Raw genomic sequence first — 89678 nt, 5'->3', positions numbered from 1 at the left:
AGGGCGTTGACGGCCAGGTCCAGCAGCCAGGAGCGGATGACGGTGCCCTCCTGCCAGGAGCGGAACACCTCGCGCACGTCGGTGACCGAGTGGACCTTCTCCAGCAGCTCCCAGCCCTCGGCGTAGGCCTGCATCATGGCGTACTCGATGCCGTTGTGGACCATCTTGGCGAAGTGGCCGGCGCCGACCTTGCCCGCGTGCACGGAACCGAAGTTCCCCACCGGCTTGAGGGCGTTGAAGACCGGCTGCACCTTCTCGACGTGCTCGGCCTCGCCGCCGTACATCAGCGCGTAGCCGTTCTCCAGGCCCCAGACGCCGCCGGAGACACCGCAGTCGACGAAGCCGATGCCCTTGGCGGCCAGTTCCCCGGCGTGCTTCTCGTCGTCCGTCCAGCGGGAGTTGCCGCCGTCGACAACGATGTCGCCCGGCTCGAGGAGGCCGCCGAGCTCGTCGACCACGGACTGCGTGGCGGCGCCGGCCGGCACCATCACCCACACCACACGCGGGGCCGCGAGCTTGTCCACAAGTTCCTGCAGGCTGTGGACATCGGCGAGATCCGGGTTGCGGTCGTAGCCGATGACGGTGTGACCGGCTTGGCGGATGCGCGTGCGCATGTTCCCGCCCATCTTGCCGAGACCGATGAGACCGAGCTCCATCGTTGATCCTTCGTTCGAAGCCTGCCTGACCTACGTCGAGCCTACGTCGGCTCCCGCAGGGCGACGCGACCGGACAGGCCTCGCGTCAGCCGGACAGCCGGACCGGCATGATCAGGTACTTGTACGCGTCGTCGGCCTCGGCGTCGACGGCCGGACGGCCGCTGAGCAGGGCGGGCTTCGTCGAGGTGGTGAACGACAGCTGCGCCACCGGGGAGTCGATCGCGCTCAGGCCGTCCAGCAGGAACGTCGGATTGAAGGCGATCGAGATGTCGTCGCCCTCCAGCTTGGCGTCCACCCGCTCCACAGCCTGTGCGTCGTCGCTGGAACCCGCCTCCAGGGTCAGCACGCCCTGCTCGAAGCTCAGCCGGACCGGCGTGTTGCGCTCGGCCACCAGGGCCACGCGCTTGACGGCCTCGACGAAGGGGGCGGTCTCGATCACCGCGACGGAGTTGAACTCCGTCGGGAAGAGCGTCCGGTACTTCGGCAGATCGCCCTCGAGCAGGCGGGTGGTGGTGCGGCGGCCCGCGCCCTCGAAGCCGATCAGGCCCTCGCCCGCGCCGGAGCCGGCCAGGGCGATGGCGACCGAGTCGCCGTTGGTGAGCGACTTCGCGGTGTCCAGCAGCGTCTTGGCGGGCACCAGGGCGACCGCGGAGATGTCCGGGGTCTCCGGCTTCCACAGGAACTCGCGGACCGCGAAGCGGTAGCGGTCGGTGGCGGCCAGGGTGACGGTGTCGCCCTCGATCTCGATCCGCACACCGGTGAGCACCGGCAGGGTGTCGTCACGGCCGGCGGCGATGGCGACCTGCGCGGCGGCCGCGGCGAAGACCTCGCCGGGGACGGTGCCGGAGGCGGTGGGCATCGCGGGCAGCGCCGGGTACTCCTCCACAGGCAGGGTGTGGAGTGTGAATCGCGAGCTGCCGCAGACGACGGTGACCCGCACGCCGTCGGTGGAGATCTCCACAGGCCTGTTGGGAAGTGCGCGCGAGATGTCGGCGAGCAGCCGGCCGGAGACGAGGACGGTGCCGTCCTCCTCCACGTCCGCCTCGACGGACACCCGGGCCGAGACCTCGTAGTCGAAGCCGGACAGGCTCAGCTGGCCCGCCTCGGCCTTCAGCAGCAGGCCCGCCAGGACCGGCACCGGGGGACGGGCCGGGAGACTGCGGGCCGCCCAGGCCACTGCCTCCGCGAGTACATCGCGCTCCACCCGGATCTTCACCGGAACCGCCTCCTGCTGTTGCTGGCTGTCTGTGGCCGACTCTCTTGGCCCTGCTGGCCCTCTTGCCGGGAACAGTCTGACAGCCGCCACGGACATGCGGTGCGGGTTGGGGTCAAGCCGGGGAGCGGGGAGGCCGACGGCCCGCGGCTCGGTTGTGCACAGGACCCACTTCGAAGCAGATTCCCCGGTAACTATCCCTGGTCGTAGTAATAGGGGGTGTGGATACCGTGGATAAGTGGTTCCGGTGCAGGTCAGACCCTGTTTTTTGTCCACCGCGCCTGTGGGCGGAGCCCGTGGACAACCAGGCCGATCTGTGGACGGCCGAAAGTTGTGCACACGCGATTCACAGGAGACCCCCGGTTCTCCCCAGCGCTGTCCCCAGGAATACCCGGGTTCTCCCCAGCCCAACCCACCACGTTGGTGTGATGCGGTTCACTCCGACCGGTGAGCGGGTGTGTTCCGTTGCCGAACAGTGGACAGGACTGTGGAGAAGCGGCCCCCGACTGGGGACAACGTGCCCCAACCTGTGGGCGAGCGGTGGACAACCGCGAGGGCGGCCCTGTGGGCGGCCGGAGCGTCCACAGTCTGTGGATCCCGGTTGCCCACAAATCCACATGGCTCCCAGCAGCCCGAATGAGTATCCCCCGGCCCTGCCTGTGGACACGTTCTGGACAACTCGGGCATCCCCAGGCTGTGGACGGGGGAAAACCGCCCCGTCCTGTGGAGAGACGTTCCTGTCCCCAGGCCGCGGCCGGCGCAATCGAACAACGAGAAGCGCCCCGGGAGTTGGCCCGGGGCGCTGTGGACGGACGAGAGGGTGTGCGGGAGGGCCCCGCGTCAGCTCTTGATGCGGTTGGTGAGCTCGGTGACCTGGTTGTAGATGGACCGCCGCTCGGCCATCAGGGAGCGGATCTTGCGGTCCGCGTGCATGACGGTCGTGTGGTCGCGGCCGCCGAACAGGGCGCCGATCTTGGGCAGCGACAGGTCCGTGAGCTCACGGCACAGGTACATGGCGATCTGCCGGGCCGTGACGAGCACCCGGCTGCGGGAGGAGCCGGAGAGGTCCTCCACGTCCAGCCCGAAGTACGAGGCCGTCTCCGCCATGATCGCCTGTCCGCTGATCTCGGGGACGGAGTCCTCCCCGCCCGGGATCAGGTCCTTCAGCACGATCTCGGTGAGCTGCAGGTCCACCGGCTGACGGTTGAGGCTGGCGAAGGCCGTCACCCGGATCAGCGCGCCCTCCAGCTCGCGGATGTTCCGCGAGATCCGGGAAGCGATGAACTCCAGCACCTCCGGCGGGGCGTTGAGCTGCTCCTGCACCGCCTTCTTGCGCAGGATCGCGATCCGGGTCTCCAGCTCGGGCGGCTGGACGTCGGTGATCAGACCCCACTCGAAGCGGTTGCGCAGCCGGTCCTCCAGCGTCACCAGCTGCTTGGGCGGCCGGTCCGAGGAGAGCACGATCTGCTTGTTGGCGTTGTGCAGGGTGTTGAAGGTGTGGAAGAACTCCTCCTGCGTCGACTCCTTGCTCGCCAGGAACTGGATGTCGTCGACGAGCAGGATGTCCATGTCGCGGTAGCGCTTGCGGAACGCGTCCGCCTTGCCGTCGCGGATGGAGTTGATGAACTCGTTGGTGAACTCCTCCGAGCTCACGTAGCGCACCCGCGTGCCCGGGTAGAGGCTGCGCGCGTAGTGCCCGATCGCGTGCAGCAGGTGCGTCTTGCCGAGGCCGGACTCCCCGTAGATGAACAGCGGGTTGTACGCCTTGGCCGGGGCCTCCGCGACGGCGACCGCCGCGGCGTGCGCGAAGCGGTTGGAGGCGCCGATGACGAAGGTGTCGAAGAGGTACTTGGGGTTCAGCCGCGCGGTGGGCTCGGCCGGCCCGCCGGAGCCGCCCGTCCCCGTCCCGGCGCCCGAGGGGGAACCGGCACCACTGCCGCCGCCGGTGCGCGGCGTCGGCATGGTCGGCATTTGCGGCGGCGCCGGCTCCGGGCGCGCCGGGGGCTGGTGGACCGGGGGCATCTCGTAGCGGGAGGCGGGCGGCTGGTACGGCTCGCGCTCCTGGTAGTCGCCGAACCGCTGCTGCTGCCAGCGGTCCTCGGGGTCGTGGGGCGGCCAGCCGCCGGCACCGCCGCCGGGTCCGACCGCGTGCTCGGGGTAGGCCGGGCGCATCCGCGGGACCTCGCCGTAGCCGTGCGGCCGCTCTCCGTACCGGGGGGGCTCCGCGCCATACCCGAGCGGGTGCGGCTGAGGCTGGACCTGGGGCTGCGGTTCGTGGGTGACCGGGGCCGGCGGCGCGGGGGCCGCCTCCGGCTCGCCACCCGAGGCGACGGCGATGGCGATGCCCACGGGGTGACCGAACTCACGGCTGAGGACGTCGGTGATCAGCGGGAGGAGCCGTCCCTCCAGCACGCTCTTGGCGAACTCATTGGGGGCGGAGAGCACCGCGGTGCCCGCGACGAGCGCCAGCGGCTGGGTCCGCTGCAGCCACTCCGCGTCCTTCGGCTTGATGTCGTCGCTCTCGGCGAGCAGTTTCTGCAGGACCCTGGGCCACACTGAGGCAAGATCGGCAGTTACGTCAGCCACAGTGCACGCTCTCTCGGTCGCTGGTTGGTGCCGATGGGTCCCACGAAGGTGTGGTTCAAGGGACGGACGGGAAGGTTTCGGAGTTCAGCCACGGTAGTCAGCGCGGCCTGCCTGGTTCAAGTCGTTGTCCACAGGGTGTGCAAAACCACGTCCGGATGGCGGCTCCGCACGTCCGTTGCCGGGCTGGTTTGACCTGACGGCGCGGCCCCGCGTACCGTAACCAGGTCGAGTTGTCGATGGCTGCTGCCGCCTGCCTACCGATGGGCGAGGATCACTCAGGTGATCGTCAAGCGGTGCACACCTGAATGTTCCGCGAGTTCTCTCGTGGGCGCACGGTGACAGCCAGGCGACGCCCACACACGATTCATCCTGGAGCCCCCGAGTGAGCAAGCGCACCTTCCAGCCGAACAACCGTCGTCGCGCCAAGACCCACGGCTTCCGGCTGCGTATGCGTACGCGTGCCGGCCGCGCCATCCTCGCGACCCGCCGCAGCAAGGGCCGCGCCCGCCTGTCCGCCTGATCGCACCGAAGCGCGAGGTGTGAGTCGTGCTGCCCACCGAGAATCGGCTGAGGCGGCGGCAGGACTTCGCGACGGCAGTGCGTCGAGGACGCCGGGCCGGACGTCCACTCCTGGTCGTCCACCTGCGCACCGACAGTGACACAAGGGACCCGCACGCAGCGGGGGGGAGTGCCTCCCCGGCGCGTGCGGGTTTCGTCGTGAGCAAGGCCGTCGGTGGCGCGGTGACCCGGAACCTGGTCAAGCGTCGGCTTCGTCACCTGGTCCGCGAACGTCTGTCCGTGCTGCCCCCCGGTAGCCTGGTAGTCGTACGAGCGCTGCCCGGTGCGGGTGACGCAGACCATTCACAGCTGGCCCGAGACCTGGATGCCGCCCTCGGGAGGCTCCTGGGGGTGGCGCTATGAAGTACCCGTTGCTGGCCTTGATCAAGATTTACCAGTGGACCATCAGCCCGTTGCTCGGTCCGGTCTGCAAGTACTACCCCTCGTGTTCGCACTACGGGTATACGGCGATCGATCGGCACGGCGCGATCAAGGGCACTGCCCTGACCGCGTGGCGGATCCTGCGTTGCAACCCGTGGTCGCTGGGCGGTGTGGACCATGTCCCGCCGCGCAAGCGCCCGCCGTGGCACGCTCGCCTGCGCGAAGCCCTCCGGGGTGACGCACCGGGCGGGTCCGTTACTCCCGAGCCCGTCGAGACGCCTCATGCCCAAGGAGCCTGACCGTGGGGATCTTGAACCCCCTCTACGCCGCCGTTTCGTGGATCATTGTCCAGTTCCACTCGCTGTACGGCCTCGTCTTTGACAAGGACGGCGGCTTGGCCTGGGGCCTGTCGATCGTCTCCCTGGTGGTCCTGATCCGGATCTGCCTGATCCCGCTCTTCGTGAAGCAGATCAAGTCGACCCGGAACATGCAGGCGCTCCAGCCCAAGATGAAGGCGATCCAGGAGCGCTACAAGAACGACAAGCAGCGTCAGTCCGAAGAGATGATGAAGCTGTACAAGGAGACGGGTACCAACCCGCTCTCCTCGTGCCTTCCGATCCTGGCGCAGTCCCCCTTCTTCTTCTCGCTGTACCACGTGCTGAGCTACATCGCTCAGGGCAAGCAGGTCGGCGTGATGAGCCAGGACCTGGTCAACAGCGCCCAGAAGGCGCACATCTTCGGTGCCCCGCTCGCCGCGAAGTTCACCGACAGCGCCGACAAGCTCGCCTCGCTGGGCGCCTCGGTCACCGACGTCCGCGTGGTCACCGTCATCATGATCGTCCTGATGTCGGCCTCGCAGTTCTACACGCAGCGCCAGCTGATGACGAAGAACGTCGACATGACGGTGAAGACGCCGTTCATGCAGCAGCAGAAGATGCTGATGTACGTCTTCCCGATCATGTTCGCCGTCTTCGGTATCAACTTCCCCGTCGGTGTCCTCATCTACTGGCTGACCACCAACGTGTGGACCATGGGGCAGCAGATGTTCGTCATCCGCCGGAACCCGACCCCCGGCAGCCTCGCCTTCAAGCAGCGCGAAGAGCGCCTGAAGGCCAAGGGCAAGCTGAAGGTCGAGCCCGCCGTCGCCCAGGAGCCGCAGGACGCGGCGCCGGTGAAGCGCAGCCAGCCCAAGCGCCAGACCAAGTCCCAGCGCCAGACGGGCGGCCCCGCGCAGCCGGCCGCTGCCGGCGGCACCAAGCCCAAGCCCAAGCCGGGAGGCGGGGCGGCCGCGGGAACCAAGCCCAAGCCGAGCAGCGGCGCGGACAAGCCGAACCTGTCGAAGAAGAAGTAGCAGAGGAGTCCCGCCGTGACGGACGGCAACACCACCGACGCGCTCACCCGCCTCGAGCAGGAGGGCGAGATCGCGGCCGACTACCTCGAGGGGCTGCTGGACATCGCCGACCTCGACGGTGACATCGACATGGACGTCGAGGGGGACCGTGCCTCGGTCTCCATCGTCGGCGACTCGTCGAGCCGTGACCTCAACAAGCTCGTCGGCCGGGACGGCGAGGTGCTGGAGGCGCTCCAGGAGCTGACCCGGCTCGCGGTCCACCGGGAGACCGGCGACCGCAGCCGGCTGATGCTGGACATCGCCGGCTTCCGGGCGCAGAAGCGGGCCGAGCTGACGGAGCTGGGCGAGAAGGCGGCCGAGGAGGTCAAGGGCTCCGGCGAGCCGGTCAAGCTCAAGCCGATGACGCCCTTCGAGCGCAAGGTCGTGCACGACGCCGTGGCCGCCGCGGGGCTGCGCAGCGAGTCCGAGGGCGAGGAGCCCGAGCGCCGGGTGGTCGTTCTCCCGGCTTCCTGACCTCCCCCGGTCTCAGCGGTACTCACTCGGCCCCGTCTGTTCGCAGGCGGGGCCGAACCTTGTCAGCCTGGTGAAGGCCCGTAACAACGGAAGGACGGTTCTCGTGACGGAGGCAGCGGCGGAGCTTCCCCCGGCGCCGGAAGCGGCACGTGAGGTGTTCGGTGAGCGCTTCGCGGACGCGGTGCGGTACGCGGAACTGCTCGCCGACGCGGGCGTGCGCCGCGGGCTGATCGGTCCGCGGGAGGTGCCCCGGCTGTGGGAGCGCCACCTGCTGAACTGCGCGGTGCTCGCCGAGGTGATTCCCCAGGGCGTCTCGGTCTGCGATGTGGGCTCGGGAGCGGGGCTCCCGGGCATTCCGCTGGCACTGACCCGGCCGGACCTCAGTATCACCCTGCTGGAACCGCTGCTGCGCAGGACGACCTTCCTCGAGGAGGCCGTGCGGCTGCTGGGGCTGTCCAATGTCGTGGTGGTGCGTGGCCGGGCCGAGGAGATGGTCGGCAAGGTGCCGCCGGTGGACGTGGTGACCGCGCGTGCCGTGGCCCCGCTGGACCGCCTCGCCGGCTGGGGGCTTCCGCTGCTCCGTCCACACGGGGAGATGACGGTCCTCAAGGGGGACACGGCCGAGGAGGAGCTGAAGGCCGCGCGTGCCGCACTGAGCCGCCTCGGTGCGGTGGAGACCTCCGTGGTGCAGGTCGGCGAGGGGATCGTGGATCCGCTGTCGACCGTGGTGCGAGTGCTCGCGGGGGAGAGCCCCGGAGGTGTGCGTGCGGCGACCCGGCGGGCCAAGGCTGCCCGGGCGAGCCGTCGGCGCCAGCACTGACCGCGACCCCCGTCGTGTGCTCCATACAAACGGCCATACGTACATAATCCGGAGTGTCGTGTAGGAAACGGTCGCGGCGCTGCGCATCGTGTTTCACGTGAAACGGCGCTTTCTGCTTCCAGGAATCCTTGGCCGGGCCCGTGCCGCGGCCGAATCGCTCTCTCATCGGACCGCCGAGATGACCCATTCGGTGACTCAACCGGTGGATTCATCCACAGGAGAACGGTCCTCACTGGTTCGCGACCCCGAAAGCATGGCAGGCTCTGTTCATTGCGAGCTTGTAGTCGAGGAGAGTGAATCCTTGCGGTCCGACGCCAACATCGCGGGACCGATGACCGATCCGGTCCCCGGTCCCCGCACCGAGCCGTTCGGGGACGATGTTTCACGTGAAACACCGCCCCCGATGGACGACACCCCCATCGGCCGCGCCGCCCAACTGGCCGTGGAGGCACTGGGGCGGGCCGGTGAAGGACTCCCCCGTCCACCCCAGACCCGAGTGGTCGTGGTCGCCAACCAGAAGGGTGGGGTCGGCAAGACCACCACCACGGTCAACATGGCAGCCTCCCTGGCCCTGCACGGGGCCCGGGTGCTGGTCGTGGACCTCGACCCCCAGGGCAACGCCTCCACCGCCCTCGGGATCGACCACCACTCCGAAGTCCCCTCCATCTACGACGTGCTGGTGGAGAGCAAGCCGCTCTCCGATGTGGTCCAGCCGGTGCCGGACGTGGAGGGCCTCTTCTGCGCTCCCGCCACCATCGACCTGGCGGGCGCAGAGATCGAACTGGTCTCCCTGGTGGCCCGGGAGAGCCGGCTGCAGCGGGCCATCGAGGCCTATGAGCAGCCGCTGGACTACATCCTCATCGACTGCCCGCCCTCGCTCGGTCTGCTGACCGTCAACGCCATGGTGGCCGGCGCCGAGGTTCTCATCCCGATCCAGTGCGAGTACTACGCACTGGAGGGCCTGGGGCAGCTGCTCCGCAATGTGGAGCTGGTCCGGGGCCATCTCAACCCCAAGCTCCATGTCTCCACCATCCTGCTGACCATGTACGACGGCCGGACCCGGCTCGCCTCGCAGGTCGCCGAGGAAGTCCGTACCCACTTCGGCAAGGAGGTGCTGAGCACGAGCATCCCGCGCTCGGTTCGTATCTCGGAGGCCCCCAGCTACGGTCAGACGGTGCTGACCTACGATCCGGGTTCGAGTGGGGCGCTGTCGTATCTTGAGGCGGCACGCGAGATGGCCATGCGTGGCCTGGGACGCACCCAAGAGCTCAAAGAGCTGAACACGTCGGAGGGGAACCAGTGAGTGAGCGACGCAGAGGACTCGGCCGTGGGCTCGGCGCGCTGATTCCCGCCGCACCGAACGGTGCGGACGCGGCAGCCGCGACCGCGGTGGCGACGGCGGCGACCGCCGCGCCGGTCCTGGCGCCGGAACGAGGTGTCGCCGCCGCCAAGGTGGCGGCCCTGGTGGAACAGCAGGGACGTGAGGGGACCGCGACGATCCCGGTTTCACGTGAAACGCCGGAGGCCATCGCACCCCAGGAGCCGCCCATGGTGGCGGGGGCGTACTTTGCGGAACTGCCGCTGGACGCGATCATCCCCAACCCGCGGCAGCCGCGTGAGGTCTTCGACGAGGACGCGCTGGCCGAGCTGGTCACCTCCATCAAGGAGGTCGGCCTTCTGCAGCCGGTCGTCGTCCGTCAGGTCGGCTCGGAGCGCTACGAGCTCATCATGGGTGAGCGGCGCTGGCGGGCCAGCCGCGAGGCGGGCCTGGAGGCCATCCCCGCGATCGTACGGGCCACCGACGACGAGAAGCTTCTCCTGGATGCGCTCCTGGAGAACCTGCACCGTGCCCAGCTGAACCCGCTGGAGGAGGCGGCCGCCTACGACCAGCTCCTCAAGGACTTCGCCTGCACCCACGAGCAGCTCGCCGACCGCATCGGCCGCTCCCGTTCCCAGGTCTCCAACACCCTGCGCCTGCTGAAGCTCTCCGCGCCCGTACAGCGGCGTGTGGCGGCCGGTGTGCTCTCCGCTGGGCACGCCCGCTCCCTGCTCGCCCTGGAGGACGTGGAGGACCAGGACCGGCTCGCCAGCCGGATCGTGGCCGAGGGGCTCTCGGTGCGCGCGGTCGAGGAGATCGTGCATGTGATGAACTCCGAGTCCCAGCCCGCGCGGAAGGCGCCGACGCCCCGGGCCGGCAAGCGGATGTCCCCCGCCCTGACCGATCTCGCGCTGCGGCTCTCCGACCGCTTCGAGACCCGGGTGAAGGTGGACCTGGGACAGAAGCGCGGGAAGATCGTCGTGGAGTTCGCCTCGATAGAAGATCTGGAGCGCATCCTCGGCTCGATGGCACCGGGCGAGGACACGGTCCTCGAGCGGTCGCTCACCGAGGAGACGGACGAAGAGGAGTGACCGCCGAACTCCTCACCGTCCTGTGACGGAGCACGACTTCTGAGCGGGTCGCATCCCGAGAGGGATGTGACCCGCTTTTTGCTGGGCCGTTCGCGTTGCTCCGGTGTCGGACTTGTCCGCCCGCGGATACGATGCGTACGGGATGGAGCACTACCTCCGAGGAGGGGCTCATGCGATCGGTGCGGCGCGTTGGAGTGGAGCACGATTGGCAGAAGGCCGCCCTCCTCGCAGCGGGGCTCGGGCTGGGCGCCGTGGGTGGCTTCGTCGGCAGTTGGGTCCACGACAGAAACGAGGGTCAGACCTCATGGGGCGTCGGCTCGTTCCGCTCACGCTGGACAACCTCCCGGATCTCCCCAACCGCTGCCGCGCGTGCGTCTTCTGGGAGCTCGACCCGGTAAGCGGAGAAGCCGCCGTCCAGGCCGGCAAGCCGGAGTTGGAGAAGGAGGCCTGGATCTCCGCGGTGTTGCTGGAGTGGGGATCCTGCGGCCGCGTCGTCTACGTGGACGAGGTGCCCGCAGGTTTTGTGCTCTACGCCCCGCCGGCCTATGTGCCGCGCTCGACGGCCTTCCCCACGAGCCCCGTCTCCCCTGACGCGGTCCAGCTGATGACCGCCAGGATCCTCCCGGGCTTCCAGGGACAGGGGCTGGGCCGGGTGCTGGTGCAGACGATGGCCAAGGACCTGGTGCGGAGGGGCTTCCGTGCGATCGAGGCTTTCGGTGACGCGCGCTGGGAGGAGCCCGCGTGCGTCCTCCCCGCCGAACACCTGCTGGCCGTCGGCTTCAAGACCGTGCGGCCGCACCCGCGGTTCCCCCGGCTGCGGCTGGAACTGCGGACGACGATCTCCTGGAAGGAGGACGTCGAGATGGCGATCGACCGGCTGCTCGGCGCCGTGCAGAAGGAACCGGCGCTGCGGCCCCTGTGAACGACGAAGGGCCCGCCCCTCACGGGGTCGGGCCCTTTCGCGACCGTCTGCGGTGCTCAGCCGATGAAGTCGGCCAGGTCGCGCTCGATGGCGGCCTTCGGCTTGGCGCCGACGATGGTCTTCACGACCTCACCGCCCTTGTAGACGTTGAGGGTCGGGATCGACATGACGCCGTACTTGGCGGCGGTGACCGGGTTCTCGTCGATGTTCAGCTTGACGATGGTGATCTGGTCGCCGTGCTCCGCGGCGATCGCCTCGAGGGACGGGGCGATCTGGCGGCACGGACCGCACCACTCGGCCCAGAAGTCGACGAGCACGGGCTTGTCGCTCGACAGGACCTCCTCGTCGAAGGTCGCATCGGTCACGGTTTTGGTGTTGCCGGCCACGGCAGTCTCCTCGGTGTGTAGGACGGGTACTTGGTTGTTCGGTGCGGTCAGACGACCGCGGCGGCGGTCTGCTCGGGCTCGCGGGTGTGCTCGTTGCCCGCGTCGCTCAGAGCGGCGAGGTAGCGCTCGGCGTCCAGGGCGGCGGAGCAACCGGTGCCCGCGGCGGTGATCGCCTGGCGGTAGGTGTGGTCCACGACGTCACCCGCGGCGAAGACACCGGGGATCTTCGTACGGGTGCTGGGCGACTCGACCTTGAGGTAGCCCTCCTCGTCCAGGTCGAGGACACCCTTGAACAGCTCGGTCCGGGGGTCGTGGCCGATCGCGATGAACAGTCCGGTGACCGGCAGCTCGGAGGTCTCGCCGGACTTGGTGTTCCGCAGGACCAGGCCGGAGAGCTTGCCGTCCCCGTTGATCTCGGCGACCTCGTTGTCCCAGAGGAAGGAGATCTTCGGGTCGGCGAAGGCGCGCTCCTGCATGGCCTTGGAGGCGCGGAGGGTGTCCCGGCGGTGGACGACCTTCACGCTCTTGGCGAAGCGCGAGAGGAAGGTCGCCTCCTCCAGGGCGGTGTCGCCACCGCCGATGACGGCGATGTCGTGGTCCTTGAAGAAGAAGCCGTCACAGGTGGCGCACCAGGAGACACCGCGACCGGAGAGCTGGTCCTCGTTGGGGAGCCCGAGCTTGCGGTGCTGGGAACCGGTGGCGACGATGACGGCCCTCGCCCGGTGGACGGTGCCCGCGGAGTCGGTGACGGTCTTGATGTCACCCTCGAGGTCGACCTCGACGATGTCGTCCGGGATCAGCTCGGCACCGAACCGCTCGGCCTGGGCCCGCATGTTCTCCATGAGGTCGGGGCCCATGATGCCGTCGCGGAAGCCCGGGAAGTTCTCCACCTCGGTCGTGGTCATCAGGGCACCGCCGGCCGTGACCGCACCTTCGAAGACCAGGGGCTTGAGGGAGGCGCGGGCGGTGTAGAGCGCGGCTGTGTATCCCGCCGGCCCGGAACCGATGATGATCACGTTTCGGACGTCGCTCACGGGTTCTTCCTCGTCTCTGCTGTGCCGACTCGCCGGGTGCCTTGGCGGCGGGACCATTGTCATCCCGCCTAACGGATCCTACGGTCCGGGCATTCCCATCGGCGTGGCGCTAGCGAGGGTATGTCTCCTCGCGGAGGAGGGTGCCCGTGGCGGGCGGCTGCGCGGTGGTGCACGAGGCGTCCACGACGTAGGCGTCGACCAGTGCGGGGTCGCCCTTGTGCGGTAGCACGAGCAGATAGGAGTCCATGCGTTCGTACCTGCCCCGTTGGACGGCGATCGGGGTCTCACGGCGGTCCACGGCCGCCAGGACACAGGACGGCGTGACGCTTTCCATTCCGACCATCGGGGACTGTCCCGAGGGCTTGCTCTCCGCGTGATCGCTCGCGCCGCGTGTCAGCAGATCGTGTACCTGCACGCCGAGCGTGTCGGCGTCAGCCTTGGCACCCACGCCGGAGGCCGTCGACGACTGAGTGTCGGCGCTCCCCCCTGCGTCCCAGGTGGACTGGGCGAGGAATGACCCGAGGCCGACCACGGCGGCCGCGGAGGCGGCCACGAGGATTCCCTTGCCCCAGCGTCGACGGGACCGGGTGCCAGGACGCCCGGGCCCACTGGGGCCGGCGCCACGGCCGGAGGGCCGTCCGGCAGCCGGTGCCGATGTTTCACGTGAAACACGAGCAGGCTCCGAGGTTTCTGTTTCACGTGAAACATCGGCATCGCCGGATGCGGCGAGCAGCGCCTCCGCGGCGAGCGCGGCATCGATCCGGCCGGCGACGTCCGCGGGCATCCGCGGCGGGCCGGGCAGCGTGCCCAGCAGCCCGCGAATCTCGTCCAACGAGGCGCGTACATCCGCGCAGAGCGCGCAGCCGTCGATGTGCCCGCGGACATCGGCCGAGCGCTCGGGCGGGAGGATGCCCTCGGTGAGTGCCGAGATCTCGGCGACCTCGGGGTGCTCGTCCGTACCCGTCGTCGACGTCATGGGTGTCCACCTCCGCCCTGTGTGAAGCCGTGGCCCGGCCGGGCCTCCGTCTCTGGGACGGATGCGTTCTCCGTCCGGTTCCTTGCCCCTGCCTGATCGCCCCTACTCCCCGGCCCGTCCCGCAGGTGGGACAGGAGCGGCAGCAGCCGCGCTCTGCCCCGGGCGCATCTGCTCTTGACCGTCCCCGCCGGAACGTCGAGGACGGCGGCGGCCTCGGCCACGGGATAGCCCTGCATGTCGACCAGGACCAGGGCGGCCCGCTGTTCCACGGGGAGCGTCGCGAGCGCCTGCAGCAGTTCCCGGTGCAGCTCCCCCCGCTCGGCGGGGGCGGCGGCGGACTCGTGCGGTTCGAGCAGTTCCTCGAACTGCTTCTCGTCCGTGACCGCGGAGGTACGGCGTGAGGCGGCCTTGCGCGCCCGGTCCAGGCACGCGTTCACGGTGATGCGGTGCAGCCAGGTCGTGACGGCCGACTGCCCGCGGAAGGTGTGGGCGGAACGGAAGGCCGAGACGAGCGCGTCCTGCACGGCGTCGGCGGCCTCCTCGCGGTCCCCCAGGGTCCGCAGCGCCACCGCCCAGAGCCGGTCGCGGTGCCGGCGGACGAGTTCCCCGAAAGCGTTCGGGTCCCCCGCGACATGGCGGGCGAGGAGATCGCTGTCGCTGACCTCCCCGCCCGTGCCCTGCGTGGCCACCATCCCCCTCCCCGCGGGGCTACTGCCCCTCGAACCTCACATTGGTGATGGCTTGCTTGTGGCCGGCGCCGGAGTACCCGTCGGCATCCGAATAGGGGAGCGCGGTCAGCCAGACCACGACGTAACGCGTCTCCACGGGTGCCTTCAGCGTGAGCTTCGCCGCCTTGCCGTCGGTGGTGACGGTGGCCAGTTTCTTCAGCTGGCTCGGCTCGGCCGTGGAGGCCAGCGAGTCGGCCGCGTAGAGCGTGACCGCGGTGTGGTCGCCGCCGTAGTAGAACTCTATCGATGCCTGGCCGAGCTTCTTCGTCGCTCCCAGGTCGTAGGCGATACCGACGCCCTTCTTGACGGAGGGGGCGAATTCGGGGCCGTCGGCGAAGCTGTTCGTGCGCCAGTACGTGGACGTCTTGCTGTCGTACGTGGCGCCGACGTCGTTCGGGTGCTGGGCCCCGCCGTAGGGTGCGTACTCGGCCGCCCCCTGGACGGGAAGCGGCTTCAGCGTCACCTGGTTCGCGCCGCCGTTGTCGCTGCCGCCGTCGCCGCCCGTGTTGTGGGACGTGGAGGTACCGCCGGACTTCGCCTGGTTCTCGCGGTCCATGAGCGTCTCCGCGAGCTGCCAGCTGCCGAGGCCGAGGGCGACGATGAGGAGAGCCGAGACGGACCACTTGAGCGCCTTGCCGGTGCGCCCGGGCAGAGCCGGCGGCGGCGTGGCGGAGAGGACCGACGTGACGCCGGGGGACGTGGGTCCCCCGGGAGTCTGGCGGTAGGAGCCCTGCTGGTACGTGGTGCGTGAGTAGGGCGTCATGGTCGGCTCGGGCGGCCGGATCTTGGGGATCGCGGCGACGGCCTTGGCCAGTTCCTCGGGGGTGGTGCAGGGCTCCGGCTCGCGGGAGGCCGTCGCCCCGTCGTTGACGAGGGCGCGCATGGCGACTTCCGACAGCCCGCGGTGGACGCCCGCCCGCACCTGGTCGGGTGCGACGAGGCCGACGTCCTTGGGGAGGCCGGTGAGCCCGTGCTCGTCCTCCGGGTACGGCCAGCGCTGGGTGAGCGAGGCGTACAGGAGGGCTCCGATGGCCTCGGTGTCCTCGCGCTGCGGGCGCTCGGAGGAGATGCCGCGCAACGCGGCGGCGACCGCCAGACCGCGGATGCGGTACTGGCCGGCCTCGGTGCGCAGGACGGCGTCGGGGCCGAGACGGAGATGCGCCAGGCCCTCGCGGTGGGCGGCGGCCATGGCCTGGGAGATCTGGTTGACCATCTGGTGCGCCTCGTGCGGCTCCAGTGGGTCGGCGGCGATCAGGGTGGTGAGCTCCCGTGCGTCCGGGAGCCACTCGTGGATCACGTAGACGAGGTCGTTCTCCTCGACCGCGTCGAGGACCTGCACGAAGCGCGGGTCGCCGAGGAGGGCCGCGGAGCGGGCCGCCGCCAGCACCGAGCGGGCCCGGCTGTGGTCGGCGGGAAGGGTGTGGATGCCCACGGCGCGGCGCAGCTTCTCGTCGACGGCCCTCCAACTGCTGAAGCCGTCGGCACGGGTGAGGCACTCCTCCAGGCGGTAGCGCCCGGCGAGCTTGTGGCCGCTGTGGAGCTCGGGCGGCTCGGAATTGGTCGGTGCTGTCTCCTCAGGGGGGGTCTGCTGTGGCGCGTCCTGCTCTTCGCTTTGGTCCGTCGCCTCGTCGGCCGTGGCACTTTCCGCGTGGGCGGCGAGCTGCTTGTCGCCGCCCTCATTGGCCACTCCGACGGCAGCCGTGCTCCGTTCCGCCACCGTCGTTCCTGCCTCCCCATCCGTTGCAAGATCTGACAACACAGCCGAGGACAATTGTGCCAACAGTCCACCGCTATGCACGACACACGACGGCCCCCGAAGGTTGCGCGGTACGGGACGTCAGCGGCCCAGCCGGCCCCTGACCATGCCGACCATGGCCGTCATCTCCTCGACGCGCATGCGCTTGGCGGCGACGAAGAAGATTCCGCCCAGCACAGCGGCGCCGAGCACCAGCGACAGCAACGATGCGGCAGCGCCGTGACCCAGCGAGTGCCAGACACCGTAGACGACGGCGCCGGCGCCCGCTGCGGCGGGGATGCACGCGCCGAAGAGCCTGGCGTAGGTACGGACCACGCGCTTGCCGTCGATGTCGCCACCGAGGCGCCTGCGCAGCCGCTTGACCGCCACTCCGACGCCGATCGCGTAGGCCAGTCCGTACCCGGCGGCCATGCCGACCACGGCCCACCGGGCGGGCAGCAGGAAGTAGCAGGCGGCGGCCGCGGTGGCGTTGCAGATCGCGACGATGACGGTGTTGTAGAAGGGGGTGCGGGTGTCCTCGTACGCGTAGAAGCCGCGCAGGACGATGTACTGCACCGAGAAGGGGATCAGGCCCAGTCCGAAGGCCATCAGCACGAAGCCGATGTTCACCGCGCCCTCGCCGGAGCTGCTGTAGAGCAAGGTGGCGATGGGGAGGCCGAGGGCGAGGAAGGCGAAGGCGGCGGGCACGATGGCCACGCCCGAGGTCCGCAGGCCGTAGGAGAGGTCGTCGCGGACCGCGGCGGCGTCGCCGTCGGCCGCGGCGCGGGAGATCCGCGGGAGCACGGCCGTCATGACGGAGACGGTGATGATGGCCTGCGGCATCTGCCACAGCAGCAGCGCGTAGTTGAAAGCGGTGATGCCGGTGCCCTCGTGGCCCGTCTTCTCGGCCGCCGCGCCCGCCGCGGTGGCGAACTGGGTGAGGACGATCAGGCCGATCTGGTTGGCGAGGACGAAGAAGAAGGTCCACTTGGCCAGCTTCGCCGCGTGGCCGAGACCGTGGCCTCGCCAGTCGAACCGAGGCCTGATCCGGAATCCGGCCTCGCGCAGGTAGGGGACCATCGCCAGGGCCTGCACGGTCAAGCCCAGCAGGGTGCCGAGGCCGAGCAGGCGGACGCCCTCGGGGGTGATGGTCTGCGAGGAGACACCGGTGCTGGTGAAGGAGCCGAAGGCCCAGATGAACGCACCGAAGGTGGCGATGATGACGACGTTGTTGAGGACCGGGGTCCACATCATCGCGCCGAAGCGGCCGCGGGCGTTGAGGATCTGCCCGAGTACGACGTGCACGCCCATGAAGAACATGGTGGGGATGCAGTAGCGGGCGAAGGTGACCGCGACCTCGAACCTGACCGGGTCGGAGGCGATGTCGTGGGACATCGCCTGGATGAAGACCGGTGCGGCGATCACACAGACGGCGGTGACGGCCGCCAGACCGACGACGACCAGGGTGAGCAGACGGTTGGCGTACGCCTCGCCGCCGTCCTCGTCGTTCTTCATGGCGCGTACGAGCTGCGGGATGAAGACCGCGTTGATCGCGCCGCCGCCGACCAGGATGTAGATCATCGTGGGCAGGGTGTTGGCGACCTGGTAGCCGTCGTTCAGGGTGCCGACGCCGATCGCGGCGGCCATGACCAGGGTGCGCAGGAATCCGGTGACCCGGGAGACGAGGGTGCCGGCCGCCATGAGGGCGCTGGACTTGAGGACGCTGCCGGCCCGTCCGCCGGACTTCCCGGCCGCGGGCGCCGCCGCGGGCTCGGGCTCCGCGGGGGCGGTCTGCACCGGCTCGTCGCGGAAGAGGTGGGCGTACTCGTCCGGCCGGGCCGGCCTCCCGTCCTCGTCCGGCGCGTTGGAGACCAGCTCGTCGACGCCGACGTACCGGGTGTTGGCGTCGTCGGCGTACGGCATGCGGTACGGCTCCTGGTGCGCGTACGGCGGCCCGTAGGCATGCGGCTGGGCCGGCGGGTGCGCGGCGCGGTCGTAGAGAGCCTCGCCCACCGGGTCCTCCACGGTCGGATCCTGCCGCCGGTACGGATCGCGGGCGTAGGTGTCCTGCAGGTACGGGTCGGGCGCGGCAGGGTGCTGCCCGGGCTGCTCGGGGAACCGCTCCCCGGCTTCCCGTTCGCGCTCACCGTCGTACGGTGCGTTCATCTCTGCCCCACCTCATCGGACATGGCTCGCTGGCTATCGGTCCACCTTCTCACCCGTCCCGGACGGGTCCGTACTTTCCGGGGAGGTGTCCGGCGCCAGGTCACCCGGCTGCTCGTCACCGACGCCGTCCCGGTCACCCATGGTGCCCTTCCCGGCGTCGTCTCCGTCCTCGCCCGTCTCCCCGTCGTCGGACGGGTCGGCGTCGTCCCCGGACGGGTCGGCGTCGCCGTCCCCACCCTCGGTCGCCGCGCGACGCTTGCGCTGGTGGTACATCCGGGCGCCCGCCAGCACGAGCAGCAGGAGCCCGGCGGCGATCACCAGCATGACGGAGGATGTGATGGAGGTGACATCCACCTGGAAGGTGATGGGCGTGCTGAACTTGGCGCCGTCGGGCGTGTAGAGCTGGGCCGTGATCGTGTTCAGGCCGTTGCGGGCGGCGGTGCCCTCGAACTTCAGGGAGCGGGTGTGGCCGCCCTCGACGGTCACCGGCTGCGCGTCGCCGGGGTCGAGGCTGTTGCCCTGGCTGGAGGTGAGGCGCAGCTCCAAGCCCTGCACGGTCTGGCCGAGCTCGTTCTTCACGGTGACCGGGATGGTGCCGCTGCGGCCCGAGAGCGTGAGCGTCCCGGTCTTGGGGAGCAGGTAGACCAGGCTCATCAGGTCGGACAGGTAGTCGGAGATGGCCGTGCGGTAGGCGGCCGACCTGTGGGCGGAGCCGCGCCACTCGGTGGACATCGAGCGCATCAGCGCGTTGCCGAAGGGGGTCCGCACCCGGTCGGGCTTGCTCAGGAGGGCCATGAAGTCGTCGAGCTCGCCCTGGGTCGCCTGGATCTGGCGGAAGGCCGCGGTGCTCATCTCCTGCTTGCGCAGGCGCTTGGGGTAGGCGCCGGTGCCGGGCACCTTGCGGTTGGCCCTCGGGTCGGGGGTCGCCTCCGCCGCGGCGGAGAAGTCCGCGGTCTCCGCCCAGCCGCTGCCGGCGACCTCGGTGATCGCCTGGGCCATGGCCTGGGCCTGTGAGGCCTTGGCCATCCGCTGCGGGGCGACGACGACGCTGCGCTGCCGGTCGGGCGCCTGCATCGTGATCATCAGGGTCTGCGCCAGGTACTTCTGGACCGCGAGGGTCGAGGAGCCGGCCGACGTCATGTCGCCCTGGAAGGCCTTGGAGAGCCCGGAATCGGCGACGACCGCCGTCGTGCCGCCGCCGATGGGCCGCGCCGAGGTGGGGGTGTAGTTGAGGTCGCCGGGCTCGCCGAGGCTGTCGCTGCGGGCGATCACCTTGTCGGCGCCGGCCGAGGTGGCCACGTCGACGATGGAGGGGTCGACGGCGCCCTCGACGGGCCAGGAGACGTCCGTGTCGGGGGTGACCTGGCCGTTGAGGACGACCTCGACGGTGGTCGTCGCGAGTTCCGTGGCGGTCTTGAGGTGGTTCAGGGTGCCGGGGACGCTCTTGCCGCGGTGGGCGATGGAGGCGATGTCGGGATCGGCGAAGGGCAGCGCGACGACCTCCTTCCCGACCACGGCCTCCTTGAGGCTGTTCAGCCAGCGCTTCGCGTTCTCGGTGCCGGTGCCCGACGTGGTGTGATCGAGATCACCGCCGGGGCCGGCTACCTGGTACCGGCGCGTCATCGCGTCGACCGTGGAGAGCAGGTCCGGGTCGATGACCCAGGTGACGGGCAGATCCCGTCCGAGCGCCACCATCTGCTGCAGACGGCCGCCCGGCGCCAGGTCCCCGGCGAGGTCGTCGTCGAGGAAGATCGGGCTCTGCTGGTCGTCGCTCTCGCTGCGCACGGCGAGGTGCGGGCGGTCGATCAGCGGCCACAGGAAGGTGTAGCGGGTCGGCTTGGCGTCCCCGTCCGGGTACCAGGGGAGGAAGGTCCGCTCGATGCCGAGGTACTCGTCGTAGCCGCGGTCGCGGGTCTGCCCGGTCAGGGAGACCCCGAGCTGGTAGACGCCGTCCGGGCCCAGGTCGAGATCCTTGACCGGCACCTTCAGGGTGAAACTGCGGCTGATGCCGGCGGACAGGTCGTCGACCGGCATGGTGTGCCCGGTGATCTCCGCGCCGTCGGCCAGGGTGTGGGGCGCGCTGGTGGACACGTCGTTGATGGCGCTGCGGCTGTCCAGCGGGCCCTGGGGGGCGATCTCCACGCCGACGTGGGCGCCGCTGACGGTGTGCTTGCTCTTGTTGGTGACGGTGCCCGTCACCGTGAGGGTGTCGCCCTTGGCCGGGGCGGTGGGGGACAGCGAGTTCACCGACACGTCCACGGTCCGGCCGCTGGGGGTCTCCGCGTACGCCGCGGGGGCCGTACGGGCCTGGACCAGGCCGGTGAACAGGGTGGCGCCCACGAGCAGCGCCGTGGCCCGGCGCAGCCTCGAACGGGCCGGAGTTCCTCCGGGGTGCTGTGCCGCCTCGCCCACGCGCTGGCCGTCCCTCGTCGTCATCGGATGTGCGTCCTGGAATGGTAACGATGCTCGATGACCCAAAGTGCTGTGAGTGGGCCACAAGATCGATACAGTCCGGGGGCGGGAAGGCGTCGGGCATGATCGCGGGTGCCGGTAAACCGGTCCGCCGCGGGGCGCATGGGCACGTACCCTTTTCTGTTGTGCCGAATGCCAACAACGCCCCCCAGACCCTGAAGCCCGCGCCCGTGATCGCGCCGGTGGCCGAGGACCTCGGTCGCCGCTTCAAGGACGCCGGATTCCGGCTTGCCCTCGTCGGCGGCTCGGTCCGCGACACCCTGCTCGGCAGGCTCGGCAACGACCTCGACTTCACCACCGACGCCCGGCCCGACCAGGTGCTGAAGATCATCCGCGGGTGGGCGGAGGCCGTCTGGGAGGTGGGCATCGCCTTCGGCACGGTCGGGTGCCGCAAGGGCGGCTACCAGATCGAGGTGACCACCTACCGATCCGAGGCCTACGACCGGACCTCGCGCAAGCCGGAGGTCTCCTACGGGGAGACGATCGAGGAGGACCTGGTCCGCCGGGACTTCACCGTCAACGCGATGGCGGTCTCGCTGCCGGAGGCGGAGTTCGTCGACCCCTACAGCGGGCTCGGCGACCTCGCACAGCGGCTCCTGCGCACTCCGGGCACCCCGGAGGAGTCCTTCTCCGACGATCCGCTGCGGATGATGCGTGCCGCGCGCTTCGCCGCCCAGCTGGACTTCGAGGTGGCACCCGAGGTCGTCACGGCGATGACGGAGATGGCCGACCGCATCGAGATCGTCTCCGCCGAGCGCGTCCGGGACGAGCTCAACAAGCTGATCCTCTCCGACCACCCCCGCAAGGGCCTGCAGCTGCTGGTGCAGACCGGCCTGGCCGCACGGGTCCTCCCGGAGCTGCCGGCCCTGCGCCTGGAGCGGGACGAGCACCATCGCCACAAGGACGTCTACGAGCACACGCTGACCGTCCTGGACCAGGCGATGGCGCTGGAGACCGAGGGGCCGGACCTGGTCCTGCGCCTCGCCGCGCTGCTGCACGACATCGGCAAGCCGCGCACCCGGCGCTTCGAGTCCGACGGCCGGGTCTCCTTCCACCACCACGAGGTGGTCGGCGCCAAGATGGCCAAGGGGCGGCTGACCAAGCTCAAGTACCCGAACGACATCATCAAGGACGTCGCCCGGCTGGTGGAGCTGCATCTGCGCTTCCACGGCTACGGGACCGGGGAGTGGACCGACTCCGCCGTCCGGCGCTACGTCCGGGACGCCGGACCGATGCTCGACCAGCTGCACAAGCTGACCCGCTCCGACTGCACGACCCGCAACAAGCGCAAGGCCGCGGCGCTGGCGCGAACCTACGACGGGCTCGAGGAGCGGATCGCCCAGCTGAAGGAGCAGGAGGAGCTGGACGCGATCCGGCCGGACCTGGACGGCAACCGGATCATGGAGATCCTGGGCATTCCCCCGGGGCGCGAGGTCGGCAAGGCGTACGACCACCTGCTGGAGCTGCGCCTGGAGAACGGCCCGCTGGGCGAGGAGGCCGCCGTGGCCGCGCTGAAGGAGTGGTGGGCCGCGCAGGTCTGAGCGCCCGCCGTCCACGCGTCGGACGCACCGAGGGGGTCATGTTTCACGTGAAACATGACCCCCTCGGCTGTAACGGCGACCCCATCACTTGGTGATGCTCTGCAGGCAGAGCACGACGTTGTTGAAGTCGGTCCCGGACTGGGTGTAGTAGACGTCCGACTCGGTGACGGATTCACACTGCTTCTGGTCGGTCGAGTCGTCGAACTTCTTGACGATCTTGAACTGGGCGTCGCCTGAGGAGCAGTCGACGTCCACCAGGTCCGGACTCCCTTCGGTGCCCTTGTTGTGGAGGCAGCCGCCGACCTTCGACGTCTCGGCGTCGGTCTGGTCGAACTGGGAGAAGGCGAACCGCACGCCGATGACGACCACGATGGTGATGATCACGCCGATGATGCGCTTGCCGATGTTCCTGCCGCGCCGCGGCGGGGCGGCGGGCGGCGGGAAGGCGCCAGGCTGGCCTTGCGGGGGCGGGAACGTGCCGGGCTGACCCTGTGGCGGCGGGAAGGCGCCGGGCTGGCCCTGCGGGGTCGGATGGTTTGTGTCGTGCGGTGGCGGAGTCGCCATGGTTGTTCCCCTCCCTGGGATGAACCTGTCAGTTCCTGTGAACGCGCGAACGTTACTGGAGGGGTCGGACAGGCCATCTGTCGGGGCGGCTGTTTCACGTGAAACGGGCGGAGGTGGAGTGATCTTCGTGTTTCACGTGAAACGACGCGGGGTCCTGGCGGTGCCGACCGCCACCGCTGCGTAGACCGCCGAGAGCGCCAGCAGGAGCCCCGCGGAGCGGCCGTCCGGCGGGAGGACCAGGGCGCAGATGGCCGCGGCGCCGACGAAGGCGACATTGAACAGCACGTCGTAGATGGAGAAGATCCGCCCCCGGTAGGCGTCGTCGATCGAGGACTGGACCACGGTGTCCGTGGCGATCTTCGCCCCCTGGGTGGCCAGGCCCAGCACGAAGGCCGCCGCCAGCACCGGGGCCGGCTCGAAGGGGAGGCCCAGTCCGGGGAGCATGACGGCGGCCGAACCCGCGCAGACGGTGATCCATCCGAAGGTGCCGAAGCGGCCCGTGGCCCAGGGGGTGACGACGGCCGCCGTGAAGAAGCCGGCGCCCGAGACGGCGACCGCCAGGCCGAGGAGCGCGAGGCCGTCCGCCGTGCCGCGGTCCGCACCGTCGGACCCCGACCACGCGTAGCGGCACAGCATCAGCACCGTCACCGTGAGCCCGCCGTAGCAGAAGCGCATCGCCGTCATCGCGGCCAGGGCACGCGCCGCGTGGGGTCGCCGGCGCAGATGCTTCAGGCCGTGCACCAGGCCGCGGAAGGTGCTGAGCAGCGCCTCGCCCACCCGCGGCTGGACGCGGGACGGATCCGGCCCCAGTAGGTCCCGTCCCAGGGTGAGCGCGGTGAGCCCGGCACAGAGATAGAGGACGGCGCCCAGCACCACGACCAGGACGTCGGAGCGGACGCCCTCGGGCACCACCAGGTGCATCAGGAAGGCCGCCCCGCCGCCCGCCGTGGCGGCGAGCGTGCCCGCGGTCGGGGAGAGCGCGTTCGCCATGACCAGCCGCTCCCCGTCGACGACGCGGGGCAGCGCGGCCGACAGGCCGGCGAGCACGAAGCGGTTGATGCCGGTGACCGAGAGGGCGGACAGGTAGAAGAGCCAGTCCGGAACACGCAGCAGCATCAGCACGGCCGTGCCGAGGGAGAGCGCCGCCCGCAGCAGGTTGCAGTGGAGGAGGACCTGCCGGCGCCGCCAGCGGTCCAGCAGGACGCCCGTGAACGGCCCCAGAAGCGAGTACGGCAGCAGCAGGACCGCCATCGCGGAGGCGATGGCGGCCGGCGAGGCCTGCTTCTCCGGGGAGAAGACCACATAGGCCGCCAGCGCCACCTGGAAGACCCCGTCGGAGAGCTGGGACAGCAACCGCACCGACAGCAGCCGGCGGAAGTCCCGGAAGCGCAGCAGCACACGGAGATCACGGACAACGGGCATGCGCACAGCCTCACATGACGCACAGGCCCCCGGGTGCCATACCCGGGGGCCTGTGCGGTCGCGTCGTACGACGAGTGGTGACGGGGGTTAAGCCGCTGTTCAGCGCTCGACCTCGCCGCGGATGAACTTCTCCACGTTCTCGCGGGCCTCGTCGTCGAAGTACTGCACCGGCGGGGACTTCATGAAGTAGGAGGACGCCGACAGGATCGGGCCGCCGATGCCGCGGTCCTTGGCGATCTTCGCCGCGCGCACCGCGTCGATGATGACACCCGCGGAGTTCGGGGAGTCCCAGACCTCGAGCTTGTACTCCAGGTTCAGCGGGACGTCGCCGAAGGCACGGCCCTCGAGGCGGACGTACGCCCACTTGCGGTCGTCCAGCCAGGCCACGTAGTCCGAGGGGCCGATGTGGACGTTCTTCTCACCCAGGTCGCGGTCGGGGATCTGGGAGGTGACGGCCTGCGTCTTCGAGATCTTCTTGGACTCCAGGCGCTCGCGCTCGAGCATGTTCTTGAAGTCCATGTTGCCGCCGACGTTCAGCTGCATGGTGCGCTCGACGATGACACCGCGGTCCTCGAAGAGCTTGGTGAGCACGCGGTGCGTGATGGTGGCGCCGACCTGCGACTTGATGTCGTCACCGACGATCGGCACACCGGCCTCGGTGAACTTGTCCGCCCACTCCTTGGTACCGGCGATGAAGACCGGGAGGGCGTTGACGAAGGCGACCTTGGCGTCGATGGCGCACTGCGCGTAGAACTTCGCCGCGGCCTCGGAACCCACGGGCAGGTAGCAGACGAGCACGTCGACCTGCCGGTCCTTGAGCACCTGCACGACGTCGACCGGCTCCTCGGCGGACTCCTCGATGGTCTCGCGGTAGTACTTGCCGAGACCGTCCAGGGTGTGGCCGCGCTGGACGGTCACGTCCTTCTGCGGCACGTCGCAGATCTTGATGGTGTTGTTCTCGCTGGCACCGATGGCGTCCGCGAGGTCGAGACCGACCTTCTTCGCGTCGACGTCGAAGGCAGCGACGAACTCGACGTCACGCACGTGGTAGTCGCCGAACTGCACGTGCATGAGGCCAGGCACGCGGCTGGCCGGGTCGGCGTCCTTGTAGTACTCGACACCCTGCACCAGCGAAGCGGCGCAGTTGCCCACGCCAACGATGGCTACGCGAACCGAACCCATTCCGGTTGCTCCCTGTTTGATCGTCACGCGGGTCCCCGGCGCATGCCGGGTCCGCCGTTTTCCTGTTGGTTGTCCTGCTCGGCATCGGCGGACGGAGCGGTCGGGGGCTGCTTGCCGCGCCCCGCCCGCTCGGTCTCGATCAGCTCGTTCAGCCAGCGGACCTCGCGCTCCACCGACTCCATGCCGTGCCGCTGCAGCTCGAGCGTGTAGTCGTCGAGCCGCTCACGGGTACGCGCGAGGGACGCGCGCATCTTCTCCAGGCGCTCCTCGAGGCGGCTGCGCCGCCCCTCGAGGACACGCATCCGTACGTCCCTGGACGTCTGGCCGAAGAAGGCGAAACGAGCCGCGAAGTGCTCGTCCTCCCACGCGTCAGGCCCGGAGTGGGCGAGGAGCTCTTCGAAGTGCTCCTTGCCGGCCGCCGTCAACCGGTACACGATCTTGGCCCGTCGGCCGGCCAGCGGCGCGGCGAGCGGATCGGGTTCAGGGCCGGTCTCCTCGACCAGATAGCCCTGAGTGACCAGTGTCTTGAGGCAGGGGTAGAGGCTGCCGTAGCTGAACGCGCGGAACACACCGAGCGAGGTGTTGAGCCGCTTGCGCAGCTCGTAACCGTGCATCGGGGATTCGCGCAGCAGGCCCAGGACGGCGAACTCGAGGATGCCGGAGCGTTTGCTCATGCCCTCGTTTCCCTCCCGTCCGTGCCGTCGTCGCCTCTTATCTCGCCGTGATGTATCGGCTCGATACATCGAGACGATAGAACGACTTCCGGGGTACGGCAAGACGGCTCACGGTGACCGGCGTCACATCACGAAATCTGTCCACCGTCAACCGCCCGGAATGTGATGAACATCTGGCTAGAACCTCTTTTGACCGTGCGTACTCTGTTCGCCATGCAGAGCACCGGGAACCGTGTGACCTCAGTGAGCGTCCTTGTCCCTGGTGCAGTGCGGGCATCGCACGCCGGGGGGACCGGAAATCAACTGCCGCTTTCAGGCGATTCCGCCTGTCCTAGGAGTAGCTGTTCATGAGCGAGCACCGTCGCAAGCCGCCGCAGTCGCCCGGCGACGGCCGGGCAGCCGCCCGGCGCGGCGCGCAGCAGCAGCCCCCGCCGCCAGGCGGTCGGCGGGCCGCTGGGCCGCCGAGGCCGCAGCCGCACGGAACCGGTTCGGGGCAGGGCCACGGCCCGCGCCAGGGAATGGGACAACCCCCCCGCCAGGGTGCGGGGGCGGGTACGGGGGGCCGCGCGAGCACCGGCGGCCGGGCCCGGGGGGCCGAGCCGCCCTATGAGGGGCGTGCCGCCGCGCGCCGTGCCGCCCAGTCGTCGCAGAAGGGCGGCCGCCGTCGGCCCGCCACGGGCGCGCAGGGCGGGCGCGGCGGGGGTCAGCCCCCGAAGAAGCGCATCGTCGACTACCCCCGCTGGGGGAGGGACGGATGGCGTCGCTGGATGCCGTCGTGGAAGCTCGTCTCCGGACTGTGCCTGTTCTTCTTCGGAAGCCTGGTCGCCGTCGCCGGCGTCGGGTACGCGATGGTGGGCATCCCCAACGAGAACGACGCCGCCAAGTCGCAGAACAACGTCTACTACTGGGCGAACGGCGACCGCATGGTGGCGACCGGCACCGGTGCCAACCGGCAGAACGTGGGGCTCGCCGACATCCCCAAGGCGATGCAGAACGCGGTCATCTCCGCGGAGAACAAGAGCTTCGAGACCGACTCGGGCGTCGACCCCATGGGTGTCGCCCGCGCCCTGTTCAACATGGCGAAGGGCGGCCAGGCGCAGGGTGGTTCGACGATCACCCAGCAGTACGTCAAGAACACCTTCCTGAGCCAGGACCAGACGGTCACCCGTAAGTTCAAGGAGCTCTTCATCTCCATAAAGGTGGGGACGAAGCTCGACAAGGACGAGATCCTCCAGGGCTACCTGAACACCTCGTACTACGGCCGGAGCGCCTACGGCATCCAGGCGGCGGCGCAGACCTACTACGGCGTCGACGCCTCCAAGCTCACGCCGAGCCAGTGCGCCTTCCTGGCGGCGCTGCTCAAGGGCCCGACGTACTACGACCCGGCCGGGGCCACGAGCATCGACACCGCCGCGACTCCGGAGTCGAACCGCAAGAACTCCGAGTACCGCTGGAAGTGGATCCTCGGCGAGATGTACAAGGACGGCAAGCTCAACAAGGACGAGTACACCGAGGCCGTCAAGAAGTACCCGATGCCGCAGGGCCTCAAGGCGACCAAGGGCATGACCGGCCAGATCAGCTACCTGGTCGACACCGCCCAGAACTACGTGCTGGCGCACTCCGACATCAGCCGCGCGGAGCTGGACCGGGGCGGTTACGAGATCCGCACGACCTTCGACAAGAAGAAGGTCGACGCCCTGCAGAACGCCGTGAAGAAGGTCGAGAAGGACAACATCAAGCCGAAGCAGCGGAAGCTGGACAAGTACGTCCAGTTCGGCGCCGCGTCGGTGAAGCCCAACGACGGAGCGATCGTCGCCCTCTACGGCGGCGCGGGCTTCGAGAACAACCACTTCACCAACAACGCCGACACCAAGGGTGTCCCCGTCGGCTCGACCTGGAAGCCGTTCGTCCTGGCCGCCGCCATGGAGTACGGCACGTACCGCTCCGACGGCGAGGGCATCTCACCGCTGAGCAAGTACAACGGCAACGACCACATCAAGATCAAGAACAATGACGGCACGTACGTCCTGAAGAAGGACAACACGGCCTTCTTCCAGGAGAACGAGAGCCCGACGCCCTGGGGATACATCACACTGCGCAAGGCGATGGAGCAGTCCATCAACACGCCGTTCGTGCAGCTCGGCATGGACGTCGGCATGGAGAAGGTGGCCGACGTCGCCGAGAAGACCGGGATCCTCAAGGCCTCCATGGCGGGCCGGAACGCGTCGTTCGCCCTCGGTACGTCCACCCCCAGCGCCATCCGCATGGCGGACGCCTACGCGACCTTCGCCGCTTCCGGCAAGCACGTGGATCCCTATTCGGTCGTGTCGGTGAAGAAGAACGGAGCCGACGTCCCTGGCTTCGACAAGCCCAAGGTGACCCGGGTGATGCCGGCCGAGGTGGCCGACAACGTCAGTGACGTCCTGGAGAACGTGATCCAGAACGGTACGGGTTTCCGCGCCAAGGAACTCGGCCGCAAGGCGGCCGGCAAGACCGGTACGACCGACAGCAACAAGTCGGCGTGGTTCGTCGGGTACACCCAGCAACTGTCCACGTCCGTGGCGATGTTCCGGGAGAACCCCAAGACCCACGGTCTGATGTCCATGAACGGCACGGCGGGCGTCGAGTCCATCCACGGTGGTGACATCCCGACCGAGATCTGGACCGCCTACATGAAGGGCGCGGTGACGGGCCCCGACACCGGCTTCCCCGACGCCCCGAAGATCGGCGACATCCACGACGGGGAGGGCGCCCCATCGCCGAGCCCCTCGGTCACGGCCACTCCGAGCGAGACGGCGACCACGAAGCCGACCCCGACCATCTCGCAGCCGCAGGCCCCGCCGACCCCGACCGAGTCCGGGGAGTGCAAGCCGTGGTGGGAGTGCCAGGACGCCGGTGGCGGTGCCAACGACGGCGGAACCTCCGACGGGGGTACCGGCGGGACACCGTCGACGAGTCCGTCCTCCAGCGCCACGGGCAGAGGCAGCGGAGGCAACGGCAACGGCGGACTCCTGGGTTCGGGAGGCAATGGCGGTTAACCGCCCCGTCTTGAGTCGAGCAGTACATCCGCGGCCGCGGAGGGCACCGTGCCCTCCGCGGCCGCGGGCGTTCGCGGGCGGCGGGGATGCGGCGTGGGGATCCGACGCTCCGCGCGCGGAGATGTAGGGCAGGATGTGGCCCATGACGATCGTGCGCGAAGACCCCCACCACGAGGCCTCGGAGGCCGAGGCGGTCGTGCCCCCGACCCGCGAGGACCCGGTCGCGGTGGCCGGGAGCGAGGTCATCGGCGGCCCGCTCGGCCGCTTCGCGGCCGTGGGGCGGCGGGGCTGGTGGAACCCCCTGCGCGTCGTCGTGCTGGTCGCGATCGGGATGTTCGCGCTGGGCATGGTGCAGAAGGTGCCGTGCTACGACAGCGGCTGGTTCTTCGGGGCGAACGCCCAGTACAGCCACGCCTGCTACTCCGACATCCCGCACCTGTACCACGGCCGGGGCTTCGCCGACGACCTGGCCCCGTACTTCGACCGCATCCCGGACACGGTCTCCGGGGGCATGGGTTACCTGGAGTACCCGGTCCTGACCGGGCTCTTCATGGAGGTCGCCTCCTGGCTGACCCCGCACGGCGGCACGATCCAGCACCGGGAGCAGGTCTACTGGCTGGTCAACGCCGGGATGCTGCTGGTCTGCACGGCCGTCATCGCGGTCTGCACGGCCCGGACCAACCGGCGCCGCCCGTGGGACGCACTGCTGGTCGCGCTGGCACCCGCGTTCGCGCTGACCGCCACCATCAACTGGGACCTTTTCGCGGTCGCCCTCGCGGCGGCCGGGATGATGCTCTGGTCGCGCAACCGGCCGCTGGCCGCGGGCGTCCTGATCGGGCTGGCGACGGCCGCCAAGCTCTACCCGGGGTTCCTGCTCGTCGCACTGTTCTTCCTGTGCCTGCGGGCCGGGAAGCTGAAAGCCTGGGGCGCGGCCGTGGGCGGTGCGGCGGGGGCCTGGGTCGTGGTCAACCTGCCGGTGGCGCTGCTCGCCTGGGACGGCTGGTCGAAGTTCTACACGTTCAGCCAGGAGCGGGGCGTCGACTACGGTTCCATCTGGCTGATCATCTCCCAGCAGACGAAGTGGAACATCGAGCCCCAGGCGGTGAACCACTACGCCGAGGCGCTGGTCCTTCTGCTGTGGGGGGCGATCGCAGCGCTGACCCTGTACGCCCCGCGGCGCCCGCGCTTCGCGCAGCTCGCCTTCCTCGTCGTGGCGGTCTTCATCCTGACCAACAAGGTCTACTCGCCGCAGTACGTGCTCTGGCTGGTGCCCCTCGCGGCGCTCGCCCGGCCGCGCTGGCGGGACTTCCTGATCTGGCAGGCCGCCGAGGTCATGTACTTCCTCGGGATCTGGTCGTACCTGGCGTACACGACCGGCGGCAACAGCAAGGGCCTGCCGCAGGACGGCTACCACCTGGCCATCGCGGCGCACCTGATCGGGACGCTGTACCTGTGCGCGGTCGTCGTCCGCGACATCCTCTTCCCCGAGCGCGACCCGGTCCGCCAGGACGGCTCGGACGACCCCTCCGGGGGCGTGCTGGACGGGGCCGAGGACGCGTTCGTGCTCGGGCGGCCCTCGCACCAGCCGCGGCACGCGGCGCCGCTGCAGGGCGGACCTGAGGACGGCTACGGATACGGCGAGGCGCGCCCGGTGCAGTGGGGCGTGGACCCGGCGCCGCCGGCCTCGCCCCACTGACCCCGGGAGGGGCTCAGCGGTCGACGACGCGGTCGTACTGCGTCGTCGTGTGCCGCAGGTGCGCCACCAGCTCGTCGCCGACCGCCGGGGGCGCCACGTCGCCCGGCAGGAAGAGGATCGAGACCTGCATGTGCGGGGGCTCGGCGAACCAGCGCTGCTTGCCCGCCCACACGAAGGGCGACAGGTTGCGGTTGATGGTGGCCAGGCCGGCCCTCGCGACGCCCTTGGCGCGCGGCATGACGCCGTGCATGGCCTTGGGGGCCTCCAGGCCCACCCCGTGCGACGTGCCGCCCGCCACGACGACCAGGTGGCCGTCCTCGGACGCCTTGTTCTGGCGGTAGCCGAAGCGCTCGCCCTTGGCGATGCGGGTGACGTCCAGGACGGCGCCCCGGTACTCGGTGGCCTCGTGGTCGCCGAGCCACAGCCGGGTGCCGATCCGGGCGCGGAAGCGGGTCTGCGGGAACTGGTTGCGCAGCTGGGTGAGCTCGCCCGCCTTCAGGTGGCTGACGAACATGGTGTGCAGCGGGAGCCGTGCCGCGCGCAGCCGCTCCATCCAGCGGTGGACCTCCTCCACCGCGTCGGAGCCGTCGGTCCGGTCCAGCGGCAGGTGGATGGCGAAGCCCTCCAGGCGGACGTCGTCTATGGCCGAGTGCAGCTTGACCAGGTCGTCCTCGCCGACGCCGTGGCGCTTCATGCTGCTCATGACCTCGATGACGACCCGGGCGCCGACCAGGCCGCGCACGCCCTCCACGGAGGACACGGAACGGATGGCGCGGTCCGGCAGCGGCACTGGCTCCTCGCCCAGCCGGTACGGGGTCAGCACCAGCAGGTCCCCGCCGAACCAGTCCTTGATCCGGGCGGCCTCGTACGTGGTGCCCACGGCGAGGATGTCCGAGCCGAGCCGGATCGCCTCCTCGGCCAGGCGCTCGTGGCCGAAGCCGTACCCGTTGCCCTTGCAGACGGGTACCAGCCCGGGGAACTGCTCCGCCACGGACTGCTGGTGCGCACGCCAGCGCGCGGTGTCGACGTACAGGGTGAGCGCCATGGCCGGAACGGGGACCTTTCTGCGGTGTCTGCGGTCAGTCGGGCACGTGCACGTGGGTCAGCGACGGGACATGTAGATGTCGAGTGCCTTGTGCAGCAGCTTGTTGAGGGGGAAGTCCCACTCGCCCAAGTATTCGGCAGCCTGCCCACCGGTGCCCACCTTGAACTGGATGAGACCGAAGAGGTGGTCGCTCTCGTCCAGCGAGTCGCTGATGCCGCGCAGGTCGTACACGCTCGCACCGAGGGCGTAGGCGTCGCGCAGCATCCGCCACTGCATGGCGTTGCTCGGCCGGACCTCGCGCTTGTGGTTGGCCGAGGCCCCGTACGAGTACCAGACGTGCCGGCCGACGACGAGCATCGTCGCGGCGGCGACCGTCTCGCCCTCGTGCTGGGCGAAGTACAGCCGCATGCGGTTGGGGTCCTCGGTGTTGAGGACCTGCCACATGCGCTGGAAGTAGGAAAGGGGCCGCGGGCGGAAGCGGTCGCGCTCGGCGGTGACCTCGTAGAGCTGCTGCCACACGGGGAGGTCGTCGTAGCCGCCCTGGACGACTTCGACGCCGGCCTTCTCGGCCTTCTTGATGTTGCGCCGCCACAGCTGGTTGAAGCCCTTCTGGACGTCGTCCAGGCTGCGGTTCTCCAGCGGGACCTGGAAGACGTAGCGGGGCTGCACGTCGCCGAAGCCGGCGCCGCCGTCCTCGCCCTGCTGCCAGCCCATGCGCCGCAGGCGGTCGGCCACCTCGAAGGCGCGGGGCTCGATGACCGTCGCCTCGACGTCGCGCAGGCGCTTGACGTCCGGATCGGCGATGCCGGACTTGATGGCGGCCGCGTCCCAGCGGCGGATGACGACCGGCGGGCCCATCTTCACGGAGAAGGCGCCCTGCTGCTTCAGGTGCGCCAGCATCGGGCGCAGCCACTCCTCCAGGTTGGGGGCGTACCAGTTGATCACCGGGCCCTCGGGGAGGTAGGCGAGGTAGCGCTTCACCTTGGGCAGCTGCCGGTAGAGCACCAGGCCGGCGCCGACCAGCTCACCGGTCCTGTCGTCGAACCAGCCGAGGTTCTCCGAGCGCCACTCGGTCTTGACGTCCGCCCAGGCGGGAACCTGGCAGTGGCTTGCCGAGGGCAGGCTCTGGATGTACGCCAGGTGCTGTTCCCGACTGATGGTCCTCAGGGTCAAGCTCATGCGGGGCGCTCCCCATCGCTGCGGCTACGGCATTGCTGACTGCATTACTGCGCCGAAGCCTACTGCGAACGGTGAACGCCCCCACGAGGGCTGTGGACAACTCGGTCCGCGGCTTCGCCCGGCGGGTGCCGGGTGGACGGCTGGGAGACGGCGGGGCCTAGGCCGTGTCGTCAAACGCCCGCCTGCCCCGCGGCGCCTGGCACGGCACTCCCCCAGCTCCGCTGGGAGGTGCCCCCACGCTGCGTTGTCGAATCGTCCGAGTAGCCCACTACGAGGACGACTCTCCGCCTTGCGATGCACCGCACCAGACACCGCGGTGCCCGCCCTCCGGGCGGCCGGCGCTCGTTTGACGTCACGGCCTAGGACAGCACGCCGCCGAACAGGCCGCCGTGGGCCATGCCGAGGTAGAAGCCGATCGCGGCCAGCCCCATGCCGATGATGAACAGGAAGCGCTCTGCCGTGGTGGCGGAGCGGTACTGGCCGAAGGCCCCCACGAGGATGCCCGCCAGCCCCGCCCAGGAGCTCAGCAGGTGGAGGTGGTCCCAGATCGCCGCGATGGCGGCGAGCAGGCCGAGCACGACGGTCACGACGGCCAGGGTGTTCTCGACCGGGTGGGGCCTGCCGTCGGAGTTGAGGGTGCTGAGGGCTCGCTGGTAGAGACGGCTGCCGGTCGTGGGTCGCACTGCCTGTGCCATGAGGCACCTCCGTGATGGAGAGGTGGCGCATCGTAGCGCCGGACACACCCGATGTGTACAGATTGCGGGCTTCCGGGGGCGGATTTCAACCGGAAGCCACGAGGCGGGTAGTGTGTACCGTCTGCACCGGTGTCTGTGCAGGCCCACACGACGGTCCCGCAGGGGCTCCGGGGAGTGATCCCCGGAACGCCGCGGGCGTTGTCGGTGGGCCGCGATACCGTTGCGACGCGATGCAAACCCTCCTGCCACGGAAACGCCGTGGCCGTTGAGTCCAAAGGAGGTGGGTTCCACATGCGTCACTACGAGGTGATGGTCATCCTCGACCCCGATCTCGAGGAGCGTGCTGTCTCCCCGCTGATCGAGAACTTCCTCGGCGTCGTCCGCAACGCGGGCGGCAAGGTCGAGAAGGTCGACACCTGGGGCCGTCGTCGTCTTTCGTACGAGATCAAGAAGAAGCCCGAGGGCATCTACTCGGTCATCGACCTCAACGCCACTCCTGAGGTCGTCAAGGAGCTCGACCGTCAGATGAACCTGAACGAGTCGGTTCTCCGGACCAAGGTCCTCCGTCCCGAGACCCACTGAGCCTGCGGGCTCAGGCAGTCGGGAAACCGAGAAGCCAAGCAACGCCGAGAGGTCACTCACCATGGCAGGCGAGACCGTCATCACGGTCGTCGGCAATCTCGTCGACGACCCCGAGCTGCGCTTCACCGCATCTGGTGCGGCGGTCGCGAAGTTCCGTGTCGCGTCCACTCCCCGCACCTTCGACCGGCAGACCAACGAGTGGAAGGACGGCGAGAGCCTCTTCCTCACGTGCTCGGTCTGGCGGCAGGCTGCGGAGAACGTGGCCGAGTCGCTCCAGAAGGGCATGCGCGTCATCGTGCAGGGCCGTCTGAAGCAGCGCTCGTACGACGACCGCGAGGGCGTCAAGCGGACGGTCTACGAGCTGGACGTCGACGAGGTCGGCGCCAGCCTCCGCAGCGCGACCGCCAAGGTCACCCGGGCCAGCGGCGGCGGCGCCTCGCGCGGCGGCCAGGGCGGCTACGGCGGCGGTGGCGGCCAGGGCGGCAACTGGGGCGGTGGCTCCGGTGGCGGCCAGGGTGGCGCGCCCGACGGCGACCCGTGGGCGACCGGCGCTCCTGCCGGTGGCGGCCAGGGTGGCGGCGGCGGCAACTGGGGCGGTGGCTCCGGTGGCGGCGGCGGTTTCTCGGACGAGCCGCCCTTCTAAGGGCGGCAGCGCACCAAACTTCTTGATCACACTGGAGAGAGACAATGGCGAAGCCGCCTGCTCGCAAGCCTAAGAAGAAGGTTTGCGTGTTCTGCAAGGACAAGATCACGTACGTCGACTACAAGGACACGAACCTGCTGCGGAAGTTCATCTCCGACCGCGGCAAGATCCGTGCCCGCCGGGTCACCGGCAACTGCACCCAGCACCAGCGCGACGTCGCCACGGCCGTGAAGAACAGCCGTGAGATGGCGCTGCTGCCCTACACCTCGACCGCTCGCTAAGGAAGGGTGACCGAGCAATGGCGAAGATCATCCTCACCAACGAGGTCAGCGGCCTCGGTGCCGCCGGCGACGTCGTCGAGGTCAAGAGCGGTTACGCCCGCAACTACCTGATCCCGCGCGGTTTCGCGATCGCGTGGACCAAGGGTGGCGAGAAGGACGTCGAGCAGATCCGCCGCGCGCGCCGGATCCGTGAGATCGCGACCGTCGAGCAGGCCAACTCGTTCAAGGCGCAGCTCGAGGGCGTCAAGGTCAAGCTGTCGACCCGCGCGGGCGACGCCGGCCGGTTGTTCGGTTCGGTGACCCCGGCCGACATCGCCGCCGCCGTCAAGGCCGCGGGCGGTCCGGACGTGGACAAGCGCCGGATCGAGATCGGTTCCCCGATCAAGACGCTGGGCTCCCACAAGGTGTCGGTGCGCCTGCACCCCGAGGTCGAGGCCGCTCTCGACGTCGAGGTCGTCGCTTCCTGACCCGCACGCACCGCGTGAACGCCGGGCCCGGAACCGCGAGGTTCCGGGCCCGGCGTCTTTCCGCTCTCGGGAGGGGCCGCGGTCGGGCCGCGGCTCAGGCGCGCACGGCGCCGGTGACGGCCCACTTCCCCGAGCGGGCGCGCCAGTGGAGGCCGGCCAGCCGGGTGAGCATCATCAGCCCCATCGCCCACCACAGGGCGGTGAGCCCGCCGCCCAGGGCCGGTACGGCCAGGGCGACCGGGGCGAAGACGGCGAGGGTGACGACCATCGACCAGGCCAGATACGTGCCGTCGCCCGCGCCGATGAGGATCCCGTCCAGGACGAAGACCACACCGCAGACCGGCTGGGCGAGCGCCGCCACCAGCAGGACGGTCATCAGCTCGGAGCGCACGGCCGGGTCCGAGGTGAACAGCGGGGCGATCAGCGGCCGGGAGAGGGCCAGGACGAGGCCGATGACCACGCCCGAGGCGATGCCCCACTGCACCATGCGGCGGCAGGCGGCCCGGGCCCCGGCCGTGTCGTCGGCGCCGAGGTAGCGGCCGATGATGGCCTGGCCGGCGATGGCGATGGCGTCGAGGGCGAAGGCGGCCAGCGACCAGAGGGTGGTGGTGATCTGGTGGGCGGCGATCGAGGCGTCCCCGAGCCCGGCCGCGACCGCGGTGGCGAGCATCAGGACGGCCCGCAGGCTCAGCGTGCGGATCAGCAGGGGTGTCCCGGCCTGGGCGCAGGCGCGGATGCCGGCGAGGTCGGGCCGCAGGGAGGCGCCGTGCCGCCGCGCCCCGCGGACCACGACGGCGAGGTAGACGGCCGCCATCGCGTTCTGGGCGATGACCGTGCCCCAGGCGGAGCCGGCGATGCCGAGGCCGGCGCCGTACACCAGCACCACGTTGAGCACGGCGTTCACGGCGAAGCCGCCGACGGCGACGTAGAGCGGGGTGCGGGTGTCCTGCAGCCCGCGCAGCACACCGGTGGCCGCCAGGACGACGAGCATCGCGGGGATGCCGAGGGCGCTGATCCGCAGGTAGGTGACGGCGTACGGCGCGGCGGTGCCCGAGGCGCCGAACAGGTCGGTGAGGGCGGGTGCCGCAGGGAGCGCGATCGCGACCGCGGCGGCGCTGATGAGGAGGGCGAGCCAGATGCCGTCCATGCCCTGGCGGATCGCCGCGGGCAGGTCGCCCGCGCCGACCCGGCGGGCGACGGCGGCCGTGGTGGCGTACGCGAGGAAGACGAAGACGCCGACGAGGGTGGTCAGCAGGGCGCCCGCGACGCCGAGCCCGGCGAGCTGCGATGTGCCGAGGTGGCCCACGATCGCGCTGTCGGCCAGGAGGAAGAGCGGTTCGGCGACGAGCGCGCCGAAGGCGGGCAGCGCGAGACCGACGATCTCGCGGTCGTGGCGGCGTACGGCCTGCTGGGGGGAGAGTTCGGCGACCTGGGGCACCCGGTCAGGGTAATCATCCACATGTAAGGGATGCAAGAAGATACTGCCTCTTACTTTCGGCTGCGCAGGGTGATCTCCTCCGTGCCGTTTGTCGTGATCTTGCGCCGAGCGGGCAACTTTTTCTTGTCCACAGTGGGTGGATGAAGAAAGCGCAGGTCAGCGGCGTGATCATTGGGTGATTGTGTGCTTGTCCACCGCGCTGTCCCCCGCCCTGTACACAGCTGGAGCGGGCTTCTCCACAGGTAGGGGCGGTTCTTCAACAGGTCATCCCCAGCCCCTGTGGATAACCGTCTTGGCTGTGAGCCCCGCGGACCCCTACCGTGGGGCGTCGCCCGACGTGCCACAGGTGTGTCCGGCGGCCGAATGTCAGAGCCGTGGCGTAGGAAAAGGGACACGACGCAGCGGTCCGCGCCGGAGGGGAGGAGGTGGCAGGGGTGAGCCAGCCCGAACCCGCGGACGACCACTGGGGGAGCGAGCCGCCGTTCCCGCCGGACGGTCCCGGCGACCGTCTGCCCGTCTCCCGGTTCCGCCGGAAGGACGAGCGGGACCGCGACCGCGACCGTGACGACGACCGCGGGGCGGCCGGTTTCGAGCGCGTACCGCCGCAGGACCTGGACGCCGAGATGTCGGTGCTCGGCGGCATGCTGCTGTCCAAGGACGCCATCGCCGACGTTGTCGAGGTGCTCAAGGGTGCCGACTTCTACCGGCCCGCCCACGAGACCGTCTACGCCGCGATCCTCGACCTCTACGCCCGAGGTGAGCCCGCCGACCCCATCACCGTGGCGGCCGAGCTCACCAAGCGCGGTGAGCTCGCCCGGGTCGGCGGCGCCCCCTATCTGCACAGCCTCGTCAACGCGGTGCCCACCGCCGCCAACGCCGAGTACTACGCGGAGATCGTGCACGAGCGCGCGGTCCTGCGCCGGCTCGTCGAGGCGGGTACGCGCATCACGCAGATGGGGTACGCGGCCGACGGCGACGTCGACGAGATCGTCAACTCCGCACAGGCCGAGATCTACGCCGTCACCGAGCAGCGCACCAGCGAGGACTACCTCCCGCTCTCCGAGATCATGGAGGGTGCCCTCGACGAGATCGAGGCCATCGGCTCGCGCAGCGGCCAGATGTCCGGGGTGCCCACCGGCTTCGCCGACCTGGACTCCCTGACCAACGGCCTGCACCCGGGCCAGATGATCGTCATCGCCGCCCGTCCCGCGATGGGCAAGTCCACGCTCGCGCTGGACTTCGCCCGCGCCTGCTCGGTCACCAACGGCATGCCCAGCGTCTTCTTCTCCCTCGAAATGGGCCGCAACGAGATCGCGATGCGTCTGCTGTCCGCCGAGGCCCGGGTCGCCCTGCACCACATGCGCTCCGGCAACATGACCGACGACGACTGGACGCGGCTGGCCCGCCGCATGCCCGACGTCTCGGCGGCCCCCCTCTACATCGACGACTCGCCGAACCTGTCGATGATGGAGATCCGCGCCAAGTGCCGCCGGCTCAAGCAGCGCAACGACCTCCGCCTGGTCGTCATCGACTACCTCCAGCTGATGCAGGCGGGCGGCTCGCGCCGTCCCGAGAGCCGTCAGCAGGAGGTCTCCGACATGTCCCGTAACCTCAAGCTCCTGGCGAAGGAGCTCGAGGTCCCGGTCATCGCGCTGTCCCAGCTGAACCGTGGTCCCGAGCAGCGTACGGACAAGAAGCCGATGGTCAGCGACCTGCGTGAGTCGGGCTCCATCGAGCAGGACGCGGACATGGTGATCCTGCTGCACCGCGAGGACGCCTACGAGAAGGAGTCCCCGCGCGCGGGCGAGGCCGACCTGATCGTCGCCAAGCACCGAAACGGCCCGACGGCCACCATCACCGTCGCCTTCCAGGGCCACTACTCGCGCTTCGTGGACATGGCCCAGACCTGAGCCGGGACCCCCGCGGGGTCTTCCGACGGCGGCTGCCGCGCCCGCTCCTGTCGGCTGGTGTTCAGCCGGGTCGGAAGAACGCGAGCATCTTCTGGGCGGCGTCCGGCGACGTCAGCAGTTCGTGTATCTCCGCGGACATCCGGGCGGCGGCGCCGGTGCGTTCGAACATCTCGCGTTCGTACTCCTCGACGGCGGTGGGGAAGTCGTCCGGGTGCGCGGCCAGCGCGAGACCGAGCAGGGCGCCGTCGAGCAGGGCCATGTTGGCGCCCTCCCCCACCGGGGGCATCAGGTGCGCGGCATCGCCGAGCAGCGTGACGCCCGGCGTCGACGGCCAGGTCAGGCCGACCGGGAGAGTGGCGATCGACCGCGGTACGACCGTGTCGTCGCAGGCCGCGATCAGCGCGGTGAACCGCGGGTCCCAGCCGCGGAGCAGGTCGATCAGCCGCGCCCGCGCGGCGGCCGGGTCGGCGAAGGGTATCCCGCTGGTGGCGAACCAGTCCTCGGGGGTGTTGTAGAAGCTCAGGCCGATGCGCACGCGGCCGTCGCCGTTGCGCTGCGCCGCGAGCGACAGTCCGTCGCCGAGCACCCAGTAGTTGCCGCGCCCGACCATCGCCGCGAGTTCGGGGTGCGTGCGGTCGATGTCGGGAATGCCGACCTCGACGATGTTCTGGCCGATGTGCGCCGGGCGGGCGTCGGTGAGCAGCGTGCGGACCCGGGACCACGCGCCGTCCGCGCCGACCAGCAGGCCGCACGTCGCCGTGCTCCCGTCGGCGAAGCGCAGCACGCCGTCGTCGGCGGATTCGAAGGCGCGCCCCCAGCGCACCGTTTCCTCGGGGAGGGAGTCCAGCAGCAGGTCGCGCAGATCGGCGCGGTCGACCTCGGGTCGCTCCAGCGGGGCGTCCTCGGGGGTGTCCTCCTGGAGCAGCAGGGTGCCGTCCGGTTCGAGAAGACGCATGTCCTGGCCTTCACCGCGGGCGATCGCGTGGAACCGGTCGATCAGACCGGCCTCGCGCAGCGCCCGCTGGCCGGAGTGGATGTCGAGCATGCCGCCCTGACCGCGCGCACCGCGGGACGATTCACGTTCGTACACGACGCAATCCATGCCGTTCACGTGCAGCACACGGGCGAGAGCCAGGCCGCCGAGGCCGGCTCCGACGATGGCGATGGTCATGACCGCTTCCCTTCGATACACCGTACTGATCGATACACTGTATCGATCACAGGCGGTGTACGGTTGGCCGCATGTTGGTGTGGGAGAGGCCGGAGCCGCCGAATCGACCCGTTCCGGCCCCGTTGAGCCGGGAGCTGATCGTGCGGGCGGCGATCCGGCTCGCCGACGCGGACGGATTGGAGGCGGTGTCGCTGCGCAAGGTCGCCACCGTGCTGGACGTCCGTCCGATGCGGCTGTACGGCTACATCGCCGGCAAGGAGGAGTTGCTCGACCTCATGGTCGACGCCGTCCACGCCGAGATCCGGCCGGTCGGGGAGGGCCGGCGGGAGGTGCTCCGGTCTCTCGCCGAAGCCACCCGGCACGCCGTTCACGAGCACGAATGGCTCGCCGACCTCCTGGGCGGGCGGCCCCAGCTCGGGCCGCACGCGCTGGCCGGTGGGGAGGCCGTGGTGGCCGCACTGGACGGCGTCGATGTGGACGCCGTCATGCCGGTGGTCGCCGCGGTCAACGCGTACGCGATCGGCGCGGTGCGCCGGGAGGTCGCCGAGCGGCGTGCCGAACGGGCCACCGGGATGGACGAGAAGCGCTGGCAGGCCTCGCTCGGGTCCTATCTGGAGCGGACCTTCGCCACCGGCCGGTTCCCCGCCCTGGCCACGGTGGTGCGCGACGCCGCCCATCTGGACGCCGACCACACCTTCCGGATCGGCCTCGACTTCCTGCTCGACGGCATCGAGGCCCGCATCGGGAGGTGAGGCACGACCGAAGTGCCGGGCCGGGGCACCCGGACCGCCGTACGCCGTTCGCCCGGCTGTCACCTTTCGGCCGTGCAGACGTCACGGGGGCGCGATGGGATGCGCGGGCTTCGTCCCGTGGCGTGAAACATGCCAAGTCGCGGACGACGCGCCCGCCTTCGCGGTCCGAGGTACGCCGCCGTGCCATGCCGTCCCGGGACGGAACCCCGGCACGAACTTCCGATGGCACCACGGCGGCATCGGACGCCCCGTTCCCCCTCTCCTGCAGGAGGCCCCGCCGCCCATGCGTCTGCGTACCGCCACGGTCGTCGCCAGCCTGCTCACGGCCGGCCTGACCCCGCTCACCCTCGCCGCCCCGGCGAGCGCCGCCCCCGCCAAGTACTACGACGACTTCAACGGAGACGGCTACCGCGACCTCGCCGTCGGCTCCCCGTTCGCGACGGTCGGCAGCGCCCAGGGCGCGGGCGCGGTCGTCGTCTTCTACGGCAGGTCCACCGGCATATCCACCTCCGGCAAACGGACCGTCATCACCCAGGCCTCCGCCAACGTGGCAGGGACGGCCGAGGCGTTCGACTTCTTCGGCTCCAGCCTCACCTCCGCGGACCTCGACGAGGACGGCTACGCCGACCTGGTCGTCGGTGCCCCCCGCGAGGCCATGGGGACCAAGGAGGGCGCCGGCCAGGCCACGGTCCTGTGGGGCGGCAAGTCCGGCCTCTCCGGGGGTTCGTCCCTGCCCCAGCCCTCCTTCGACGAATGGGAGACGTACGCGAGCGGGGTCGCCGCCGCCGACTTCGACGGTGACGGGCATGCCGACCTGACCCTCACCGGCCGTACCCAGAGCCGCCTTCTGCGTGGCCCCTTCAAGCGTTCGGGGACCTCCGTCGCCCCCCTCGCCGCAAGCAAGCTCGCCTTCGGCAGCAGGGTGGACGTGGTCGCCGGCGACCTCAGCGGCGACCGCGCCGCCGAGCGCGTCTACCCGTACCTCGTCGACGACGACCCGGGCGGCGACATCAGCTACCACCGCTGGAACGGCGCCAAGTACCTCATGACCGAGCTGACCTCCGCCGACGGGGATGTCGCCGCCATCGGCGACATCGACCACGACGGCTACGGGGACCTCGTCGTCGGCAACTACGAGGACCCCCGCTCCGGGGCCCCCGACGGCCACAAGGGCGGCGAGATCGCCGTCTGGTACGGCTCCGCCACCGGCCCGGACCCCGCGCAGACCCCGACGGTCATCAACCAGGACACCCCCGGCGTCCCGGACACCGGCGAGACCGAGGACCACTTCGGCATGTCCCTGAGCGTCGGCGACGTCAACGGCGACGGCTACGCCGACGTCGCGGTCGGCGCCCCCGACGAGAAGGTCGGCACCAAGCAGTACGCGGGCTCCGTCACCGTGCTGTTCGGCTCCGCCGCCGGGCTCAGGGCGAGCGGCGCCAAGACGTACACCCAGGACACGGCGGGCGTCCCCGACAGCGCCGAGAAGTACGACCGGTTCGGCTCCGCCGTGCGCGTGATCGACGACAACCGCAACGGCAGGGCCGAGCTGGTCATCGGCGCGGGCGACGAGAACGGCTACGGCTCCGTCACCGTGCTGCGCGGCACCGACAACGGTCCCACGGTCACCAACGCCAAGGTGATCACCGCTCGCAACGTCTCCCTCAAGGGCGAATCCGCCTTCGGCCAGGTGTTCTCGCGGTAGGTCCCGGTGGGTCCCGCGCCGTGGGGCCCACCGGGCTCAGCCCAGGGCCACCATCAGCGGTGTGTGGCGGCGGTGTTCGTCGCCGGGCAGGTCGCGGTCCCCCAGCACCATCAGGGTGTTGGGGAAGACGGGGGCCACGCCGTGCTCCGCGGCCCAGCCGTCGAGGCCGCCGGGGACGCCGGTGCGCAGGTCGAGGCGGACCGGGGTACCGGCGTCCGCGGCGATCGCGGTGATCAGCCGCCGGGCCCCGGCGGCGTCCCCGGCGACGACGGGGCCCACGACCAGGGTGTCGGCGTTCAGCCAGGCGGAGGCGTAGCCGGTCAGTACACCGTCCTCCTCGGCGACCACGACGCGCTCGGCGAACCGGGGCAGGTCGCGCAGGAGGGGCGAGCGGTCCGCGCCGAACACCTCGGCGTCCAGGGCGAGCAGGGCCGGCAGGTCGGCCTCGGTGAAGTCCCGCGGTTCCCCGGCGCCGGGAGCGGCGTTCCCTGCGGCCACGGCGTTCCCGGCGGGCGCCGGCGGGGTGAAGCGGCCGCGGTGTGTGACGACGGTGCCCGTGGCCCGGAAGCCGAGCTTCTCGTAGAGCGGGCGGCCGCGTTCGGTGGCGTGCAGGGTGACCGTGTCGTCGCCCGCCTCGGCCAGGACGTGGCCCATGATGCGCCGTCCGAGGCCCCGCCCCTCGTAGCGGGCGGCGACCAGGACCATGCTGACGGCCGCCAGGCCGCCCGCGTAGCGGGTGAGGACCGTGGTGGCGGCCAGGCCGTCTCCGTCGGGGGCGTCGACGCCGTAACCGGTGCCATGAGTGAGCAGGAAGCGCCACTTGTGCTCCTCGGCGCCCCAGTCGCGGCTGACGGCCAGCGCGCTGCAGGCGGGGAGGTCGGCGGGGGTGAGGCGGCGCACGGAGGCCGTCGGGGAAGTCATACGGGCAGCGTGCCCTGGCGGTGGCGGCCGGGGCCCATAGTTTTCCCCTATGGCCATCGGCCGGTGCCTGGTTATCCTCCCGGGGTGACGCTGACCTTGCCCGGCCTGCGGGCGTTCGTGGCGGTGGCGCGTACGGGCTCGTTCTCGGCGGCCGCGCGGCAGCTCGACGTACGCCAGCCGACGGTGAGCGAGTCGGTGCGCCGGCTGGAGGCCGCCGCGGGGCGGCCGTTGCTGGTGCGCAACCGCGAACGGGCCGAACTGACCGATCTGGGGCGGCGGATCCTGGCTCACGCGGTGGCCGCGGTGGACGCCGCGGACGAGCTCGAGGGGCTGCTGGACGGGGCGTCCCGGCCGTTCACCGTGGGCTTCCTGGGCGAGGCGGCGGCCGGCCGGACCCGGGAGCTGCTGGACCTGGTGCAGGCCCATGTCACCGGTGATGTGCGGCTGCGCCGCTACGACTTCGACGACCCCTCCTGCGGGCTGCTGGACGGGCACTGCGACCTGGCCATCGTGTGGCCCCCGCTGGACGCCCCGGGGCTGGGGATGGTGACCGTCTCCAGCGACCGGCGCTGCGTGGCGCTGCCCGCGACGGACCCGCTGGCCCGCCGGAGCGAGGTCGCGCCCGCCGAACTGGGCGGCAGGACCTGGGTGGTGCCGCGGACCGGGGACGTGGCGTACGCCGGCTTCCGCCACCCGTCGGCCGTGGGCGTCGCCCACGTCGCCGGGACGGTGCCGTCGGGGTCGCTGGAGGAGACGCTCGAACTCGTGGCGGCGGGCCGGGGGTGCGCGCTGGCGAGCACCTCGACCGACGAGCACTACGCGCGGTCGAACGTGGTGATCGTGCCGCTGGCCGGGGACGTGCGCTGCACGGTCGCGCTGGCCTGGCGGGCGGCGGACCGCAGACCGGCGGTCCGCGGGGTGGCGGAGGACGCCGCCCGGCTGTTCGGAGGGACGCCGCCGGGGACCGGCCGGGCGGCGGGTGACGAGGGAGGGGCCGCATGGGACGGCTGCACATCTTCGACATGGACGGGACGCTGATGCACGGCTCCTCGGCGAGCATGGAACTCGCCCGGGAGCTGGGGCTGGTGGCGGAGTTCCGCGAGCTGGAGCACGCGCTCGGGAGCGGTCTGCTGGATTCGCCGGGCTACGCGGAGCGGGCGTACGAGCTGTGGCGGGCGCTCACCCCGGCGCAGGTGGCGACGGCGTTCGAGGGCGCCCCGTGGCTGGCCGGGATACGGGAGGTGTGGGCGGACATCGCCGCCCGCGGGGAGCACTGCGCGGTGGTGTCGCTCTCCCCGGACTTCTTCGTGCGCCGGCTGCTGGAGTGGGGGGCGCACGAGGTGCGGGCGTCGGTCTTCCCGGAGATCCCGTTCGGCCCGGCGGCGGGACTGGACGTGGCGGGCATCCTGGTGCCGGAGACGAAGGTGACGGCCGCGGACGAGCTGTGCGCCCGCTACGGGGTCAGCCGCCGGGAGTGCGTGGCGTACGGGGACTCGCTGTCGGACACCGCGCTCTTCGCCGCGGTGCCGGTGTCGGTCGCGGTCAACGGGGACCACCATGTGAGCGGCCTGGCGAGCCACGCGTACACGGGGCGCGATTTGCGTGAAGCGTATGCGCTGGTCATGGGCTGAATACGTGACGATCGAACGGTGATGATCGTCACGAAATTGAGTGACGGTTGTGAAAGCAGTGACTCGGGGTAGGGTCGACAGGGTTCCGCGACAGCGGGGCTTCACATTCGGCTGAGCTTAACGGGATCGGTATCGCCGTTTCCGGTACTTCCGGCTATTTGTCCGGGCGACGTGAAGCCCTGGCAGGCTTTCCGCGCAGGATGTGTGGCCGACGTACGGAAACCGACCGGGAGAAGCTCGAGGCGAAGCTGACCATGGACGCTCTGATCACGAACGCGGCCGAACCGGGCAAGGGAGCCGGGGCTGGCTCCCCCGGATGGTTCGATCCGCACACACCCCCTGACGGGCCGAGACCCCATCACGAGGGCGACGGCGCGGCCGCGCCGAGCCGCCCGGTACGGCCGATAAGGCCGGTGGGCACGGGAGCCGGGCGGAACGGCGACCCGGGGCCCGCGCTGCCGCGGCCCGGCCCCGCGCAGGACGCGGCGGGGGCGCGGCACCATCCGGAGCCGCCGGCCCGGCAGCAGCCCCCGCCGCGGGCGGAGGTCCGGCCGCGGTCCCGGCCGCCGAGCGCGGACGCGCAGCTCATCCGGCGGACGATGGAAGAGGTCGCGCCGGTCGCCGACAAGACGACGTCGTATTTCTATGCACTTTTGTTCATACGACATCCGGAGTTGCGCGAACTTTTTCCCGCCGCGATGGACTCGCAGCGCGATCGATTGCTGAAAGCGCTCCTCACCGCCGCGGAACACATAGACGACGCCGAGATACTCACCGAATACCTGTCCCACCTGGGCCGCGGCCACCGCAAATACGGCACGCGCCCCGAGCACTATCCGGCCGTGGGGGAATGCCTGATCGGGGCCCTGACCCGGTACGCCTCGGCGGTCTGGAACGACGAGGTCGAGGGCGCCTGGGTGCGTGCCTACACGGTGATCTCGCAGATCATGATCGACGCGGCGGCGGCCGACGAGAAGCACGCGCCGCCCTGGTGGCAGGCCGAGGTCGTCAGCCATGAACCGCGCACCTCCGACATCGCGGTGGTCAGCGTCCGCCCCGACCAGCCCTACCCCTTCCTCGCGGGCCAGTACACGACCCTGGAGACGCCCTGGTGGCCCCGGGTCTGGCGGCACTACTCCTTCGCCAGCGCCCCCCGCTCGGACGGCCTGCTGGTCTTCCACGTGAAGGCCGTCCCGGCCGGCTGGGTCAGCGGGGCGCTGGTCCATCGCGCCCGGCCCGGCGACGTCCTGCGGCTCGGCCCCCCGGGCGGGTCCATGGTCGTGGACCACAGCACCGACAACGGGCTGCTCTGCCTGGGCGGCGGCACCGGCATCGCCCCCATCAAGGCCCTGGTCGAGGACGTCGCCCAGCACGGCCGCCGCCGGGCCATGGACGTCTTCTACGGCGCCCGCAGCGACCACGACCTGTACGACCTGGACACCCTGCTGGGGCTCGCGCAGAGCCACGCCTGGCTCTCGGTACGCCCGGTGGTCTCCCACGGCCGCGGCGAAGGGGGGCTGCACGGACCGCTCCCCGAGATCGTGCAGCAGTACGGCCCCTGGCCCGAGTACGACGCGTACCTCAGCGGGCCGCCCGGGATGATCCGCAGCGGGGTCGACACCCTCGTACGCGGCGGCATGCCCTCGCAGCGCATCCGGCACGACCTGATCGAGGAACTGGTCGCGGCGGGTCCCTGAGCCCGGCCCCTCCCCACGCCCCCACCACCCCCACGAGGAGAAACGTTGCCGCAGGAACGTCCCGGCAGTGCGGGAGAGCACCGCGTCCAGGAGGAGATGGGCACGGCCGACCGCGCGGACCGCTTCTACGCCGAGCAGGTGCTGGACCACCTCAACCCGCGGATGCGCGAGTTCACCGAGCGGCAGGAGATGTTCTTCCTGTCCACGGCGGACGCCAGGGGGGAGTGCGACAGTACCTTCAGGGCGGGCCCGCCCGGCTTCCTGACCGTCCTGGACGAGCGGACCCTGGTCTACCCGGAGTACCGGGGGAACGGTGTGACGGCCTCGCTCGGCAACATGCGCGAGAACCCGCACGTGGGCATCCTGATGATCGACTTCACGCGGGACCGGATCGGTCTGCACGTCAACGGCCGCGCGCGGACGGTCCCCGACGGCGCGATGCGCGCCCTGTACCCCTCGCTACCGGTGGACGCGGTGCCCGGCCGCAGGCCGCAGTTGTGGGTGCGGGTGAGCGTCGAGGAGGCGTACGTCCACTGCTCGAAGCACATCCCGCGGATGGCGAGGGTGCCCCTGCAGGGCGGCCGGGCCTGGGGCACCGACGACGTGCGGCGCAAGGGCGGGGACTACTTCGGGGCGGCCGCCGACGCGGCGCACGCGCGCGGGGGGCGGGCCGGCGGCGCCCGTCCCGGCTGGTTCGGCGCCTGAAGGCGCCCGGGCCCGCCCCGGCCCGCCCCGGCCCGCCCCGGCCCGCCCCGGCCCGCCCCGGCCCGCCCCGGGCCGCCCCGGCCGGCCCCGGATCAGCCCAGGTCGGCCGAGAGCAGTCCCAGCACCCCTTCGATGTTGCCGTCGAGGTAGTGCCGCAGGGTGAGCGGCACGATCTCCACGGAGGCGAGCCCGACCCGGCTGAAGGGCACGCGGACCACGTCGTAGGTGCCCGAGGGCTCGTCCACCTCCGGGCCGTGCCGCCGCGAGGGGTCCATGGAGGCCAGCCGGCACACGAAGAAGTGCTGCACCTTCACCCCGTGCGAGCCGTCCTCGCCGATGTGCTCGACGGTGTCGACGAAGGCCGGGACGACGTCGGTGACCTTGGCGCCGAGTTCCTCGTCCAGCTCTCTGTGGAGCGCCTCGACGATGGTGGCGTCCTCGGCCTCGACGCCGCCGCCGGGGGTGACCCAGTACGGGTTGAGCCCGGGCTTGGTGCGCTTGATGAGCACGAGGGAGTCGCCGTCGAGCAGGATGGCACGGGCGGTGCGCTTGACCACCGGCCGGGTGGCCGGGGCGGTCGGTGCACCGGGTGTGGCAGGTGCTTCGATGTCCGGGGGCATGCCTGAGATCTGCCGCGGCGCGGGAGGCGGCAAACGCCTCCGGGACGGCGAATCGGAAGGTCCCGTTCTCGCGGAGGCCACCCGCCGTACGCCGGGCGCGCGGTCACCAGGCGGCGGAGGAGCGCATCAGCTGCTCGTGCACCCGCGCGATGTGCGGCAGCGCGAGTGTTCCGGCGCGCACCGAGACGAAGTACGTGCGCAGGGGCGGCACCGGCGGCTCCAGCAGTGCTTTGGCGGCACCCGCCGTGATCGCCTCACAGCACAGATAGCGGGGCAGTACGGCCATGCCGACCCCGGCGACCACGCACTCCAGGACGGCCCTCAGGTCGGGCACGACCACGGCAGGGACGATGGCGGGGGTGGCGTCGAAGACCGCCGACCAGTAGTGGTCGATCAGCGGCATGCCCTCGTCGTAGGAGATCACGGGGATGTCGTCGAGGACCCGTGCCCCGTGGGTGCGCACCGCGAGCGGGCCGCCGATCCGCTCCTGCCAGGCGGGGGCGGCCACGAGTATCTGCTCCTCGTCCCACAGGGCGGTGGCGGTCAGCAGCCGGTCGCGCGGCCGGACGGTGCCGATGGACAGGTCGTGGTGGCCCGCGGCGAGGCCGGCCAGGGCCTCGTCCTCCCCGGCCAGCGAGATCCGCAGCTGGAGGCCCTCGGCGACCAGAGGGGCGAGGGCGGGGAGGGCGCGCAGGGAGGTGAAGGTGGGCGGGCCGGCGAGGTGCAGGGTGCGGTTGCCGGACTCCTCGTCGAGGTCCGCCTCGGTGATCTCCAGGAGGGCGTCGAGGTGCGGGGCCACCCGGTGGGCCAGGTCGTCGCCGACGGGCGTCGGGGCGACGCCGCGCGGCAGGCGGAGGAACAGGGGGCGGCCGACCTGCCGCTCCAGGCTGCGGATCTGGCTGGTGACGGCCGGCTGGGACAGTCCCAGCAACTGGGCGGCCCTGGTGAAGGAACCGGCCCGGTGGACGGTGACGAACGTGCGCAGCAGCGCCAGATCCATGGAACCGCCCCCTCCCACCACCGGTACTACCGGAACATATAAATATATCGATAGGTCTGTATCGAAACTGTGATTGGACACTGACGCAGAGTCAACTAGCCTTGTTCGGGCGGATCTCCGCGCGTAAAGCCAGGGTGGTCCGAGCCACGAGGGGGGAGGCTCGGGCCACCCATTCTGCGTAGTGTCGTCTACGTAGATATATCTGTTCCAGATGAACGAGTGGAATCAGCGCGCGGCGGCGTCCAGGGCCTGCGTCACGTCCCGCACGATGTCGGCAGCGTCCTCCACCCCGACCGAGAAGCGGATGAAGCCCTCGGGGACCGCGTCGCCGCCCCAGCGCGCCCTGCGCTCCGCGGTGCTGGTCACGCTGCCGAAGCTGGTCGCCTCGGTGGTCAGCAGCAGCTCGGACAGGAAGCGCTCGGCGTGCTCCTTGTCGGGGAGCGTGAAGGACACCACGCTGCCGAACCGGGTCATCTGCGCGGTCGCGACGGAGTGCGCCGGGTCGTCCGCCAGGCCGGGGTGACGTACGTCGGTCACCTCGGGGCGCCGGAGCAGCGCGGCGGCCAGCTCCAGGGCGTTGGCGGCCTGCCGGTCCACCCGCAGCGCGAGTGTGGACAGCGAACGGTGCGCCAGCCAGGCCTCCATGGGGCCGGGGATCGCCCCGACGGTCTTGCGCCACATCCGCACCCCGGCGGCGAGTTCGGGCCGACGGGTGGTCACATAGCCCAGCAGCAGGTCTCCGTGGCCGGACAGCGCCTTGGTGCCGCTCGCGACCGAGAAGTCCGCGCCCAGGTCCAGCGGACGCTGGCCGAGGGGGGTGGCGAGGGTGTTGTCGACCGCCACGAGCGCGCCGGCGGCGTGCGCGGCGTCGGCGAGCCGGCGGATGTCGCAGACGTCCAGGCCGGGGTTGGACGGCGTCTCGATCCACAGCAGCCGGGCGCCCTCCAGCGCCTTGAGCTGGGCGTCGCCCGCGGTGGGCGCCAGGCGCACCGAGACCCCGTAGTCCTCCAGGCGGCCCTGGAGGGAGCGGGTGGCCTGGTAGCAGTCGGAGGGCAGCACCACGGTGTCGCCGGAACGCACCTGGGAGAACAGCACGGAGGAGATGGCGCCCATGCCGGAGGAGAAGGCCAGTGTCTCGGCGGGGGTGCCGGGCGACTCCAGCGAGGAGATCGCCTCCTCCAGCCGGGTCCAGGTGGGGTTCTCGTCGCGGCCGTAGGTGTACGGGCCGGTGACGTCGCCCGGCAAGTGGAAGTGCGCGGCGAACACCGGCCCGGGCAGCGCCGGCTCGTGGGCCCGGGCCGGCGGGCGGCCCGCGTGCACGCTGCGGGTGCTGTCCCCGGGCCTGCTCTCGTACTCCGTCATCGCCCTCTCCTCGCCTCTCCCCGTCTTCGCGAACGTACAGGCGGAAGATACCGGTGTACGGGCCAACGAACACGGCCGTCCGCTAGGCGGACGCCAGGGCCTCGCGGGCGGCGCGACCCGCGGCGGCCCCGTAACCCGCCCCGAACAGGACGGCATGCACCAGCAGGGGGTGCAACTGGTGCAGGGGAACCCGTTCCCGGCGGCCGGGCAGCGGCCGGACCTCCTCGTACGCGGCGAGCAACCGCTCCAGATGCGGACAGCCGAACAGCTCCAGCATCGCCAGGTCGGCCTCGGGGTGCCCGCCCTGCGCCGCCGGGTCGACGACCCGGGCGCGGCCGCCGGCGGCGAACAGGACGTTGCCGGACCACAGGTCGCCGTGGATCACCGCGGGCGGCTGGGCGGGGCCCGCCAGCCGCGGCAGCGCCTCGCAGACGCGCTCGACCGCGCGGACGTCCGCCGCTGCCATGGCCCCGCGGTCACCGGCTCGCCCAGCAGGGCGGCGACCCGGTCGGCGAGCCCGGCCGCAGCGGTCACGGCGCGGGCGCGGGCTCGCGGCCGAGGGCGTCGCGTACGGCGTCCAGCAGGCCGTCGGCGGCGGCCTCGCACATCTCCAGGCACGTCTCGAAGCCGCTCAGGTCCCCGTAGTAGGGGTCGGGCACGTCCAGGCCGCGGCCGTCCGCCCCGGCGTCCGCGGCGGGGTCGTAGGAGCGCAGCAGCCGCACCTTGGCGGCGTCCTCGGGGGTGGGCGCCAGCCGGCGCAGGTCCCGCAGGTGGCCGGAGTCGAGGGCGATCACCAGGTCGAGCCCGGCGAACCACTCGGGCTGGAACTGGCGCGCGACGTGCTCGTACCCGTAGCCGCCCGCGCGGAGCACGGCCACGGTGCGGTGGTCGGCGCCGTCGCCCTCGTGCCAGGAGCCCGTTCCCGCGCTGTCGGCGACGACCAGGGCGCCGAGCCCGGCCTCCTCGACACGGGCGCGGAAGACGGACTCGGCCATCGGCGAACGGCAGATGTTGCCGGTGCAGACGAAGCACACCCGCAGCGGTGTGCGGGAGGACGGAGCGCTCATGGGCTCCATGATGCAGCCCCGGGGTCAGTCCTCGTCCGGGAGGACCATGTTCAGGGCCCAGGAGACGATGCTGATGATCAGGCCGCCGAGGAACGCCGCCCAGAAGCCCTCGACGTGGAAGTCGAGGTCGAGCTTGCCGGAGATCCAGGAGGTCAGCAGCAGCATCAGGGCGTTCACGATCAGCGTGAACAACCCGAGGGTGAGCACGAGCAGCGGCAGCGACAGCAGCTTCACCAGCGGCTTCACCAGCCAGTTCACCACGCCGAAGACCAGGGCGACGAGGATGAGGGTCAGGGCCCTGTGCCCGGTGTCGTCACCGGTGAGCGTGATGTTGCCCACGAGCCAGATGGCCACCAGCAGGGCCCCGGCGTTCGCGAGCGTCTTGACGACGAAGTTCATCATGGCTGAGATCGTCGCAGAAGTGATCGCACAGGCACAGAGGTGAGGGAGCGGCCAAGTGAAGGTGTTCCGGCTGGACGACCTGGAGGCCGAGCGGGCCGCCAACGAGGGCGCGTACCTCAGTTTCCTGCGCGAGCGGAACATGTCCGCCGGGCTCTACGCCCTGCGGGCCGGGGAACTCGACCCGCAGAAACCGCACGCACAGGACGAGATCTACCTGGTCGTGAGCGGCCGGGCGCTGATCACCGTGGGGGAGGAGACGACGCACGTCGCGCGCGGCAGCGTGGTCTACGTCCCGGCCGGGGCGCCGCACCGCTTCCACCACGTCACCGAGGACCTGAAGGTCCTGGTGGTCTTCTCGCCCCCCGAGGCCTGAGGGCCTTCGCCCCCGGGTTCCCGTAGGGGGCGGGTCAGGGACGGATGGGGACCGCGAGGCCTCCGCAGGGGACCGCCGCGGCCCTAGCCTGGGAGCGGAAGGACGACAAGGAGGAGGAAACGGTGAAGCTCTTCGAGGGCCTGCCCTGGTGGGTCAAGTGGGTCGCGGTGCCGGTGATCGCGATCGTGGTCTTCGGCGGCATGATCGCCAGCGCGATCGGGTTCCTGTTCTGGCTGCTGTTCAAGGTGCTGGTCTTCGTGGCGCTGGTCGGCGGACTGGTGTACGTGGTCAAGAAGTTCACCTCGTCCTCGTCCGACTCCCGCGACTCCCGCGACAAGTGGTGACCCCGTGGGGCCCGGTCGCCGGGCCCCACGGGACGTGCGCCGCTCAGTCCTGGAGCCGGACGCGCTCCGGGCTCCGCGGCGCCGCACCGTTCGATGGCGCGTCGCCGCCCGCGCCGGTCGCGCCGTTCATCTGGGCGAGCAGCTGACGGGCCAGGCCCAGACCGGTGCCGCCCATGGTGAGCGCCTTGGCGAACATCTCCGACATCCCGTCGGCGCCGTTCAGCAGCACCATGTGGTCCACGTTGCCGAAGGCCTCGGCGCCCGCCCGGACGATCTCCGGCCAGTTCTCGGCCAGCTGCTGGGCGACGACCGCCTCCTGGTTCTCCGCCAGGGCGGCCGCCCGCGCCTTGATCGACTCGGCCTCGGCCAGACCCCTGGCCTTCGCGGCCTCGGCCTCGGCCAGACCCCGCGCCTGCGTCGCGGCGGCCTCGGCCTCACCCGTGGCCCGGGTGGCCGCGGCGCTCGCCTCACCGCTGACCCTGGTCTGCTCCGCCTGCGCCGCCGCGGCCGTCTTGACGCGGTTCGCCTCGGCGGCGGCGGCCAGTTCGGTCTCGCGGGCCTTCGCCTCGGCCGCCGAGATGCGCGCGTCGCGCTCGGCCTCGGCCAGGGTCCGCTTCTCGTACGCGGAGGCGTCCGCCGGCTTGCGGACGTCCGCCTGCAGCTGCTGCTCGCGCCGCTGGGCCTCCAGCTCGGCGACCCGGGTCTCCTGGACGACGACCTCCTGCCGGGCCGCCGCCTCCGCGAGCGGGCCCGCCTGCCGTGAGGACGCGGTGGCCTTGTCCCGCTCGGCCATGTAACCGGCCTGCAGGATCTGGCTGTCCCGGGTCGCCTCGGCCATGCGGGCCGCGGCCTGCTGCTCGGCCTCGGTGGCCAGCCGGTCGGCCTCCGCCTGCGCGATGCGGGCGTCACGCTGGACGGCCGCGGCGTGCGGCGCGGCCAGGTTGTTGATGTATCCGGTCGGGTCGACGATCTCGTGGATCTGCAGCGAGTCGATGATCAGGCCGAGCTTCTCCATCTCCGAGCCCGAGGCCGCACGGGTCTCGGCGGTCAGCCGCTCCCGGTCCCGGATCATCTGCTCCACCGTCAGCCCGCCCACGATGGACCGCAGATGACCGGCGAAGACGTTGTGCACCCGCTCGGGCATGAACTTCTGCTGGTCCAGGAAACGCCGTGCGGCGTTGGCGATCGACACCATGTCGTCGCCGACCTTGAAGATGACCACGCCGTGCACCTTCAGCGGGATGCCCTGCTGGGTGACGCAGTCCACGTTCAGCTCGGCCTCGTTGAGGTCGAGCGAGAGCCTGCGCACCGCCTGGACGCCGGGCATGACCAGGGTCCCCCGCCCCGTGACGATGCGGAATCCCATCCCCTCCCCCACACCGTCCGTACGGTGCTTGGACCCGGAGATGACCAGTGCCTCGTTGGGCTCGGCGACCCGCCACATGAGCCTGAACAGGCCGACCAGAATGATGATCGCGACGAGCGCCCCGCCCGCCGCAACGCCGATCAGCATCGGCATACGCCCCCTTACGAATGGCCCCGATCGGGGCCGCGTACGGGAGTGTGCGCCTGCGGGTGACGGTCCGGTAGGTCCTGGCGGATCCTTGTCGCTTTCTTGACGTGGAGCGGATCGCTCCGCTCAGCCGTACGCGGGGGCCACGTACACGGTGCGCGGCGGCAGGTGCTCCACGACCACCACGACCGTGCCCTTCTCGATGCGCTCGCCGGCCGTCGCCGGGTACGCCAGGAACGCCTCGGCACCGCCCCGGACGTGCACGATCACCTCACCGACCAGCCCCGGCCCGACCGTCCCGGTCACCCGGCCCTGCAGTCCGACCACGTCCCCTCCCGGCTCACTTGGCGCGGCGCCGGTGTCCGCGACCGGTGCCCGCGGGAACAGTGTCGCCGCTGCCGCGGTCCGCCGACACCACCAGGACGGCCAGCGCGGTCGTCAGCGGCACCGCCACCACCAGGCCGATGCTGCCCACCAGGGTCCGCACGATCTCCTCGGCGACCAGTTCGCTGCCCGCCACCGCCAGCACCCCGCGCTCCGCGATGGAGAAGAGCAGCAGCAGCGGCAGCGCCGCGCCCGCGTAAGCCAGCACCAGGGTGTTGACGACCGAGGCGATGTGGTCCCGCCCGATCCGCATGGCCGCCGAGTACAGCCGGCGCCGGCTCGCCCCCGGGTCCGCCTCGCGCAGCTCCCACACCGCCGAGGTCTGGGTGACCGTCACGTCGTCCAGGACGCCCAGCGAACCGATGATGATGCCCGCCAGCAGCAGGCCGCGGATCTCGATGTCCGGGTAGAGGGAGTGGATCAGCCCGGTCTCGTCCGAGGTGTTGCCGCTCAGCAGCGCCCAGTCGATGAAGACCGAGCCGAGGACGCCGATCAGCAGCAGCGAGCACAGGGTGCCCAGGACCGCCACCGAGGTACGGGCGTTGAGGCCGTGGCACATGTAGAGCGCGATCAGCATGATGGCGCTGCCCCCGATCACCGCCACCAGCAGCGGATTGCTGCCGTGCAGGATCGCCGGGAGGATGAACAGCGTCAGCACCGCGAAGCTGATGACCAGCGCGATCAGCGCCAGGACCCCGCGCAGCCGCCCGACCACGATCACCACCGCGGCGAAGATCCCGGCCAGCAGCCACAGGGGGAAGGCCCGGTCGACGTCGGTCACCGAGTACTGCAGTTCGCGCGGCGCCTGCGGCGCGTACGCCAGCAGCACCTTCTGGCCCTTCGTGTAGTGCCGCGTCTGGGTCGGCTGCACGATCTCGGTGAAGGTGCGGCCCGCGTCCTTGCCCGAGACCACCTCGATGGTCGCGCGCTCGCAGACCGCAGGACCCGAAGGCGCCGACGCCGGGCCGGGGGAGGGCGCTGCTCCGGTGTCCGGTTCGGCGTTGACGTCGGAGCACTTGACGTCCTCGACCTTCACCACCCGCCCGGACTGCGTCTGCTGGTCGAAGCCGACGCCGCTGCGCTCGTGCTTCGGCACGCCGCCCGGCCACAGCACCACCAGCCCGGCCACCACGGCCGCGACGAAGGGGATCAGGACGGCGGCGATGACCTTGCGCAGGTGCCGGGAGACCGGCGGCACCGGGCCGTGACCGTGTCCGTGACCATGGGCTTGCGTGTGCGGCTGAGAGGAGTCCACGGCCCGATCATCGCAACACCCTCTGGTGTGCGTCAGCGAGGACCCGCTAGCGTTGAGGCACCTTTGCAAACGCGGGAGCTCGGAGCACCGGGCTGAGAGGGCGCTGACCGGCCGAAGGGCCACCAGCTGCGCCGACCGCTGAACCTGTTACCGGGTAATGCCGGCGTAGGGAGTGGGTCTCATGACCATGCAGGATGCACACGCGCGCGAAATCGGCTGGCACAAGGGCTACATGACCGGGTCCCGCCCGGACATCGAGGTCCCCGTCCGCCGGGTGCACCTGACCAACGGCCGGGACGTGACGCTGTACGACACGTCCGGCCCGTACACCGACCCGAACGTCACCACCGACGTCCGCCGCGGCCTTCCGCCGCTGCGGGAGAACTGGATCGTCGCCCGCGGCGACACCGAGGAGTACCCCGGCCGCCCCGTCCGCCCCGAGGACGACGGCCTCAAACACACCTCACCGCGCGGCGGCCTGCGCAACCTGGACGCCGTCTTCCCCGGACGCCCCCGCCTTCCCCGGCGCGGCCGGCCCGGAGAGCCGGTGACCCAACTGGCGTACGCGCGGCGGGGCGAGATCACCCCGGAGATGGAGTACGTCGCGATCCGCGAGAACGTCTCCCCCGAGGTCGTCCGCGAGGAGATCGCGGCGGGACGTGCCGTCCTGCCGGCGAACGTCAACCACCCGGAGATCGAGCCGATGATCATCGGCAAGCGGTTCCTGGTGAAGGTCAACGCCAACATCGGCAACTCGGCGGTCACCTCCTCCATCGAGGAGGAGGTCGACAAGATGACCTGGGCCACCCGCTGGGGCGCCGACACGGTCATGGACCTGTCCACCGGGCGCAACATCCACACCACGCGCGAGTGGGTGCTGCGCAACTCCCCCGTCCCCATCGGGACCGTCCCCCTCTACCAGGCCCTGGAGAAGGTCGACGGCAAGGCCGAGGAACTGACCTGGGAGATCTACAAGGACACCGTCGTCGAACAGGCCGAGCAGGGCGTCGACTACATGACGGTGCACGCCGGCGTGCTGCTGCGGTACGTCCCGCTGACCGCCCGCCGCAAGACCGGCATCGTCTCCCGCGGCGGGTCGATCATGGCGGCCTGGTGCCTGGCGCACCACAAGGAGAGCTTCCTCTACGAGAACTTCGAGGAGCTCTGCGAGATCCTCGCCGCCTACGACGTGACGTACTCCCTGGGCGACGGACTGCGTCCCGGCTCCATCGCGGACGCCAACGACGAGGCCCAGTTCGCGGAGCTGCGCACGCTCGGCGAACTCAACACCGTGGCCAAGCGGCACGGCGTGCAGACCATGATCGAGGGGCCGGGGCACGTCCCCATGCACAAGATCAAGGAGAACATCGACCTCCAGCAGGAGATCTGCGAGGAGGCGCCGTTCTACACCCTGGGCCCCCTCACCACCGACATCGCGCCCGCCTACGACCACATCACCTCCGGCATCGGCGCCGCGATGATCGCCTGGTGGGGCACGGCGATGCTCTGCTACGTCACCCCCAAGGAGCACCTGGGCCTGCCCGACCGCGACGACGTCAAGACCGGCGTCATCACCTACAAGATCGCCGCCCACGCCGCCGACCTCGCCAAGGGCCACCCCGGCGCGCAGGAATGGGACGACGCGCTCTCCGACGCCCGCTTCGAGTTCCGCTGGGAGGACCAGTTCAACCTGGCCCTCGACCCGGACACGGCACGGGCGTTCCACGACGAGACGCTCCCGGCGGAGCCGGCCAAGACCGCGCACTTCTGCTCCATGTGCGGGCCGAAATTCTGTTCGATGAAGATCTCCCAGGACATCCGCCGCAGGCACGGCGGAACCCCCGAGGAGATCGAGGCCGGCATGGCGGAGAAGTCCCGCGAGTTCGCCGCCTCGGGCAACCGCGTCTACCTCCCGATCGCCGACTGACCCGCGATCCTGCGGCGGCCCGCCCGGCGGGCCGCCGCAGGATCAGGTACCCCCGGCCGCCTCTAGGCAATCTCGGGGCCGATGTGCAGAGCGGCCAGGCGGGGCAGGCGGCGGTGCATCTCGGCGTCGTCGTCGAAGTCGAAGTCCTCGCCCATGTCCGGCTCGGCCCGGGCCTCGGTCCCGGCGGGCCGGTGGGCGGCCCAGGCGGTCCAGAAGGAGTCCCGGTCGCCGGTGAGGCGCTCGAAGGCCTCGGCGGCGGCGTAGTTGACCTCCTCGTGGAACAGGGCGTCGTCGTTCCCGTCCCGTGCGGCCGCGACCACGGTGGGGTGACCGGCCAGGCTGTCCGGCGCGGCCGCCACACGGTCGTACCAGTCGCGGCCCTGGGCGATCACCCCGGCGCGGAAGTCGATGAAGGAGTCGTCGGAGCAACCGCCGCCTATGAGGTAGGCGGCGGCCCAGACGTCCCAGCGGTACAGGGCGTCGTGCAGTGCGTCGAAGCGTTCCGCGTACTCCAGGATCTCCTGGCGCGGCCGTTCGGTCAGCAGGCGCACCAGCGCCTCGTCGAAGGGCTCGCCGTCGGCCGCCGCCGTGGCGCGGGCGGAGTCGATCAGCTGCCAGAACCGGTCGGTGTCCATGCCCGCACTGTGGCACCGGGGTACGACAACGCCCCGGGTCCGCCGGGTCAGTCGGGTCTGTGGTCGGGGCCGCCGAAGTCGGGGCTGGAGAAGTCCGGGCTGGTGAAGTCGGGGCTGGTGAAGCGGTCCCCGGGTTCGGGGGAGGACTCGTGGCCGGGGCTGGAGAAGTCGGGGCGGGAGTAACCGAGCCGCGGCATGCGGGGGTTGCCGCCGGTGGCCGCGGAGGGGGCGGTCGGCGCTGTGGGGGCCGCACCGGCGGCCTTGGCGAGGGCGTCGTCGAGGAAGGGCTGCAGTCCCCGTTCGACCAGGGCCCGGCGCCACAGCTCGCGGGCGAGGGCGACGTCGCGGGGCTCGTCGCCGGGAGGGTCGTGGAGAGCGGTGGAGCCGTTGCGCAGCGCGGTGAGCAGCAGCCCGACCATGCCGATGACGATGCCGCAGACGGCGACGGCCGCGAAGAGCCAGCCGGCCTGCCGCAGCGGCTGGGCGATCGCCGGTTCGGGGTGCCCGAAGCGCAGGGCGTACCCGAGCACCAGGAAGATGACGGCGGCCGTGCCCGCCAGGATCGGTGTGAGCACGGCGACGACGGCGAACAGCCCGGCCCCCGAGCCGTCCGCGGCGACCGGGGCCGCCGCGGCCGCGTAGCCGAGGCCCGGCACGGTCGCGGCGCGTGCCTCCCGGCGCTGTTCCGCGAAGGCCTCGCGGACCTTGACGAACTGCTCGTACTCGGGCGCGGCGCAGGCCGAGATGGGCTCGGCCGCGTTGAGCGCCATGGTGCGCAACTGCTCGGCGTTGAGGCGGTTCCGCGCCTCGGCGAGGGCGGCCCGCGTGCCCTCCGAGTGCAGAGCCGTGTCGAGGGCTCGCTCGAATTCCGGGCGGTCCTCGGTCAGCAGGTGTGGAGCGCTGTTCATGTGCATCCCCCGATGCTCCGTCTCCGGTTCCTCCCGGGGTTCACGAAGGACGAAGGTCCGGTCCGGCTGGGCGGAAGCGGAGGAGAAGCTGCCTACGGATATCCCGATGGTAGAGCGCGGAGGTGACGCGGTGACAGAGTGTTTCCGGAAAATGGGGGTTTCGGGGTCTACAACGGCAGCTGTGCGACCAGGAGTTTGCCGTCCATGGTCACCCCGCCGTCCATGGCCACCGCCAGGTCCTCCGCGTACACGTGCGGTCCCTCGACGACCGCGGAGCGGTCCGGCTGCTCGGTGCCGGGTTCCGCGCCGGGCTCGCCGAGCAGGTACGGGATGGGGCTGTGACCGTGCACGACGCGGTGGCCGCCGTAGGTGTCCAGCAGTTCGCGGGCGGCCTGCGGCCCGGACTCGCCGCGGAAGGCGAAGCGCCGGGTGAACTTGCGGAACAGCTCCCAGCACTCGTCGGCGTCGCCGCGCTGCAGGATGCCCGTGACGGCGTCGTTCATCGCGTCGATGGTGGTGCCGTACTCCAGGTACGCGGTGGTGTCGGAGTGCAGCAGCAGATGGCCGTCGGTGAGGGCGGCCGCGTCCAGCCGGGACATCCAGGCGACGTGGTGGTCCTGCAGCCGCTCCATGTCGCTGGTCTGGCCGCCGTTGAGGCGCCAGGCGGCGAGGAAGGAGGCGGTGCCGGCCGCGGAGTTCACCGGGGTGTCGCCGAAGCGGTGGGCGCCGAGCAGGAGTAGTTCGTGGTTGCCCATGAGGGCCCTGGCGTAGCCGCCGGCAGCGGCGGCCTCCGCGGACAGCTGCATGACGAGCTCGATCACGCCGATGCCGTCGGGGCCGCGGTCGGTGAAGTCGCCGAGGAACCACAGGCGGGCGTTGCCGGCCGCCCAGTGGGCCTCGGAGTCGATCAGCCCGGTCGCGTACAGGGCCTCACGCAGCCGGTCCACGTAGCCGTGGATGTCGCCGACGACGTAGAGCGGGCCGAGTGCCTGGGTGTCGGCCGCGGTGACCACCGGGAGGTCGCGCTGTGTGGGCGTGTACTCCGGCGGCATCATCTGCTCGTCGATCATGGTCTGTTCGTGCTCGGCCGGATGTCCGGGCGGAGCCGGAGCCCCGACGGCGTCGGCGGGGTGCACCGACGACGTCATGGGCGCGCCGTGCGCCACCGCCTCCGCGGGGTCCTGAGACCAGCCGTACGAGGTACCGGGCATGGGTCCCTGACCTGCCCCCTGAGTCATCGACCCCTCCACCGTCGCGCCACCATCCGCCCATCATAGGAATGACGATGTCGTGGCGTGACACACCTGCTGATAGCGATTTCATCCGGCGCGGACAAATCCACCCGGGGCGGGCTCTTCTCGCCCCGGAAGCGCCCGTTCCTATTCTCCCGCGGGTCCCCGGGGCGGGCTGACGGTGGTGCGCGGCGAGCGCCGCTGGGAGGACGTGCGCACGATCAGGTCGGTCGGCATGACCTGCTGCACCGGCCGGCCCGCGTCCACCCCTTCGATGGCGTCGATGAGCAGCTGGACGACCGCGGTGCCGATCCTGCCCGGTTTGAGGGAGAGCGTGGTGATCGGCGGCTCGGTCGTCGCGTAGACCATGCTCTCGCTGCAGCAGACCAGCAGGAGGTCCTCGGGTACGCGCAGCCCGTAGCGGCGGGCGGCGGCGAGCAGGTCGGTGCCGTTGGGGTCGAAGAGGCCGTAGACCGCGTCGGGGCGGTCGGGCCGGGCGAGCAGGCGGTCCGCGGCGACGGCGCCGGCGCACGGGTCGTGGGCGGGGTAGGCCTCGACGACGGGTTCCTGGCCGATCCGCTCGCACCACTGCAGGTAGGCGGTGGTGGACAGCCGGGTGTAGGTGTCGGTGCTGGTGCCGGTGAGCAGTCCGATCCTGCGGGCCCCGGCCTCGGCGAGGTGCTCCAGGATGCCGAGCACGGCGGCCTCGTGGTCGTTGTCGACCCAGGCCTGCACGGGCAGGCTGCCGGTCGGGCGGCCGTCGCTGACCACGGGGATGCCCTGCCGCACCAGCTCGGTGACCATCGGGTCGTGGTCGGAGGGGTCGATCACGACCGTGCCGTCCAGCGCGACGTTGCTCCACACGTCGTGGCGGGAGGAGGCCGGCAGGATGACCAGGGCGTATCCGCGGGCGAGCGCGGCGGAGGTGGCGGCCCGGGCCATCTCGGCGAAGTAGGCGAACTCGGTGAAGGTGAAGGGCTCTTCCCCGTACGTCGTCACGGTCAGGCCGATCAGCCCGGACCTCCCGGTGCGCAGCGTGCGGGCGGCGGCGGAGGGGCGGTACCCCAGCCGGTCGGCGACCTCGCGGACGTGGCGGCGGGTGGCGTCGGGCAGTCGGCCCTTGCCGTTGAGCGCGTCGGAGACGGTGGTGATCGAGACCCCGGCCGCGGCGGCCACGTCCCTGATGCCGGCCCGCTCCAGCCGGCGTCCGACGGGCCGGCTCGCCTGGTGCTTCCCTGCTGCTGTCATGGCGTGGTGATAGTAGGGGTCGGGTGGTCCTTTCGCGGGGTGCCGGAGAAGCCGTTGACAGATACGTTTCCCCGCCCGCGGCGCCCGGCGTGGCCGGGAAAGCGCAGGTGGTGGCCGGTTCCTACCGCAGGTTACCGGGCCGTTACGGGGTGCCGCCCGCCCCGCGCCGCGCGGGGTGCGCAGCCATCAACTCACCCCTACGAGGGATGCGCGCCACCGCGCGCGCCACCGGCGCGCAGTGCGTCGCACCACCTGCACCGTTCCCCGTGAGCCCCCGCCGCGAGCCCGTGTGCCGCAAGGCCTCCCCCGGCCGGGCGGGCGCTCGTATGGTGTGGGGCATGAGCCCCAAACTGCGCCGCGAACTGGACGGCATCCCCACGTACAAGCCGGGCAGACCCCCGGCCGTGGAAGAGGGAGTGACCGCTTACAAGCTGTCCTCCAACGAGAACCCCTACGCGCCGCTGCCCGGTGTCCTGGAGGCGGCCACCGCCGCCGCGGAGAACTTCAACCGCTACCCGGACATGGCGTGCACGGCCCTCCACGCAGAGCTGGCGCACCGCTTCGGCGTGCCGGAGGAGCACATCGCGACGGGCACCGGTTCGGTGGGTGTCGCGCAGCAGTTGCTGCAGTCGACCGCGGGCCCGGGTGACGAGGTGATCTACGCCTGGCGGTCCTTCGAGGCCTATCCGATCATCACGCAGATCACCGGCGCGGCCTCGGTACGCGTGCCGCTCGACGCGGGCGAGACGCACGACCTTGACGCGATGGCCGCGGCGATCACCGACCGGACAAGGCTGATCTTCGTCTGCAACCCCAACAACCCCACCGGCACGGTGGTCCGCCGGGAGGCGCTGGAGCGCTTCCTGGACCGCGTCCCGCCGGACGTGCTGGTCGTGCTGGACGAGGCGTACAAGGAGTTCATCCGCGACCCCGAGGTCCCGGACGGCGTCGAGGTCTACCGCGACCGTCCCAACGTGGCGGTGCTGCGCACCTTCTCCAAGGCGTACGGGCTCGCCGGACTGCGCGTGGGGTTCGCGATCGCGCACGAGCCGGTCGCCGCGGCGCTGCGCAAGACGGCCGTCCCCTTCGGTGTGAGCCAGCTCGCCCAGGACGCGGCGGTGGCCTCGCTGCGTGCGGAGGCGGCGCTGCTGGAGCGGGTCGACGCGCTGGTCGGCGAGCGCACCCGGGTGTTCGACCGGCTGACCGCGCAGGGCTGGACGGTGCCGGAGACGCACGCCAACTTCGTGTGGCTGCGGCTGGGGGAGCGCACGACCGACTTCGCCGCGGCCTGCGAGCGGGCCGGCGTCACCGTCCGTCCGTTCGCGGGGGAGGGCGTGCGGATCACGGTCGGCGAGGAGGCCGCCAACGACGTCCTGATCCGCACGGCGGAGGCTTTCCGCAAGGAGCTGTGACCGTCCCCACGCTGCGTCCCGGGTGTCGCGGGACGTCGTAGCATGCCCCCTTTCGCCCCCTCCCACCCCCCGGTGTGAGGGGGCGAAAGCGTGTGCGGCATACTGAGCTTGTGAATGCGTTCACTTTCACAAGCTCGCCAAGTTAGGAGGCGTGACGTGGACCTGGCACTGGACTCCGTCGCCGTCGCGCGATGGCAATTCGGCATCACGACCGTCTACCACTACCTCTTCGTCCCCCTCACGATCTCCCTCGCCGCCCTGACCGCCGGTCTGCAGACGGCCTGGGTGCGCACGGGCAAGGAGAAGTACCTCCGGGCGACCAAGTTCTGGGGCAAGCTCTTCCTGATCAACATCGCCATGGGCGTGGCCACCGGCCTGGTCCAGGAGTTCCAGTTCGGCATGAACTGGTCGGACTACTCGCGCTTCGTCGGCGACGTGTTCGGCGCCCCGCTCGCCTTCGAGTCGCTCATCGCCTTCTTCTTCGAGTCCACCTTCATCGGGCTGTGGATCTTCGGCTGGGACAAGCTCCCGCAGAAGCTCCACCTGGCCTGCATCTGGCTGGTCTCGCTGGGCACGATCCTCTCCGCGTACTTCATCCTCGCCGCCAACTCCTGGATGCAGCACCCGGTCGGCTACCGCTACAACAAGGTCACCGGCCGCGCGGAGCTCACCGACTTCTGGGCCGTGCTCAGCCAGAACACCACCCTTGTCGTGGTCTTCCACACGCTGACGGCGGCCTTCCTGACCGGCGCCGCCTTCATGATCGGCATATCGGCCTACCACCTGGCCCGGCGCAAGCACGTCGCCGTCATGCGGACCTCGCTGCGCCTCGCGCTGGTCACCGCCGTCGTCGCCGGCCTGCTCACCGCGATCAGCGGGGACCGGCTGGGCAAGGTCATGTACGAGCAGCAGCCGATGAAGATGGCCGCCGCCGAGGCCCTGTGGGACGGCGAGTCCCCGGCCCCCTTCTCGATCTTCGCCTACGGCGACGTCGAGAAGGGCCACAACACCGTGGCCGTCGAGGTCCCCGGGCTGCTGTCCTTCCTCGCCCACGACGACTTCGACTCGTACGTCCCCGGCATCAACGACGTCAACAAGGCCGAGCAGGAGAAGTACGGCCCCGGCGACTACCGGCCCAACATCCCGGTCGCCTACTGGGGCTTCCGCTGGATGATCGGCTTCGGCATGACCTCCTTCGCGGTCGGCCTGGCGGGACTGTGGCTCACCCGCCGCAGGTTCTGGCTCGCCGAGGACCGGCGCACCGCCGACGACGAGCCGCCGCACCTGATGCTCACCAGGAACACCGCCCTCTCCCCGGCCCTGTCCCGCTGGTACTGGCGGATCGGCCTGCTCACCATGGGCTTCCCGCTGATCGCCAACTCCTGGGGCTGGATCTTCACCGAGAACGGCCGCCAGCCGTGGGTCGTGTACGGGCTGCTGCGCACCGAGGACGCGGTCTCCCCCGGCGTCTCCACCGCCGAGATGCTGATCTCGCTGATCGTCCTCACCACGCTCTACGCCGTCCTCGCGGTCGTCGAGGTCAAGCTCCTGGTCAAGTACGCCAAGGCCGGGCCACCCGAGCTCACCGAGGCCGACCTCAATCCCCCCACGAAGATCGGCGGCGACGCCGACCGCCCGATGGCCTTCTCGTACTAGGGAGAGACGGCATGCACCTCCACGACGTCTGGTTCGTCCTCATCGCGGTCCTGTGGACCGGCTACTTCTTCCTCGAGGGCTTCGACTTCGGCATCGGCGTCCTCACCCGGCTGCTCGCCCGCGACCGCCCCGAGCGGCGGGTGCTGATCAACACCATCGGCCCGGTCTGGGACGGCAACGAGGTCTGGCTGATCACCGCGGGCGGCGCCACCTTCGCCGCCTTCCCCGAGTGGTACGCCACCCTCTTCTCCGGCTTCTACCTGCCGCTGCTGGTGATCCTGCTCTGCCTGATCATCCGGGTCGTCGCCTTCGAGTACCGGGCCAAGCGCACCGGCGAACGCTGGCAGACGGGCTGGGAGCAGGCCATCTTCTGGACCTCCCTGCTCCCCGCGTTCCTGTGGGGTGTGGTGTTCGCCGACATCGTGCACGGGGTGGAGATCGACGCCTCCGGCGAGTACACCGGCGGGCTCCCGGAGCTGTTCGGCCCCTACGCCCTGCTCGGCGGGCTCGTCACGCTCAGCCTCTTCACCTTCCACGGCGCGGTCTTCGCGGCGCTGAAGACCCTCGGCGACATCCGTGCCCGTGCCCGCCGCTTCGCCACCCGCGCCGGAGCGGTCACCGCGGTGTTCGCACTCGCCTTCCTGGCCTGGACGCAGGGCGACGGCGGCAACGCCCGGAGCCTGGCGGCCGCGGTGGTCGCCGTGCTGGCGCTGCTCGCCGCGCTGGGCGCCAATCTGCGCGGCCGCGAGGGCTGGGCGTTCGCCTTCTCCGGGATCACCGTCGTCGCCGCGGTGGCGATGCTCTTCCTGGTGCTCTTCCCGGACGTCATGCCCTCCACGCTGGACCCGGCGTGGAGCCTGACGGTGGAGAACGCCTCCTCGACCCCGTACACGCTGAAGATCATGACCTGGTGCGCCGCGATCGCGGCCCCGCTGGTGGTGCTCTACCAGGCCTGGACGTACTGGGTGTTCCGCAGGCGGATCGGCACCCAGCACATCGCCGAAGCGCACTGAGGAGCTGTTTCACGTGAAACCCGTCGACCCCCGGCTCCTGAGGTACGCCCGCGCGACCCGTGTGTTCCTCGCCGTCTCCGTCCTGCTCGGCCTCGTCGGCGCGGGCCTGGTCATCGCGCAGGCGATGATCGTCGCGGAGATCGTCGTCGGGGGTTTCGAGGACGGTCTCGACGCCGGGGCGCTGCGCACCCCGCTGCTGCTGCTCGCCGGCGTCGCGGCCGGCCGGGCGGCCGTCTCCTGGCTCACCGAGCTGTGCGCCCACCGCGCCTCCGCCGCCGTCAAGTCCCAGCTGCGCACACAGCTGCTGGAGCGGGTCACCGCCCTGGGCCCGGCGGGGCTCACCGAGCGCCGGACCGGCGAGCTCACCACGCTCGCCACCCGGGGCATCGACGCCCTGGACGGCTACTTCGCCCGCTACCTGCCCCAACTGGGCCTGGCCGTCGTGGTGCCCGCCGCCGTCCTCGCCCGCATCGTCACCGAGGACTGGATCTCGGCGCTCACCATCGCCCTGACCCTCCCCCTCATCCCGGTCTTCATGGTCCTGATCGGCTGGGCCACCCAGACCCGCATGGACCGTCAGTGGCAGCTGCTCTCCCGGCTGTCCGGCCACTTCCTCGACGTCGTCGCGGGCCTGCCCACGCTCAAGGTCTTCGGCCGGGCCAAGGCCCAGGCCGAGTCCATCCGCGCCATCACCGCCGACCACCGGCGCGCCACGATGCGGACGCTGCGCATCACCTTCCTCTCCTCCTTCGCCCTGGAACTGCTCTCCACCATCTCCGTCGCCCTGGTCGCCGTCGGCGTCGGCATGCGGCTGGTCCACGGTGAACTCGACCTCTACACCGGGCTGGTCATCCTCGTCCTGGCGCCCGAGGCGTACCTGCCGCTGCGCCAGGTGGGAGCCCAGTACCACGCGGCGGCCGAGGGGCTCTCCGCCGCCGACGAGGTCTTCGCCGTCCTGGAGACCACGCCGCCCCGGCGCGGCACGGTACCGGCCCCCGATCTGCGGACCGCGGTCGTCGCACTGGACGAGGCGGCCGTCGAGGGCCGCCTCGGCCCGGTCTCCCTGCGTGTCTCCCCCGGCGAGACGATCGCCCTCACCGGCCCCAGCGGTATCGGCAAGAGCACGCTGCTCTCCGTGCTGCTCGGCTTCACCGAGCCGACCTCGGGACGGGTCCTGATCGACGGCGCCGACCTCGCCGCGCACGACCCGGCCGGCCTGCACCGGCAGATCGCCTGGGTGCCCCAGCGGCCGCACCTGTTCGCCGGGACCATCGCCGACAACGTACGGCTGACCCGGCCGGACGCGAGCCCGGCCGAGGTCCGCGCCGCGCTCCGGGACGCCGGCGCCCCGGACCTCGACCCCGCCACGGCCCTCGGGGAGGGCGGCGCCGGGCTCTCCGCCGGACAGCGCCAACGCGTCGCCCTGGCCCGGGCGTTCCTCGCCGACCGGCCGCTGCTGCTGCTCGACGAGCCGACGGCGGCACTGGACGGCGAGACCGAGGCGGCCGTGGTCGACGCCGTCCGGCGGCTCGCGGCCGGCCGCACGGTGCTGCTCGTCGTGCACCGCCCCGCGCTGCTCGCCGTGGCGGATCGCACGGTGCGGTTCGACGGCCGCCCGGCGCGTGCCGTGCCGGCGGCGGTGCCCCCGTCCCGGGCCGCGGCCGGTACGCCCACGCCCGAACCCCTCGGTGCGGCCCCCGTCGTGCCCGCACCGTCCGCCGCGTCGTCCACGGGGTCCGCGCCGCTGACCCGCGTGCGCCGGATCGCCTCGCCGCTGCGGCCGCGGTTCGCCCTCGCGCTGCTGCTCGGCGCCCTCGCCCTGCTCAGCGCCGTCGGCCTGATGGCGACCTCGGCCTGGCTGATATCCAGGGCCTCCGAGCAGCCGCCCGTCCTGTACCTGATGGTCGCGGTCACCGCGACCCGGGCCTTCGGCATCGGCCGGGCGGTCTTCCGCTACGCCGAGCGCCTGGTCGCGCACGACGCCGTCTTCAGGGCCCTCGCCGGCCTCAGGGTCACCGTGTACCGGCGGCTGGAGCGGCTCGCGCCCGCCGCGCTGCGGGACACCCGGCAGGGCGACCTGCTCTCCCGCCTCGTCGCCGACGTGGACGGTCTGCAGGACTACTTCCTGCGCTGGCTGCTCCCGGCCGGCGCCGCCGCGCTCACCGGCACCGCCGCGGCCGCGTTCACCGTGTGGCTGCTGCCCGGTGCCGGAGCTGCCCTGGCGGTGGGGCTGCTCACCGCCGGCGTCGCCGTGCCCGCCGCCTCCGCGGCGCTCGCCCGGCGCGCCGAACGCGCTCTCGCCCCCGCCCGCGGCGAACTCGCCGCCCAGGTGGTCGACGTGCTCACCGGCACCGCCGAACTCACCGTCGCAGGGGCCCTGCCCGGGCGCCGCGACCAGGCGGCCGAGGCGGACCGGGTGCTCACCCGGATCGCGGCCCGCTCCGCGGCCGGCGCGGCGCTCGGGGCCGGGCTCGGCGCCCTGGTCAGCGGACTCACCGTCACCGTCTGCGCCTGGGCGGGTGTGCGGGCGGTGGCCGACGGCGGACTGTCAGGGGTCGCGCTCGCGGTGGTCGTGCTCACCCCGCTCGCCGCCTTCGAGGGGGTGGCGGCCCTGCCGCTCGCGGCGCAGTACCGGCAGCGCAGCCGGCAGGCGGCGCGGCGCGTGTACGACGTGCTCGACGCCCCTGAGCCCGTACGGGAGCCGGAACATCCCGCGGCCGCGCCCGCCGGGCCCCACCCCCTGGTGCTGCGCGGGCTCACCGCCCGCCACCCGGGGCAGCCCCGGCCCGCGCTGGACGGCGTCGGCCTGGAACTGACCCCCGGTCGCCGGATCGCCGTCGTCGGCCCCTCCGGATCGGGCAAGACGACCCTCGCCCACGTGCTGCTGCGCTTCCTGGACGTCGAGGAGGGCACGTACACCCTCGCGGGCACCGACGCCACGGCCCTCGACGGCGACGCGGTGCGCCGCATGGTCGGCCTGTGCGCCCAGGACGCGCACGCCTTCGACAGCACGGTCCGGGAGAATCTGCGCCTGGCCCGCCCCGGCGCGGACGACGCGGAACTGCGGAAGGCGCTCGCCGCCGCCCGGCTCGACCTGGACCTCGACCTCCCGGTCGGCGAGCACGGCACCCGCCTGTCCGGCGGCCAGCGCCAGCGGCTGGCGCTGGCCCGCGCGCTGCTCGCCGACTTCCCCGTCCTGGTGCTCGACGAGCCGGCCGAACACCTCGACCTGGCCACCGCCGACGCCCTGACCGCCGATCTGCTGGCCGCGACCACGGGCCGGACGACCGTGCTGATCACCCACCGCCTCACCGGTCTGGAGGAGGTCGACGAGATCCTCGTCCTCGACCGCGGCCGGGTCGTCCAGCGCGGTACGTACCGTGAGCTGGCCGCCGCCGACGGCCCGTTCCGCCGGAGCCTGGACCGCGAGCGCGCGGCCGACGCACTGGGCGCGCCGGAGCCGGAGTCGATCACGGCGTAGGACGCGGCACCGCCCTAGGCTCGCCGTATGGCAGAACCACTGGCCAGGCTGCTGGACGCCGTCGGCTCGGTCACCAGCGCGCTGCTGGCGGACGAACAACCGGGCGACGACGCGCTCGACGTCGTCGCCGAGCAGGCCCGCGCGCTCGTGGGGGCCGACGCGGGCCTGGTGCTGCTGCCGACCGTCGAGGGCGGCCTCGAAGTGGTCGCCGTCTCGGCCGAACAGCCCGCGGGCCTGGTCGGCACGGTGCTCGAGGCGGACAGCCCGCCCGTGGCGCCGCTGATGGCGGGCGAGCCGGTGTTCGTGGAGGACGCCTCGACCGACGCCCGGATGACCACGGCCATCGCCCCGCGCTTCGGGGCCTGCATGATGCTGCCGCTGCAGAGCAGCGGCCATGTGATGGGGGCGCTCGCGCTGCCCAGGGCCCACGGCGTGCCGGGCTTCACCGAGGACGAGCGGTTTGTCGCCACCCAGTTCGCGGCGCAGGCGGCGCTGGCCCTGCTGCTCGCCGGCGCCCAGCGCGACCGCAACCGGCTGGCCGTGTACGAGGAGCGCGACCGGATCGCCCGCGATCTGCACGACCTGGTCATCCAGCGGCTCTTCGCGACGGGCCTGATGCTCCAGGGGGCGCGGCGCAAGGCGCTGCCGCCCGACGCCGAGGAGGGCATCGCGCACGCGGTCGAGGAACTGGACGCCACCATCCAGGAGGTGCGGACGGCGATCTTCGCGCTGCAGCAGGAGCCGCGGGACGACGCACCGGCGGGACTGCGCGCCCAGGTGCTGCGCGAGACCGGCTCCGCCGCCCGCGGCCTCGGCTTCCCGCCCTCCGTGCGCTTCGTCGGACCCGTCGACCACCGGGTCGGCGCGCTCAGCGCCCGCAACCTCGTCGCGGCCCTGCGCGAAGCGCTGTCCAATGTGCAGCGGCACGCCGGCGCCACCTGGGTCGAGGTGGTGCTCGACGCCACCGCCGTGCTCTCCGACGGCCGCGAGGGCGTGCGGCTGATCGTCTCCGACGACGGCGTCGGCATCCCCGAGACCGGGCGGCGCAGCGGCCTGCGCAACCTCGCCCGCCGCGCGGAGTCGCTGGGCGGCGAGTCCATCTTCGGGCCGGGACCGGACGGCAAGGGCACCACGCTCGCCTGGGAGGCGCCCCTCTGAGCCGGCCCGGAGGGGTCAGCGGGCGGCGAGGATCCGCTCGATGACTCGGGCCACGCCGTCCTCCTCGTTCGCCACGGTGCGGTGCGTCGTGGCGGCCAGCACGTCGGGGTGGGCGTTGGCGACGGCGTACGAGGTGCCCGCCCACGACAGCATGGCGAGGTCGTTGGGCATGTCCCCGAAGGCCACCACCTCCTCGGCGGAGATGCCGAGGTCCGCGCAGCAGCGCGCGAGCGTCGTCGCCTTGCTGACCCCGGCGCCGCTGATCTCCAGCAGCGCCGACGGGCTGGACCGGGTGATCTCGGCGTGCTCCCCGGCCACCGCGCGGGCGGTGCGCAGGAAGACGTCCGGGTCGATGGAGGGGTGCTTGGCCAGCAGCTTCAGCACGGGCTGGCCCCGCCGCCCGCCGTCGAGCAGATCCTCCACCGGGGCGACGACCGCGTCGGGGGCGGGGGCGTACGGCGGGTAGTCCGGCTCGTACGCGAAGCCGCCGGTCAGCTCGACGGCGAAGGCCGTGCCGGGGACGGCGGTGCGCAGGGCCGCGATGACCGCGAGGGCGTCCCGCGGGTCGAGGGGGTACGCCGCCAGCAGCCGCCTGCCGCGGTGCAGGTCGTAGACGGCGGCGCCGTTGGCGCATATCGCCATGCCGTGGCCGGCGGTGTGCGCGGCGACGACGTCCATCCACCGTGCGGGCCGCCCCGTGACGAAGAAGACCTCGATGCCCGCGGCCTCCGCGTCCGCCAGCGCGGCGATCGTACGGGCCGAAACGGTCTTGTCGTCGCGCAGGAGCGTGCCGTCCAGGTCGGTGGCGATCAGCCGCGGCGCGGGGGCCGCGAGGGTGGCGTCCGGGGTCCGGGGATGCTGGGTGGCTGAGGTCACCGCCCCATGGTCCCCCATGTGGATGCATATGACAGCAGGCGGGTGCGGAGTGCGATGACCGCCACACTCTCCGTCGCCGTCGCCGGTGCCGGGTTGTCAGTGCCTGCTGCCACCATCACGCCATGGCCCTTGTGCGTTGTGAAGAGCAGCCCGACCGGGAACCGGTGCTCCTGGCCGACGCTTTGCCGACGGTCGTGGACGGCATCCGGCTGGCCGCGCGCGCCGGGATACCCGTCGCCGATCCGGCGGGCGGCACCGCCACGACCTGCGGCCGGTGCGCCTGCGCCGCATACCGCCACCGCACCGCCGGAGGACACTGGATCCTGGTCGAGCCCGGCGAGTGGCCCCTGGGGGCCGTCCCGGCCGGCCGCCGCTGGCGGGTCGCGGGTGACGGCACGGCGGTCAACCTGCGGGCCACCGTCCCCTCCGACACCTGCCGGATCAGCCATTCCGACGTCTGCCCCGCGGGCCCGCCGCCCGCGGCGTCGCCCGTGCTGCTCGGCCAGTGGCGGCGCAACGCCCGCCGCCGGCTCAACTGAGCTGGGCCGGCGCCTCGGTCGCGATGCGCTCGAAGACCTTCTCGTCCGCCGCGTAGACGGAGTCCGGCACCGGCCAGTGGAGCACGATCTCCGTGATGCCGACCTCCGCGTAGCGGCCCGCGAAGTCGACGAAGGCGTCGAGCGACTCCAGCGGGCGCTCGGCCGTGGAGCCGGTCAGCAGGACGCGGTCGAGCTCGCCCGGGTCGCGCTCGATCTCCGCGCAGGCGATCTCCAGCTGGTCGTACTGGCGCGAGACGACCTCGGGGCACTTGTCCACGGGCACGTCCGCCGGGCCCTTCGGGTCTCCGTAGGTCACCCAGGCCTGGCCGTAGCGGGCCGCCAGCCGCAGCCCGCGCGGGCCCGTCGCCGCCACCGCGAAGGGCAGCCGCGGACGCTGCGTGCAGCCGGGGATGTTCCGCACCTCGTGCGCCGAGTAGAACTCGCCCTCCTGACTCACCACCGGCTCCGTCAGCAGCCGGTCCAGCACGGTGACGAACTCGCCGAAGCGGTCGGCCCGTTCCCGCGGCGTCCACGCCACCTGGCCGAGCGCGGTCGCGTCGTAGCCCACCCCGCCGGCGCCGATGCCGAGCGTCAGCCGCCCGCCGCTGACGTCGTCGAGGGTGATCAGCTCCTTGGCGAGCGTCACCGGGTGCCGGAAGTTCGGGGAGGTGACGAGCGTGCCCAGCCGGATCCGCTCCGTCGCCGCGGCCGCCGCCGTCAGCGTCGGGACCGCCCCGAACCACGGGCCGTCCCGGAAGCTCCGCCACGACAGATGGTCGTAGGTGTAGGCGGTGTGGAAGCCGAGCTCCTCGGCCCGTCGCCAGACCTTCCGCCCCTGCTCGTGCCAGCGGTAGATCGGCAGAATCACAGTGCTCAGGCGCATGTTCCCCACCCTACGGGGTGGCTGTTGCCCGCCCGGGCCGAAGTACTGGGGTGGTCAGGGCGGCAGCCGCCGTCCGGTGGAAACCCGTCGGCGAGCCGCGCCCGGCCGGCCGGCGCCTCCGCACGCCACGGGACCCTGGACTCCCTTGCGGACGCCGTCGGCGGCGTCTTTGCCGCGGCCGACGCCGCGGATACCCCCGGTGGTGGGGAGCCGCAACTCGGGGCGCGCCTCGCAGAAAGGCCGTCGCCGGAGCGGCCGGCCGGGGCACAGCTCGGCCACCCGGGTGGTGTTGATCGGAATATCGGCATCCTCGGGGTGCGGCACCGAGGATTTCGTGCTCACTTCCGCATCATCGGATTAGTCGCTCCCGACTCACCGAAGGAAGTGAGAGGTCATGGCTGCCAACACCCGTGTCAGGACGTTCTGGGACGTCTTCGTGACGCTCCTGCTCAAGATGGTCGCGTACTTCGGGTTCGCCGTCCCGGCGTCGCGTAGCACGGCTCCGGCCGCGCCGCGACCGGAAGCCGTCCCCGGCACCCGGTTCCTGCCCACCGCCGAGGCGGTGCGCCACTGGGCACCGGCTCCGCGAACGGAACCGGCACCACAACCGGTGGCCGTGGGCGCCGCCGCGTCCGGGCCGGGACTCCGTGTCGAACCAGGGCTCCATGGTGAACCAGGACTCCGTGCCGGAGCCGGCGGACGCACACCCGAGGTCCCGTCGTCCCGCAACGCGTCCCGCAGTTCGTCGCATCGGTCGTTGCGTCCGTCGTCCCTCACGCCGTACCGCGACGAGCCCGTCGTGCCCGAGCCGTCCGTCCCCTTCGTCCCGGCGCCCTGCCTGACCGCCGCGGCCGACGCCCACTCCCTGCCGCCGACGATGAAGCAGCGCATCCGCGCCGAGGCCCACGGCGCCTCGCCCGTGGCCCGCGTGCGCACCCGTCCGATCGGCGACGCCGGCCTCGACCCCGCGCTGAGCGACATCACCGAGGCCCCGGCCCGTACCCCCCGCCGCGAGTGGGCGCTCTGCGCATGACCGCCGCGGACGCGTGTGACCAGCCGGTACGACGTGCCGCACGGCCCCCGTTGACGGGACGTCAAGCCGTCCCGACCCCGGATTCCACGCACCACCACGGCGCCGGACACGGCGCCCGCTCCAGCGGAACCGTCCGGACGCCCCGGACGACGGGCGCACACACCGGCCCGGGCCGGAGCACGGCAGTGAGCTCCACCTCCAGCTCCATCCCCAGCACCGCCCCCAGTACGACCCGGAGCACCACCCAGAGCACGAGCACGAGGACGAGGACGAGGACGAGGATGCCGGAGACGACCCGCACCCCCGAGGCTGTGACGGTCACCGCCGGCTCGACCCGGCACCATCCGCGGGCCACGGACCGTCCGGTCGCCGGCCCGCCCGCGTTCGACGGCGAAGCAGGCCCACGCCCGCACCGCACGACCGAGCACCACACGACCGAGCACAGCGCACCGACGTACCGCACGATCGAGCACCGCACACCCACGCACCCCCCGCGCGAGCGCGGCACACGCACACCCGTGCATCCGCACCCGCACCCGCACCCGCACCCGCACCCGCACCCCACGACCCGACGCAGCGCCACGCGGCACCACCGCGGGGTCCGGCCCGTCGGGGTCGACCGGTGGAGCCGACCGTGCTCCCGGACGACGCCCCGCCACGGCTGAACCGCGCGACCCGCAGGAGGAACCCCGGCAAGACGGACGCACCGCATCGCCTCCCCTACGGGGAAGTCAACCCCAAGGACTACGCACAACCGCCCCCCAGAGTGACGACGGGGTGTGGCCCGCGCCACTAGGTTCGTGGCGTGACTGTGATCGCTACCGAAAGCCTGACGAAGCGGTACCCGAGGGTGACCGCTCTGGACCGGCTCACCGTCGACATCGCACCCGGCGTGACCGGGTTGGTCGGTGCCAACGGAGCCGGCAAGTCGACCCTGATCAAGATCCTCCTGGGGTTGGCGCCGGCCACGGAAGGCCGGGCTGCCGTCCTGGGCATGGATGTGGCGACAGAGGGCGCGGCGATCCGCGCCCATGTGGGCTACATGCCGGAGCACGACTGCCTGCCCCCTGACGTGTCGGCGACGGAGTTCGTCGTCCACATGGCCCGTATCTCGGGGCTGCCGCCGTCCGCCGCGCGCGAGCGCACCGCGGACACGCTCCGCCACGTCGGCCTGTACGAGGAGCGGTACCGCCCCATGGGCGGGTACTCCACGGGCATGAAACAGCGGGTGAAGCTGGCCCAGGCGCTGGTCCACGATCCCCGGCTGGTGCTGCTCGACGAGCCGACGAACGGGCTGGACCCCGTCGGCCGCGACGACATGCTCGAACTGATCCGGCGCGTGCACACCGAGTTCGGGATCTCCGTGCTGGTCACCTCCCACCTGCTCGGTGAACTGGAGCGCACCAGCGACCACATCGTCGTCATCGACGGCGGCTCCCTCCTGCGCTCCTCCTCGACCAGCGACTTCACCCAGGCGACCGCCTCGCTCACCGTCGAGGTCACCGAGCACGAGGACGAGCTGGTGGAGAAGCTGACCGCCGCCGGGCTCAACGCGCACGCGGACGGCCGGCTGATCATGGTCGACATCGACGGGGACGAGACGTACGACGCGGTCCGCGACGCGGTCGCGGAGCTCGGCACGGGCCTGGTGCGCATGGAGCAGCACCGGCACCGCATCGCCGAGATCTTCCGGGGAGGGGACGAGCATGACGCAGCTTGAGGGCAGGCCGCCCGCCGCCGACGTCATCCACGACATCGGCTACCGGCACTACGACGGCCCGCGCCTGGGCCGTGGCTACGCGCGCAAGTCGCTGTACGTCCAGAGCCTGCGCAGCGCGTACGGGCTCGGCCGGTCGGCGAAGTCCAAGGTGCTGCCGATGATCCTGCTGGCCGTGATGTGCGGTCCGGCCGCGATCATGGTCGCGGTGGCGATCGGCACCAAGGCGACCAAGCTGCCGATCGAGTACACCCAGTACGTGATCATCATGCAGGCGGTCATCGGTCTCTACCTGGCCGCGCAGGCCCCGCAGTCCGTCTCGCTCGACCTGCGGTTCAAGACGACCCCGCTGTACTTCTCCCGTCCGATCGAGGCGGTCGACTACGTCGCGTCGAAGTTCGCGGCGCTGACCACGGCGCTGTTCATCCTGACCGGGACGCCGCTGCTGGTCATGTACATCGGGGCGCTGCTGGCCAAGTTCGACGTGAGCGACCAGAGCGCGGGCTTCGCCAAGGCGATGCTCGCCGCGCTGCTGCTGTCGATGCTGTTCTCGGGCATCGGCCTGGTCATCGCGGCGCTGACGCCGCGCCGGGGCTTCGGCGTCGCCGCGGTCATCGCGGTGTTCACGCTCTCGTACGGCGCGGTGACCAGCGTGCAGGGCGTCGCCTCGATCAACGGCAACGCCGACGTGATCGGCTGGCTGGGACTGTTCTCGCCGATCACGCTGATCGACGGCGCGCAGACCTGGTGGCTGGGCGCGACCTCCAGCTTCCCCGAGGGCGCGGGTCCGAAGGACGCGGTCGTCGGCACGGTCTACCTCCTCGTCCTCCTCGCCGTGATCGCCGGCTCCTTCGGCCTGCTGATGCGCCGCTACCGAAAGGCCGTACTGTCGTGACCACCCTGTCCATCGACCATGTGTCCCGCTGGTTCGGCAACGTCGTCGCCGTCAACGACGTGACGATGACGATCGGTCCCGGCGTCACCGGCCTGCTCGGCCCCAACGGCGCGGGCAAGTCCACCCTGATCAACATGATGGGCGGCTTCCTGGCCCCCTCGGCCGGGACGGTCACCCTCGACGGCGCCACGGTCTGGCGCAACGAGCAGGTGTACCGGCACATCGGCATCGTCCCCGAGCGCGAGGCGATGTACGACTTCCTGACGGCACGCGAGTTCGTGGTCGCCAACGCGGAACTGCACGGGCTGGCGGACCCGGGGGCGGCGGCGGCTCGCGCCCTGGCCACGGTCGAGATGGAGTTCGCCCAGGACCGCCCGGTCGCCACGTACAGCAAGGGCATGCGGCAGCGCGCCAAGATGGCCTCCGCGCTGGTGCACGACCCGTCGGTGCTGCTGCTGGACGAGCCCTTCAACGGCATGGACCCCCGGCAGCGGCTGCACCTGATGGAGCTGCTGCGGCGGATGGGCGCCGAGGGCCGCACGGTGCTGTTCTCCTCGCACATCCTGGAGGAGGTCGAGCAGCTGGCGAGCCACATCGAGGTGGTCGTCGCCGGCCGGCACGCCGCCTCGGGCGACTTCCGCAAGATCCGCCGGCTCATGACGGACCGGCCGCACCGCTACCTGGTGCGCTCCAGCGACGACCGGGCGCTCGCCGCCGCGCTCATCGCGGACGGGTCCACGGCCGCCATCGAGCTGGACTGGAAGGAGCGGGCGCTGCGCATCCAGGCGATCGACTTCGCCGGCTTCACCGAGCTGCTGCCGCGCGTCGCGCGGGAGCGGGGCATCCGGCTCTACACGGTCTCGCCGTCCGACGAGTCCCTGGAGAGCGTCTTCTCCTACCTGGTCACGGCGTAGGCACACGGCTGTAAGGAGCTCCGATGTTCAATCCCACCGTGGCCAGGCTGACCTACCGGGGGCTGCTGGGCCGCCGCCGGGCCCTGGTCCTGTTCGCCCTGCCCGCGCTGCTGATCCTGATCTCCGTGGCGGTGCGGGTGCTGGTCGGCGCCGACGACTCCATCGCGAGTTCGGTGCTGGGCGGTTTCGCGCTGGCGACGATGGTGCCGCTGGTCGGCGTGATCGCCGGCACCGGCGCCATCGGGCCGGAGATCGACGACGGCTCGATCATCTACCTGCTGGCCAAGCCGGTGCGGCGGCCGACGATCATCGTCACCAAGCTGCTGGTCGCGATCGCGGTGTCGGTGGTCTTCTCGGCCGTGCCGACCCTGATCGCCGGGTTCATCCTCAACGGCAACAGCCAGGGCATCGCGGTCGCGTTCACCGCCGCGGCGGCGGTCGCCTCGGTCACGTACGCCGCGATCTTCCTTCTGCTGGGCGTGGTGACCCGGCAGGCGGTGGTCTTCGGCCTGGTCTACGCCCTGATCTGGGAGTCGCTGATCGGCAGCCTGGTGCCGGGGGCGCGCACGCTGAGCGTGCAGCAGTGGGCCCTGGCGCTGGCCCAGAAGATCGCCGGTGAGGGCCTGGTGACCTCCGACGTGGGGCTGCCGCTCGCGGTGGTGCTGCTCGTCGGCGTCACCCTCGCCGCGACCGCCTTCGCGGGGCAGCGGATGCGCTCGCTGACGCTGGCCGGCGAGGAGTGATCGTTCCGGCCTGAGGCCTGTCGTCCCGTAAGCCGCCCGGGTGGTCTTCTTCCGCCCGGGCGGCCCTGCTCCCCTGACGTCCGCACATCGGATTGTCAGATTTGCGGCGTGATGTCCGAGACTCCGCTGCTCTTCGCCGTGGGCGTGTTCCTGGCCGCCCTCGGCCTGCTCATTGCGCTGTTCAGCCCGGAGCTGGCCCACCGTATCGACGCGCTCGCCGCGCGCTCCACCGCCGGGCTCCGCCGCCGGTGGTCCCGTTCGCGGGACCGCCGGCGCTTCGTTTTCGTCCCCCGGAAGTGGGTCACGTCACAGGACTCCTTGAAGATTCAAGGGAATGCCGTTACGGTGAAGGAGGTTGAATCGTAAACCAACACGTCCCCAAGGAGTTCATCATGGGTCTCTTCAGCCGCAAGAGCGAAGCCACCGCGACCGCCGCCACCACCGCGCCGTCCGCCGACCTGGCGCACCTGACCGGTGAGTACACGATCGACCCCACTCACAGCGAGGTCGGCTTCTCCGTGCGCCACGCGATGGTCACCACCGTGCGCGGCCAGTTCGCGGAGTACGAGGGCAAGCTGCAGCTGGACGGCAGCAAGCCGGCCAACTCCTCCGCCGAGGTCACGATCAAGGTCGTCAGCATCGACACCAACCAGACCCAGCGCGACGAGCACCTGCGCACCGGTGACTTCTTCGACGCCGCGACCTACCCGGAGATCAGCTTCCGCAGCTCCTCCGCCGAGCAGGTCGACGACGAGACCTACCGCATGCACGGTGACCTCACGATCAAGGACACCACCAAGCCGGTCTCCATCGACTTCACCTACAACGGATCGGCCATCGACCCCTACGGCAACCTCCGGGTCGGCTTCGAGGGCTCCACGACCGTCAACCGCGGCGACTGGGGCCTCACCTACAACGCGGCCCTCGAGGGTGGCGGCGTCCTGATCAGCGAGAAGGTCAAGCTGACCTTCGACATCTCCGCGATCAAGGCGGCCTGAACCCGCTGAAGCCGCCGTCCCCCTGTCGCACGATGGAGGGGATGGCAGTGGACGAGACGGCCGGCACCGCCGGCACCGGGCGCCGCCGCTCCGCACTGCGCGGCGCGGCGGCCCGGGTCGTCGTCCCCGACGTGCGTGCCTGGGTGCGCTCCACCCCCGGGACGCACATCTGGCTGCTGGTCCTCGCCACGACCAGCTGCGTCATGGCGGCCGCCCCGCCGGAACTGCGGTCCTTCCTGCTGCAACAGAACAGCACGAACCTGGCGGAGCTGGACTCCCGGCCGGTCCGCGCGCTGCTCGGCAGCGCGCTGTGGACCGAGTCCCCGGCGGCCTTCGGGCTCTACATGCTCTGCTTCGAGGCCGTCCACGCCCCCGCCGAGCGCTGGCTGGGCACCCGGCGCTGGCTCGGCGTCGCCGCCCTGGCCCATGTCGGGGCGAGCGTCCTCAGCCAGCAGGCCGTCCTGCTCGGCATCCACGCCGACCGGCTGCCGGCCTCGCTCGCCCGCACCGTCGACATCGGCGTCAGCTACGGGCTCGCCGGGGTCGTCGGCGTGCTCGCGCACCGCGTGCGACCGCCCTGGCGGCTGCCCTACCTGCTCGCCGCCGCGGGCTTTCTCGCGTATCCCCTGGTGACCCCGGGCCGCACCTACACCGACCTCGGGCACGTCATCGCCCTGCTGATCGGCCTCGCGTGCCGCGGGCTCACGCCCCGGGGAAGAGCCGCTCCAGGACCAGGGCGATCCCGTCCTCGCCGTTGGAGGCCGTGACCTCGTCGGCGGCCGCCTTGAGCAGTGCGTGGGCGTTGCCCATCGCGACGCCGTGGCCGGCCCACTCGAACATCGGCAGGTCGTTGGGCATGTCGCCGAAGGCGATGGTCTCCGCGGCCGTCACACCCAGCCGGCGGGCGGCCAGCGAGAGCCCCCGGGCCTTGGACAGGCCCAGCGGCAGCAGCTCCACGATGCCCGTACCGGACATCACGGCGCTCACCAGGCCGCCTGCGGCCGCGGTAGCGGCCTGCGCGAGCTCGTCGTCGCTCATCCCCGGGCACTGGATGTAGAGCTTGCTGACGGGCGACGCCCACAGCCCCTCCACGTCCTCCACCGCGCCGCCGACCGGCAGCTCGGAGTCGAACAGCCGGTAGCCGGGGCCGAGCACGATGTCGCCGTCCACGCCGTCGAGCGCCGCCGCCACGGCCAGCCGGCCGGTCTCCGCCTCGATCTTGGCCAGTGCCGCACGGGCGGTCTGCCGGTCCAGCGTGACCGAGGTCAGCAGCCGGCGCTCGCCGGCGTGGTAGACCTGCGCGCCCTGCATGCAGACGGCCAGGCCCTCGTAGCCGAGGTCCTCCAGGACGCGCACCGTACGGGCCACCGGGCGGCCGGTGACGACGATGTGCCCGGCACCCGCCGCGACGGCCGCGGCGAGCGCCTTGCGGGAACGTTCCGAGACGGTGTGGTCGGGACCGAGCAGCGTGCCGTCGAGATCCGTCGCGACCAGACGGTAGGGGAGCGGAGAGGTCACTTGGCGACCGGCTCCAGCACCTCACGGCCGCCCAGGTAGGGGCGCAGCACCTCGGGGACGCGGACCGAGCCGTCGGCCTGCTGGTGGTTCTCCAGGATGGCGACGATGGTGCGCGGGATGGCGCACAGCGTGCCGTTGAGCGTGGCGAGCGGGCGGGTGCCGTTCTCGTCCCGCAGCCGCACCGACAGCCGGCGGGCCTGGAACTCGGTGGTGTTCGAGGTCGAGGTCAGCTCGCGGTACTTGCCCTGGGTGGGGATCCACGCCTCGCAGTCGAACTTGCGCGCCGCGGAGGAGCCCAGGTCGCCCGAGGCCAGCTCGATCACCCGGTAGGGCAGTTCGAGCGAGGTCAGCCACTGCTTCTCCCACTCGAGCAGCCGCGCGTGCTCGGCCTCGGCGTCCTCGGGGCGGGTGAAGACGAACATCTCCACCTTGTCGAACTGGTGGACGCGGATGATGCCGCGGGTGTCCTTGCCGTACGAACCCGCCTCGCGCCGGTAGCAGGGCGAGAAGCCGGCGTAGCGCAGCGGCAGCTTGGACGCCTCGATGATCTCGTCCATGTGGTACGCGGCGAGCGGGACCTCGGAGGTGCCGACCAGGTACAGGCCGTCCTTCTCCAGGTAGTACACGTCGTCCTCGACCTGGCCGAGGTAGCCGGTGCCGGCCATGGCCTCCGGCTTGACCAGCGTCGGGGTCAGCATCGGGGTGAAGCCGGCCGCGGTGGCCTGTGCGACGGCCGCGTTGACCAGGGCCAGCTCCAGCAGCGCGCCGACGCCGGTCAGGTAGTAGAAGCGCGAGCCGGAGACCTTGGCGCCGCGGTCGACGTCGATGGCGCCGAGCAGTTCGCCGAGGTCGATGTGGTCCCTGGGCTCGAAGCCCTCACCGGCGAAGTCGCGCGGGCTGCCGACGACCTCCTTGACGACGAAGTCCTCCTCGCCGCCGACGGGGACGTCCGGGTGGACGATGTTGCCGAGCTGCAGCAGCAGGCGCTGAGCCTCCTCGGCGGCCTCGTGCTGCTCGGCGTCGGCGGCCTTGACGGCGGCCTTGAGCTGCTCGGCCCGCTTCAGCAGCTCGGCCCGCTCCTCGCCCTGGGCCTTGCCGACCAGCTTGCCCAGCGACTTCTGCTCCGCGCGCAGCTCGTCGAAGCCGGTACTGGACGACCTGCGCCGCTCGTCGGCGGAGAGCAGGGCGTCGACGAGCGCGACGTCCTCTCCACGGGCGCGCTGGGAGGCGCGCACACGGTCGGGGTCCTCACGAAGCAGGCGAAGGTCAATCACGGGAACAGGCTACCGGTGCGCCGGGTGCGGACGCGACAAGTTAAGTGCTTTATGGGGCGTTATGTCCGCTTCGAAAGGGGGTCGCGGGAAATGCCGTACGGCCGACAATGGCGGGTCGGTTACCGTCAACCGAATTCTTCGCGTCCCTCCGGGGAGGGCATGTGGCCTGTGGACAAAGGCAGTTGGGGCAGGTCCGGAGCGGAGGGTTATCCACAGGGGGAGGGGTTTCCCCGTCACTTGTCCACAGCGGGTGTGGATGGGCTGTGGAAGATGGACTTGATCATTCCGCGGGGTGGGTGCGGGGGCATGGATTCCCGGTCCAAACCCTCTTAACACTCACTTTCGAGTGAGAACTCTTCCCTCTATCGAGTTGTTCGAAGGTATTGGGATGACGAATGATGACCTGGGGGCCTGTGGACCCACTTGGCGCGAGTGTGCCGATTTGTCGATCTGGCGGTTCATTGGGCGACTTGTTCTGTCGACTTATCCCCAGCCCGCGGCAGAGGCCTGTGGATAACCCGGTGGACAACCGAAGGGGCCACCGGTTGTTCACCGGAGGCCCCGTGAAGCGGCGCGCGAACGCCTCAGACCCGCCCGTCCAGGGCGCGGCCCAGCCAGTCCGCCGCGGCCGTGAACTCCTTGTCCGTGGTCCCCTTGCGCTGCTGCGGCGGCACCTCGTCCGCGCGCGGGTAGGAGCCGAGGAAACGCACCTGCGGGCAGATCCGCTTCAGGCCCATCAGCGCCTCGCCCACCCGGCGCTCGGTGATGTGCCCCTCGCAGTCCACCGAGAAGCAGTACCGGCCGATCCCCTCACCGGTGGGCCGCGACTCGATGCGGATCAGGTTCACCCCGCGCACCGCGTACTCCTGCAGCAGTTCCAGCAGCGCGCCGGGGTGGTCGTCGCCCAGCCAGAACACCGCCGAGGTCTTGTCGGCGCCGGTCGGCGCGACCGGCCGGGCCGGACGGCCGACCAGTACGAAGCGGGTCTCGGCGTTCGCCGCGTCGTGGATCTCCGTGGCCAGCGGCTCCAGCCCGTACGTCGGCGCCGCGAACTCACCGGCGAACGCCGCGTCGTACCGGCCCTCCGCCACCAGCCGGGCGCCGTCGGCGTTCGACGCCGCCGACTCCCACGCGGCCTCCGGCAGGTGCGCCGACAGCCACCTGCGCACCTGCACCTGGGCCGCCGGGTGGCCCGTCACCGTCTTGACGTCCCCGAACCCCGTGCCCGGGCGGACCAGCAGCGCGAACGCGATGCGCAGCAGCACCTCGCGGTAGATCATCAGCGGGGAGCCCGCCGCCAGTTCGTCCAGCGTCGCGGTGATGCCGCCCTCCATCGAGTTCTCGATGGGCACCAGGGCGGCCGCGGCCTCCCCGCAGCGCACCGCGTCGAGCGCGGCCTGCACCGAGACCATGGGCACCAGCTCGCGGGTGGCCGCCTCCGGCAGCGTCCGGAGCGCGGCCTCGGTGAACGTGCCCTCAGGGCCGAGATAGGTGTAACGGCTCGCCGGCGACATGTCTGTCAGCCTAGGCCCTGCAACGGCGCCCTTCCTCAGGACTCCAGCAGCCGCTGGCCCACGTACTCGCCCGGCGCCGCGCCGCCCGGGACCGCGAAGAGCCCGCCGGCCTCGTGGCGCAGGAAGCGCGACAGGCCGTCGCCCCGGTCGAGCTTGCGCTGCACCGGCACGAATCCCTTCAGCGGGTCGGCCTGCCAGGCCACGAAGAGCAGCCCGGCGTCCGGCGCGCCGTCGTCGCGGTAGCCGTCGTGGTACGAGTAGCCCCGCCGCAGCATCGCCGCGCCGCTGTTGGAGGCCGGGGCGGCGACGCGGACGTGCGCGTCGGCGGCGATCGCGAAGGCACGGCCGTCCGGGCCGATCTTGTCGAGGTCGGGCCTGCTCGCCTCGGTGCCGCCGGACAGCGGCGCGCCGTCGGCCTTGCGGCGCCCGATCACCTTCTCCTGGCGCTCCAGGGGCAGGTTGTCCCAGGTGTCCAGCAGCATGCGGATGCGCCGGACGACCACGTAGGAGCCGCCCGCCATCCACTGCGGGGAGCCGGCGGCGGGGACGAAGACGCGCGCGTCGAAGTCGGGGTCGGAGGGCCGCGGGTTGTTGGAGCCGTCGACCTGGCCCATCAGGTTGCGGGCGGTACGGGGCTCGGCGGTCGTGCCGGGCGTGCGGTTGAAGCCGTTCATCTGCCAGCGCAGGGAGGCCGTGCCCGCGGCCTCCTTCTGCAGCACGCGCAGCGCGTGGAAGGCGACCAGGGCGTCGTCCGCGCCGATCTGGATCCACAGGTCGCCGTCGCTGCGCCGGCGGTCGAGCGCGTCGGAGGCGAAGTCCGGCAGCGGGGCGAGGGCCTCCGGCAGCCGCCCGGTCAGCTCCGTCCTGGTGAAGAAGGTACGGCCGAAGCCGAAGGTGACGGTGAGCGAGGACGGCCCGGCGTCCAGGGCGACCTGGTTGTCGCCCACGGGCGCCCGGCCCTCCGTCATCGCCTCGGCCGCCGCGGACCAGCGGCGCAGCAGGGCCGCGGCGCCCTTGCGGCCGGACCCCGCGGCCAGGTCGAAGGCGACGAGGTGGCCGCGGGCCTGCAGCGGGGTGGTGATCCCGGCCTGGTGGGTGCCGTGGAAGGGGACGGCCGTGGCGCCGACCGAGGTCAGCGCGGTGGCCTCGTCCCGTGTCGCATGCGCGGTGACGGCGCCGGAGGCGCCGCCCACGAGCAGTCCCGCGGCGCCCGCCGCGCCCGCGGTGCCGAGCAGCCGGCGCCGCGAGAGGTCCTGAGGGCGGTCGTTCATGAGCCGATCTTCACTACCTTGGTGCGGGTGACCTGGTCGATGTCCGAGGTCCGGACGGTGACGGCGATCGTCCACTCCCCGGGGACCGGGATCTGGACGTTCGCGGCACTCCAGTGCCCCGTGTCGACCTTCCCCAGCGTCACCGGGATGGGCCCGATCTTCTTGGACTTCAGGGTGAAGGAGATCTGCACCTCGGGGACGTCGAAGGCCCGGCCGTCGGGGGCGGTGACCAGCAGGTGGAGCTCGTTCTCGGCGATGCCGCCCGGATCCATGGTCACCTCCGCCTCGCCCTTGCCGTCGGTGCCCCCGGTGTCGAACGGGATCCTCACGTCCAGCGGCTCGGGCACCTCGGACACCGGTGCCGACGCCTGCTGCGCCGCGCCCTCCTCGGCGGCCCTGCCCGGCTGGGTGCCGGTCAGCAGTGTCGTGACGGCCAGCACCACGACCGCGACGGCCACCTCCGCCAGCACCGACTTGCGCAGGCCGGTGCGCTCGGCGTCGCCGTCGCGCTCCTTGCGGGCGCGCTCCTTGGCCAGCGCCGCCTCCTGCCGGGCCAGCTGCCCGGCGCGCTCGGAGGCGTCGCCGCCCCCGCCGCCCGCGCCCTTGCGTCCCGCGGCGACGGGCTGGGCGACGGCGGCCGCCCTGCCGCGGACGGCCGTCTCGCCGAGCCGCGCGGTCCAGCGGCGGGACAGCCAGGCCAGCTCCACCAGCAGGATGACCAGGCCGACCTTGACGAGCAGCAGTTGCCCGTAGCCGGTCGACACCAGCGCGTCCCAGGAGCCGAGCTGACGCCAGGACTGGTAGACGCCGGTGACGACCAGGGTCACCACCGCCCCGAAGGCGATCCTCGAGAATCGCCGCACCGTGGCCCGCTCCACCCGATGCCCGCCCCACAGGGCGGCCAGCAGCGCGGTGAGGCCGCCGAGCCAGACGGCCATGGCCAGCAGGTGCACGATGTCGACGGGCATCGCCACCGACGCCTGGATGCCGACCGAGGCGTGCTCGGCCATGGCCCACGTGGCGGCCAGGCCGACCGACACGACCGTGCCGCCGATGGCCAGGCCCCAGGCGAGGTCCTGCCGTTCGACCGGGTCCTCCCGCTTGGCCCAGCTGCCGAAGAGCACCGCGATGAACACCGCGCCCGCGGCGAGCAGCAGCAGCCGGGACAGCAGCGCCGCGCCGGGCCGGGTGTCCAGGACGTCCCGTACGCCGCCGAGGTCGAAGGCGTCGCCGAGCGTGCCCCCGTTGGCGTAGGGGGCGCGCAGCATCAGCAGCAGTATCGTCGCGGCGACCATCGTGGCCCAGCCGGTGGCCACCAGCCGCCGCATCGGCCGCGTCCGCGCGCCGTCCGGCCAGCACACGCCGATGAAGAACGCGGCGCCGATCAGCAGCGCGAAGCCGAGGTAGGCGGCGTAGCGGGCGATGTCGTACAGGGTGCCGACGGCGCCCCCGCCCACCTCCTGGGTGGGCAGCGCGACCGAGGTCTTGGAGGGCGCGCCGATGGAGAAGGTGAAGGCGCCCGCCACCGGGTGGCTGTCGGCCGAGACGGCCTTCCACGCGACGGTGTACGTGCCGTTGCCGAGGCCCGGGCGCAGGGCGACGGCCGCGGTGGTGTTCCCCCGGCCGGCGTCGTTCGCGTCGCCGGTCTCGGCGCGCTCGCCGTCCGGGCCGAGGACCCGGATGGCGTCCCTCGACAGCAGCACGCCCTCGGAGAAGGTCAGCCGCACCTGCGCCGGCGCGGTCTTGACGACCGATCCCTGGGCCGGGTCGGAGCCGACCAGCGCGGCGTGCGCGGACGCCGGCGCGGCGGTGCCGAACAGCAGGCCGAGCACGGCGAGCGGCACGGCCAGCAGGCGCAGCGCGGACTTCGTCATCACCCTCATGGCGCTCTCCTCAGTCCCCCGGGCGGTAGCCTGCGGGCTTGACCGGTACCCGTACGTCGATGGTGTCGGCATCGTCGAAATGCAGCCGGAGCGACACCCGCTCGCCGGCCACGGGCTTGTGCTCCAGGTCCGTCAGCATCAGGTGGTTGCCGCCGAGCGCGAGTGTGAGCCGCCCGCCCGCGGGGACGGTGAACGAGGTCACCCGGCGCATCCGGTTGTCCTCGGTGCTGTGCAGGGTGATGTCGCCGGACAGGTCGCTGGTGACGGAGGTCAGCCGGGCGTCCCGGCCGCCGGTGTTGGCGACGGTGAAGTAGCCGGCCGCCATGTCCGCCAGCGCGGGCTGCGGGATGTAGGCGCCGCTCACCTTCAGTTCGGGGCCGTCGGGCGACCCCGAGCAGGCCGTGGCGCCGAGCAGCACCAGGGCCGCCGCCACGGGGATCCGCCGCAGGGAGCGGGTCACGGGGTCCGCCCCGCGATGATCTTCGGCAGGTCGGCGGCGAACTCCTCGGACGTCGTGCCCGACATGTACAGCGCGTGCGCCTTGTCGTCCTTCGGCGAGTACGCGATGACCTGGGCGCCGTGCGTCACGGTGATGCTGCCGTCCTTCTCCTTCACCGGCTTCTCCACGTCCACGCCGAGCGAGCGCGCGCCCGCCTCGATGGTGGCGAAGTCGCCGGTGAGGCCGACGAAGGACTTGTCCTGCGCGCCCAGCCACTCGCCGAGCCGCTTCGGGGTGTCGCGCTCGGGGTCGGTGGTGACGAAGACGACGACGAGCCGGTCCTGCTCGGCCGCGGGCAGCTTCGACTTGGCGATGGCGATGTCGCTCATCGTCGTCGGGCAGACGTCCGGGCAGTGGGTGTAGCCGAAGAAGAGCAGGGTCGGCCGGCCCTTGGTCCGCTCGGTGAAGTCGTACGTCTTGCCGTGCGTGTCCGTGAGGACCATGTCCGGCTTCTCGAACGGCGTGTCGAGGACGGTGGCGGCCTTCGGTGTCGCGTCGATGGAGACGACGGGCCCGGCGCCGGAGGCGTCCGTCCCGCCGTCGGAGCCGCCGCAGGCGGCGAGGGTCAGGGCGAGAGCGGCGACGGCGGCGGCCGAGGCTGCCGCCCTGAGGGTGGTACGCATCAGGGGTTCCCCAGGAATTCGGTGCGGCGCCGGGACGGCCGCGGTGCGTGCGCGGCGGCCGCCCCGGCGATGGTGCGTCAGGCGGACGGAGTGCCCTTGCCGCGGCGGCGGCCGGCCACCACGCCGAAGGCGACGCCGAGCACGCCCACGACGATGCCGACGATGCCGAGCACCCGGGCCGTGGTGTCACCGGCGTCGGCGGAGGCGGCCTTCTCGGTGGCGGCGTCGCCGGTGGCCGAGACCGCCTCGGCCTTGGCGTCGTCCTTCTTGTCGTCCGAGGTGGCGTCGTCGTGGCCGTGGCCGTCGTCCGCGGCGTCGGCCAGGGTCAGCACGGGCGCCGGGTGCTCCGGCTCCTCCTCACCCTTCTGCTGCTCCTCGATCCAGCGCACGACGTCCTTGTTGTCGTACGTCTGCAGCGCCTTGAAGACCAGTTGGTCGGTGTCCTCGGGCAGCGGGCCCAGGGAGACCGGGAACTGCTGGAACTCGCCGGGCTTGATCTTCCCGCCGCTCCAGGTGATCTTCGTGACGGCCTCGGTGAGGTCGCCGTGCCCGGTCTTCAGCGGGGTCTTGAGCTTGGTCTTGGTGATCTGCGCCGTCCAGCCGGGCACCGGCTGGACGGAGACGGAGGCGATCGGGTGGTCGCCCGGCAGGTTGACCTCGACCTTGATCGTCGACGCCTTGTCGTCCTCGTTGGGGACCTTGAACGCGACCGTGCTGTAGCCGCCCTTGGCGGCGTTGCCGGGCTGGACGCTCACGTGCGCGAAGGCGGGGACGGCGGTGGCGAGGACGGCCGCCCCGGTGACGGCGGCGAGGGCGGTGGCGCGGCGCATGACGGTGTTCATGATGCGGAGACTCCACGGTGACGGAGGAAAGGTGGCGGATGGCACGCGTGCGGCGCGCGCGACTTCCGCCCTCATACGTCGGTGGAGCGGGTCGCGTTCAGGCCGCGAGGGCGTGCGCCGGCGGACCCCGCCGGGCCAGGCTGTGCCGCAGCAGCACCGTGCGCGGCACGGGGGCGGAGCCGTCGGTGCGGCCCGCGCCGGGGACGGCGCAGGGCGTGGCCGGGCTGCCCGTCAGCAGCAGGCGTACGAGCGCGACGGCATGGCGCAGGGCGCCGCCCGACAGCTCGGCCAGCCCCCGGACCGACAGCGCGACCAGCCGCCACAGCGCGGCCTCGCCGCGGCGCAGCAGCCAGCCGGCGGTCACCGCGGCGACCGCGTGCCCGAGCAGCATGGGGAGGCTGTAGGAGAGCATCGTGCTCTCGGCGGCCGCGGGGGACATGCCGGGCATCACGGCCATCCCGGGCATACCCGCCATGTGGCTCGTTCCGGCCACGGTGTGCACGTGGGAGGGCAGCTCGGTCACCCGCTCGTCGCAGAGCAGCCGTCCGGCGATCTCGGCCACCCCGCCGCCACCGCAGATCCCGCCCAGGTTGAACAGCACGTGCAGCACGAGCTGTCCGCCGGCGAGACCGGTCGCGATGGCCGGTGTGGAGCGCTCCCTCCCGGCGAGCGGGGTGGCGAAGGCGAAGACGGCGAGCCAGCCCGCAGCCAGCGTCCAGCCGGGTACCCCGTGGCCCGACGCCAGCATGTGCGCGCCCGCGGACAGCACGACGCAGACCGCGGTGAACACCGCGGCCCGCAGCAGTCGCAGATCGGCGCCG

At 71.4% G+C, this 89678-nt stretch carries 83 protein-coding genes and 2 pseudogenes (1 of these 85 running past the window's edge); 40 read left to right on the top strand and 45 right to left on the bottom strand.

The window, feature by feature from the left end:
- The 3 genes from CHF15_RS21420 to dnaA all read right to left on the bottom strand — a co-directional run.
- Positions 1-656 (bottom strand): NADP-dependent phosphogluconate dehydrogenase (locus CHF15_RS21420; RefSeq protein WP_089225444.1); only part of this gene is annotated, 656 nt, incomplete at its 3' end.
- Between the two features lie 85 nt (positions 657-741).
- Positions 742-1872: a DNA polymerase III subunit beta gene (gene dnaN / locus CHF15_RS21415; RefSeq protein WP_089225443.1), complete on the bottom strand. Its 1131-nt coding sequence runs from the start codon at positions 1870-1872 to the stop codon at positions 742-744.
- A gap of 837 nt (positions 1873-2709) precedes the next feature.
- Positions 2710-4455, bottom strand: coding sequence for a chromosomal replication initiator protein DnaA (dnaA, locus tag CHF15_RS21405; protein ID WP_089225442.1), 1746 nt, complete (start codon positions 4453-4455; stop codon positions 2710-2712).
- Between the two features lie 382 nt (positions 4456-4837).
- On the opposite strand from dnaA, the gene rpmH reads away from it, so the two are divergent.
- From rpmH to CHF15_RS21360, 9 genes are all read left to right on the top strand, one after another.
- Positions 4838-4975, top strand: coding sequence for a 50S ribosomal protein L34 (rpmH, locus tag CHF15_RS21400; RefSeq protein ID WP_003975051.1), 138 nt, complete (start codon positions 4838-4840; stop codon positions 4973-4975).
- Positions 4976-5001: 26 nt separating this feature from the next.
- The gene (gene rnpA / locus CHF15_RS21395; protein ID WP_089225441.1) at positions 5002-5376 is read left to right on the top strand and encodes a ribonuclease P protein component; all 375 of its coding nucleotides are present in this window, start codon (positions 5002-5004) and stop codon (positions 5374-5376) included.
- Positions 5373-5693, top strand: coding sequence for a membrane protein insertion efficiency factor YidD (gene yidD / locus CHF15_RS21390; protein ID WP_037731476.1), 321 nt, complete (start codon positions 5373-5375; stop codon positions 5691-5693). Before rnpA ends, yidD begins: the two co-directional genes overlap by 4 nt.
- Positions 5694-5695: 2 nt before the next feature.
- Positions 5696-6745, top strand: coding sequence for a membrane protein insertase YidC (gene yidC / locus CHF15_RS21385; protein WP_089225440.1), 1050 nt, complete (start codon positions 5696-5698; stop codon positions 6743-6745).
- A gap of 15 nt (positions 6746-6760) precedes the next feature.
- Positions 6761-7258, top strand: a complete 498-nt coding sequence (locus CHF15_RS21380; RefSeq protein ID WP_018558146.1) for a Jag family protein — start codon at positions 6761-6763, stop codon at positions 7256-7258.
- A 103-nt stretch (positions 7259-7361) separates the two neighbouring features.
- On the top strand, positions 7362-8078 hold the full coding sequence (rsmG, locus tag CHF15_RS21375; RefSeq protein WP_089225439.1) for a 16S rRNA (guanine(527)-N(7))-methyltransferase RsmG: 717 nt from the start codon (positions 7362-7364) through the stop codon (positions 8076-8078).
- Between the two features lie 253 nt (positions 8079-8331).
- A complete protein-coding gene (locus CHF15_RS21370; RefSeq protein WP_078619815.1) occupies positions 8332-9381 on the top strand; it encodes a ParA family protein in 1050 nt (349 codons plus the stop codon).
- Positions 9378-10487 carry a ParB/RepB/Spo0J family partition protein gene (locus tag CHF15_RS21365; RefSeq protein WP_089225438.1) on the top strand — a complete coding sequence of 370 codons (1110 nt, stop codon included), beginning with the start codon at positions 9378-9380 and terminating at the stop codon, positions 10485-10487. Before CHF15_RS21370 ends, CHF15_RS21365 begins: the two co-directional genes overlap by 4 nt.
- Positions 10488-10791: 304 nt before the next feature.
- A complete protein-coding gene (locus CHF15_RS21360) occupies positions 10792-11409 on the top strand; it encodes a GNAT family N-acetyltransferase (RefSeq protein ID WP_089225437.1) in 618 nt (205 codons plus the stop codon).
- 56 nt (positions 11410-11465) lie between these two features.
- On the opposite strand, the gene trxA is transcribed toward CHF15_RS21360, so the two are convergent.
- From trxA to CHF15_RS21325, 7 genes are all read right to left on the bottom strand, one after another.
- On the bottom strand, positions 11466-11795 hold the full coding sequence (trxA, locus tag CHF15_RS21355) for a thioredoxin (RefSeq protein ID WP_089225436.1): 330 nt from the start codon (positions 11793-11795) through the stop codon (positions 11466-11468).
- Positions 11796-11842: 47 nt separating this feature from the next.
- Entirely contained in the window at positions 11843-12829 is a 987-nt protein-coding gene (gene trxB / locus CHF15_RS21350; RefSeq protein ID WP_089225435.1) for a thioredoxin-disulfide reductase, read from the bottom strand.
- Between the two features lie 109 nt (positions 12830-12938).
- A complete protein-coding gene (locus CHF15_RS21345) occupies positions 12939-13805 on the bottom strand; it encodes an anti-sigma factor (protein ID WP_089225434.1) in 867 nt (288 codons plus the stop codon).
- On the bottom strand, positions 13802-14497 hold the full coding sequence (sigM, locus tag CHF15_RS21340; protein ID WP_089225433.1) for an RNA polymerase sigma factor SigM: 696 nt from the start codon (positions 14495-14497) through the stop codon (positions 13802-13804). Before sigM ends, CHF15_RS21345 begins: the two co-directional genes overlap by 4 nt.
- Before the next feature lie 16 nt (positions 14498-14513).
- Positions 14514-16250 (bottom strand): protein kinase family protein, encoded by a 1737-nt coding sequence (locus CHF15_RS21335; protein WP_089225432.1) that lies wholly within the window; start codon positions 16248-16250, stop codon positions 14514-14516.
- Positions 16251-16370: 120 nt separating this feature from the next.
- Positions 16371-18434 carry a murein biosynthesis integral membrane protein MurJ gene (gene murJ / locus CHF15_RS21330; RefSeq protein WP_089225431.1) on the bottom strand — a complete coding sequence of 688 codons (2064 nt, stop codon included), beginning with the start codon at positions 18432-18434 and terminating at the stop codon, positions 16371-16373.
- A 33-nt stretch (positions 18435-18467) separates the two neighbouring features.
- Positions 18468-20870, bottom strand: coding sequence for a DUF6049 family protein (locus CHF15_RS21325; RefSeq protein ID WP_089225430.1), 2403 nt, complete (start codon positions 20868-20870; stop codon positions 18468-18470).
- A gap of 161 nt (positions 20871-21031) precedes the next feature.
- Here CHF15_RS21325 and CHF15_RS21320 point away from each other — a divergent pair, with 161 nt between their 5' ends.
- Positions 21032-22447, top strand: coding sequence for a CCA tRNA nucleotidyltransferase (locus tag CHF15_RS21320; protein ID WP_089225429.1), 1416 nt, complete (start codon positions 21032-21034; stop codon positions 22445-22447).
- Between the two features lie 84 nt (positions 22448-22531).
- Here CHF15_RS21320 and CHF15_RS21315 read toward each other — a convergent pair whose 3' ends face one another.
- The 4 genes from CHF15_RS21315 to CHF15_RS21300 all read right to left on the bottom strand — a co-directional run bounded on the left by CHF15_RS21315 (position 22532) and on the right by CHF15_RS21300 (position 26289).
- A complete protein-coding gene (locus CHF15_RS21315; protein WP_089225428.1) occupies positions 22532-23011 on the bottom strand; it encodes an LppU/SCO3897 family protein in 480 nt (159 codons plus the stop codon).
- Positions 23012-23143: 132 nt separating this feature from the next.
- Entirely contained in the window at positions 23144-24433 is a 1290-nt protein-coding gene (locus tag CHF15_RS21310) for an MFS transporter (protein WP_089225427.1), read from the bottom strand.
- 99 nt (positions 24434-24532) lie between these two features.
- Entirely contained in the window at positions 24533-25615 is a 1083-nt protein-coding gene (locus CHF15_RS21305) for an inositol-3-phosphate synthase (RefSeq protein ID WP_089225426.1), read from the bottom strand.
- Between the two features lie 23 nt (positions 25616-25638).
- Complete coding sequence (locus tag CHF15_RS21300; protein WP_089225425.1) at positions 25639-26289, bottom strand: PadR family transcriptional regulator; 651 nt, start codon at positions 26287-26289, stop codon at positions 25639-25641.
- 767 nt (positions 26290-27056) lie between these two features.
- Between CHF15_RS21300 and CHF15_RS21295 the strand changes: the two genes are divergently transcribed.
- Positions 27057-29327 (top strand): transglycosylase domain-containing protein, encoded by a 2271-nt coding sequence (locus CHF15_RS21295; protein WP_089225424.1) that lies wholly within the window; start codon positions 27057-27059, stop codon positions 29325-29327.
- 142 nt (positions 29328-29469) lie between these two features.
- On the top strand, positions 29470-31023 hold the full coding sequence (locus CHF15_RS21290; RefSeq protein WP_089225423.1) for a glycosyltransferase family 87 protein: 1554 nt from the start codon (positions 29470-29472) through the stop codon (positions 31021-31023).
- 13 nt (positions 31024-31036) lie between these two features.
- On the opposite strand, the gene CHF15_RS21285 is transcribed toward CHF15_RS21290, so the two are convergent.
- The 3 genes from CHF15_RS21285 to CHF15_RS21275 all read right to left on the bottom strand — a co-directional run bounded on the left by CHF15_RS21285 (position 31037) and on the right by CHF15_RS21275 (position 33942).
- Entirely contained in the window at positions 31037-32068 is a 1032-nt protein-coding gene (locus CHF15_RS21285) for an alanine racemase (RefSeq protein WP_089225422.1), read from the bottom strand.
- 57 nt (positions 32069-32125) lie between these two features.
- Positions 32126-33247, bottom strand: coding sequence for a lipid II:glycine glycyltransferase FemX (locus CHF15_RS21280; protein ID WP_089225421.1), 1122 nt, complete (start codon positions 33245-33247; stop codon positions 32126-32128).
- 359 nt (positions 33248-33606) lie between these two features.
- A complete protein-coding gene (locus CHF15_RS21275) occupies positions 33607-33942 on the bottom strand; it encodes a hypothetical protein (RefSeq protein WP_089225420.1) in 336 nt (111 codons plus the stop codon).
- A gap of 291 nt (positions 33943-34233) precedes the next feature.
- Here CHF15_RS21275 and rpsF point away from each other — a divergent pair, with 291 nt between their 5' ends.
- From rpsF to rplI, 4 genes are all read left to right on the top strand, one after another.
- Positions 34234-34524: a 30S ribosomal protein S6 gene (rpsF, locus tag CHF15_RS21270; RefSeq protein WP_018558167.1), complete on the top strand. Its 291-nt coding sequence runs from the start codon at positions 34234-34236 to the stop codon at positions 34522-34524.
- Between the two features lie 61 nt (positions 34525-34585).
- Positions 34586-35167 (top strand): single-stranded DNA-binding protein, encoded by a 582-nt coding sequence (locus CHF15_RS21265; RefSeq protein ID WP_089225419.1) that lies wholly within the window; start codon positions 34586-34588, stop codon positions 35165-35167.
- A 44-nt stretch (positions 35168-35211) separates the two neighbouring features.
- A complete protein-coding gene (gene rpsR, locus CHF15_RS21260; RefSeq protein WP_026250812.1) occupies positions 35212-35448 on the top strand; it encodes a 30S ribosomal protein S18 in 237 nt (78 codons plus the stop codon).
- Between the two features lie 17 nt (positions 35449-35465).
- A complete protein-coding gene (gene rplI, locus CHF15_RS21255; RefSeq protein WP_089225418.1) occupies positions 35466-35915 on the top strand; it encodes a 50S ribosomal protein L9 in 450 nt (149 codons plus the stop codon).
- Positions 35916-36009: 94 nt separating this feature from the next.
- Here the strand turns inward: rplI and CHF15_RS21250 are convergent, their stop codons facing one another.
- Positions 36010-37353, bottom strand: a complete 1344-nt coding sequence (locus CHF15_RS21250) for an MATE family efflux transporter (RefSeq protein ID WP_089225417.1) — start codon at positions 37351-37353, stop codon at positions 36010-36012.
- 434 nt (positions 37354-37787) lie between these two features.
- Between CHF15_RS21250 and dnaB the strand changes: the two genes are divergently transcribed.
- On the top strand, positions 37788-39263 hold the full coding sequence (gene dnaB, locus CHF15_RS21245) for a replicative DNA helicase (RefSeq protein ID WP_089225416.1): 1476 nt from the start codon (positions 37788-37790) through the stop codon (positions 39261-39263).
- Positions 39264-39324: 61 nt separating this feature from the next.
- On the opposite strand, the gene CHF15_RS21240 is transcribed toward dnaB, so the two are convergent.
- Positions 39325-40434 (bottom strand): FAD-dependent oxidoreductase, encoded by a 1110-nt coding sequence (locus CHF15_RS21240; protein WP_089225415.1) that lies wholly within the window; start codon positions 40432-40434, stop codon positions 39325-39327.
- 71 nt (positions 40435-40505) lie between these two features.
- Here CHF15_RS21240 and CHF15_RS21235 point away from each other — a divergent pair, with 71 nt between their 5' ends.
- Positions 40506-41186 carry a TetR/AcrR family transcriptional regulator gene (locus CHF15_RS21235; protein WP_089225414.1) on the top strand — a complete coding sequence of 227 codons (681 nt, stop codon included), beginning with the start codon at positions 40506-40508 and terminating at the stop codon, positions 41184-41186.
- Positions 41187-41469: 283 nt separating this feature from the next.
- The gene (locus CHF15_RS21230; RefSeq protein ID WP_089225413.1) at positions 41470-42891 is read left to right on the top strand and encodes an FG-GAP-like repeat-containing protein; all 1422 of its coding nucleotides are present in this window, start codon (positions 41470-41472) and stop codon (positions 42889-42891) included.
- Positions 42892-42927: 36 nt separating this feature from the next.
- On the opposite strand, the gene CHF15_RS21225 is transcribed toward CHF15_RS21230, so the two are convergent.
- Positions 42928-43812 (bottom strand): GNAT family N-acetyltransferase, encoded by an 885-nt coding sequence (locus tag CHF15_RS21225; protein WP_089225412.1) that lies wholly within the window; start codon positions 43810-43812, stop codon positions 42928-42930.
- A gap of 84 nt (positions 43813-43896) precedes the next feature.
- Here CHF15_RS21225 and CHF15_RS21220 point away from each other — a divergent pair, with 84 nt between their 5' ends.
- The 4 genes from CHF15_RS21220 (at position 43897) to CHF15_RS21205 (ending at position 47845) form a co-directional block, all read left to right on the top strand.
- Positions 43897-44850, top strand: coding sequence for a LysR family transcriptional regulator (locus CHF15_RS21220; protein ID WP_089225411.1), 954 nt, complete (start codon positions 43897-43899; stop codon positions 44848-44850).
- Complete coding sequence (locus CHF15_RS21215; protein WP_089225410.1) at positions 44811-45443, top strand: HAD family hydrolase; 633 nt, start codon at positions 44811-44813, stop codon at positions 45441-45443. The genes CHF15_RS21220 and CHF15_RS21215 overlap by 40 nt, the downstream gene beginning before the upstream one ends.
- A gap of 254 nt (positions 45444-45697) precedes the next feature.
- Entirely contained in the window at positions 45698-47140 is a 1443-nt protein-coding gene (locus CHF15_RS21210) for a globin domain-containing protein (protein WP_089225409.1), read from the top strand.
- Positions 47141-47185: 45 nt separating this feature from the next.
- Positions 47186-47845, top strand: a complete 660-nt coding sequence (locus CHF15_RS21205) for a pyridoxamine 5'-phosphate oxidase family protein (RefSeq protein WP_245938945.1) — start codon at positions 47186-47188, stop codon at positions 47843-47845.
- A gap of 92 nt (positions 47846-47937) precedes the next feature.
- On the opposite strand, the gene CHF15_RS21200 is transcribed toward CHF15_RS21205, so the two are convergent.
- From CHF15_RS21200 to CHF15_RS21175, 6 genes and pseudogenes are all read right to left on the bottom strand, one after another.
- Positions 47938-48465, bottom strand: coding sequence for an NUDIX domain-containing protein (locus tag CHF15_RS21200; RefSeq protein WP_089225408.1), 528 nt, complete (start codon positions 48463-48465; stop codon positions 47938-47940).
- Positions 48466-48568: 103 nt separating this feature from the next.
- Positions 48569-49465, bottom strand: a complete 897-nt coding sequence (locus tag CHF15_RS21195; protein WP_089225407.1) for a LysR family transcriptional regulator — start codon at positions 49463-49465, stop codon at positions 48569-48571.
- A 225-nt stretch (positions 49466-49690) separates the two neighbouring features.
- Positions 49691-50827 carry a cystathionine gamma-lyase gene (locus CHF15_RS21190; RefSeq protein ID WP_089225406.1) on the bottom strand — a complete coding sequence of 379 codons (1137 nt, stop codon included), beginning with the start codon at positions 50825-50827 and terminating at the stop codon, positions 49691-49693.
- 82 nt (positions 50828-50909) lie between these two features.
- Positions 50910-51389: pseudogene (locus CHF15_RS21185) on the bottom strand (fructosamine kinase family protein); the annotation flags it as partial.
- Positions 51358-51894: a low molecular weight protein-tyrosine-phosphatase gene (locus CHF15_RS21180; RefSeq protein WP_089225405.1), complete on the bottom strand. Its 537-nt coding sequence runs from the start codon at positions 51892-51894 to the stop codon at positions 51358-51360. The pseudogene CHF15_RS21185 and the gene CHF15_RS21180, both read right to left, overlap by 32 nt.
- 24 nt (positions 51895-51918) lie before the next feature.
- Positions 51919-52296 (bottom strand): phage holin family protein, encoded by a 378-nt coding sequence (locus tag CHF15_RS21175; RefSeq protein ID WP_089225404.1) that lies wholly within the window; start codon positions 52294-52296, stop codon positions 51919-51921.
- Positions 52297-52351: 55 nt separating this feature from the next.
- Between CHF15_RS21175 and CHF15_RS21170 the strand changes: the two genes are divergently transcribed.
- The gene (locus tag CHF15_RS21170) at positions 52352-52669 is read left to right on the top strand and encodes a cupin domain-containing protein (RefSeq protein ID WP_018558185.1); all 318 of its coding nucleotides are present in this window, start codon (positions 52352-52354) and stop codon (positions 52667-52669) included.
- Positions 52670-52791: 122 nt separating this feature from the next.
- Positions 52792-53013, top strand: coding sequence for a DUF5326 family protein (locus CHF15_RS21165; RefSeq protein WP_089225403.1), 222 nt, complete (start codon positions 52792-52794; stop codon positions 53011-53013).
- A gap of 43 nt (positions 53014-53056) precedes the next feature.
- On the opposite strand, the gene CHF15_RS21160 is transcribed toward CHF15_RS21165, so the two are convergent.
- The 3 genes from CHF15_RS21160 to CHF15_RS21150 form a co-directional block, all read right to left on the bottom strand.
- Complete coding sequence (locus CHF15_RS21160) at positions 53057-54532, bottom strand: flotillin family protein (RefSeq protein WP_089225402.1); 1476 nt, start codon at positions 54530-54532, stop codon at positions 53057-53059.
- Positions 54533-54652: 120 nt separating this feature from the next.
- Positions 54653-54853, bottom strand: a complete 201-nt coding sequence (locus CHF15_RS21155) for a hypothetical protein (protein WP_018558188.1) — start codon at positions 54851-54853, stop codon at positions 54653-54655.
- A gap of 13 nt (positions 54854-54866) precedes the next feature.
- On the bottom strand, positions 54867-56165 hold the full coding sequence (locus tag CHF15_RS21150; protein ID WP_245938944.1) for a YibE/F family protein: 1299 nt from the start codon (positions 56163-56165) through the stop codon (positions 54867-54869).
- A 181-nt stretch (positions 56166-56346) separates the two neighbouring features.
- Here CHF15_RS21150 and thiC point away from each other — a divergent pair, with 181 nt between their 5' ends.
- Entirely contained in the window at positions 56347-58092 is a 1746-nt protein-coding gene (gene thiC, locus CHF15_RS21145; RefSeq protein WP_089225400.1) for a phosphomethylpyrimidine synthase ThiC, read from the top strand.
- Positions 58093-58154: 62 nt separating this feature from the next.
- On the opposite strand, the gene CHF15_RS21140 is transcribed toward thiC, so the two are convergent.
- The 4 genes from CHF15_RS21140 to CHF15_RS21125 form a co-directional block, all read right to left on the bottom strand.
- A complete protein-coding gene (locus CHF15_RS21140; protein ID WP_089225399.1) occupies positions 58155-58727 on the bottom strand; it encodes a DUF4240 domain-containing protein in 573 nt (190 codons plus the stop codon).
- A 47-nt stretch (positions 58728-58774) separates the two neighbouring features.
- Positions 58775-59641 (bottom strand): hypothetical protein, encoded by an 867-nt coding sequence (locus tag CHF15_RS21135; RefSeq protein WP_089225398.1) that lies wholly within the window; start codon positions 59639-59641, stop codon positions 58775-58777.
- 161 nt (positions 59642-59802) lie between these two features.
- A complete protein-coding gene (locus CHF15_RS21130) occupies positions 59803-60846 on the bottom strand; it encodes a metallophosphoesterase (RefSeq protein WP_089225397.1) in 1044 nt (347 codons plus the stop codon).
- Between the two features lie 168 nt (positions 60847-61014).
- Positions 61015-62115: a LacI family DNA-binding transcriptional regulator gene (locus CHF15_RS21125; RefSeq protein WP_089225396.1), complete on the bottom strand. Its 1101-nt coding sequence runs from the start codon at positions 62113-62115 to the stop codon at positions 61015-61017.
- A 338-nt stretch (positions 62116-62453) separates the two neighbouring features.
- On the opposite strand from CHF15_RS21125, the gene hisC reads away from it, so the two are divergent.
- From hisC to CHF15_RS21100, 5 genes and pseudogenes are all read left to right on the top strand, one after another.
- Positions 62454-63527: a histidinol-phosphate transaminase gene (gene hisC, locus CHF15_RS21120; RefSeq protein WP_375816051.1), complete on the top strand. Its 1074-nt coding sequence runs from the start codon at positions 62454-62456 to the stop codon at positions 63525-63527.
- A gap of 156 nt (positions 63528-63683) precedes the next feature.
- Positions 63684-65183 carry a cytochrome ubiquinol oxidase subunit I gene (locus CHF15_RS21115; protein ID WP_089225395.1) on the top strand — a complete coding sequence of 500 codons (1500 nt, stop codon included), beginning with the start codon at positions 63684-63686 and terminating at the stop codon, positions 65181-65183.
- A gap of 11 nt (positions 65184-65194) precedes the next feature.
- Complete coding sequence (gene cydB, locus CHF15_RS21110; RefSeq protein WP_089225394.1) at positions 65195-66196, top strand: cytochrome d ubiquinol oxidase subunit II; 1002 nt, start codon at positions 65195-65197, stop codon at positions 66194-66196.
- Positions 66197-66209: 13 nt separating this feature from the next.
- Positions 66210-69677, top strand: a complete 3468-nt coding sequence (gene cydD / locus CHF15_RS21105) for a thiol reductant ABC exporter subunit CydD (RefSeq protein WP_089225393.1) — start codon at positions 66210-66212, stop codon at positions 69675-69677.
- A gap of 51 nt (positions 69678-69728) precedes the next feature.
- Positions 69729-70835 (top strand): annotated as a pseudogene (locus tag CHF15_RS21100) (GAF domain-containing sensor histidine kinase); the annotation flags it as partial.
- Between the two features lie 15 nt (positions 70836-70850).
- Here CHF15_RS21100 and CHF15_RS21095 read toward each other — a convergent pair.
- Positions 70851-71711 carry a Cof-type HAD-IIB family hydrolase gene (locus CHF15_RS21095; protein WP_089225391.1) on the bottom strand — a complete coding sequence of 287 codons (861 nt, stop codon included), beginning with the start codon at positions 71709-71711 and terminating at the stop codon, positions 70851-70853.
- Between the two features lie 122 nt (positions 71712-71833).
- Between CHF15_RS21095 and CHF15_RS21090 the strand changes: the two genes are divergently transcribed.
- Entirely contained in the window at positions 71834-72250 is a 417-nt protein-coding gene (locus CHF15_RS21090; protein WP_245938943.1) for a DUF6083 domain-containing protein, read from the top strand.
- Here CHF15_RS21090 and CHF15_RS21085 read toward each other — a convergent pair.
- Positions 72243-73133 (bottom strand): LLM class flavin-dependent oxidoreductase, encoded by an 891-nt coding sequence (locus CHF15_RS21085; RefSeq protein WP_179279891.1) that lies wholly within the window; start codon positions 73131-73133, stop codon positions 72243-72245. The two genes, CHF15_RS21090 and CHF15_RS21085, sit on opposite strands and share 8 nt — an antisense overlap.
- A 394-nt stretch (positions 73134-73527) precedes the next feature.
- Here CHF15_RS21085 and CHF15_RS46415 point away from each other — a divergent pair, with 394 nt between their 5' ends.
- Positions 73528-74166, top strand: coding sequence for a DUF6344 domain-containing protein (locus CHF15_RS46415; protein WP_089225388.1), 639 nt, complete (start codon positions 73528-73530; stop codon positions 74164-74166).
- A 61-nt stretch (positions 74167-74227) separates the two neighbouring features.
- On the opposite strand, the gene CHF15_RS21075 is transcribed toward CHF15_RS46415, so the two are convergent.
- A complete protein-coding gene (locus tag CHF15_RS21075) occupies positions 74228-74488 on the bottom strand; it encodes a hypothetical protein (protein ID WP_143681603.1) in 261 nt (86 codons plus the stop codon).
- 483 nt (positions 74489-74971) lie between these two features.
- Here CHF15_RS21075 and CHF15_RS21065 point away from each other — a divergent pair, with 483 nt between their 5' ends.
- The 7 genes from CHF15_RS21065 (at position 74972) to CHF15_RS21035 (ending at position 80200) form a co-directional block, all read left to right on the top strand.
- Complete coding sequence (locus CHF15_RS21065; RefSeq protein ID WP_089225385.1) at positions 74972-75886, top strand: ABC transporter ATP-binding protein; 915 nt, start codon at positions 74972-74974, stop codon at positions 75884-75886.
- A complete protein-coding gene (locus tag CHF15_RS21060; RefSeq protein ID WP_089225384.1) occupies positions 75873-76778 on the top strand; it encodes a hypothetical protein in 906 nt (301 codons plus the stop codon). Before CHF15_RS21065 ends, CHF15_RS21060 begins: the two co-directional genes overlap by 14 nt.
- Positions 76775-77692, top strand: coding sequence for an ABC transporter ATP-binding protein (locus CHF15_RS21055; RefSeq protein WP_089225383.1), 918 nt, complete (start codon positions 76775-76777; stop codon positions 77690-77692). Before CHF15_RS21060 ends, CHF15_RS21055 begins: the two co-directional genes overlap by 4 nt.
- Before the next feature lie 23 nt (positions 77693-77715).
- A complete protein-coding gene (locus CHF15_RS21050) occupies positions 77716-78435 on the top strand; it encodes an ABC transporter permease subunit (RefSeq protein WP_089225382.1) in 720 nt (239 codons plus the stop codon).
- Positions 78436-78543: 108 nt separating this feature from the next.
- The gene (locus tag CHF15_RS21045; protein ID WP_143681602.1) at positions 78544-78801 is read left to right on the top strand and encodes a hypothetical protein; all 258 of its coding nucleotides are present in this window, start codon (positions 78544-78546) and stop codon (positions 78799-78801) included.
- A 26-nt stretch (positions 78802-78827) separates the two neighbouring features.
- Positions 78828-79433, top strand: coding sequence for a YceI family protein (locus CHF15_RS21040; RefSeq protein WP_089225380.1), 606 nt, complete (start codon positions 78828-78830; stop codon positions 79431-79433).
- Positions 79434-79474: 41 nt separating this feature from the next.
- Positions 79475-80200: a rhomboid-like protein gene (locus CHF15_RS21035; RefSeq protein ID WP_245938942.1), complete on the top strand. Its 726-nt coding sequence runs from the start codon at positions 79475-79477 to the stop codon at positions 80198-80200.
- On the opposite strand, the gene CHF15_RS21030 is transcribed toward CHF15_RS21035, so the two are convergent.
- The 9 genes from CHF15_RS21030 to CHF15_RS20990 all read right to left on the bottom strand — a co-directional run.
- Positions 80136-80951: an HAD family hydrolase gene (locus tag CHF15_RS21030; protein ID WP_089225379.1), complete on the bottom strand. Its 816-nt coding sequence runs from the start codon at positions 80949-80951 to the stop codon at positions 80136-80138. The genes CHF15_RS21035 and CHF15_RS21030 overlap by 65 nt on opposite strands.
- Positions 80948-82225, bottom strand: coding sequence for a serine--tRNA ligase (gene serS, locus CHF15_RS21025; protein ID WP_089225378.1), 1278 nt, complete (start codon positions 82223-82225; stop codon positions 80948-80950). Before serS ends, CHF15_RS21030 begins: the two co-directional genes overlap by 4 nt.
- Positions 82226-82809: 584 nt before the next feature.
- Entirely contained in the window at positions 82810-83739 is a 930-nt protein-coding gene (gene pheA, locus CHF15_RS21020) for a prephenate dehydratase (protein WP_089225377.1), read from the bottom strand.
- Positions 83740-83774: 35 nt separating this feature from the next.
- Positions 83775-85010 (bottom strand): iron uptake transporter deferrochelatase/peroxidase subunit, encoded by a 1236-nt coding sequence (gene efeB / locus CHF15_RS21015; RefSeq protein WP_089225376.1) that lies wholly within the window; start codon positions 85008-85010, stop codon positions 83775-83777.
- The gene (locus tag CHF15_RS21010; RefSeq protein WP_089225375.1) at positions 85007-86893 is read right to left on the bottom strand and encodes a copper resistance CopC/CopD family protein; all 1887 of its coding nucleotides are present in this window, start codon (positions 86891-86893) and stop codon (positions 85007-85009) included. The genes efeB and CHF15_RS21010 overlap by 4 nt, the downstream gene beginning before the upstream one ends.
- A gap of 10 nt (positions 86894-86903) precedes the next feature.
- Positions 86904-87353: a copper chaperone PCu(A)C gene (locus CHF15_RS21005; RefSeq protein WP_089225374.1), complete on the bottom strand. Its 450-nt coding sequence runs from the start codon at positions 87351-87353 to the stop codon at positions 86904-86906.
- Positions 87350-88015 (bottom strand): SCO family protein, encoded by a 666-nt coding sequence (locus CHF15_RS21000; RefSeq protein ID WP_089225373.1) that lies wholly within the window; start codon positions 88013-88015, stop codon positions 87350-87352. The genes CHF15_RS21005 and CHF15_RS21000 overlap by 4 nt, the downstream gene beginning before the upstream one ends.
- Before the next feature lie 77 nt (positions 88016-88092).
- Entirely contained in the window at positions 88093-88857 is a 765-nt protein-coding gene (locus CHF15_RS20995) for a YcnI family copper-binding membrane protein (protein ID WP_089225372.1), read from the bottom strand.
- A 97-nt stretch (positions 88858-88954) separates the two neighbouring features.
- Positions 88955-89678 carry the 3' portion of a hypothetical protein gene (locus CHF15_RS20990; protein WP_089225371.1) on the bottom strand. It continues 20 nt past the right edge of the window, so only the last 724 of its 744 coding nucleotides appear in the window; its start codon lies off the right edge, out of view — the gene reads right to left on this strand; it ends in the stop codon at positions 88955-88957.

It is taken from the genome of Actinacidiphila glaucinigra, assembly GCF_900188405.1.
GTDB classification, from domain to species: domain Bacteria; phylum Actinomycetota; class Actinomycetes; order Streptomycetales; family Streptomycetaceae; genus Actinacidiphila; species Actinacidiphila glaucinigra.
Note: the sequence above shows the minus strand (reverse complement) of the source record. Positions and strands in the feature narration are given on the sequence as shown.

Coding starts and splice junctions, on each gene's coding strand:
- yidD (WP_037731476.1), top strand. CDS start 5,373: ATGAAGTACCCGTTGCTGGCCTTGATCAAGATTTACCAGTGGACCATC.
- CHF15_RS21370 (WP_078619815.1), top strand. CDS start 8,332: ATGGCAGGCTCTGTTCATTGCGAGCTTGTAGTCGAGGAGAGTGAATCC.
- CHF15_RS21360 (WP_089225437.1), top strand. CDS start 10,792: ATGGGGCGTCGGCTCGTTCCGCTCACGCTGGACAACCTCCCGGATCTC.
- CHF15_RS21345 (WP_089225434.1), bottom strand. CDS start 13,805: ATGACGTCGACGACGGGTACGGACGAGCACCCCGAGGTCGCCGAGATC.
- sigM (WP_089225433.1), bottom strand. CDS start 14,497: ATGGTGGCCACGCAGGGCACGGGCGGGGAGGTCAGCGACAGCGATCTC.
- murJ (WP_089225431.1), bottom strand. CDS start 18,434: ATGAACGCACCGTACGACGGTGAGCGCGAACGGGAAGCCGGGGAGCGG.
- CHF15_RS21325 (WP_089225430.1), bottom strand. CDS start 20,870: ATGACGACGAGGGACGGCCAGCGCGTGGGCGAGGCGGCACAGCACCCC.
- CHF15_RS21315 (WP_089225428.1), bottom strand. CDS start 23,011: ATGGCGACTCCGCCACCGCACGACACAAACCATCCGACCCCGCAGGGC.
- CHF15_RS21310 (WP_089225427.1), bottom strand. CDS start 24,433: ATGCCCGTTGTCCGTGATCTCCGTGTGCTGCTGCGCTTCCGGGACTTC.
- CHF15_RS21305 (WP_089225426.1), bottom strand. CDS start 25,615: ATGGGTTCGGTTCGCGTAGCCATCGTTGGCGTGGGCAACTGCGCCGCT.
- CHF15_RS21300 (WP_089225425.1), bottom strand. CDS start 26,289: ATGAGCAAACGCTCCGGCATCCTCGAGTTCGCCGTCCTGGGCCTGCTG.
- CHF15_RS21295 (WP_089225424.1), top strand. CDS start 27,057: ATGCCGTCGTGGAAGCTCGTCTCCGGACTGTGCCTGTTCTTCTTCGGA.
- CHF15_RS21290 (WP_089225423.1), top strand. CDS start 29,470: ATGACGATCGTGCGCGAAGACCCCCACCACGAGGCCTCGGAGGCCGAG.
- CHF15_RS21285 (WP_089225422.1), bottom strand. CDS start 32,068: ATGGCGCTCACCCTGTACGTCGACACCGCGCGCTGGCGTGCGCACCAG.
- CHF15_RS21280 (WP_089225421.1), bottom strand. CDS start 33,247: ATGAGCTTGACCCTGAGGACCATCAGTCGGGAACAGCACCTGGCGTAC.
- CHF15_RS21275 (WP_089225420.1), bottom strand. CDS start 33,942: ATGGCACAGGCAGTGCGACCCACGACCGGCAGCCGTCTCTACCAGCGA.
- rpsF (WP_018558167.1), top strand. CDS start 34,234: ATGCGTCACTACGAGGTGATGGTCATCCTCGACCCCGATCTCGAGGAG.
- CHF15_RS21265 (WP_089225419.1), top strand. CDS start 34,586: ATGGCAGGCGAGACCGTCATCACGGTCGTCGGCAATCTCGTCGACGAC.
- rpsR (WP_026250812.1), top strand. CDS start 35,212: ATGGCGAAGCCGCCTGCTCGCAAGCCTAAGAAGAAGGTTTGCGTGTTC.
- rplI (WP_089225418.1), top strand. CDS start 35,466: ATGGCGAAGATCATCCTCACCAACGAGGTCAGCGGCCTCGGTGCCGCC.
- CHF15_RS21240 (WP_089225415.1), bottom strand. CDS start 40,434: ATGACCATCGCCATCGTCGGAGCCGGCCTCGGCGGCCTGGCTCTCGCC.
- CHF15_RS21235 (WP_089225414.1), top strand. CDS start 40,506: ATGTTGGTGTGGGAGAGGCCGGAGCCGCCGAATCGACCCGTTCCGGCC.
- CHF15_RS21230 (WP_089225413.1), top strand. CDS start 41,470: ATGCGTCTGCGTACCGCCACGGTCGTCGCCAGCCTGCTCACGGCCGGC.
- CHF15_RS21225 (WP_089225412.1), bottom strand. CDS start 43,812: ATGACTTCCCCGACGGCCTCCGTGCGCCGCCTCACCCCCGCCGACCTC.
- CHF15_RS21215 (WP_089225410.1), top strand. CDS start 44,811: ATGGGACGGCTGCACATCTTCGACATGGACGGGACGCTGATGCACGGC.
- CHF15_RS21210 (WP_089225409.1), top strand. CDS start 45,698: ATGGACGCTCTGATCACGAACGCGGCCGAACCGGGCAAGGGAGCCGGG.
- CHF15_RS21200 (WP_089225408.1), bottom strand. CDS start 48,465: ATGCCCCCGGACATCGAAGCACCTGCCACACCCGGTGCACCGACCGCC.
- CHF15_RS21195 (WP_089225407.1), bottom strand. CDS start 49,465: ATGGATCTGGCGCTGCTGCGCACGTTCGTCACCGTCCACCGGGCCGGT.
- CHF15_RS21190 (WP_089225406.1), bottom strand. CDS start 50,827: ATGACGGAGTACGAGAGCAGGCCCGGGGACAGCACCCGCAGCGTGCAC.
- CHF15_RS21180 (WP_089225405.1), bottom strand. CDS start 51,894: ATGAGCGCTCCGTCCTCCCGCACACCGCTGCGGGTGTGCTTCGTCTGC.
- CHF15_RS21175 (WP_089225404.1), bottom strand. CDS start 52,296: ATGATGAACTTCGTCGTCAAGACGCTCGCGAACGCCGGGGCCCTGCTG.
- CHF15_RS21160 (WP_089225402.1), bottom strand. CDS start 54,532: ATGCCGATGCTGATCGGCGTTGCGGCGGGCGGGGCGCTCGTCGCGATC.
- thiC (WP_089225400.1), top strand. CDS start 56,347: ATGACCATGCAGGATGCACACGCGCGCGAAATCGGCTGGCACAAGGGC.
- CHF15_RS21140 (WP_089225399.1), bottom strand. CDS start 58,727: ATGGACACCGACCGGTTCTGGCAGCTGATCGACTCCGCCCGCGCCACG.
- CHF15_RS21135 (WP_089225398.1), bottom strand. CDS start 59,641: ATGCACATGAACAGCGCTCCACACCTGCTGACCGAGGACCGCCCGGAA.
- CHF15_RS21130 (WP_089225397.1), bottom strand. CDS start 60,846: ATGCCCGGTACCTCGTACGGCTGGTCTCAGGACCCCGCGGAGGCGGTG.
- CHF15_RS21125 (WP_089225396.1), bottom strand. CDS start 62,115: ATGACAGCAGCAGGGAAGCACCAGGCGAGCCGGCCCGTCGGACGCCGG.
- hisC (WP_375816051.1), top strand. CDS start 62,454: ATGAGCCCCAAACTGCGCCGCGAACTGGACGGCATCCCCACGTACAAG.
- cydB (WP_089225394.1), top strand. CDS start 65,195: ATGCACCTCCACGACGTCTGGTTCGTCCTCATCGCGGTCCTGTGGACC.
- CHF15_RS21090 (WP_245938943.1), top strand. CDS start 71,834: ATGGCCCTTGTGCGTTGTGAAGAGCAGCCCGACCGGGAACCGGTGCTC.
- CHF15_RS21085 (WP_179279891.1), bottom strand. CDS start 73,133: ATGCGCCTGAGCACTGTGATTCTGCCGATCTACCGCTGGCACGAGCAG.
- CHF15_RS46415 (WP_089225388.1), top strand. CDS start 73,528: ATGGCTGCCAACACCCGTGTCAGGACGTTCTGGGACGTCTTCGTGACG.
- CHF15_RS21060 (WP_089225384.1), top strand. CDS start 75,873: ATGACGCAGCTTGAGGGCAGGCCGCCCGCCGCCGACGTCATCCACGAC.
- CHF15_RS21050 (WP_089225382.1), top strand. CDS start 77,716: ATGTTCAATCCCACCGTGGCCAGGCTGACCTACCGGGGGCTGCTGGGC.
- CHF15_RS21040 (WP_089225380.1), top strand. CDS start 78,828: ATGGGTCTCTTCAGCCGCAAGAGCGAAGCCACCGCGACCGCCGCCACC.
- CHF15_RS21035 (WP_245938942.1), top strand. CDS start 79,475: ATGGCAGTGGACGAGACGGCCGGCACCGCCGGCACCGGGCGCCGCCGC.
- pheA (WP_089225377.1), bottom strand. CDS start 83,739: ATGTCGCCGGCGAGCCGTTACACCTATCTCGGCCCTGAGGGCACGTTC.
- efeB (WP_089225376.1), bottom strand. CDS start 85,010: ATGAACGACCGCCCTCAGGACCTCTCGCGGCGCCGGCTGCTCGGCACC.
- CHF15_RS21010 (WP_089225375.1), bottom strand. CDS start 86,893: ATGAGGGTGATGACGAAGTCCGCGCTGCGCCTGCTGGCCGTGCCGCTC.
- CHF15_RS21000 (WP_089225373.1), bottom strand. CDS start 88,015: ATGCGTACCACCCTCAGGGCGGCAGCCTCGGCCGCCGCCGTCGCCGCT.
- CHF15_RS20995 (WP_089225372.1), bottom strand. CDS start 88,857: ATGAACACCGTCATGCGCCGCGCCACCGCCCTCGCCGCCGTCACCGGG.